Source organism: Ensifer sp. R1-3 (assembly GCF_056739175.1).
The window spans coordinates 620,268-733,703 of record NZ_CP096515.1; the positions used below are offsets into that span (position 1 = coordinate 620,268).

105 protein-coding genes and 1 pseudogene (2 of these 106 running past the window's edge) are annotated in these 113,436 nt (G+C 62.4%); 67 read left to right on the forward strand and 39 right to left on the reverse strand.

The window, feature by feature from the left end:
• From M1D43_RS03030 to M1D43_RS03040, 3 genes and pseudogenes are all read left to right on the forward strand, one after another.
• Positions 1-747, forward strand: a pseudogene (locus M1D43_RS03030) (lysozyme family protein); it begins 59 nt to the left of the window's first position.
• 120 nt (positions 748-867) lie between these two features.
• Positions 868-1,119, forward strand: coding sequence for a hypothetical protein (locus M1D43_RS03035; RefSeq protein ID WP_003530067.1), 252 nt, complete (start codon positions 868-870; stop codon positions 1,117-1,119).
• Complete coding sequence (locus tag M1D43_RS03040; protein ID WP_153313930.1) at positions 1,112-1,450, forward strand: DUF1515 family protein; 339 nt, start codon at positions 1,112-1,114, stop codon at positions 1,448-1,450. Before M1D43_RS03035 ends, M1D43_RS03040 begins: the two co-directional genes overlap by 8 nt.
• A gap of 189 nt (positions 1,451-1,639) precedes the next feature.
• Here the strand turns inward: M1D43_RS03040 and M1D43_RS03045 are convergent, their stop codons facing one another.
• Both M1D43_RS03045 and M1D43_RS03050 read right to left on the reverse strand, forming a co-directional pair.
• Entirely contained in the window at positions 1,640-1,924 is a 285-nt protein-coding gene (locus tag M1D43_RS03045; protein WP_003530069.1) for a hypothetical protein, read from the reverse strand.
• A 36-nt stretch (positions 1,925-1,960) separates the two neighbouring features.
• Positions 1,961-2,242, reverse strand: a complete 282-nt coding sequence (locus M1D43_RS03050; RefSeq protein WP_248447157.1) for a hypothetical protein — start codon at positions 2,240-2,242, stop codon at positions 1,961-1,963.
• Between the two features lie 421 nt (positions 2,243-2,663).
• On the opposite strand from M1D43_RS03050, the gene M1D43_RS03055 reads away from it, so the two are divergent.
• The 4 genes from M1D43_RS03055 (at position 2,664) to M1D43_RS03070 (ending at position 8,356) form a co-directional block, all read left to right on the forward strand.
• Positions 2,664-4,439 carry an SLC13 family permease gene (locus M1D43_RS03055; protein ID WP_003530071.1) on the forward strand — a complete coding sequence of 592 codons (1,776 nt, stop codon included), beginning with the start codon at positions 2,664-2,666 and terminating at the stop codon, positions 4,437-4,439.
• Positions 4,440-4,597: 158 nt separating this feature from the next.
• Positions 4,598-5,158, forward strand: coding sequence for a DUF924 family protein (locus M1D43_RS03060; protein ID WP_027989337.1), 561 nt, complete (start codon positions 4,598-4,600; stop codon positions 5,156-5,158).
• Positions 5,159-5,197: 39 nt separating this feature from the next.
• On the forward strand, positions 5,198-5,659 hold the full coding sequence (locus M1D43_RS03065; protein ID WP_010969632.1) for a GFA family protein: 462 nt from the start codon (positions 5,198-5,200) through the stop codon (positions 5,657-5,659).
• Between the two features lie 39 nt (positions 5,660-5,698).
• Positions 5,699-8,356, forward strand: a complete 2,658-nt coding sequence (locus M1D43_RS03070) for a mechanosensitive ion channel family protein (RefSeq protein WP_192923447.1) — start codon at positions 5,699-5,701, stop codon at positions 8,354-8,356.
• A 161-nt stretch (positions 8,357-8,517) separates the two neighbouring features.
• Here the strand turns inward: M1D43_RS03070 and M1D43_RS03075 are convergent, their stop codons facing one another.
• Positions 8,518-9,159, reverse strand: a complete 642-nt coding sequence (locus M1D43_RS03075; RefSeq protein ID WP_003530075.1) for a TerC family protein — start codon at positions 9,157-9,159, stop codon at positions 8,518-8,520.
• A 608-nt stretch (positions 9,160-9,767) separates the two neighbouring features.
• Here M1D43_RS03075 and M1D43_RS03080 point away from each other — a divergent pair.
• Positions 9,768-10,031 carry a hypothetical protein gene (locus M1D43_RS03080; protein ID WP_013844605.1) on the forward strand — a complete coding sequence of 88 codons (264 nt, stop codon included), beginning with the start codon at positions 9,768-9,770 and terminating at the stop codon, positions 10,029-10,031.
• A gap of 117 nt (positions 10,032-10,148) precedes the next feature.
• Here M1D43_RS03080 and M1D43_RS03085 read toward each other — a convergent pair whose 3' ends face one another.
• Positions 10,149-10,808 (reverse strand): dihydrofolate reductase family protein, encoded by a 660-nt coding sequence (locus M1D43_RS03085; RefSeq protein ID WP_153313921.1) that lies wholly within the window; start codon positions 10,806-10,808, stop codon positions 10,149-10,151.
• 115 nt (positions 10,809-10,923) lie between these two features.
• On the reverse strand, positions 10,924-12,333 hold the full coding sequence (locus tag M1D43_RS03090; RefSeq protein ID WP_003530079.1) for an adenylate/guanylate cyclase domain-containing protein: 1,410 nt from the start codon (positions 12,331-12,333) through the stop codon (positions 10,924-10,926).
• A gap of 183 nt (positions 12,334-12,516) precedes the next feature.
• Here M1D43_RS03090 and M1D43_RS03095 point away from each other — a divergent pair, with 183 nt between their 5' ends.
• On the forward strand, positions 12,517-14,130 hold the full coding sequence (locus tag M1D43_RS03095) for an SMc04171 family calcium-binding repeat protein (protein WP_153313920.1): 1,614 nt from the start codon (positions 12,517-12,519) through the stop codon (positions 14,128-14,130).
• Between the two features lie 103 nt (positions 14,131-14,233).
• On the forward strand, positions 14,234-15,067 hold the full coding sequence (locus M1D43_RS03100) for a response regulator (protein ID WP_153313919.1): 834 nt from the start codon (positions 14,234-14,236) through the stop codon (positions 15,065-15,067).
• A 124-nt stretch (positions 15,068-15,191) separates the two neighbouring features.
• Here M1D43_RS03100 and M1D43_RS03105 read toward each other — a convergent pair whose 3' ends face one another.
• The 3 genes from M1D43_RS03105 to M1D43_RS03115 form a co-directional block, all read right to left on the reverse strand.
• Positions 15,192-20,657: a beta strand repeat-containing protein gene (locus M1D43_RS03105; RefSeq protein ID WP_498814087.1), complete on the reverse strand. Its 5,466-nt coding sequence runs from the start codon at positions 20,655-20,657 to the stop codon at positions 15,192-15,194.
• 204 nt (positions 20,658-20,861) lie between these two features.
• Positions 20,862-21,623, reverse strand: a complete 762-nt coding sequence (locus M1D43_RS03110) for an outer membrane protein (RefSeq protein WP_153313386.1) — start codon at positions 21,621-21,623, stop codon at positions 20,862-20,864.
• A gap of 381 nt (positions 21,624-22,004) precedes the next feature.
• Positions 22,005-23,009 (reverse strand): GlxA family transcriptional regulator, encoded by a 1,005-nt coding sequence (locus tag M1D43_RS03115; RefSeq protein ID WP_003530649.1) that lies wholly within the window; start codon positions 23,007-23,009, stop codon positions 22,005-22,007.
• A gap of 505 nt (positions 23,010-23,514) precedes the next feature.
• Between M1D43_RS03115 and M1D43_RS03120 the strand changes: the two genes are divergently transcribed.
• Positions 23,515-23,787, forward strand: coding sequence for a metal/formaldehyde-sensitive transcriptional repressor (locus tag M1D43_RS03120; RefSeq protein ID WP_003530653.1), 273 nt, complete (start codon positions 23,515-23,517; stop codon positions 23,785-23,787).
• On the forward strand, positions 23,784-24,755 hold the full coding sequence (gene dmeF, locus M1D43_RS03125) for a CDF family Co(II)/Ni(II) efflux transporter DmeF (RefSeq protein WP_027989333.1): 972 nt from the start codon (positions 23,784-23,786) through the stop codon (positions 24,753-24,755). The genes M1D43_RS03120 and dmeF overlap by 4 nt, the downstream gene beginning before the upstream one ends.
• 13 nt (positions 24,756-24,768) lie before the next feature.
• Here the strand turns inward: dmeF and M1D43_RS03130 are convergent, their stop codons facing one another.
• The gene (locus M1D43_RS03130) at positions 24,769-25,368 is read right to left on the reverse strand and encodes a YdeI/OmpD-associated family protein (RefSeq protein WP_153313384.1); all 600 of its coding nucleotides are present in this window, start codon (positions 25,366-25,368) and stop codon (positions 24,769-24,771) included.
• A 234-nt stretch (positions 25,369-25,602) separates the two neighbouring features.
• On the opposite strand from M1D43_RS03130, the gene M1D43_RS03135 reads away from it, so the two are divergent.
• Positions 25,603-26,466 (forward strand): alpha/beta fold hydrolase, encoded by an 864-nt coding sequence (locus M1D43_RS03135; RefSeq protein WP_153313383.1) that lies wholly within the window; start codon positions 25,603-25,605, stop codon positions 26,464-26,466.
• 123 nt (positions 26,467-26,589) lie between these two features.
• On the opposite strand, the gene M1D43_RS03140 is transcribed toward M1D43_RS03135, so the two are convergent.
• Both M1D43_RS03140 and M1D43_RS03145 read right to left on the reverse strand, forming a co-directional pair.
• Complete coding sequence (locus M1D43_RS03140) at positions 26,590-26,790, reverse strand: hypothetical protein (protein WP_010969622.1); 201 nt, start codon at positions 26,788-26,790, stop codon at positions 26,590-26,592.
• Between the two features lie 95 nt (positions 26,791-26,885).
• Positions 26,886-27,272, reverse strand: coding sequence for a hypothetical protein (locus tag M1D43_RS03145; protein ID WP_017266499.1), 387 nt, complete (start codon positions 27,270-27,272; stop codon positions 26,886-26,888).
• A 67-nt stretch (positions 27,273-27,339) separates the two neighbouring features.
• On the opposite strand from M1D43_RS03145, the gene M1D43_RS03150 reads away from it, so the two are divergent.
• The 3 genes from M1D43_RS03150 to M1D43_RS03160 all read left to right on the forward strand — a co-directional run bounded on the left by M1D43_RS03150 (position 27,340) and on the right by M1D43_RS03160 (position 29,166).
• On the forward strand, positions 27,340-28,236 hold the full coding sequence (locus M1D43_RS03150; RefSeq protein ID WP_153313382.1) for a LysR substrate-binding domain-containing protein: 897 nt from the start codon (positions 27,340-27,342) through the stop codon (positions 28,234-28,236).
• A 98-nt stretch (positions 28,237-28,334) separates the two neighbouring features.
• Positions 28,335-28,664, forward strand: coding sequence for an ArsR/SmtB family transcription factor (locus M1D43_RS03155; RefSeq protein WP_003530664.1), 330 nt, complete (start codon positions 28,335-28,337; stop codon positions 28,662-28,664).
• Positions 28,665-28,695: 31 nt separating this feature from the next.
• On the forward strand, positions 28,696-29,166 hold the full coding sequence (locus tag M1D43_RS03160; protein WP_027989330.1) for an SRPBCC family protein: 471 nt from the start codon (positions 28,696-28,698) through the stop codon (positions 29,164-29,166).
• 77 nt (positions 29,167-29,243) lie between these two features.
• Here M1D43_RS03160 and M1D43_RS03165 read toward each other — a convergent pair whose 3' ends face one another.
• From M1D43_RS03165 to M1D43_RS03195, 7 genes are all read right to left on the reverse strand, one after another.
• The gene (locus tag M1D43_RS03165; RefSeq protein ID WP_153313381.1) at positions 29,244-29,906 is read right to left on the reverse strand and encodes a phosphotransferase-like protein; all 663 of its coding nucleotides are present in this window, start codon (positions 29,904-29,906) and stop codon (positions 29,244-29,246) included.
• Positions 29,907-29,960: 54 nt separating this feature from the next.
• The gene (locus M1D43_RS03170) at positions 29,961-32,012 is read right to left on the reverse strand and encodes an ASKHA domain-containing protein (protein WP_003530667.1); all 2,052 of its coding nucleotides are present in this window, start codon (positions 32,010-32,012) and stop codon (positions 29,961-29,963) included.
• Positions 32,013-32,031: 19 nt separating this feature from the next.
• Positions 32,032-32,370: a hypothetical protein gene (locus M1D43_RS03175; protein WP_003530669.1), complete on the reverse strand. Its 339-nt coding sequence runs from the start codon at positions 32,368-32,370 to the stop codon at positions 32,032-32,034.
• A gap of 2 nt (positions 32,371-32,372) precedes the next feature.
• The gene (locus M1D43_RS03180) at positions 32,373-33,335 is read right to left on the reverse strand and encodes a methyltetrahydrofolate cobalamin methyltransferase (protein ID WP_010969617.1); all 963 of its coding nucleotides are present in this window, start codon (positions 33,333-33,335) and stop codon (positions 32,373-32,375) included.
• 120 nt (positions 33,336-33,455) lie between these two features.
• Entirely contained in the window at positions 33,456-34,547 is a 1,092-nt protein-coding gene (locus tag M1D43_RS03185) for a methylenetetrahydrofolate reductase (RefSeq protein ID WP_003530674.1), read from the reverse strand.
• Positions 34,544-35,131, reverse strand: a complete 588-nt coding sequence (locus M1D43_RS03190; RefSeq protein ID WP_003530675.1) for a methylenetetrahydrofolate reductase C-terminal domain-containing protein — start codon at positions 35,129-35,131, stop codon at positions 34,544-34,546. The genes M1D43_RS03185 and M1D43_RS03190 overlap by 4 nt, the downstream gene beginning before the upstream one ends.
• On the reverse strand, positions 35,124-35,426 hold the full coding sequence (locus tag M1D43_RS03195) for a virulence factor (protein ID WP_028011899.1): 303 nt from the start codon (positions 35,424-35,426) through the stop codon (positions 35,124-35,126). Before M1D43_RS03195 ends, M1D43_RS03190 begins: the two co-directional genes overlap by 8 nt.
• 306 nt (positions 35,427-35,732) lie before the next feature.
• Here M1D43_RS03195 and M1D43_RS03200 point away from each other — a divergent pair, with 306 nt between their 5' ends.
• Positions 35,733-36,200 (forward strand): BA14K family protein, encoded by a 468-nt coding sequence (locus M1D43_RS03200; protein ID WP_033048767.1) that lies wholly within the window; start codon positions 35,733-35,735, stop codon positions 36,198-36,200.
• Between the two features lie 91 nt (positions 36,201-36,291).
• Here M1D43_RS03200 and M1D43_RS03205 read toward each other — a convergent pair whose 3' ends face one another.
• Positions 36,292-36,465 carry a hypothetical protein gene (locus M1D43_RS03205; protein WP_127540215.1) on the reverse strand — a complete coding sequence of 58 codons (174 nt, stop codon included), beginning with the start codon at positions 36,463-36,465 and terminating at the stop codon, positions 36,292-36,294.
• A gap of 144 nt (positions 36,466-36,609) precedes the next feature.
• Here M1D43_RS03205 and M1D43_RS03210 point away from each other — a divergent pair, with 144 nt between their 5' ends.
• Positions 36,610-36,756 (forward strand): entericidin, encoded by a 147-nt coding sequence (locus M1D43_RS03210; RefSeq protein ID WP_033048769.1) that lies wholly within the window; start codon positions 36,610-36,612, stop codon positions 36,754-36,756.
• Between the two features lie 17 nt (positions 36,757-36,773).
• Here M1D43_RS03210 and M1D43_RS03215 read toward each other — a convergent pair whose 3' ends face one another.
• Positions 36,774-37,583: a formyl transferase gene (locus tag M1D43_RS03215; protein ID WP_153313380.1), complete on the reverse strand. Its 810-nt coding sequence runs from the start codon at positions 37,581-37,583 to the stop codon at positions 36,774-36,776.
• A 185-nt stretch (positions 37,584-37,768) separates the two neighbouring features.
• On the reverse strand, positions 37,769-38,389 hold the full coding sequence (locus M1D43_RS03220; protein ID WP_003530684.1) for a DUF1638 domain-containing protein: 621 nt from the start codon (positions 38,387-38,389) through the stop codon (positions 37,769-37,771).
• A 39-nt stretch (positions 38,390-38,428) separates the two neighbouring features.
• Between M1D43_RS03220 and M1D43_RS03225 the strand changes: the two genes are divergently transcribed.
• Positions 38,429-38,587: an entericidin domain-containing protein gene (locus M1D43_RS03225; protein ID WP_003530686.1), complete on the forward strand. Its 159-nt coding sequence runs from the start codon at positions 38,429-38,431 to the stop codon at positions 38,585-38,587.
• 87 nt (positions 38,588-38,674) lie between these two features.
• Here the strand turns inward: M1D43_RS03225 and M1D43_RS03230 are convergent, their stop codons facing one another.
• On the reverse strand, positions 38,675-39,373 hold the full coding sequence (locus tag M1D43_RS03230; RefSeq protein ID WP_013844598.1) for a corrinoid protein: 699 nt from the start codon (positions 39,371-39,373) through the stop codon (positions 38,675-38,677).
• 523 nt (positions 39,374-39,896) lie between these two features.
• Between M1D43_RS03230 and M1D43_RS03235 the strand changes: the two genes are divergently transcribed.
• The 6 genes from M1D43_RS03235 (at position 39,897) to M1D43_RS03260 (ending at position 47,111) form a co-directional block, all read left to right on the forward strand.
• Entirely contained in the window at positions 39,897-41,471 is a 1,575-nt protein-coding gene (locus tag M1D43_RS03235) for a trimethylamine methyltransferase family protein (protein ID WP_027989326.1), read from the forward strand.
• A gap of 107 nt (positions 41,472-41,578) precedes the next feature.
• Complete coding sequence (locus M1D43_RS03240; RefSeq protein ID WP_153313378.1) at positions 41,579-42,283, forward strand: 4Fe-4S dicluster domain-containing protein; 705 nt, start codon at positions 41,579-41,581, stop codon at positions 42,281-42,283.
• 73 nt (positions 42,284-42,356) lie between these two features.
• Complete coding sequence (locus M1D43_RS03245) at positions 42,357-43,109, forward strand: phosphodiester glycosidase family protein (protein ID WP_153313377.1); 753 nt, start codon at positions 42,357-42,359, stop codon at positions 43,107-43,109.
• A gap of 64 nt (positions 43,110-43,173) precedes the next feature.
• Positions 43,174-43,812 carry a helix-turn-helix transcriptional regulator gene (locus M1D43_RS03250; RefSeq protein WP_153313376.1) on the forward strand — a complete coding sequence of 213 codons (639 nt, stop codon included), beginning with the start codon at positions 43,174-43,176 and terminating at the stop codon, positions 43,810-43,812.
• Positions 43,813-43,850: 38 nt separating this feature from the next.
• Positions 43,851-44,993, forward strand: a complete 1,143-nt coding sequence (locus tag M1D43_RS03255; RefSeq protein WP_153313375.1) for an aminotransferase class I/II-fold pyridoxal phosphate-dependent enzyme — start codon at positions 43,851-43,853, stop codon at positions 44,991-44,993.
• A 72-nt stretch (positions 44,994-45,065) separates the two neighbouring features.
• The gene (locus M1D43_RS03260) at positions 45,066-47,111 is read left to right on the forward strand and encodes an acyltransferase family protein (protein WP_153313374.1); all 2,046 of its coding nucleotides are present in this window, start codon (positions 45,066-45,068) and stop codon (positions 47,109-47,111) included.
• Positions 47,112-47,152: 41 nt separating this feature from the next.
• Here the strand turns inward: M1D43_RS03260 and bmt are convergent, their stop codons facing one another.
• Together bmt and M1D43_RS03270 are read right to left on the reverse strand one after the other, a co-directional pair.
• Positions 47,153-48,166, reverse strand: coding sequence for a betaine--homocysteine S-methyltransferase (bmt, locus tag M1D43_RS03265; RefSeq protein WP_153313373.1), 1,014 nt, complete (start codon positions 48,164-48,166; stop codon positions 47,153-47,155).
• A 75-nt stretch (positions 48,167-48,241) separates the two neighbouring features.
• A complete protein-coding gene (locus M1D43_RS03270; RefSeq protein ID WP_003530702.1) occupies positions 48,242-49,090 on the reverse strand; it encodes a LysR substrate-binding domain-containing protein in 849 nt (282 codons plus the stop codon).
• A 100-nt stretch (positions 49,091-49,190) separates the two neighbouring features.
• On the opposite strand from M1D43_RS03270, the gene M1D43_RS03275 reads away from it, so the two are divergent.
• Positions 49,191-49,598 carry a tautomerase family protein gene (locus M1D43_RS03275; RefSeq protein WP_003530705.1) on the forward strand — a complete coding sequence of 136 codons (408 nt, stop codon included), beginning with the start codon at positions 49,191-49,193 and terminating at the stop codon, positions 49,596-49,598.
• A gap of 87 nt (positions 49,599-49,685) precedes the next feature.
• Here the strand turns inward: M1D43_RS03275 and M1D43_RS03280 are convergent, their stop codons facing one another.
• The 4 genes from M1D43_RS03280 to M1D43_RS03295 form a co-directional block, all read right to left on the reverse strand.
• Positions 49,686-49,943 carry a type II toxin-antitoxin system ParD family antitoxin gene (locus M1D43_RS03280; RefSeq protein ID WP_153313372.1) on the reverse strand — a complete coding sequence of 86 codons (258 nt, stop codon included), beginning with the start codon at positions 49,941-49,943 and terminating at the stop codon, positions 49,686-49,688.
• Between the two features lie 75 nt (positions 49,944-50,018).
• Positions 50,019-51,065 (reverse strand): quaternary amine ABC transporter ATP-binding protein, encoded by a 1,047-nt coding sequence (locus M1D43_RS03285; RefSeq protein WP_003530709.1) that lies wholly within the window; start codon positions 51,063-51,065, stop codon positions 50,019-50,021.
• A gap of 219 nt (positions 51,066-51,284) precedes the next feature.
• Positions 51,285-52,283 (reverse strand): ABC transporter substrate-binding protein, encoded by a 999-nt coding sequence (locus tag M1D43_RS03290; RefSeq protein WP_153313371.1) that lies wholly within the window; start codon positions 52,281-52,283, stop codon positions 51,285-51,287.
• A 462-nt stretch (positions 52,284-52,745) separates the two neighbouring features.
• Complete coding sequence (locus tag M1D43_RS03295; RefSeq protein ID WP_010969600.1) at positions 52,746-52,889, reverse strand: hypothetical protein; 144 nt, start codon at positions 52,887-52,889, stop codon at positions 52,746-52,748.
• Positions 52,890-53,134: 245 nt separating this feature from the next.
• Here M1D43_RS03295 and M1D43_RS03300 point away from each other — a divergent pair, with 245 nt between their 5' ends.
• From M1D43_RS03300 to cyaD2, 3 genes are all read left to right on the forward strand, one after another.
• Positions 53,135-54,589 carry a cobyric acid synthase gene (locus M1D43_RS03300; protein WP_003530714.1) on the forward strand — a complete coding sequence of 485 codons (1,455 nt, stop codon included), beginning with the start codon at positions 53,135-53,137 and terminating at the stop codon, positions 54,587-54,589.
• A gap of 92 nt (positions 54,590-54,681) precedes the next feature.
• Entirely contained in the window at positions 54,682-55,497 is an 816-nt protein-coding gene (locus M1D43_RS03305) for an alpha/beta fold hydrolase (RefSeq protein ID WP_003530716.1), read from the forward strand.
• A gap of 124 nt (positions 55,498-55,621) precedes the next feature.
• Positions 55,622-57,799, forward strand: coding sequence for an adenylate cyclase CyaD2 (gene cyaD2, locus M1D43_RS03310; protein ID WP_153313370.1), 2,178 nt, complete (start codon positions 55,622-55,624; stop codon positions 57,797-57,799).
• Between the two features lie 12 nt (positions 57,800-57,811).
• Here the strand turns inward: cyaD2 and M1D43_RS03315 are convergent, their stop codons facing one another.
• Entirely contained in the window at positions 57,812-58,720 is a 909-nt protein-coding gene (locus M1D43_RS03315) for a FecR family protein (RefSeq protein ID WP_013844592.1), read from the reverse strand.
• A 766-nt stretch (positions 58,721-59,486) separates the two neighbouring features.
• Between M1D43_RS03315 and cobU the strand changes: the two genes are divergently transcribed.
• The 11 genes from cobU (at position 59,487) to M1D43_RS03370 (ending at position 73,842) form a co-directional block, all read left to right on the forward strand.
• The gene (cobU, locus tag M1D43_RS03320) at positions 59,487-60,014 is read left to right on the forward strand and encodes a bifunctional adenosylcobinamide kinase/adenosylcobinamide-phosphate guanylyltransferase (RefSeq protein ID WP_003530724.1); all 528 of its coding nucleotides are present in this window, start codon (positions 59,487-59,489) and stop codon (positions 60,012-60,014) included.
• Positions 60,015-60,017: 3 nt separating this feature from the next.
• Positions 60,018-61,082 carry a cobalamin biosynthesis protein CobW gene (gene cobW, locus M1D43_RS03325; protein ID WP_013844591.1) on the forward strand — a complete coding sequence of 355 codons (1,065 nt, stop codon included), beginning with the start codon at positions 60,018-60,020 and terminating at the stop codon, positions 61,080-61,082.
• Between the two features lie 72 nt (positions 61,083-61,154).
• A complete protein-coding gene (cobN, locus tag M1D43_RS03330) occupies positions 61,155-64,973 on the forward strand; it encodes a cobaltochelatase subunit CobN (protein WP_153313369.1) in 3,819 nt (1,272 codons plus the stop codon).
• A gap of 10 nt (positions 64,974-64,983) precedes the next feature.
• Positions 64,984-65,628, forward strand: a complete 645-nt coding sequence (gene cobO / locus M1D43_RS03335; RefSeq protein WP_003530731.1) for a cob(I)yrinic acid a,c-diamide adenosyltransferase — start codon at positions 64,984-64,986, stop codon at positions 65,626-65,628.
• A gap of 196 nt (positions 65,629-65,824) precedes the next feature.
• A complete protein-coding gene (locus M1D43_RS03340) occupies positions 65,825-66,991 on the forward strand; it encodes a transporter substrate-binding domain-containing protein (RefSeq protein ID WP_153313368.1) in 1,167 nt (388 codons plus the stop codon).
• Positions 66,988-67,602 (forward strand): ANTAR domain-containing response regulator, encoded by a 615-nt coding sequence (locus M1D43_RS03345; RefSeq protein WP_127516624.1) that lies wholly within the window; start codon positions 66,988-66,990, stop codon positions 67,600-67,602. Before M1D43_RS03340 ends, M1D43_RS03345 begins: the two co-directional genes overlap by 4 nt.
• Positions 67,583-68,479, forward strand: a complete 897-nt coding sequence (locus M1D43_RS03350) for an ABC transporter permease (protein WP_498814093.1) — start codon at positions 67,583-67,585, stop codon at positions 68,477-68,479. Before M1D43_RS03345 ends, M1D43_RS03350 begins: the two co-directional genes overlap by 20 nt.
• The gene (locus M1D43_RS03355) at positions 68,479-69,399 is read left to right on the forward strand and encodes an ABC transporter permease (protein ID WP_153313367.1); all 921 of its coding nucleotides are present in this window, start codon (positions 68,479-68,481) and stop codon (positions 69,397-69,399) included. Before M1D43_RS03350 ends, M1D43_RS03355 begins: the two co-directional genes overlap by 1 nt.
• 41 nt (positions 69,400-69,440) lie before the next feature.
• Entirely contained in the window at positions 69,441-71,057 is a 1,617-nt protein-coding gene (locus M1D43_RS03360; RefSeq protein ID WP_153313366.1) for an ABC transporter substrate-binding protein, read from the forward strand.
• Entirely contained in the window at positions 71,047-71,991 is a 945-nt protein-coding gene (locus tag M1D43_RS03365; protein ID WP_153313365.1) for an acetamidase/formamidase family protein, read from the forward strand. The genes M1D43_RS03360 and M1D43_RS03365 overlap by 11 nt, the downstream gene beginning before the upstream one ends.
• Positions 71,992-72,060: 69 nt before the next feature.
• The gene (locus tag M1D43_RS03370) at positions 72,061-73,842 is read left to right on the forward strand and encodes an ABC transporter ATP-binding protein (RefSeq protein ID WP_153313364.1); all 1,782 of its coding nucleotides are present in this window, start codon (positions 72,061-72,063) and stop codon (positions 73,840-73,842) included.
• Between the two features lie 23 nt (positions 73,843-73,865).
• Here M1D43_RS03370 and M1D43_RS03375 read toward each other — a convergent pair whose 3' ends face one another.
• The gene (locus M1D43_RS03375) at positions 73,866-74,651 is read right to left on the reverse strand and encodes a TSUP family transporter (protein ID WP_027989305.1); all 786 of its coding nucleotides are present in this window, start codon (positions 74,649-74,651) and stop codon (positions 73,866-73,868) included.
• A gap of 327 nt (positions 74,652-74,978) precedes the next feature.
• On the opposite strand from M1D43_RS03375, the gene M1D43_RS03380 reads away from it, so the two are divergent.
• The 11 genes from M1D43_RS03380 to M1D43_RS03430 all read left to right on the forward strand — a co-directional run bounded on the left by M1D43_RS03380 (position 74,979) and on the right by M1D43_RS03430 (position 85,441).
• On the forward strand, positions 74,979-75,407 hold the full coding sequence (locus M1D43_RS03380) for a cobalamin biosynthesis protein (protein WP_153313391.1): 429 nt from the start codon (positions 74,979-74,981) through the stop codon (positions 75,405-75,407).
• 133 nt (positions 75,408-75,540) lie between these two features.
• Positions 75,541-76,380 carry a uroporphyrinogen-III C-methyltransferase gene (gene cobA, locus M1D43_RS03385; protein WP_003530753.1) on the forward strand — a complete coding sequence of 280 codons (840 nt, stop codon included), beginning with the start codon at positions 75,541-75,543 and terminating at the stop codon, positions 76,378-76,380.
• Complete coding sequence (locus M1D43_RS03390; protein WP_153313363.1) at positions 76,377-77,666, forward strand: cobyrinic acid a,c-diamide synthase CobB; 1,290 nt, start codon at positions 76,377-76,379, stop codon at positions 77,664-77,666. Before cobA ends, M1D43_RS03390 begins: the two co-directional genes overlap by 4 nt.
• 2 nt (positions 77,667-77,668) lie before the next feature.
• Positions 77,669-78,670: a threonine-phosphate decarboxylase CobD gene (gene cobD / locus M1D43_RS03395; protein WP_153313362.1), complete on the forward strand. Its 1,002-nt coding sequence runs from the start codon at positions 77,669-77,671 to the stop codon at positions 78,668-78,670.
• Positions 78,670-79,653: an adenosylcobinamide-phosphate synthase CbiB gene (cbiB, locus tag M1D43_RS03400; RefSeq protein WP_028011930.1), complete on the forward strand. Its 984-nt coding sequence runs from the start codon at positions 78,670-78,672 to the stop codon at positions 79,651-79,653. Before cobD ends, cbiB begins: the two co-directional genes overlap by 1 nt.
• Before the next feature lie 150 nt (positions 79,654-79,803).
• Positions 79,804-80,091: an acyl carrier protein gene (locus tag M1D43_RS03405; protein ID WP_010969581.1), complete on the forward strand. Its 288-nt coding sequence runs from the start codon at positions 79,804-79,806 to the stop codon at positions 80,089-80,091.
• A gap of 171 nt (positions 80,092-80,262) precedes the next feature.
• Positions 80,263-80,739, forward strand: a complete 477-nt coding sequence (locus M1D43_RS03410) for a 3-hydroxyacyl-ACP dehydratase FabZ family protein (protein WP_003530766.1) — start codon at positions 80,263-80,265, stop codon at positions 80,737-80,739.
• Positions 80,740-80,741: 2 nt separating this feature from the next.
• Positions 80,742-81,944 (forward strand): beta-ketoacyl-ACP synthase, encoded by a 1,203-nt coding sequence (locus M1D43_RS03415; RefSeq protein WP_003530768.1) that lies wholly within the window; start codon positions 80,742-80,744, stop codon positions 81,942-81,944.
• 12 nt (positions 81,945-81,956) lie between these two features.
• The gene (locus M1D43_RS03420) at positions 81,957-83,240 is read left to right on the forward strand and encodes a beta-ketoacyl-ACP synthase (protein ID WP_003530769.1); all 1,284 of its coding nucleotides are present in this window, start codon (positions 81,957-81,959) and stop codon (positions 83,238-83,240) included.
• Between the two features lie 237 nt (positions 83,241-83,477).
• Positions 83,478-84,506 (forward strand): zinc-binding dehydrogenase, encoded by a 1,029-nt coding sequence (locus tag M1D43_RS03425; RefSeq protein ID WP_028011932.1) that lies wholly within the window; start codon positions 83,478-83,480, stop codon positions 84,504-84,506.
• Between the two features lie 11 nt (positions 84,507-84,517).
• Positions 84,518-85,441, forward strand: a complete 924-nt coding sequence (locus M1D43_RS03430) for a lipid A biosynthesis lauroyl acyltransferase (protein WP_153313390.1) — start codon at positions 84,518-84,520, stop codon at positions 85,439-85,441.
• Positions 85,442-85,677: 236 nt separating this feature from the next.
• Here M1D43_RS03430 and M1D43_RS03435 read toward each other — a convergent pair whose 3' ends face one another.
• The 4 genes from M1D43_RS03435 to M1D43_RS03450 form a co-directional block, all read right to left on the reverse strand.
• Positions 85,678-86,031, reverse strand: coding sequence for a VOC family protein (locus M1D43_RS03435; RefSeq protein ID WP_003530777.1), 354 nt, complete (start codon positions 86,029-86,031; stop codon positions 85,678-85,680).
• Positions 86,015-86,458 carry an SRPBCC family protein gene (locus tag M1D43_RS03440; protein ID WP_028011934.1) on the reverse strand — a complete coding sequence of 148 codons (444 nt, stop codon included), beginning with the start codon at positions 86,456-86,458 and terminating at the stop codon, positions 86,015-86,017. Before M1D43_RS03440 ends, M1D43_RS03435 begins: the two co-directional genes overlap by 17 nt.
• A gap of 132 nt (positions 86,459-86,590) precedes the next feature.
• Positions 86,591-87,484 (reverse strand): helix-turn-helix domain-containing protein, encoded by an 894-nt coding sequence (locus M1D43_RS03445; protein WP_153313361.1) that lies wholly within the window; start codon positions 87,482-87,484, stop codon positions 86,591-86,593.
• 81 nt (positions 87,485-87,565) lie between these two features.
• Positions 87,566-88,984: an alanine/glycine:cation symporter family protein gene (locus tag M1D43_RS03450; protein WP_153313360.1), complete on the reverse strand. Its 1,419-nt coding sequence runs from the start codon at positions 88,982-88,984 to the stop codon at positions 87,566-87,568.
• A gap of 435 nt (positions 88,985-89,419) precedes the next feature.
• Here M1D43_RS03450 and gnd point away from each other — a divergent pair, with 435 nt between their 5' ends.
• A complete protein-coding gene (gnd, locus tag M1D43_RS03455; RefSeq protein ID WP_010969572.1) occupies positions 89,420-90,850 on the forward strand; it encodes an NADP-dependent phosphogluconate dehydrogenase in 1,431 nt (476 codons plus the stop codon).
• 106 nt (positions 90,851-90,956) lie between these two features.
• A complete protein-coding gene (locus tag M1D43_RS03460; RefSeq protein ID WP_028011938.1) occupies positions 90,957-91,223 on the forward strand; it encodes a hypothetical protein in 267 nt (88 codons plus the stop codon).
• 106 nt (positions 91,224-91,329) lie between these two features.
• Here the strand turns inward: M1D43_RS03460 and M1D43_RS03465 are convergent, their stop codons facing one another.
• Complete coding sequence (locus tag M1D43_RS03465) at positions 91,330-92,391, reverse strand: LacI family transcriptional regulator (protein WP_003536828.1); 1,062 nt, start codon at positions 92,389-92,391, stop codon at positions 91,330-91,332.
• A gap of 484 nt (positions 92,392-92,875) precedes the next feature.
• On the opposite strand from M1D43_RS03465, the gene M1D43_RS03470 reads away from it, so the two are divergent.
• From M1D43_RS03470 to M1D43_RS03510, 9 genes are all read left to right on the forward strand, one after another.
• Positions 92,876-94,111: an ABC transporter substrate-binding protein gene (locus M1D43_RS03470; RefSeq protein ID WP_003536827.1), complete on the forward strand. Its 1,236-nt coding sequence runs from the start codon at positions 92,876-92,878 to the stop codon at positions 94,109-94,111.
• 192 nt (positions 94,112-94,303) lie between these two features.
• Complete coding sequence (locus M1D43_RS03475; RefSeq protein ID WP_015007683.1) at positions 94,304-95,212, forward strand: carbohydrate ABC transporter permease; 909 nt, start codon at positions 94,304-94,306, stop codon at positions 95,210-95,212.
• A complete protein-coding gene (locus tag M1D43_RS03480) occupies positions 95,205-96,146 on the forward strand; it encodes a carbohydrate ABC transporter permease (protein WP_003536825.1) in 942 nt (313 codons plus the stop codon). The genes M1D43_RS03475 and M1D43_RS03480 overlap by 8 nt, the downstream gene beginning before the upstream one ends.
• A gap of 6 nt (positions 96,147-96,152) precedes the next feature.
• Complete coding sequence (locus tag M1D43_RS03485; protein WP_003536815.1) at positions 96,153-97,238, forward strand: ABC transporter ATP-binding protein; 1,086 nt, start codon at positions 96,153-96,155, stop codon at positions 97,236-97,238.
• 92 nt (positions 97,239-97,330) lie between these two features.
• Positions 97,331-99,805, forward strand: a complete 2,475-nt coding sequence (locus M1D43_RS03490) for a beta-mannosidase (RefSeq protein ID WP_153313389.1) — start codon at positions 97,331-97,333, stop codon at positions 99,803-99,805.
• 56 nt (positions 99,806-99,861) lie between these two features.
• On the forward strand, positions 99,862-100,623 hold the full coding sequence (locus M1D43_RS03495; protein WP_153313358.1) for a sugar phosphate isomerase/epimerase family protein: 762 nt from the start codon (positions 99,862-99,864) through the stop codon (positions 100,621-100,623).
• A 16-nt stretch (positions 100,624-100,639) separates the two neighbouring features.
• Positions 100,640-101,773: a Gfo/Idh/MocA family protein gene (locus tag M1D43_RS03500; RefSeq protein WP_153313357.1), complete on the forward strand. Its 1,134-nt coding sequence runs from the start codon at positions 100,640-100,642 to the stop codon at positions 101,771-101,773.
• 292 nt (positions 101,774-102,065) lie between these two features.
• Positions 102,066-103,094 carry an L-glyceraldehyde 3-phosphate reductase gene (mgrA, locus tag M1D43_RS03505; RefSeq protein WP_153313356.1) on the forward strand — a complete coding sequence of 343 codons (1,029 nt, stop codon included), beginning with the start codon at positions 102,066-102,068 and terminating at the stop codon, positions 103,092-103,094.
• Between the two features lie 292 nt (positions 103,095-103,386).
• On the forward strand, positions 103,387-104,493 hold the full coding sequence (locus M1D43_RS03510) for a TRAP transporter substrate-binding protein (RefSeq protein WP_010969563.1): 1,107 nt from the start codon (positions 103,387-103,389) through the stop codon (positions 104,491-104,493).
• 404 nt (positions 104,494-104,897) lie between these two features.
• Here M1D43_RS03510 and M1D43_RS03515 read toward each other — a convergent pair whose 3' ends face one another.
• A complete protein-coding gene (locus M1D43_RS03515) occupies positions 104,898-106,691 on the reverse strand; it encodes a TRAP transporter large permease (RefSeq protein WP_013844582.1) in 1,794 nt (597 codons plus the stop codon).
• Positions 106,688-107,263: a TRAP transporter small permease subunit gene (locus M1D43_RS03520; RefSeq protein ID WP_010969560.1), complete on the reverse strand. Its 576-nt coding sequence runs from the start codon at positions 107,261-107,263 to the stop codon at positions 106,688-106,690. Before M1D43_RS03520 ends, M1D43_RS03515 begins: the two co-directional genes overlap by 4 nt.
• Before the next feature lie 350 nt (positions 107,264-107,613).
• On the opposite strand from M1D43_RS03520, the gene M1D43_RS03525 reads away from it, so the two are divergent.
• Positions 107,614-109,239: a glycoside hydrolase family 43 protein gene (locus M1D43_RS03525; protein WP_153313355.1), complete on the forward strand. Its 1,626-nt coding sequence runs from the start codon at positions 107,614-107,616 to the stop codon at positions 109,237-109,239.
• Between the two features lie 128 nt (positions 109,240-109,367).
• Positions 109,368-109,748, forward strand: a complete 381-nt coding sequence (locus tag M1D43_RS03530; protein WP_153313354.1) for an RcnB family protein — start codon at positions 109,368-109,370, stop codon at positions 109,746-109,748.
• A gap of 191 nt (positions 109,749-109,939) precedes the next feature.
• On the opposite strand, the gene znuA is transcribed toward M1D43_RS03530, so the two are convergent.
• Positions 109,940-110,962, reverse strand: coding sequence for a zinc ABC transporter substrate-binding protein ZnuA (znuA, locus tag M1D43_RS03535; protein ID WP_153313353.1), 1,023 nt, complete (start codon positions 110,960-110,962; stop codon positions 109,940-109,942).
• A gap of 143 nt (positions 110,963-111,105) precedes the next feature.
• On the opposite strand from znuA, the gene M1D43_RS03540 reads away from it, so the two are divergent.
• The 3 genes from M1D43_RS03540 to M1D43_RS03550 are packed head-to-tail and all read left to right on the forward strand — an operon-like array spanning position 111,106 to position 113,229.
• Positions 111,106-112,014: a metal ABC transporter ATP-binding protein gene (locus M1D43_RS03540; RefSeq protein ID WP_153313352.1), complete on the forward strand. Its 909-nt coding sequence runs from the start codon at positions 111,106-111,108 to the stop codon at positions 112,012-112,014.
• Entirely contained in the window at positions 112,007-112,834 is an 828-nt protein-coding gene (gene znuB / locus M1D43_RS03545; RefSeq protein WP_010969555.1) for a zinc ABC transporter permease subunit ZnuB, read from the forward strand. Before M1D43_RS03540 ends, znuB begins: the two co-directional genes overlap by 8 nt.
• Positions 112,834-113,229 carry a Fur family transcriptional regulator gene (locus M1D43_RS03550; protein WP_003536852.1) on the forward strand — a complete coding sequence of 132 codons (396 nt, stop codon included), beginning with the start codon at positions 112,834-112,836 and terminating at the stop codon, positions 113,227-113,229. The genes znuB and M1D43_RS03550 overlap by 1 nt, the downstream gene beginning before the upstream one ends.
• Positions 113,230-113,238: 9 nt before the next feature.
• Here M1D43_RS03550 and M1D43_RS03555 read toward each other — a convergent pair whose 3' ends face one another.
• Positions 113,239-113,436, reverse strand: partial view of a gamma carbonic anhydrase family protein gene (locus tag M1D43_RS03555; protein WP_010969554.1) — the final stretch only. Its footprint extends 333 nt past the window's final position; only the last 198 of its 531 coding nucleotides appear in the window; its start codon lies beyond the right edge, outside the window — the gene reads right to left on this strand; it ends in the stop codon at positions 113,239-113,241.

Below are 113,436 nucleotides of genomic sequence, written 5' to 3' on the forward strand. Positions count from 1 at the left end.
AGTCGGCAGCAAGGGCCGCGCGTCTTACGACGTGATCTACGGACATAACCAGGGGAAGCTTACAAAGCCGCTTACGGAGATGACGATCGCCGAGGTGATCCGTGCGCAGAAGGGATGGGCGAGGGCGCACGGATCGAGTGCGGCGGGGGGCTATCAGTTCATGCGGGCCACGCTCGCCGGGCTTTTGAAGGAAGTACCGGGACTGCGCGGAGAACAGCGCTTGGATCCCGCGCTTCAGGACCGGCTCGCCCTTCACCTTCTGAACCGCCGTGGCTTCGCCGGCTTTGTCTCCGGCGAAATCAGCCCTGTTGAATTCGCGAGGCGGTTGGCGATGGAATGGGCGTCCCTGCCGATACTCGCCGAAAGCCAGGGCGACCGGCAACGGTTAAGGCGCGGACAGTCCTATTATGCCGGCGACGGGGAGCGCTGGTGCGGCCGGAAAAGCTGGAGGCCGTGCTTGGCGCGGTGCTGGCAGCCGGTTCACGAGAGGATGAGGCAGACCGCGTGGGCGAGGAGGCGGCGCTTGTGGTTCCGGCACGCCCGCGCAGGCCGGTTTCCCGGTCCGGCCGCTTCTGGACCTGGTTGCTGACGGCCGGCGGCACGCTCGTCACGGCGCTGAAGGAGTTGAACCTTGTCGCGCTGGATTGGCGGGTGCAGCTTGCGATCCTCGCCGTAATCGTTGGCTTTGCCGTTTACGCCATCTCGTCGATGCCGGCGGTTCGCGATGCCTTGGGCCTCACGCGATGACGTTGCCGTGGAGCAGTCTGGTCATCGGTGCCCTGATCCTGGCCGGAATTTCCTGGGCAATACTCGAAATCCGTTCGGATGCCGCGCAAGCGGTCCGCAATTCAATCGAAAGGCAGAACAATGAAGCAGCAAAGAGCGCTGACGCGAAGCGCCTTGACTATGACGTCTGTTCTTCTTCTGGCGGGCTGTGGAACTTCGGGACCGGCCGATGTGAGCGGCCTTCGCGGCATCGTGGGAACTGAGCTTGCCGGCGCACGCGGCGCGACGCAGGCCGACCAGCGCAAGATCGACCGCACGGTGGTCGGCCTCTGCGCGGCATTCGTCTGGACTCGGGCGGAATGCGCGAAACACGGGGAGGGCGGAGATGATTGATGCCGGCGTTCACCAGCAGCTCGGCACCTTGGTGGCCGAGGTGAAGAACCTGAGGGAGGACCTGCGCCGATCGGAGGATAGATCGGATGCGGGCCGCCTATCCATGACGCGACGGATGGACGAACTGGTCGAGCGCATGCGGACGCTCGAGGGCTCGATGATGCTCGTCAAGGACGATATTGCCGCGATGAAGCCCGTGACCGAGGATGTGCGCAATTGGAAGCTGATGGGGATGGGCGCTCTCGGCGTTATCGGCATCGGCGGGGCAGCGCTCGGCGTGACATTTGCCGATGTGGCAAAACGCGTGCTGATGCTGACGAGAGCTGGGTAGAGGTCCTCTTTCGCTATCGTAACCGCGTAACCGGAAGCGGTGGATGCGGTAGCCCGCCAACACAATGCAGACGGTGCGCGAATAGCGGCCGCGCCGCTCTTCGATGCCTGATCATTGAATTGCGCAATCCAAGCAAATCGCTCGCGCTCTTCCGGGGAAGTGCTCCAGCGCAGGGACCGACGCGCCCATTCAATCGTCGTCGAAAAGGGGTAGGTCGCGGTAGCGGCGGCTTACCAGCCGCAGCGACCGGTCCGGTTCGATGACATAGGTTTCGTAGACCCGGCGGCCGAACCGGTCGATGAACTGATGCGGCACAATGCTGCCGACCGGCGCCTTGGTAAGCCTGGTGCGTGGCTGGCCGCCGTAGGTGATGCTGCCGGGAATCGGCTCCAAATAAGGCGAATAGCCCATCGAGGTCGCCTCGCAGCCGGTCAGAAGTGTGAGCACGCACAGGACAGGAAGAACATATTTCATGACGATCCTCGCCACTTGCATGATTCTCGCCGGCGTTCAGTCGCTGAAGATGTCGTAATCTATGCGGCGGCTGGTCAGTCGCAACGAGCGGTCCGGATTAATGACATAGGTCTCGTAGACCCGGTGACCATAGGTGTCGAAGAACTGGTGCGGCACCATGCTGCCGATCGGGGCCTTCGTCAGTTTCGTTCGCGGCTGACCGCCATAGGTGATGCTGCCGGGCATGGGTTCCAGTCTGGGGCCGTAGCCAACCGTTTGCGTCGATGTACAGGCGCTGAGCGCGGCGGCGGCGCAGAGGGTGAGGAGAGTTGTGCTCACGGCGCCGCGCCTCCCGATGGACACGTGGCGATGTCCTGCCGGGGCCCGCATTGTTGTGCGGTTCTCCGGTTTCATTCCGGTTTCAGGGAAGATGCAGTAGGCTGCGGCGGATTGCATCGCGTGACGGTTCATGTACATGCTTCGCCCCATATGAGTTGCACCAGCTTATTCCTTATTCGACAACGTGCAAAGAAAGCAGGAAGTTCGGCTTGTCGCGGTGATCTCCGCGTTTCGTGGGGGATTTCGCGATATTTCGATTGCATAGGCAGGAATCTTTGAAGGATGTAATGGCCGAGGCCCGCCGATGCATGAGGAAATCCGTGCGAACCTTCCAGTGGGATCGCGCGTTTGATTCGGTGTCGGCGAATGGGCCTGCAAACAGAACCCCGGTTTCCGACGAGTCGCTGCTCAGGTACTGCCCATGACCGCCGAACAGACCCTTTCGTTTCTCGTGCTCGGCGCCATGATGATCTTCTTCATTTGGGGTCGCTTTCGCTACGACATCGTCGCCTGCTCGGCGTTGATGCTTTCGGTTGCGGTCGGTATCGTTCCTTTCGATAACGCCTTTGACGGCTTCAGCGACGACATCGTCATCATCGTCGGCAGCGCACTGATCGTCAGCGCGGGCGTTGCACGTTCGGGTGTGGTCGATGCCGCCATCCAGCGATTTCTTCCGGATTTGCAATCGGTGAGGGCGCAGCTTGCTCTGCTCGTCGTCACGGTCACGGTACTTTCGGCCTTCATAAAGAATATCGGCGCGCTGGCGATCATGATCCCGGTGGCGTTCCAGTTCGCGCGCCGCTCGAACGTGCAGCCCTCCGTCTTCCTGATGCCGATGGCTTTCGGCTCGCTGATCGGTGGCCTGATGACGCAGGTCGGCACCTCGCCCAACGTGGTCGTGTCCCGGGTGCGTGCGGATCTGACGGGCGAGAGTTTCACCATGTTCGACTTCACGCCCGTCGGCGCTTCTCTGGCACTGGTCGGCGCGGTGTTCCTGCTGTTCGGCTATCGCCTGGTGCCGGAGCGGAAAAGTCAGCAGGTCGGCATGCATCAGGCGATCGAGATCACCGACTACACGTCCGAGGCAATGGTCCCGGCCGGGTCGCCGGTGATCGGCAAGCCGCTCAGCAACCTGGTCAAGATCGGCGATGGCGGAGCCGTAGTGATCGCCGTCTTCCGTCGCGGCACGCATCTGGCGCCGCTGCCCGATGTCGTTATCGAACTGGACGATATCCTTCTGCTCGAAGGCGGTCCCGCTGCGCTCGACCGCATCGTCTCCCAGGCAAAGCTCAAGATCTCCGGCGATCGTGCGCCGATGCCGAACGACAAGGAGAAAGCCGAGACCGAAGCCATCGAGGCGGTGATCGCCACCGGCTCACCGCTGATCGGCATGTCGGCTCAGCGCCTGGCGCTCTTCAACAATCACAACATCAACCTGCTGGCCGTCAGCCGCCAAGGCGAACGATTGAAACAGAGGCTTGGCAGCATAAGACTGCGGGCCGGCGACATCGTCGTGCTTCAGGGTACCCGCAGGGAATTGCCGTCTTTCCTGCAGGACTTCGGCTGCCTGCCGCTCGCGCAACGGGAAATCCTGCTCGGCACCATTCGCCGTGCCACCGTTCCGTTGCTTGTTCTGGCGACCGCGATGGGGGCGACCGCGGTTGGCGTCGTGCCTGTGCAAATCGCCTTTTTTGCTGCGGCGCTTGCCATGGTGGTGTTTCGCGTCATCCCTCTGCGTGACGTTTATCGCGCCGTGGACGGACCGATCCTGGTCATGCTTGCAGCGCTGATCCCCGTCAGCGACACTTTGCGCACGACGGGCGGCTCGGACCTGATCGCGGGCTGGCTGAGCGGAATGGCGGCGAGTCTGCCGCCTGCGGGGGCGCTTGCCATCATGGTCGTTGCGGCCATGGCGGTGACACCCTTTCTGAACAATGCCGCCACGGTCCTCGTCATGGCGCCGATTGCCGCCAGTTTTGCAACGGCGCTCGATTACAGGCCAGACGCGTTCCTGATGGCGGTGGCCATCGGCGCCGGCTCCGACTTCCTCACGCCAATCGGCCACCAATGCAACACCCTGGTAATGGGACCCGGCGGTTACCGGTTCAGCGACTACCCACGACTGGGTCTGCCGCTTTCCGTCGTCATCGTGATCGTCGCGGTGCCGATGCTGATGTGGGTCTGGCCGCTGCGTTAGAATGCCGGGGACAAATGGAACCGAGCGGAATACGGATTGCCTGCCAAATTGCGGGCATTCGGTGGAAACGGCCTGATCGCCGCCTATCTTGCGGGGGAAGCGTATCTTTTGTGGAAGTGCTCTGAATTGCTCTGGCAGTAGGGAGGCATGTGGGCGTCATGACTGGCGATATCGAGATCTGTACGCCGGAAGAGGTGCTGAAATTCTGGTTCACGGAACTTTCTTATGACCACTGGTTCACGCCGGATCCAGGGCTCGACGAGCAATGTGCGCAGCGCTTTCAGGCGTCGCACCTGGCCCTGTCCAGAAACCTCGACAATGTCTGGCGCGAGACCCCGCAGAACTGGCTGGCGGCCGTCATCCTTTTCGACCAGATGCCGCGCAACATGTATCGCGGGTCGCCGTTAGCCTTTGCCACGGATTGCCTTGCGTTGCGGGAGGCGAAGCTCGCCATCGGCGCGAGCGCCGACATGGCGGTGCCGAGGGAATGGCGCGCGTTTTTCTATATGCCGTTCGAGCACTCCGAAAACCTGACCGACCAGACCATGTCGGTCAAGCTGTTCACCGAACTCGGAGACGCCAGCTACCTCGACTATGCGATCCGGCATCGCGACGTGATCGAGCGGTTCGGGCGCTTCCCGCACCGCAATGGCATTTTGGCCCGCATGTCGTCACCGGCCGAGGAAGAGTACCTCGCGCAGCCCGGCGCCGGGTTCTAGGCATGAACCATGGCGGAAAACGAAATCAGGAGGAAACCAATGAGTGCCGGAGAACTGCCCTGGCAAGGGGGATGCCGCTGCGGACAGGTGCGCATCAAGGTGAGCGCGCAACCGCTTCTCACGATGGCATGCCATTGTACCGGCTGCCAGCGAATGACCGGCAGCGCGTTCTCGTTGAGCGTCGCCATTCCGAGCGAAGGCTTCGAGGTCACACGCGGCGAGCCTGTCATCGGCGGCCTTCACGGCGCAACGCGCCACTATTTCTGTCCTCATTGCATGAGCTGGATGTTCACGCGCCCGGAAGGCATGGACTGGTTCGTCAATCTCCGCGCGACCATGCTCGACGATCCCAGTTGGTGCAGGCCGTTCATAGAAACCTGGACCAGTGAAAAGCTGCCGTGGGTGAGCACATCCGCCGTTCATAGCTACGCGGCGTTGCCACCGCTGGAGAGTTACGAGCAGTTGCTGGCGGACTATGCCAGGCATTCCGAAGAGGATTGAGCCGCGAGACGATTCAGATCAGCCTGGATCTCAGAGGATTTGCATCTTTTTGCCGTTATGCATGTGCAGACCGGCAACTGGCAAAGCTCGGAGCGGTTCTGCGCGGCGCAGGGATTATCGAAGGGTAGGAAATTGCATCTCCTGGAAAAACTGAGGGCGCTTTCGATCGCCCTGTCTTTCGGTGCGCTGACGCTCGCTGCCGGCGGATCCGCAGTTGCGCAGGAGCCCGCGCCGAGCGTTGAGCAAACCCGGCCGGCCCAACAGGCCGCACCTGCCCAGCCTCTCCAACCTGCCCAATCCGTCCAGCCCGCGCCGCAGGCCGAACCGGCACAGCCGGCGACGCAGACCGGGACGGGTCAGGCGCCGGATGCCGCATCGCCGGTATTGCAGCAGGCGGAGGATCAGCTTGCCCAGGCCGACCGGGAGCTGAAGCGTCTCATCGAGCGTACCAATGCCGTCGAGGACGACGACGCCATGCTCGCCGAACTCAGGGTGCAGGTCGACGAGCTTTCGAAGCAGATCATCGCCGCCTCCGTCCCCACCCGTCCGAGGCTCGACGAAATCAAGGCGAGGCTCACGGAGCTCGGCGATCCTCCCGGTGAGGGGCAGCCGCCCGAAGACGCGGTCATCACCGATGAGCGCAAACGCCTCCTGGCGGAACGCGGGGCGATCAATGCTCTGACGGGCAGGGCGGAGAACCTCTCGGTCGAGGCGAGGAAACTTGCCAACCGGATCACCGCGACGCGCCGGGCGATCTTCTCCAACACCCTGCTGAGACATACGGATGTCTCGGCGGCGATGTTGAGCGAGGCCGTCACTGCAACGATGCACGAAGCGATGGCACTGTCGCGCAGCATCGGCGGTTGGCTGACATTCGCCTGGAATTACAAGCGCGTGCCGCTGCTGAGCGCGATCTTCCTTTCGCTCTGCGCCGCGCTGCTCTTCCTGGTCGGCGGTTACAGGCTTTTTTCGCCGGTCCTCATGCGCCACGAGGAAGACGACGAGCCCACCTATTTCCGGCAGCTTTCGCTTGCGTTCTGGTCGACACTCATCCCGACTCTGGCGCTCGCCGCCTTCGCTATGTCGAGCTACTTCTTCCTCAGTAGTTTCAACGTCTTGCGGCCGGATATTGCTCCCATAGTTGCGATCACGCTCGCCATGGGCGTCGTGCTGTTCTTCATAGCCAGGCTGGCAGGCGCGGTGCTATCGCCGAACCGATCGAGCTGGCGGCTCGTGCGCGTTTCGGATCGCGGCGCGAAAATGCTGATGGTGCCGATCTTCGCGATGGCGCTCGTCAACGGGCTCGACTATCTGCTCGGCAGCATCAGCGAGTCTCTCGGTTCTCCGGTGGTGCTGACGATCGCCAAAAGCTTCGTGGCATCGATCATCATCGGTCTCATTCTCATGTCGATGGCGTGGATCCGGCCTGTGCTGAGGGCCGATGAACCTTACGATGCACCGGGACGTCCCTGGCCGCGGGTTATTTCGCTCTCGTTTCTCCTGCTGGGCGCGGCGCTCATCGCGACTGCATTGTCGGGCTATGTCGGCCTGGCGCGCTTCATCGCCACGCAGATCACGGTAACGAGCGCGATCCTGGTGACGGTCTATATCGGCCTCCTTACGGGGAAGTCCGTGTCCAAGCAGGGCGCCTTTGCCGAAACGGTAGCCGGACGCTATCTGGAGCGCCGCTTCCATCTGGAGCCGGTTGCGCTCGACCAATTCGGCCTTTTTGCCGGTCTCGGCATTTATGTGCTCGTTCTCTCCTTCTTCATCCCGCTGATATTGATGCAGTGGGGCTTCAAGACTGCGGACATAGAGTCCTGGGCCCATCAGGTGCTGACCGAAATCAGGATCGGCACGATCACGATTTCGCTGGTGGGCATTCTCGCGGGGGTATTGCTCTTTGCCCTCGGCTTTCTCGTCACGCGTTGGGTGCAGCGCTGGATCGACGGCAACGTCATGGCGCGCAGTCGCGTCGACGCCGGCGTGCGCAACTCCATACGTACCGGTATCGGCTATATGGGCGTGGGCATTGCCGGCCTTATCGGGTTGTCGGCCGCCGGCATCGATCTTTCGAGTCTCGCCCTCGTTGCCGGCGCCCTCTCCCTCGGCGTCGGTTTCGGCCTGCAGAACATCGTCTCCAATTTCGTTTCGGGTCTGATCCTGCTGGTGGAGCGTCCCTTCAAGGTGGGCGACTGGATCGTCAGCGGTACGACCGAAGGCTTTGTGCGGCGAATCTCCGTCCGCGCGACCGAGATCGAGACCTTCCAGCATCAGTCGATCATGATGCCGAATTCTCTGCTCATCAACGCCTCGGTCGGAAACTGGACGCACCGCAACAAGCTCGGCCGGTCGGAAATTGCAGTGACGGTGACCTATGCCAGCGATCCGCGCCGGGTTATCGAACTGCTCTACGAAATCGCCGCAGCCCATCCGATGATCCTCAAGAACCCGGCTCCCAATGTCGGCTTCACGGCCTTCGAAGACGAGCGAATGACGTTTGAATTGCGCATCTATGTCGCGGACGTGCTGACGGCCGGCGGTGTTCGCAACGACCTTCGCGTCTCGATCTACGAGCGCTTTCGTGACGAGGGAATCGGCGCGCCGTTCCCGATGAAGATCGAGGATGTAACGCCTGAGGAAGAAGCCGGAAGCGCCGGACCCGAACCTTCGGTTATGGAGAAAGAGAAGGCCTGATCTCGCCGAAGACAAGGCCTGACGCGCCGGCGCCATTGGCGAAGGCAGGAAAGAGAAGAAGGAGCGGTAATACCGCTCCCTCTATCGGCCGAACCCCGGCCGCACGTTGAACCTGCGCACTTCCGCCCGGAAACGGTTACACAACGTTTCCGGGGAGTGCTCTAAAGCCCGGCCAGAGCCTGGGCCACCGGCATAACGTGTGGCCACACCTCCATTGCCCCGCGATAGATCATGTCGAGTGCGACGTAGAAGATGATCGCCAGGCCGATGTAAGCGATCCAGTGGTACCGGCTGAGCAGGCGGGCGATAAAGCCCGCGGCGATACCCATCATCGCGATAGAGAGCGCCAGACCAAAGACGAGCACGGTTGGATGCTCTCGGGCGGCACCGGCGACGGCGAGGACGTTGTCGAGCGACATGGACACGTCCGCTATCACGATCTGTGTTGCCGCCTGTTTGAAAGTCTTCTTTGGGGCCGAGGCGTCCGCATTTCCCAGGCCGTCAACGCCTTCGTGACCGCCAGTGCGAATCTCGCGCCACATCTTCCAGCAGACCCAAAGCAGGAGGAGCCCGCCGGCGAGCAGGAGCCCGATGATCGCAAGCAGTTGGACCGTGAAGATGGCGAGCACGATGCGAAGCACGGTGGCGGCGAGAATGCCGACGAGAATAGCCTTCTTGCGCTGCTCCAGCGGCAAGCCGGCTGCTGCAAGGCCGATAACGACGGCGTTGTCGCCGGCAAGCACCAGGTCGATCACAATGACCTGCAGCAGTGCCGTCAGGCCGGCGGAAGTGAAAATCTCCATGTGTGGTAACCCTTCTTGTCCCCGAAACGCCTGCGGCGTTGCAAAACGCATAGACCGCGAACAATCGACGGATCAAGTGGGCCGGGACAACTAATCGGCATTTTCGAAGGACACAGGAACGCCGAGCAGCTTCCGGTGCTCTGACGCGGCTCGAGCCGCCGCATTGTTTTTCCTGCACGGCGTACGCTTCGAGAAATTCTGGGCTACGGCGCCGCGCGTCTTATCAGACGCGCAAAGGTCGCTGTAGCGCTTTGATCTGCTGCATGTTTTTGACCTTTGATCGGTTACGATCAAAGAAAACATGCACTACAGCGCCGCGCGTCTTATCAGACGCGCCAAGGTCGCTGTAGCGCTTTGACCTGCTGCATGTTTTTGACCTTTGATCGGTTACGATCAAAGGAAACATGCACTACAGCGCCGCGCGTCTTATCAGACGCGCCAAGGTCGCTGTAGCGCTTTGATCTGCTGCATGTTTTTGACCTTTGATCGGTTACGATCAAAGGAAACATGCAGTAGGCTGGCCGTGGCTAGAGGGGTGGCCGGCGTCTCCTTTTCGCGACGGGAAGGCGGCCGGCCGAAACGGGGGCGGCGCTCGTGCGCCGAATGTGATGAAGACGTATGCTGTCGTTATGGTGTCCGCAATGCTGTGGGCTGGCGTGGCCTATGCCGCGACCGTTACAAACAAGGATGGCGAGGCCGCTGTTCTGGTGATCGTCGAAGGGGAGAGCCGGATCGAAGTGGCAATCGATGCAGGTGCGACGGAAGTGATCTGCCCCGGCGGCTGCTTCGTCACTGCGCCGAGCGGCGACCGCGTGGGACTCCAGGGCGACGAGACGATCGAAATCGTCAACGGCTCCGTCGTTGTGAAGTGACGCCACGTGCGGCGTATCCTCCGGGACCGGAAGGCCGCCGGAAGTTGGGCCTTTCAAAGATAATGCGGGGCCGTAGCCCCGCACCGTGTTGGGCGACGGCACGTGCAAAGCGGAAGATCAGCTCAGCTTTCTTCGCCGCTCCAGTTCCGCTTCGGTCGGCTGTTCGAACTCGAACGAACCTGTTACGACAGGGCCGCTGCGGACGTATTTGTTGGCGGTGACGCCCGTCCCGGAGACTTTTGAACCGAGGAGTTTCATGGCCATCGGCATGGCGCCGTGACCAAAGAGCCGCTTGCCCTTTCCGAGCACAACCGGAAAGTACGAGATGTACATCTCGTCTACCAGATCGTTGCTGAGCAGGGTCTGCAGGAAGTCGGTCGAACCCTGGGTCAAAAGATCGGGACCTTCCTCGCTCTTCAGTTTCTTAAGCATTGCAACTGGGTCGGAGCCGAGAGTACGGCTGTTTTGCCAGTCGAGCCTCAGATCGGGGTTGCGCGTGGCGACATATTTGGTGATCCGGTCAAAGAGCGGACCGATCGGATCGTCAGGGCCGGCATAGGGCCAGTGTGCGGCGAAGATGTCATAGGTCTTCCGCCCAAGCAGAAGATCGAACGGCTTGGAAAACATCTCGTCCACCGCTTGTCCCATGGTCTCGTCGAAATAGGGGGCGGCCCAGCCGCCATGGTCGAAGCCGCCGACCGGGTCCTCGTGCGGTCCGCCCGGCGCCTGCATGATTCCGTCAAGGCTTACGAATGCGCCAACGATGATCTTTCTCATTCCGGCTCTCCTCGTTCGTGGTGTTACCGAACCCAGGACGCTGGACGAAGGCCGATACCGACAGCAACGCCACAAGCTGCAAGAATTTCCTTTAGAACTTTGGCGTAAGAGCGGCTCACGGGATCGCGAAAATGCTGATCTCGTTGGCAATTCCTCTTAGCGTCACGTTGTGCGCCATCGGACTTAGGCCCCGATCAGAGAGCACACCGGATGCTCGAGGATCCTCGAGGACGGAGCCGGTCGCGAAGATCTCACGCGAGGTGGCGAGATGTTGCACGCGCGAGGCGATGTTGACGGTCTGGCCGAAATAGTCCTGCCGGTCGTTCAGGTTGACAGCGATGCACGGCCCCTCATGGATGCCGATCTTGAGGAGCAGGTCCTCGCTGCCGCGCTCTTCGTTGAGTTCGCGCATTGCCTCGCGCATCCGCATTGCCGCGGTGACAGCCCGGTCGGGCGTCGGGAAAGTCGCCATGACCGCATCACCGATCGTCTTGACGACGGCGCCGGCCCCGGCCGCGACGATTTCGTTCAAGACGTTGAAATGCGTTCTTACCAGGTCGAAGGCCGCGAGGTCGCCGACGCGCTCGTAGAGTTCCGTCGAGCCGCGCAGGTCGGTGAAGAGGAAAGTAAGGCTGGTGATCTTCAGCCGTTGGTCCACATCGAGCGTGTCGGTGCGGTAGATGTCGCGGAAAGTCTGGTTGGAGAGCAGCCGCTTGGCGGTGAGAAATGGCCGACGGCGGCCGAGCAGGGCATGCAGCGCTTCGCCTGCCACGCAGATCGAGGGCAGGGTACGAACCTCGGCGTGGTTCTCCACCGAGACGCGCAAGGGGCCGGGCGGCAAGCTAAGCGTCTCGTGATGGCGGTGCGAGCGATCGAAGACGAGCCCGAGATTCCTCCTTTCCCTTGTCGGTTCGCCGCTCACATCCAGGAATTGCGCGGCATGCGTCACCGGCTCGAAGATGATGACGAATTCCGCGGGAAGCTGCAGCGAGATCACGGCTTTCTCGCCTGGCGGCAGTTCCAGTGCCTCCAACAGGAATTCGTCGACCTTTGCTTCGTAATCCTCTTCCGGCAGGTCGATGCCGGAACCCCAATAGATCTGGCGGAAATATTCGGCCGGCGGCAATTCATGCGGCGTATGTGCTCCGATGCGGCGCACGCGCGGACTGACCGTGAAGGTGACTTCGACCATCTCGTCGAGCGTCGGCTCGTAACCGGCGGCACAAAGCGCGCAGGTATACTCCGTGCTCTGCACCGTCTTCAGGGACGTGTTGGCATCGAGTACACCGCCGCAACCCGGACAGAGCACATTCCAGGAAAGCTCGAAAATGCCCAGGCGCGACGCATGCAGAAAGCCTGCGATCGTCTCTTCCTCGTCGAGGCCTTCGCGCGCGGCAAAGGCGAGCGCATTGATCCGGCAAAGCCTGTGATCGGGTGCATCCCGAACGAGCCGCTCGAATGCATCGGCGACCTCCGTCCTTGCCGAATGGCGCAGCACATCGAAAAGGGGTTGGGCTTCGCTCATGAACACATTCTATACGGAAATCGGCTGGCGGTCAGGCCGCATTTCGGTTTGGTGCAATGTAATTATATATTTGAAGTAATGTAATTTATATTTGTAATACGAAAATTATTTTTAGCCGTATCTCGATTTGTTCTTTGGAATTTAATATTAGTGGCCTTCTTCGCAACTCAGGGGATGAGCGACATGACTACAGTCGTGGGGACGGCCGGAAACGATACCCTATCTGGAACCGAGGAGAAGGATCGCATCTGGGGTCTAGCCGGCGCCGATGAGATCGATGCCGGCGGCGGCGATGACCTCGTCGACGGCGGGGCTGGAAACGATCGTCTGACAAGCAGGAGCGGGTATGACCGGCTCGACGGCGGCGAGGGAGATGATCTCATCAGCCTGATCGGGACCGGAGGCGCGGTTACAGGCGGTGCCGGCGTCGATACGCTGGTGGTCGACCTGTCGAACGTCAGCTCCGACGTCCGGTTCAGCGGCGAGCACGGTCACGGCATCATCGGCTACAACACGGCGAACTGGGAACACATCTTCTTCAATCGCATCGAGAGGCTGGTCCTGACGACCGGCAGCGGCAACGACCGGATATTCGGCGCCGCCACCGACGACATCATCTCGACCGGCGCCGGGAACGACGTCGTAGGCCCATACGGCGTCGACGGCGACGACGGCACCAGCATGCTGGGCGACGACGCGATCGACACAGGCAGCGGCGGCGACATCATCAACGACACTGTTGGCGCGAACCGGATCTTTGCCGGAGACCATAACGACATCATCATCACCACGCTTTCCTCCGCGGTGATCGACGGCGGGAGCGGCTGGGATAAACTCTCCATCTTCGAGGAAGGACGAACCGACGGCGTCACTATCGATTTCGGGCAGGGGTTTGCCTCGACGGGCACGCTGATCAGCGGGATCGAGGTTGCAAGCGTGGATCTCGGCGGCGGCAGTGATACGCTGATCGCCGGAAATCTGTCTTCGCTCACCGCCCATATGGGCGAGGGCGACAATTATGTCGCCGGCGGCAGCGGCAGGGATTATGTCGCCTCCGGAAGCGGCGACGATGCCCTCTATGGCGGCGCCGGCGATGACATCCTGATCAGTGCGGGCGGGAACGACGTGCTCGCCGGCGGCGATGGGAACGACGAGATTTACGACGGCGGAACGAGTTTCGGCGACGGAGAGACATATATCGACGGCGGCGCTGGCGACGACCTCATCCAGGTGGTTGCGCCATCCGGCTTTATCGATGGCGGTGGCGGCAGCGATACGTTGCGCGTCGTCGATCCCCTGCCGGGCACGAATTTCGACGCTTCGACCGGCACGCTGGGTACGGCGCTGATCTTCACCAATATCGAGAGATTCGAGCTGTCCGGCGGCTCGGGGAACGATAGCATCCGCACGCTTGCAGGCGACGATCAGCTCGCCGGCAACGACGGCAACGACCGGCTGGACGGCGGCGCCGGAAACGACGTGCTTTGGGGCGGCGCGGGTGACGATGTCATGACGGGCGGAGCAGGCGCAGATACCTTCCTGTGGTCGTCCGATACGTTTTCGTTCGCAGGTGTGGATCGTATCACGGATTTCGATGCGGACGGCGGCGACCTGCTGCGCTTTACCGGATATGCACCCGACACCACGCGCATCGACAGCTTCGCCGACCTGGTTGCCGCCGCGACCGAGACGGAAGACGGGCTCTACATCGCCTTCAACGGATCCGATACATTCGGTCTGTTGCTGGACAAGGTCGCACTTGCCGACCTTTCGGCGGATGATGTCGTCTTCGTTTGAGAGATGCCTTTGCCGGACATTTGGATGAGCGCGCCATTAACACCGGATAAAGCGTTTTGCTCCTAGGGTGCCTTCCGGCGACACTCTTTTTCATAGGCGATCAATGTCATTCTTCGGCATTTCCGGAATGTACTTTTCCGGTGAATCCCTCGGCGAACACCGTATCGTGCTTGCCGAGGACTCCAACCTCTTTGCCTCGATGGTCTCGAAGCGGCTGAAGGAGCTTTTCGATATCGATGTGATCGTCTGTCGCGACTACGAGGACCTGCAGTTCGCTGTCGAAAACGCTTCCTTCGCGCCATCTCTCGCCATTTCCAATATCAACCTTCCAGGCGCAGAGAACGGAGAGGCACTCACCTACCTGATCGAAATGAGCGTGCCGACGATCGTCTTCACCGGTTCGTTTCAGGAGAGCACGCGCGAGACGATCCTCGCCAAGGACATTGTCGATTATGTCATCAAGGACAGCGTCTTTGCTGTCGATATGCTGGCAGAGTCCGTCTGCCGATTCCTGACGAACCAGCAGCATCACGTGTTGATCGTCGACGATAGCGCGACGGCCCGGGCCGTGTTGACGACGCAGTTGAAGCGCTACAATTTCAGAACGAGCTCGGCGGAAAACGGCTCTTCGGCGCTGGAAATCCTGAAGAACAATCCGGACATCGCCCTCGTCATAACCGACTACAATATGCCTGATATCGACGGTTTCGAGCTTACGCGGCGAATCCGCGCCGCCCACGGCCCGCATCAGCTAAGGATCATCGGTGTGTCGTCGTCGACGGACCGGCTGCTTTCCGCCCGGTTCCTCAAAGCCGGCGGCAACGATTTCGTCGTTCGCCCCTTCGTCAACGAGGAATTCTACTGCCGCGTCAATCAGAACCTCGATACGCTCACCAAGGTGAGAACTTTGAACGCGAGGACCAAGATCCCGGCCTGAAGGACGACCGCCATTCGGGCGGGTCGGGCGACCGGCGCCGCGGGTTGATGTCGGAATTTGCCGTTCTGAACGTCCTGGCATTGTGATCGGGGAGGCGGGAGTGCCGAGACGCGGTCCGGCCGGCTTACAACAGAAAATCTCCCGTCACGAGGCTCTTCAACCCGGAAAGCTCGATCTGAAAATCAGCGCGGCCGTCGCCGTTGACATCACCATAGATGATCGTCTTATCGTCGACTGTGCCCGCCGGATTGAACGTCTTGTAGATGAGCTCGCCCGTGTGACGGGAGAATTCGCCGGTGCCCCGCCACGTGAAGGCCTGATTGCCGGCCGCGCCGGTGTTCGCATCGATGGCGGATAAATCGAGCCGGTCGAAGCCGTTCCCGAAGTCCGTCACGGTGTCGCGATATCCGGCACCAGAGGCGGGCCCATATGCAACATTGTTCACATAGCCGGAGAAGCCGGGCGCCGAGTCGTTCGGTGATTTGAAAACAAAGGTGTCGTTCCCTGCTCCTCCCGTCAGCAGATCGGCTCCCGCGCCGCCAATGATCGTATCATTGCCGGCTGCGCCGTTGATGACATCGTTGCCCGCTCCTCCGTCAAAGGCCTCGTTCACCGCGGTGCCGGTGAGGCGGTCGGCGCCGGCCGTGCCGATATAACGCTCGATGACGTCGGTGACGGACACCCTGATCGTCTTGGTCGCTTCTAGTCCTGCTCCGATAGATGAGTCATCAAGCCCGATGGTCACGTCGAGGAATGGGTTTGCCTCGAAATCGAGCCGGGCTCCTGCCTTCAGCCAGAGGACGTTGGCGCGGATTTCGAACAGCGACGCATCCGCGCCGCTCAAAGACAGCAGATTGGTGCCCTGGGTGTCATCGGCGATCACAAGAGTAGCGACCTTCTGAGCCGTTCCCGTCGAGGCATCTTCGGCAATGCGGGTGAGGTTCTGCGTGAGCGTAAGGCTAGGAGCGTCGTTGACGGGGTTGACGGTGAAATTGAAGGTCGCAGGCGTCGGCGCGGAATTGTCTTCATTGCCGTCTTCGACGGCGACACGGAAGGAGGCGGCGGTGGTCTCCGAGCCGTTGTGCCGGAAGGAGACGAGGCCGGCTGCGAGTTGCGCTGCGGTAAAGCTCGCGGCCACTGACCCGTTGACGAGGACAGAGCCGTTGACGGCGCTGGAGACGGTGAAAGTAACACCCGCTGCTGTGTCGTCCGGATCGGAATAGCCGAGATCCGCCGTCGTGAGCTTATAGGTTCCGCCCTCCGCGACCGTCGCTTTCAGGTCGCCGGTGCGTATGGGGGCGTCGTTGAGGGGATTGACGGTGAAATTGAAGGTCGCAGGCGTCGGCGCGGAATTGTCTTCATTGCCGTCTTCGACGGCGACACGGAAGGAGGCAGCGGTGGTCTCCGAGCCGTTGTGCCGGAAGGAGACGAGGCCGGCTGCGAGTTGCGCTGCGGTAAAGCTCGCGGCCACTGACCCGTTGACGAGGACAGAGCCGTTGACGGCGCTGGAGACGGTGAAGGTAACACCCGCTGCTGTGTCGTCCGGATCGGAATAGCCGAGATCCGCCGTCGTGAGCTTATAGGTTCCGCCCTCCGCGACCGTCGCTTTCAGGTCGCCGGTGCGTATGGGGGCGTCGTTGAGGGGATTGACGGTGAAATTGAAGGTCGCAGGCGTCGGCGCGGAATTGTCTTCATTGCCGTCTTCGACGGCGACACGGAAGGAGGCAGCGGTGGTCTCCGAGCCGTTGTGCCGGAAGGAGACGAGGCCGGCTGCGAGTTGCGCTGCGGTAAAGCTCGCGGCCACTGACCCGTTGACGAGGACAGAGCCGTTGACGGCGCTGGAGACGGTGAAGGTAACACCCGCTGCTGTGTCGTCCGGATCGGAATAGCCGAGATCCGCCGTCGTGAGCTTATAGGTTCCGCCCTCCGCGACCGTCGCTTTCAGGTCGCCGGTGCGTATGGGGGCGTCGTTGAGGGGGTTGACGGTGAAATTGAAGGTCGCAGGCGTCGGCGCGGAATTGTCTTCATTGCCGTCTTCGACGGCGACACGGAAGGAGGCAGCGGTGGTCTCCGAGCCGTTGTGCCGGAAGAAGACGAGGCCGGCTGCGAGTTGCGCTGCGGTAAAGCTCGCGGCCACTGACCCGTTGACGAGGACAGAGCCGTTGACGGCGCTCGAGACGGTGAAAGTAACACCCGCTGCTGTGTCGTCCGGATCGGAATAGCCGAGATCCGCCGTCGTGAGCTTATAGGTTCCGCCCTCCGCGACCGTCGCTTTTAGGTCGCCGGTGAGGGTGGGGGCGTCGTTGACGATGCCGTCGACGAGGACGAAATCGGTGGGTGCTATATTGTTCAAGGTCCGCAGAGCACTGTTGCCGGCGCTGTCACTTATAGCCGCCCCATTGAGCGTGAGGGGGCCGAGCGTGATGCCTGTCCAATCCGCCTGATTATCGGCAACCGTCAGTCGGAATCCCAGAGCGGTGCTGCCGCTTCCTGCAACATAGTCGGCATAGGCTGTCCCGCCCGTATCGAGGATAACCGTAAGTCGCGGAACGCCGTTGGTGGTGTCCACGATCACGGCCTCATGGAAGTTCACCGTGAAGTTCAGACTGTCGCCGAACTTGTAAGTGCCGGCTGCAGGCACTCCTACGCTGGTGACCGTCGGCGCGACGCCGTCCACGACGATGTTGTTCTGTGCGGCGATCGAATTGGCGCCGCCCGGAGTCGGGAGCGTCAGATCGGCGTCGACATTGGTGGCGCTTCGGATCGCCGCGCCGTTCGCCGCTAACGCGGTGAGGGCCGCATAATCCAGATCCGGCGTCAGATCACCCGCCTGAACCGTGTAGCTGAAGGACAGCGTATTCGATCCGGAACCCGAGATATATGCAGCGAGCCGGTCGGTGGCACCGGTTTCCAGCAGCAATGTGGGCGTTCCGCCGGTGGTGTCGACGTTGACGGCGCCATCGAAGGTTACGGTCAGTGTGATCGTATCTCCTGCCTTGTAGACTCCGTCAGGCGCGACAGTGTCGACGCTGAGGATCTTCGGAGCCGGCGACAAGACGGCGATGGCGATCGTATCGCTATCGCTTTGCGTACCGCCTGAGCCGGAAAGCCCCTGATCATTGGTTTCGATCTTCAGTAAAGCGTCGCCCGAATAGCCGGCAGTAGGCGAGAAGACCAGCCCGTTCAGTGCGACGTTGATGTCGCTCAAAGAACCCGTAAAGATCATGCCCGAATCGGACGCGCCGGCGCCGGCAATGAAGGTCAGGCCCGTAGTGCCGCCGAGCGTAAGCAGGCCGTGTTCGGCGGTAAGCGTCACCAGGACCGTACCGCCGCCGGCATCGACGTCGGCAATCGAGATTAAATTTCCATTTGCAAGGCTGAAGACGAGGGCGCCGTCGGTCGAAACCGATTGCCCCGCCGGGACGTGGTTTACGGGTGCATCGTTCACGGCACTCAGCACGAGCGTCGTGGAAGAAGCCTCGCTTTTCGCGCCGCCGGACCCGGCATTGCCGAGGTCGTTTATCTCCGTCGTCAGAACGACGTTGGCGGTCGCGTTGGGCGCCGGCGTAAATGTGACATTGGAACCGGCAATGAAGGCATTGATGTCGGCCAGGGAGCCGGTCATTTCCAGCGATGCACTCGTGCCGGAAATGGTAACGCCGCCGGCAGATTGCGCCGCGAGCGATCCCGAGGCGACGCTGAAAGTAACTGTGACGCTGCTGAACCCCGCATCCGCATCCGCGTAGGAAATGCCCGTAATTGCAGTCGCAGTGTCCTCGGAAACACTGACCACAGCGGGAGCCGAAACCGTCGGGGCGTCGTTGACCGCCGTTATTTGCAGCGCCGTCGTTTCGGTCGCGGTCTGCGCGCCGCCGCTGCCTGTGCTTCCGCCATCGGTGATGCTCGTCGTGAGGATCACGTTGCCGGTCGCATTCGCGGCCGGCGTGAAAGTCACGTTGGCGGCAGCAATGAACGCGTTGATATCGGCCATCGTGCCGGTGAGCGTGAGGCCCGTCGCCGTTCCGCCTGCCGTGACACCGCTGCCGCTGACGGCCGAGAGCGATCCCGATGGCACGGAGAAGGTGACGGTCACGGAACTGCCGCCAGCGTCCGCGTCGGAGAAGGAGATGCCCGTGACAGCGGCCGACGTGTCCTCCATGAGGGCGATTGCGGCGGGCGCGGCAATTTGCGGCGCATCGTTGAAGGCGCCGACGTCGATGGTCTTCGTGGCAGGAGCGCTGTCGCTAGTACCGTCATTGGTGCTGAAGCTGATCGTACGGGCCGCGGCGGTTGGTGCCTCGGAGGTGTTCACATAGGTGACAGTCCGTAACGCCGCCTGCCACTGCGCGACTGTTGCCGTTGCGCCCGGCGACGTAAGGGTCAAAACGCCTGTCAGGGAGTTATAGGTGGCATCGATATTCCCGAACGCGGCCGAACTGGTATTCGTGAAGGTCAGAACGTCCTGATCGGAATGAAAGTTTCCGGTGATCTGGACGGTCGCCGAGGCGAGTGTACCGTTGTCGAGGTCGGACACGGTCAGTCCGGTGTCGATCGCCACCGGTGCATCTCCCTCCGTAAAGGATCCGGTACCACCGGACGTCGTCGTCACCGGGGCGTCATTGGCTGCGACGAGATTCACCGTCGTAGATGTCGTTGTCGAATTGCCGCCTTCGGCGTCGCGGACCGTAACAGAGACGGTCCTTGTGCCGGTGGGCGAGGCGCCCATGTTGGCGTAGGTCAGATTGTGAATAATGGCTTCCACTGCGGCGCCCGAAGCGTTGCCGTTCAAAGCGACCTGCAGGAAGCTGGACCCCGCACCGCCTCCGCTCATTGTCCCGATAGCGGTGCCGCCAAAGGTAACGACCGAACCTGAAATTCCGATTTGCCCGGCACCTGTTCCCTGGTTTTGCAGACCAAGGGCATCTTCGCCTGGGACCAGTCCGGAAAGCGTGAAGCGCACCTGTCCGCCGCTCCAGCCGGTGTTGTCAGCATCGGTGACCGCAGCCGGACTTATCGTATCCACCAGTATCGCAGCTTGACTGCCGCTGACATAGTCCTTTGCGTCGGAGGCATCGAAATTGGTAACAACCGGCCGGTGGTTCGCGTCGATCGTTATATTATCGAGCCAAAAGCTCATCGTGCCGGTGGTCGTCGTCTCCGGAATGATGAGGTCTCCCACACTGAGCGATGCCCCTCTGCTTACAGCGGGAACATTGCCGGCAAAGATCGCCCGATAATAGTAAGGTCCGACCCCATCGCCGTGAATATTGTCGTCAGGCCAGCTGGTTCCGTCCAGACCGAGCCCGGGCGACCAACCATTCACGATCAAAGGATCGGCGTTCACGCTGATCTGGTAATCGTAGAAGTCGATCAACGCTCCGGTTGCGCTGGTGATGGCGATCGAGAAGTGCTCGCCGCCATAGGCCGGATCCTCGGCGAAGTTGAAACGGCCGTTGTCGAAATTGGCGCTCCAGTTTCCTTGCGCGGTTATCGTGAAAACGAGCCCGCCGGCGCTAAGGACATTATCGGCCCCACCGGCCGATCCGTCGGTGATCTGCCCGGCGGAAAAGTCGATCAATGTCTGCGCCATGTCTGCACTCCTGCAATGTCTGCCGCGATCGCCTGGGGGGAACGGCACTGACTCCGAGCCATGGGCGTGTCCGTTCTGTTTTTGTCTACGACCCCGTTCGCTTCACAGGCGTCCGGAGAAACTCATAATTCGTTGATTAAAAAGGTTTTTATCCGCTTACGAGGCATCGCCCTGCGTCTTTGTCCCTGCCGCTCAGTTCGCAAGTCACATTCGCCAACGGATTCCGACCCGCACGACATCGAAATCGAGATCGTTTTCGTAGCGCGGGAACGCGCCGACCGGTTCGATCGCTGCGCCCGAGGCGGTCACCTTGCCGAAATCGTAATGAAGATATTCGAGCATTGCCGACCAGTTTTCTGCAAAGCGCCATTCAGCCCCGGCACCAGCCACCCAGCCGCTCTTTGTTCCTCCGCCGGAGACGTTCATCTGACCGATCGTCGGCCAGTCGCTAAGGTCGTAGGCGCGCACGGCGATATCGGCCACGGCCACACCGCCGGTCACATAAAAGAGCAGGTCGTCGGCGGCAAGTCCGGCACGAAGACGCGCGGTGCCGGCCCAGTCGGTGTCGAAGCTTGCATGTGTATCGTTGACGAGTGCCGACGTGCCGGTGCCGGCGAGATTCATCAGGCTGAAATCGACCGCGCCACCGAAGACGAGTGTCAGTCCATCGACATCGAACTGCCTGTCGCAACCGGCTTCGATCCCGCCGATCGCGCCGTGGTCATCGCTCTTGATCACTTCGTAGGGCGGACCGACACTGTTCCACGAGGTCCCGCCCGTCGCGAATGGCCCCTGTGTGAACGGCGAATCCGTCGCTTCGGCATCGGCGCGGCCATAGCCCACATTTGCGCCCAGGTAACAGCCCGACCAATTTCGGGAGGAAGTCAGTTCGTCGGCAAAGGTCGCGTGAGCGCTTGTTACCGTCAGCGCAACGGCGAAGGCCACGGGCAAGGCGAGACCGGACATGATTATCTCTCGTGATATATGATAAACAACTTATGGATGATAACGCAGCTAAAATTCGCGTTATGCGACCATAAGTAAAACAGCGGCCCAAAGAAAGTGGGGGTCGGCACAATCGTTAATTTTTTGTGAGAGACGGCCGTTATCCGAAGAAAATGGCGCTCCGGCCGAATTGAAAGCGGGCGAAAAAAGAAATCCCTCGCTGCAGCGCGACGGCGCGGCCGGAAAGCGAGCCCGCATTTTCCCTATTTCAATGAAACAGGGAAATGCTCTAACACTTTGAAACTACGCACTTCCGCACGGAAGTGCTCTAATCGGTCCGTTCGAACGAATCGGAGCTTCGTTCAACTCTGCTATGTTCCAGAGGATCGAAAACGCGGCGATCTACCGCGCCATCTGCAGCGTCAGCTTTCGCTCGGCGCGTTCCTGTTGCGGCGAGCGGTTGTAAAGCTCGCGGTAACACTTCGAAAAATGCGAAGCGGAAACGAAGCCGCAGGCGACGGCGACTTCCACAACCGGCATGGACGACTGGATAAGCAGGTGCCGGGCGCGGTCGAGGCGGATTTCCAGATAATAGCGGGCAGGCGATCTGCCCATCTCCTGGCGGAAAAGCCGCTCGATCTGACGGCGAGACAGGTCCGCGCTTTCTGCGATCTCCAGTAGCGACAGCGGCTCGGAGAGGTTGCTCTCCATCAGTTCGATGATCGACAGGACCTTGGCGTTCTGGACGCCGAGACGCGCTCTCAGCGGCAGCCGCTGGCGGTCGTGCGGCCCGCGCACCCGATCGGTGAGCGCTTGTTCGCAGACGCGGTTGACGAGGTTCTCGCCGAAATCCTGATCGATCAGGTTCAGCATCATGTCGAGCGAGGCGGTGCCGCCGGCGCACGTATAGATGTTGCCGTCGATCTCGTAGAGGTCCGCATAGACATCGGCCTGGGGGAAGCTCTCGGAGAAGCCCGGCAGGTTTTCCCAATGGATCGCGCAGCGCTTGCCCGTGAGCAGGCCCGCCGAGGCGAGCACATGGGCGCCGGTACAGAGACTGCCGACGGCGATGCCGCGGTTATAGGCTTCGCGCAGCCATGCATTCACCGACTTGTTCTGGAAGTCCTCGACATAGACGCCCGAACAGACCAGCACCATGGATGGGCGGCTTTCTCCGCCGAGATATTTGCGTTCGTCGGCGAGCGAGGTGTTGACTTCGAGCGCAATGCCCGCCGACGAATAGACCTTTTGGCCGTCGGTCGAGGCGAGACGCCACGTGTAGGCTTCGTAACCGAGCATCCGGTTGGCGATGCGGAGCGTCTCGATCGCCGCCGAAAAGGGCAGCATCGAAAAGTTTGGCACCAGAAAGAAGACGAGCGAACGCTTCTTCGTCAGCGGTTTGTGCATAAAACCTCCCAGGCTAAAGCACGTTGCATAGATCGAATTCATGCGACGCACTTCAGGTCGTCGCTTTCGTGCATGTCGTCAGCCCCAAACCGCTGCGCACTTTTGGCGACATGCATTAAGGCTCGCATATTCGTCGCTTGGAATATGCGCTTCAGCTTGTCGAATTGCGACATTGGCATGGAAAGCCGCGACTGGGAAGAAATTTCGCATTGCGACATCCCTCCGCCCGGGCCTGTCGCGTGCCGGGTCGACGAGTGTATGAAATGCGACAAGATCATGGATCGCGATGACGTAATCGAGCAAAAAGGAGGCAAACTGAGCGAAAGTTGCGCAAGTGAGCTTGAGCTGCGGCTTTACCGCTAGCGACTTTTCACCTTCGCAGAATTCGGATGTCGGTATTTGACAAGACGCATTGGAGAGCGCGCAGCTTCAGGGCCTGTCTCCAATGCAACGCAGCGACGGTGCGGCTTGCATGGGCGTTTAAAATAGGGTACCCCCCTATGCTATGTCCCATACGATCAGAGATCAGGAAAAGTTGCTCGCCCGTGTCCGTCGGCTAAAGGGGCAGATGGAGGCGGTCGAGCGTGCGCTCGAAGCCCGCCAGCCCTGCGGCGATATTCTCAACCTCGTCGCCTCCGTGCGTGGTGCGGTCAACGGGCTGACGATCGAGCTGATAGAAGATCATATTCGCGGGCACGTAGCCGGCCACGAAACCCAGGGAGAGCGCGAAGAGGGCGCTGCCGAACTGATCGAAATCGTCAGGAGATACCTGAAATGAGCGAAACCCATTCACCGGCGCCCACAGGCCATGAACATGTATTCCTCGGCGACAATCACCAGCGCAACGAAAGGCGCACCTGGTTCGTCATCGCACTGACTGCGGGAATGATGGTCGCGGAGATCGCCGCGGGTACCTTTTACGGTTCCATGGCGTTGGTCGCCGACGGCTGGCATATGTCGACGCACGCCGCCGCCCTGCTCATCGCGGCGCTTGCCTATCTCTATGCCCGGCGCAACGCCCGCAACCCGCGCTTTACCTTCGGTACGGGCAAGCTTGGCGATCTCGCCGGTTTCTCAAGCGCGATCGTACTTGCCTTGATCGCTCTGCTGATAGGCTGGGAAAGCCTTCTGCGCCTTGCCAATCCGGTGGCGATCAGTTTTCCGCAGGCCATTTCGGTGGCCGTGCTCGGACTTGCGGTCAATCTCGCCTGTGCCTGGCTGCTTCGCGAGGATCATTCACATCACCACCACGGTCACCATCACCACCACCACGGCCATCATCACCATCACGAGCACCACCATAGCGTCTCGGCCCACGGCCGGGACAACAACCTGCGTGCTGCCTACCTGCATGTGCTGGCGGACGCGCTCACCTCGGTCCTCGCGATCGTCGCGCTTGCAGCCGGCAGCGTCTATGGCTGGATATGGCTCGATCCGATGATGGGCATCGTCGGCGCGCTGGTGATTGCCCGCTGGTCATGGGGCCTGATACGGGACAGCGGCAGCGTGCTGCTCGATTACATCCCGCCGGGCGAGGACCTGCCGGACGAAATACGCGCGGCGATCGAGCGGGACGGGGATCGGATCACCGATCTGCACGTGTGGCAGCTTGGGCCCGGCCACCACGGTGCCATCGTTTCGCTGGTGACGAAGAATCCGCAAAGCCCGTCGACCTACCGCCGCAAGCTCGAGCACATCCACGAGCTTTCGCACGTGACGGTCGAGGTCGAGCCGCTGGCGGCCTGAGAGGCAGGTCGATCTATCGCGCCTTGCGCCGCGGATAGGGCGTCTCGCCCCGGGCGAGCATGCCGACATATTTTTCGATGCGCGCGGCGCGCGTCTCGCTCTTCTTCGCGTCGTGAATGCGGAAGAGGATTGCGTAGCGATTTCGGCTGTCGAGTTCGTCGAACAGCATCTTAGCGGCTGCATTCTGCGCGAGCGCATCGTGAAGATCGTCAGGAACGGTCGCCTTGCTCGGCGGTGGCGCGGCGGCATCCCATCGGCCGTCGGTCCTGGCGCGTTCAACTTCGGCAAGGCCGCGCGGCGTCATGCGCCCCTCGGCGATCAATTCGGTCGCCCGAGCGCAATTCACCTGCGACCATCGGCTGCGCGCACGGCGCGGCGTGTATTTGTTCAGGTAAAAGTCGCTGTCGGATCCAATACGCTGACCGTCGATCCAGCCGTAACAGAGCGCCACATCGAGCGCCTCCCTCGGCGTGATGCTTGCTATCCCGGACGCTTTCTTGGCGAATTTCACCCAGAGCCCTTTGCAATCGGAGCCTTGCTCCGCGATCCACGTTTCGAAGGTCTTTGCGTCCGCAAAATGGATCACCGGCAATTGGGCTTCACTTTCACTCATGAGGATTACCGATCTGCTGGGAGTTCTTGGCACGGGCCGCTTTCACGAAAGCAAAAACATACCGCTGACGCCAGCTGCAAATTTTACCAGGAGGCGAGGCTCGTCCGAGCAAAGGCAGTCACAGGCCGGGCGCATTGCTGAAAAAATTGCGTTGATCAATGTCGGAGACCGGGAGCCCCGCTCGTCTTATCATCGAAACCGGCATAGGCCGGCCGCAAACCGAGGAGAAGACCGATGTTCCGCATCGCACTGATTGCCGCGACCCTGCTTGTTGCGGGCGCCACGCTTGCCCGATCCGAACCGGCGGGCAATCGGGTCAAGGTCAACGGCATGGAAATGTATTACGAAGTCTCGGGCGAGGGCGACCCGCTCATCGTGCTGCACGGCGCCTACATGAACATCCCCTCGATGGGTACGATCATCCCGAAGCTCGCCGAGACCCACAAGGTCTATGCGATCGAGTTCCAGGGCCACGGCCGCACCACGGATATCGACCGGCCGATCACCTATCCCAATCTGGCCGATGATGTCGCGGCCTTCATGGATGCCGTGAAGATCGAAAAGGCCGATGTCTTCGGCTACTCCATGGGTGCGGCTGCCGGTCTGCAGCTTGCCGTCCGCCACCCGGAAAAAGTCGACAAACTCGCCGCCGCCTCCGTCGCCTATGATGCCGAGGGCTGGCAGCCGGCGTTCAAGGCCTTCATTCCCCAGATGTCGGTCGAGATGTTCGTCAACATGCCGTTTGCCGAGGACTATCGCAAGCTCGCGGCCAATCCCAACGGTTTTCCCGAACTCGTCAGGAAGCTGATCGCGCTGGAGAAGGAGCCGATGGCATGGGAAGCGGACGTCAGGGCGCTGAAAACCCCGGTTTTGATCATCACCGGCGATGCGGACGTGGCGACGCTCGAACATTCGGTCGCTCTGTTCCGGCTGCTCGGCGGGGGCGTCATGGGCGACATGGGCAAACCGCTGCCCGCCTCGCGCCTTGCCGTCCTCCCGGCGACGTCGCATACCGCCGTCATCAGCCAGCCCGAGTTGCTTCATGCGTTCGTCGAACCATTTCTGAAGGGCAAGACGCCGAAGGGATTCTTCGAGTAGGGAGCACTGCTGACGGCGACTGTTTAGCGCTCCCTCGAAACAAGAAGGGCATTCCGTTGCGGGAATGCCCTTATAGTTTGGTCTTGCGGTCAATGCCGGGAGGGTGGCATCTGCAGTCTTTAATCATTGGTCCGTCTTATGTACTGCATCATCGACGGAGGGGAAGCCGATATCCTTCAACGTGTCGTAGGAGAGGTTCTCCAGGACACGTTCGTTGCGGTGCCGCTTCCAGGCTGCCCAGGCACGGGCCCGCAGGTTGAAAAGTCCGGGCAGGGCTGCAAGACCCTGGCTCGATGCGGATGACGAATGCTCGTTCATAGACATTGCTGGTTCCTTCTGAGTTCCTCAAAAGGTCGCGACCATGGACGTTATGGTGCAACGCGATTGATCATTCAAACGAATATGTTTGATGTAATTCATCAAACATCGTGATTGATTTCGCCCGCTATAGCCTTTCTATCGGATGCTCTGATCGGCTGCTGTTCCGCGGGTAACAGGTCGTTTCGCACCCTGGCTGGAAGTCTCGCCAATTGCCGGCGTGTTTCCACCCGATTCCTGACCAGATTGCCGGCACGCCGCCGCTCGGCAATCAGTTCAATAAGAGATCGGGCATGCCACAGCATCGCCAGAACGATGTCCCCCTCATCGATGGATCGAGCCTGCCTGGGCGCCCGATCGGTGGGTGCGGCGCTCGGGGCCGGTCTTTCATGAGGGGCGCCATTATTGATCGCCAACGTCAGAGCGGACATAGCCTTCTCCTTCTGGTTCAGGGCGTTTCCGTCCCTTGCAGCTTGACTATCGCGCATGCGTGATGTTCAATCAAACGAAATGAAGTTAAGCTATCTTTCAGTTTTTCTGATCGAGGATGCCGCCATGAACATGATGATGCGCCACGCGCTTCCGCTGCTCGAAATGGACGTGCTCAAGACTTTCGTCGCCATTGCCGAGACCGGTAACTTTACGACCGCCGCGGAGACGGTCTACCGCACGCCTTCGGCGGTTTCGATGCAGATCAAGAAGCTCGAGGAAATGCTTGGCTGCACGTTGTTCCTGCGCGACGCCCGCTCGGTGTCGCTGACGCCGAAGGGCGAGCTCCTGCTCGGCTATGCCCGGCGGCTTCTGTCGCTCAATAACGAGACGGTGTCCCGCTTCCTGTTGCCCGACATGAACGGTGTGGTGCGGGTCGGTGCGCCGGAGGATGTCGGCGAGCGAATCCTGCCTGATGTATTGAAGCGCTTTGCCGAGACGTATCCGAACGTCACCATCGACGTTTCGATCGGCATGAGCAACGCGATGCGCAAGCGGGTCGACGAGCACCGCCTGGACATCGCCGTGTTCAACAGCCTTTCCGAGGAATCTGCCAAGGGCGCCGAAATCCTGATGCAGGAGAAACTGGTCTGGGCAGGTGCGAAATGCGGGAACGCGCATCTGCGCGATCCTCTTCCGGTTTCCATGTGGGAGGACGGCTGCGTCTGGCGTGCCGATGCGGTCGAGAAGCTGTCGCATGCGGGCCGCAAGTTCCGCGTCGCCTTTTTGAGCGCCTATACCACCGGACAGCGTGCGGCTGTTCTCGCCGGGCTCGCGATCGCGCCGCTGCCGCGCTACCTCGTCCAGGGCGAGATGGTCCAGCTCGGCGAGCGTGACGGCCTGCCGGATCTCGGTCACTACAACATCGGCCTCAAGGTCATCGAAGATGCGCCGGCGCCGGTTCTGGCGGTCGCGGAGCATGTTCGGGCTGCCTTCGCCGAGCTGCGGATGCAGGCGGCATAATTGCGCAAGCGGCTTCCCGGGACCGCCAAACGACCCGAGAAGCAAACGTCGCGCTGAAATTGGGGTGGACGATGATAAGTTATGGCTTATAATAAGCTATGACTTATGATCAGGACAGAGCCTTTATTGCCCTTGCCGATCCAACGCGCCGTGCCATCTTCGAGAAGGTGGCCGAGCGGCGGCAGTCGGTCGCCGAGATCGCCCGGGCGATGCCGGTTTCACAGCCGGCGATCTCACAGCATTTGAAGATACTGAAGGAGGCACACCTCGTGCGCGACGTGCCGTCGGGTGCGCGGCGAATCTATTCGATCGATCCGAACGGGCTGGGGCCGCTCAGGAAATGGCTCGACCGATTCTGGGATGATCAGCTCGCCGCGTTCAAGCAGGCGGCCGAGGGGGCCGAGCGTTCCGAAGAAGCCGAAGAGTAACCTTATCGCGATCTCACGGGAGGAGGATCTCATGAACATGATCGAGCCGGCACCGGTCCGCAAGTCGGTTACGGTGCGTACATCGCCGCAGCAGGCGTTCGACGTTTTCGTCAGCGGAATGGGGACGTGGTGGATCAAGGGCCACAGCCTCACGCAGTCCGGCCAAAAGACGGTTGTGGTAGAGGCCGTCGCGGGTGGCCGCTGGTACGAGATCGGCAACGCGGGAGAGGAGTGCGAGTGGGGGCGTGTCATCGCTTGCGACCGACCGAACCGAATTCTCTTCGACTGGCAGCTCAACGCCGATTTCGACTACGATCCCGGCCTGCATACCGAAGTGGAGGTCCTGTTCGAGGCAAATGGGGAAGGTGGCACAACTGTCATTCTCGAGCACCGCCATCTTGAAAAATACGGCGTGAAGGCCAAGGAAATGCGCGGCATTTTCGATTCGGAGAATGGCTGGGGCGGCCTGTTGGCGTCCTATGTGGAGAAGGCAGCAGCTTGAGTTCACGCGGGTTCCCGGACGCGTAGGGATGAGGAAATCAAGCAGGCCGCGGCGGGTATCCCGAAGCTCAACAGACCTTAATCCGGCTGCGAAATGCTGGCCATTCTGGCCAGCCGTTGGAATGCCGTCGGAGCCATGGGCTCTGCTTCGAGCCGCTTGCGGATGAGCGCGGCGCATTCGTCAGGCGTCATCATGGACGTGTCGACTGCGAGATCGTAGATACCGGGGCGATGCACCTCTCGCTGCCATGCGAGCACCTGGCGCGGAACAGGCTCTGCCTCGCTACCGGTGAGGTAGCCGCCTTCGCGACCGGGCTGGCCGCGATTGCGTCGCTCCATTATCGTCTCGACCGGACACCGCACCCCGACAAAGAGGACGGGAAGGCCGAGAAGCCGGCGAGCGCAGTCGGGAAGGATATGGCGCGGTTCGCCATAGGCGTCGTGATGCCCGACATCGGCGACAACGTTCAGACCCAGCCGGCTATGCGCGGCAACGGACTCGTAGAGGGCAGCGTAGAAGAGAGGTACGAGCGCTTCGATTTCAGGTAATTCACCGCCGGGCCGCAACCCGATACCCGGCAGGTAGCGGCGAGGCATTACTCGCTCCATGTAGGCGTCGACGCCAAGGTTCATCCATGGTCCGTCGAATGTCTCCTGGATCGCCTCGGCTATGCTCGACTTGCCGGATCGTGGCGCCCCGTTGAGGATGACGATCCGTCCAGGATTGCAGCCGCTTTTCATCGGATCTCCTTGGCCGTCGACACAAGGTTCGGCTATTCGAAGCGGTGAGACGGACTACTCCCTGCTGCGTCGCCGCCTGCGGCCGCTTCCTTCGCCACCGTCATCGGTCAATGACTTGCGCGCCGGCAGGGTAACCACTTCGGCGAGTTTCGGGAAGGCATCCACCTTGTTCGGCATCGCCATGGCGTTGACGAAATGCTCCTGAAACTTCGATTCAAGCGCCGTCTCTATCTTCTCGATTTTCCTCACTGTTTGCTCGATCTCGCGGCGGTGACCGCGATTGAGGAGCGCCATCAGCGCGCCTGTGCCGGCGGCATTGCCGACCGCCTTCACCTCAGTGAGGTCGCAATCGGGGATCAGGCCGAGCACCATGGCATATTTCGGATCGATGAACGAGCCGAAGGCACCGGCAAAACGGATCGTGTCGACGTGATCGACACCTTGTTTCTCCATGAGCAGCTTGATGCCGGCATAAAGCGCCGACTTGGCGAGCTGGATCGCTCTGATGTCGTTCTGCGTCACGGTGATGCGCTGTTCGCCTTCGTGGAGCAGATAGGAGAAGGTGCGGCCGTTCGGGATGATGCGCGGGCTCTTCGCGACCATAGCGCCGTCGACGACGCCGTCCTGCGAAATGATGCCGGTGAGGTACATCTCCGCGACGACTTCGATGATCGCCGAGCCACAGATTCCTGTGACACCGACTGCTGCAGCTGCCTCGGCGAAGCCTTCTTCATTCGACCATTTGTCGACGCCGATTACCCGGAACCGCGGCTCCAGCGTCTCGGGATCGATGCGGACGCGCTCGATCGCTCCGGGTGCGGCTCGTTGACCGGAGGAGATCTCTGCCCCCTCGAAGGCCGGGCCGGTCGGCGATGAGGCGGCGACGACGCGCTCCCTGTTGCCGAGCACGATCTCGGCATTGGTGCCGACATCGACGAGCAGCATCATCTTGTCCTGACGATGCGGCCCTTCGGAAAGCGTCGCACCCGCGGCGTCCGCTCCGACATGGCCGGCGATGCAGGGGAGCATATAAAGGCGCGCGCCGCGATTGACCTCTATGTCGATTTCGTGCGCCCAATATTGCAAGGCGCCGGATACGGCCAGCGCGAATGGCGCCTGTCCGAGCTCCGTCGGATCGATCCCGAGGAACAGGTGATGCATGATCGGATTGGCGACGACGACCATGTCGAGAATGTCGTGGCGGTCGACCTCGCCCTCAGCGCAGACCTTGCCGATCAGGCCGTTCAACGCTTCGCGGACCGCCTTGGTCATCGCCTCGCGGCCATCCGGATTCATCATCACATAGGAGACGCGGCTCATCAGATCCTCACCGAAGCGGATCTGCGGATTCGATGTGCCGGAGGAGGCCACGATGCGTCCGGAGAGCAGCGATACGAGATGCATCGCGATCGTCGTCGAGCCAATGTCGCAGGCGACGCCATAGGCCTCGTTCTTCAATCCCGGCCAGAGAGCGACAATGAAGGGACGGGAGGAGTCCATGTCGCGGTGGATCGCCGCAGTCACGGCCCAATTGCCCTTGCGCAATATGCCTTGGACCTGGGGGATCAGGTGGGGGGCGATCAGAAGGTCCTTCCAACCCCAGTCCTTTTCCAGGACGGCCTTCATCCGATCGAGATCGCCGAGCGGCTTATGCATGTCCGGTTCGTCGATCTCGACATAGCACAGTTGCACCGCCGCGTTGCGCTCGATTACACGATCGCTTGCGGCCTTGCGCACCACCTGCGCGTTGATGACGGTGTCCTGCGGGACGTCGATGACGAGATCGCCGAGAATCTGGGACGAACAGGACAGCCGCCGCCCGTCCGGCAATTCGCGCACGCTCGCGTAACGCTGCTCCTTGGGACCGATCGGCGAGATATGGTCGCTGGACGAAACGATCTTGTGCTTGGCGAAATTGCCTTCCTGGACGGAAACCTGGCAACGTCCGCAGGTGGCGCGGCCGCCACAGACGCTTTCGACATAGACCCCGAGCGAACGTGCGGCGTCGAGGATCGGCGTACCGACGGGGAAACGGCCGCGTTTGCCGGAGGGCATGAAGAGCACCAGCGGATCGTTCTTTTCGTCCTTCGAGGGCACGTTCAACATTTTCTGTCTCGCCAGCAGTTTATTTCGCGAGCCGGCGGGCGTTTGCCCGCACGCGCTTGGCATAGGGCCGAACTGCGGCCGCCGCTATCCGGTTGTGCGCGGCGGCAGAGCCCGGCTTTCCGGCAGCAAGTGCCGCGGCCGCATTCATTCCTTCCTTCACCAGGGCGACATTGGCGGCGACGACGCTTTCGGCGACGGCCGCCATTTTTTCAGTCACCATCCGGCTTGCCTCGACATAGTCGGTTGCCGAGCCGGTGATAGCGGCGACGGCCATGGCCTGCGTACGCGCGGCGATGACCATCGGAGCCTGAAACCAGAGTGCCGCCAGGTCGCTGGCGAAGGAGTGGTGCTTGGCCATTTTTACTCCGCCCGTGCGACGCCGGCGCGCGCCGCGCGTCCGCCGCGCCGCCCGCCGGCACCCGCCGGTGCTGCCGCAGCGGCGACGGCATGGCCGCCTTCGGCCGGCTTGTGGTCGCGATAGGTCATGATCCAGTTTGTGCAGTTCGGGTCGGTGCCGTTAAGCACGTTTGCGGCTCGAACCGCCTCCATCTCCTGCGGACGGCAGGGGTTCATGATGGCCGAGGTCATACCGGCGCCGATAACCATGGGGATGAAGCCGGCGTTGATGCCGTGGCGGTGCGGCAGGCCGAAGGAGATGTTGGAGAGGCCGCAGGTGGTGTTGACCTTGAGCTCTTCGCGAAGGCGGCGAAGCAGCGCGAAGACCTGCTGCCCCGCAGATCCCAGTGCGCCGATGGGCATGACGAGCGGATCGACGACGATATCGTGCGGCTTGATGCCGTAATCGGCGGCGCGCTCGACGATCTTCTTGGCGACCGCGAAGCGGACGTCCGGGTCCATCGAAATGCCGGTCTCGTCATTGGAGATCGCCACCACCGGAACGTCGTATTTCTTGCAGAGCGGCAGGATCGCTTCGAGCTTTTCCTCCTCGCCGGTCACCGAATTGACGAGCGGGCGGCCCTTTGCAACGCGCAGGCCGGCTTCGATGGCGGCGGTAACCGAACTGTCGATCGACAGCGGCACGTCGACGAGGCCCTGAACGATCTCCAGCGTCTTGACGAGGAGCGGCGGCTCGGTCTCGTTCGGGTCGACGGCCGTCACGCCCGCATTGACGTCGAGCATCGTCGCGCCGGCGGCAACCTGCTCCAGCGCATCCTTGATCACGGTGTCGAAGTTGCCCTCGATCATCTCGGCGGCGAGCTTCTTACGGCCGGTCGGATTGATGCGTTCGCCGATGACGCAGAAGGGCTGGTCGAAGCCGATGATGATCTCGCGTGTGGCGGAGGCGACGATGGTGCGGGTCATATAAGATCCTCTGAACCTTGAGCGTTGGCCTATGTAATAGGGCCGTTCTGTGTTTGTAAGGCGCTGGACGAGCAGGAGCGCCGGTTATCCTCTGCTAAAGCCGCCGATCACGGCTTTGTCTCAATGCGGGTGGTGCGCGGCGGCCTCGGCCATCTGCTGCTGATTTTCTTCTTTGCCTTCGCGGATATGTTCCAGCCGCTCGGCAACCAGCGCGTCGGTCGGCGCGGCTTCGCGCGTCCAGGGTTTACGGCCCCTCAGGACACCTGATTCATGGACGATTTCGGCAACATATTCCTCCTGGCGATAGGCCATGACGTGGACGCCGGAGACGCCCTCGATCTCCTTCACCTCGTTCATGATGTCGATGCAGAGTTGCTTACCTTCCTTTTTCTGGTCCTGGGCGCCCTCGAGCCGTTTGATGATGCTGTCCGGAATGTGGATGCCCGGAACATTGGAGCGGATCCAGCGGGCAGTCTTGGCGGATGCCATCGGCCCAACGCCCACCAGGATGTAGCACCTCTCGTGAAGACCGAGATCGCGCACCTTCTTCATGTATTCGCGAAACATCGGAACGTCGAAGCAATACTGGCTCTGCACGAACTGTGCGCCGGCTTCGATCTTCTTGGCGAGGCGATAGGGGCGGAAATCATAGGGCGGAGCGAAGGGGTTGATCGCTGCTCCGAGGAATACCTGGGGCGGCGTCGTCAGCTTGCGGCCCGAAAGGAACTTGGAATTGTCGCGCATGATGCGCACCGTCTCGAGCAGGGACATGCAGTCGAGATCGAAAACCGGCTTGGCCCCGGGCTGATCGCCCGCCTGCACGCCGTCGCCGGTGAGGCACATGATGTTCTGGACGCCCATGGCCGAGGCGCCGAGCACGTCCCCCTGAATCGCGATGCGGTTCTTGTCGCGGCAGGCGATCTGCATGATCGGCGCATAGCCCATGCGCGTCAGGAGCGCGCAGATGCCGACGGATGACATGTGGCAGTTGGCGCCCGAAGCGTCGACCGCGTTGATGCCGTCCACCCATCCGTCGAAGATTGCCGCGCGCTCGTAGACGTCCTGGGGATCGGCGCTGTCCGGCGGATTGAGCTCGGCCGTCACTGCGAACTCGCCGCGACGCAGCACGCGCTCCAACCGCCCGCGCGAGGAATGGCCGGGCAGGGGATCGAGCGGTGCGCCTGGATCGTGGGGATTGATGTCCGGGCTCATTGCTGCGGGCCTTCCTTCTTCGCCGCTTCGCGGGCGGCCGCGGCCTCGGCCGTTACCCGCAACCAGGACGAGGTTTCGCGCAGCGACTGGTTGACCGGCTTCTGCACGTTCATGATCGCATCACCCTTCACCATGTTCTGCGAGCCCTTCCACGCCTGCACCCAGACACAGGGCATGTCCGGCTCGACTTCGCAATTGCCGTTTGCCCGTACGCCGCCGCAGGGCCCGTTCCTGAGCTGCTTCGGACAGTTCATGGGGCACGACATGCCGGTTGAGGACAGTGCGCACTGCCCGCACATGCGACAGTCGAAGAGGAAGCCCTTGACGTGGCGCTCGACGAAGGTCACGGGCCTTTCAACCCGGTTGTAGCCAATTGCGTTCCATAGAGGATGGAGAAGCAGGAACATGTCGGCGAAACGGTTGTAGAACCACTCGAGGAAACGCGAATTGCGTACGGCCCAGAGACGCACCGTGTATTTGTGGCGCGAGCGGCGGCTGGGCGACACGCCCTGGGGTGTATAGGCGCCCGTCGCCGCCTTCCTGGCGGACTGGGCGTTACCGGTCACGACCTTCGGGTCAGGCATTGTCCCGGCCTCCGGCCTTGACGAGTGCGACGAGGCGCTCCCGGTCATAGGCGGCTTCCAATTCGGCCGCCGCCCTGTCGGCTTCCGTCTCGAGGTCGTCGGAGACTGGAACGGGATCGGCCTTGCGCCATTCGGCAAGGTAGTCGTCGGTCTCGGCGGCGCCGGTGCGCATGGCGCACATGTCGATCGCCTCGGTGAAGCGCAGCGAGAGCTCGCGCTTGGCGGTCTTGCGGCCCTGCTTGATGATGACTTGCGCGGGGATATCGCGCCAGTAGACGATAATGCGGTCTGCCATCGGATTCCTGTTCTCCTATAAGGGCGACAATGCGCATGTCCACGCGCCGTGGCTCACCTTGCCACGACGTCCGATATGTCCAAAAACGACGCTGCACAATCACGCATCCGAACCTTGCGCTCGCGGAGCGCGCCGCTTGCGCCGGCGCGGCGAAATGCCTGCCTTATCGGCGGCGACAAAGGACCGGGAACACGCGTGCACCGGCCCTTCGGATGGTCCTTAAGAATATCATGAATCTTGCATTCACTGCGCGTTCACCTGGCCGGCGGCAAAAGCTCTGACCTATTCGAACAGATAGGTGTGGAGATGAAGAAGATTGGGATCCTGTTCCTCGCGGCTGTGACGGCTTTCACCGGCTATGCGCCTGCGCAAGCCATGCCCGTCCCAACCGTTCCGGTGTCGCAGACGAGCGACGTGCAGATGGTCGACCACCGCGGCTGGCATGGTCACCGGCATCGCCCGCGGCACGGCTGGCGCCGGCACGGCCATCGACACGGCTGGTATAACGGGCATCGCGGCTACAACTATCGCCGCCACGGTTACCGCCGGCACAACGACGGCTGGTGGTATCCACTGGGAGCCTTCGGTGCCGGTATGATCATCGGCGGCGCCATCGCCCAGCCGCGTTACGCAGAGCCACGCTATGCGGCGCCGGGATTGCCTGCCAGCCACGTAAACTGGTGCTATGACCGCTACCGCTCGTACCGCGCTGCGGACAATTCCTACCAGCCCTATGGCGGCCCAAGACAGCAGTGCTATTCGCCTTACTACTGAGGTCGTCGAGCATTGTCCCTCCGGCAACGCACGGAGGGACAGCCGGTCCTTCTTTCACCGGACGATGACTTCAGATCCGACCGAGATCCGCTCAGTAGCCGGAGCTGCCGCCGCCGGAACCGCCCATGCTGCCGCTACCGGCGCTTTCGCCGGAGCCGCCGCTTTGTTGAGGGCTGTTGCTGTTCCGGGCCGACTGGCTGCTCATGCAGCCTGCCATCGTCAAAAGGGCGAGTGCGGCTGCGACGATCGATGATCTGCCGGTCATGACGTTCTCCGATCACCGGACTTGATATGAAGAATAGCTAATATTCTCTCATCTGTCGGCTAAAGACAAGATTCCCACCACGCTTGATTTCTCGCAGGCATGCATCATCTTTTCTTGGATTGCCGGGCTGTCTCCGAGGGTGTCATGTCGAAGACCGTAATTGCAGTTCTAATCCTGATCTTCGCTTCGTCCTGCGCCAACACGGCACGGGGATTCAGGGAAGACAGCACGCAAACTGGCCATGCCGTCGACCGGGCGACCCATCGGGTCTTGAGCGCGGGGGCGCAGTAGCAGGCAGGTCCCTCTGTCTACCACCTGCCGTGCCGCAGGCCATTCCAGAACCAAGTCCAGACCGGGGGATGGTACCACTGCCGCGACGGGGCCGCGATGGCGATCGGGCGCAGTTTCCCGGCAAGGGCGTCCTCGACCGCACGGATGGCGATGTCGGTTGAGGCGGCCGTCTGGAGAAGGGGGTAGGTGTGGATCGTGTCGGCGCGGCGCGGCGCCTGCCGCGATTGATAGAGGATGCCGCCGGTGTCGACGCCTTCGTCGACGAGATGAACGGTCGCGCCGAAATTCTCGGGATCGTTGTTGGCCAGCGCCCAGTAGCCTCCCATCAAGCCGCGATATTGCGGGTTGATGCCGGCATGGAAATTCAGAATCGGACAATTGACGGCAGCAAGCGTTTCCGGCTTCAACATGCGGCAACTGATTAGGAAGAGGACGGCGGGTTTCAGTAGCTGAAGCATTGCATGGCCGTCAGCGTCGTTGATCGAGTCAACGCGGTGGACGGGCACCGTCCGGTTGGGCGCGGCGGACGCATCATTCTCGCGAAGAATCTCGGCTGCCCGACGCCGGGTGAAGCGCTTGCCGATGCGGGAGACGAACATCGTCGCAAGTTGCCCGAGTGCCATTACCCATCCGAGTTTGCGCGCACGCCGCTTGACGAAGAGCGCCTTCGATTCCGGCTCCTCCTGCAAAACTGCAACATTCGTGAAGCGCGCAGCCAATGCGTTGATCATGATGTTCGCATTGTCGCCTCCGGCGGTCACCACGACGATGCGTCCCTTGTGCTCGGCGCTCGACAGCGCCCCTTTTTCAGATTTCACGTTACACATCAGCGGATCGCGACAAGAATTTGCGCCAGATGGGATTTGAGGTGCGCTGCGCGGCAGGTCAGCGCAGGAAATATGCCGTCAATACGTTAGCACAGCCTTAAGCTGTGCCCTGCACACGATCCCGAAGGATCGCGGGGCCATCGCACCGCCGACGAGGCGTGAGTGCCGGGACCGGAGAGAGTGGATCAAACCTCGATCAGCGATGTCGTAAGATCGCCATAGCCGGTATAACGGTACTCATATTCGAGCCCGAGAGTAACGGCGGCGCGCCGGGCTTTTTCCTGCAACGCGGCGTCCTCCTGCTGGGAGAGATAGACGAGCTTGCGGTAGTGGCCGAAATACATGTCGCGCAGTTCCGGGTGCCGGTCGAGGCCGAGCGGCTCGATGACGAAGGCTTCGAACTGCCGGGCAAGGAAATCCGTCAGGAAGAAAGCTGTGATGTCATCGTCCCAGCGGGCTGCGAAATCCGCGTTTCCGGCGAAGAACGAGTAGCAATGCGGACCCGGGATGCGCGTCACCCCTTCCTCTTCGCAGAGTCGGTCGATAAGCCCGCCGGTGCCGCAATCGGCATAGGCGATGAAGATGCGCTCGAAACCGTTGGCGCGCGCCCGGGTGATAGCCTCACGCAGGCCCGGAGTGATCTTCTCCGGCGTGTTGTGCCAGATGGCCGGCAGACAGTTGAGCTCGATGTGGTCGAGCCCGTTGGCCGCGCAGACGGCAAGAATTTCGCGCGCGATCGCGCCGCAACCAATGACATGAACTTTCTTCGGTTGTGCACGTTCTCTTGCCGACGTTGCGTTTTCCATCTTTATTCCGCCTTGCATCAACACAAAGGAATCACGGTCATGACGACAAAATCCATCGCGACCATCGGAGCCGTTCTGATAGCGCTGGCAGCCCTGAGTTCCTGCGCAAATACGATCCGCGGCGCAGGACAGGATACTGCAAACGCAGTCAACGCGACACAGGGAGCCGGCCAACGGGTCGCCAAGGCCGCCAACTGACGGCACCCGGTAAGTGCTCTTTCCGAAAAACAAAAAGCCGGCTGCTCGTTTCACACGGGCAGCCGGCTTTTTTCATGTCAGATCGTCTCAGCCGGCTGCGAGCTGATTGTGCTTGCGCTTCATGTAGTCCTTGGCGGTCTCGACGGCGACGGCGGCATCGCGGCAATAGGCGTCGGCCCCGACGGCCTTGCCGAATTCCTCGTTGAGCGGTGCACCGCCGACGAGGACGACGTATTCGTCGCGCAATCCCTTTTCCTTCATCGTATCGATGACGACCTTCATATAGGGCATGGTCGTCGTGAGCAGGGCAGACATGCCGAGGATGTCCGGCTTCTCACGCTCGAGCGCTTCGAGGTAGTTCTCGACCGGATTGTTGATGCCGAGGTCGACGACGTCGAAGCCGGCGCCTTCCATCATCATGCCGACGAGGTTCTTGCCGATGTCGTGGATGTCGCCCTTGACCGTGCCGATCACCATCTTACCGAGCTTCGGGGCACCGGTTTCGACGAGCAACGGGCGCAGGATGAACATGCCGGCCTTCATCGCATTGGCCGAAAGCAGCACTTCCGGGACGAAGAGAATGCCGTCGCGGAAATCGATGCCGACGATGCGCATGCCTTCGACCAGGGCCTGGGTCAGGACGTCGTAAGGCGTCCAGCCACGCTTGAGGAGGATGCGCGTCCCTTCCTCGATTTCCTCCTTGAGACCGTCATAGAGGTCGTCATGCATCTGCTGCACGAGTTCCTCGTCGGAAAGGTCCTCGAGAATGATTTCATCGTCTGCCATAGTTGGGTTCCTCGGTTCCTGGCACAGTCATTTCGCACGGGTGGCACGAGAGATGGCACAATCCGGACGCGTTGCCCAATCCTTAGCGGGCTACACCTAAAAATCTCTTGTTGAAAGCGACGTCGCATATGATGAAAAACGACGGCGCCCCGCGTAAATGCTCCCATGCGACAGCGGTAGCGCATTATTCCGCGGTTCGGAATCTGCCGCCTGCAAAATTATGCAGCACTTCAAGGCGTTAGAGTGGCGCTTGCGCGGTCCCGATCTGAAGCAGCGAAAGACGTACGCTCGAGGCACTGCAATGGTAGCGACCGCAGACCGAGTGTCTAAGATGCGCCAGCCGTTGGCGCATTAAGACCCGTACCGGTCCGGCGCCTTGGTAGCATTAGGCTAAATCGACTACCGGATGCATATGCCCGCCGCTGGATTTAGCCTCGCGAAAGGGGTATGCGCCCACCCATCAAAGTGTTGCGGCGTTCATCGCGCATGATGCGCGGAGCACCGCGGGAAGAGGAATGAGCGAATGAGCGACGTTACAGAACAAGGTGCGGCCGAAGGCGGCGGACGCCGCGCGCGTGGTGAGGGGCGGGGAGCGGCAGCGCGTCGCGCTTCCCGCACCGGCGGTGGCCCGGGACCGTCTCTGCCCTATATCCAACGCAGGATTCGCGAATACGAAGTTCTTGACGAGGAAGGGCTGCAGCTCATCGAACGCAACGCCGACGTCGTTCTCGAAGAGATCGGCATCGAGTTTCGCGACGATGCCGAAGCGCTCGATCTGTGGAAGGCCGCTGGTGCCGACGTGCGCGGTCAACGCGTGCATTTCCCCAAGGGACTTTGCCGCGAGCTCTTGAAGACGGCGCCGAAGGACTTTACCTGGCACGCGCGCAACCCGGAGCGCAACGCTCAGATCGGCGGCAAGGCGACCGTCTTCGCGCCGGTTTACGGCCCGCCCTTCGTGCGCGATCTCGAGGGCAACCGCCGCTATGCGACGATCGAGGATTTCCGCAACTTCGTGAAGCTCGCCTATATGGCGCCGTCGATGCACTCATCGGGCGGCACGGTCTGCGAGCCGGTCGATATCGCCGTCAACAAGCGCCACCTCGATATGGTTTATAGCCATATCCGCTATTCCGACAAACCCTTCATGGGATCGGTCACCGCGCCCGAGCGCGCCGAAGACACGGTCGCAATGGCGAAGATCCTTTTCGGCGACGATTTCGTCGAGAACAATGCGGTGACGTTGAACCTCATCAACGCCAACTCGCCGATGGTCTTCGACGAGACGATGCTCGGTGCCGCGAAGGTCTACGCCCGCCATAACCAGGCTTGCGTCGTTTCGCCCTTCATCCTGTCGGGCGCGATGAGCCCGGTCACGGTCGCCGGCACACTGACGCAGATCCTCGCCGAAGTGCTGGCAGGCGCGGCCTTTACCCAGCTGATCCGCAAGGGCGCGCCGGTGCTGTTCGGCACCTTCGCCGCGTCGATCTCGATGCAGTCGGGCGCGCCGACCTTCGGCACGCCGGAGCCGTCGCTCGTCTCCTACGGCGCTGCTCAGCTTGCTCGCCGCCTCGGCCTGCCGTTCCGTACCGGCGGTTCGCTCTGCGGCTCGAAGGTTCCCGATGCGCAGGCTGCGCATGAATCGGCAAATACGCTGAACATGACGCTGCTTGCCGGCACCAATTTCGTTCTGCATGCGGCCGGCTGGCTCGAGGGCGGTCTCGTCTCATCCTACGAGAAGTTCATGATCGACCAGGATCAGCTCGGCATGATGCAGAAGATGGCCGAGGGCGTGGACCTTTCCGAAGGCGCGCAGGCGCTCGACGCCATCCGCGAAGTCGGCCCCGGCAGCCACTATCTCGGCTGTGCACATACGCAGGCGAACTTCCAGAGCGCCTTCTATCGCTCGCCGCTCGCCGACAACAACTCCTTCGAGCAGTGGGAGATCGAGGGCGAAAAGCGGATCGAACAGCGCGCCAACGCGCTCGCCCGCTCGTGGCTCGAACATTATGAAGCGCCCTATCTCGATCCGGCGATCGACGAGGCGCTGAAGGAATTCATCGCGAAGCGAAAGGACTCGATGCCCGACGCCTTCACCTGAAAGGCTCCCGAGCGAGCCAGGGAGCAAGGCGGCGCGGCGCAGGTGGCCGATATGATACAGAAAGAGGTCTGGCGCCCGCATTACGAAACTCAAGGGCCGAAACCGAAATGACGGCTCCTTACGCATCGGAAAGCGATGTGCTCGAAACCATCCGTGCGGCGCTTGCGCCGCACGGTCTTTTTTTGCGCGGAACCATCAATTTCGCGCCGGGCGAGGCGGGACCAACGCTCGAAGGCGGCAAGCCCGCAGCGTGCGTGGTGCTGATCGGCAATGTCGGCGGCTCGGTCTGGGAGCCTTTCCGCCGGTGGCGCGAAGGCGAACCCGACGGCGGCGGTGCGGAGCCGCTCGACAACTGGTCGAAACAGGTCATCCGCCCGGCGGCTGCGGCAGCAGGCGCCTCGGCGTATTTTCCGTCCGATCCCCCTTGGCAGCCCTTCCAGCAATGGGCAATGCGTGCCGAAGGGCTGAAGCCGTCGCCGCTCGGCATCCTCATTCATCCGCTCTACGGTCTATGGCACGGCTATCGCGGCGCGCTTGCGTTCGATCGAGCCATGCCGGTGACGGGCGAGCCGGCGGGTGGCCACCCCTGCGAAACCTGTGTTGGAAGGCCCTGCCTTTCCACCTGCCCGGCGGATGCTTTGGCAGGCGCTACATTCGATATCGGGCGCTGCCGCGCGCATCTGAGAACCGGGGAAGGGGTGGCCGGCTGCCTTGCTCACGGCTGCCTGTCGCGCGATGCCTGTCCGGTTGGGCGCGACTATCGCTATGCGGTGGGGCAGTTGCGTTTTCATATGGCGGCGATCGAGTTTTAATCAGAGCGCGCCCACATAAATCCGCTGCAATCCATGCGATGCTACGTCGTATGATTCCCTCCGGGTCTGTTCGATGCCGCTGTTTACAAGAGCCTTCATCGCCGGCGCCGCCCTTCTATCCGCCGGTCTCGCTGCACCCGCCTTCGGTGCCTGCCGCGATGTTCGCCATCTCGGCGAAATCTACCTCGCCTGCAGCTTCGACCCGGCGACGAGCGACATACGGCTCTACAACAAGGACCAGGCGGGCGTGCCGTTCAGGTCCTTCAGAGCGCTGTCGGTCGAACTTCGTCGTCGCGAACAGTACCTCGTCTTCGCAATGAACGGCGGCATGTACCACGAGGACCTCGCTCCGGTCGGGCTGCATGTGGAGGAGGGCGCGGAGCAGGCGCCGCTCAATACAAATCCGGGTTGGGGCAACTTTCACATGCTGCCGAACGGCGTCTTTTATGTCGGCGACGGCAAGGCCGGGGTCATGGCTGCGGAGGCCTATCGCCTTGCCGGCATCGAGCCGCGTTTCGCGACGCAATCCGGTCCGATGCTCGTCATCGACGGTGCGCTGCATCCCCGTTTCCTGCCGGATAGCGACAGCCTCAAGACCCGCAACGGCGTCGGGGTGACGCCCAATGGCGAGGTGGTCTTCGCCGTGTCGAAACGGCCGGTGCGCTTTCACGATTTCGCGACCTTGTTTCGCGACGCGCTGGATTGCCCCAATGCGCTCTTTCTGGATGGTACGATCTCGAGCCTTTATGCGCCGGAGATCAATCGGCACGACCGGCTGTTTCCGCTCGGCCCGATCATCGCTGTCGTCGCGAAGTTTCCGCGCTGACTTGCGATCGGATGTATTATAAGTCTAATATTGACAAAATATACAAACCCCGTCAGATGCCGGCATGAAGACTGAACCCATCATCCCCCAGAGTCTCGCGATCCACGCGCCGTCAGCCGCGGCGATTAGTGCGCTGCTCTATCCCCATGCCGAGATCGTCCTGCACGATCTTGCGAGCGGGCGGATAGCCGCGATCTGGAATGCTTTTTCCGGCCGGGGCGTGGGCTTGGAATCGCTCATCGAGGATGGCCTCGGGGACATCGTTGAGGGCGCCTCCGTGCTTGGGCCCTACGAAAAGACGGGTGCGGATGGGCGGCGGCTGAAATCCGTATCCGCGGTGCTGCGCGACGGCGAAGAACGCGCCGTCGGGTTGCTCTGCATCAATCTCGATGTTTCCCGTATCGACGACGCCGTGAGGCTGCTCGCGGCCTTTGCCGGCACGCCGGAACCACGGCCGCAAGCATTGTTTTCGCGCGACTGGCGCGAGGAGATCAATGCAGCGCTGCACGCTTGGCTAAAGGTGAGGGGCCTTGCGCTTTCCGCCTTGAAGCGCCCGGATCGCGTGGCCCTGGTTGCGGCACTCGAAGAGCAGGGGCTCTTCAAGACCCGCAACGCCGTCGACCATCTGGCAAGCCTGATCGGCACCTCGCGCGCATCCATCTACAACTATCTCTCAGCCGCGCGCGACGAAGGCGTCGCCTGAATGAGCACCGAGCCTCGCCTTCAAAGGGAAGAACGACCATGACGACCTTGCCGGCCTTCCGCCTCGAGACGCATTTCTCGCGCTGGGAGTTCACGGCGCGCCACCACATGACCGCGAGCGACAGCGAAACGATGTCGATGGCCGAACTTCTTTCGCTTGCCGACGAGGCCGATCGCGACGCGTGGGAGCGGCTGACGCTCGGCTATACGGAGACCCATGGCGCTCCGGCGCTCCGCAAGGCGATCGCCGCGACCTACGAGGGGCTTGAGCCGGAAGATATCCTCTGCTTCGCCGGTGCCGAGGAGGGGCTCTACTGCGCCATGCTGGCTCTGCTCGGTCCCGAGGACCATGCCATCGTCACCGTGCCGAATTACCAGTCGATGGAAACCCTTCCGGTCACGATCGCCGCCTCGGTAAGCGGTGTTGCACTCCGTCCCGAGAACAATTGGCAGCTCGATATCGCCGATGTCCAGGCGGCGCTGCAGCCGAATACGAAGCTGATCGCGGTCAATTTCCCCAATAACCCGACGGGCGCTGTCGCCGAGCCGCCGGTCTTTCGCGCGCTCGCGGCACTCTGCGCCGAGCGCGGCATTCATCTTTTCAGCGATGAGGTCTATCGAGGGCTGGAGCGCGACGAGGAGAAGCGCCTGCCGCAGGCGGCCGAACTCTTCGACCACGGTATTTCGCTCAACGTCATGTCCAAGGCCTATGGCCTTCCGGGGCTTCGGATCGGCTGGATCGCCTGCCGCGATCACGCGCTTCTCCAGCGCATGGAAGGCATGAAACACTACCTTTCAATATGCAATTCCCGGCCATCGGAGGTGCTGGCGACGATCGCGCTGAAATCCCGCCATCGGATACTCGAACGCAATCGCGCGCTCTGCACGCGAAATCTCGAAAAACTCGGCGCCTTCTTCGCCGAGTTTGCCGATCTCTACGAGTGGCAGGCGCCGGACGGCGGCTGCGTCGGGTTCGCCCGCTATCACGGGCCGGGCAGTGTGGAGGAACATTGCCGGCGCCTTGTCGAGGAATCAGGCGTGCTGTTGCTTCCTTCAAGCCTTTTTGTCTCCGATCTGCTGCCGGTCGCGCAGGATCGCTTCCGCGTCGGATTCGGCCGTAGGAACATCGAAGAAGGGCTCGAAGCCTGGCGCAATCATCTGCGACGGGCGCGCGTGAGGTGATCGGCGGGGTGGCGCCGGCCGATTGCACATGTTAACGACGCGCCGACCTCACGGAAGTACCTGCCTCGCATTATGCATTATAGACCCGAGATCGACGGGCTGCGCGCCGTCGCCGTAATCCCCGTCCTGCTGTTTCACGCCGGTTTCGGCTTTATCTCCGGCGGTTTCGCGGGAGTCGACGTTTTCTTTGTGATCAGCGGCTTTCTGATCACGAGCCTCATTCACCAGGAGATCCGCAGCGGCGCATTCAGCATCGTCGCTTTCTATGAGCGGCGTGCACGGCGCCTCGCGCCCGCGCTTCTGTTCGTCTGTACGGTATCTATTCCCTTCGCGCTCATGTGGATGCTGCCGAAGGAATTGAACGAATTCGGCAAGAGTCTCTACGCGGCGAACCTGTTCGCGGCGAATTTCTTTTTTTGGGACCAGACGAACTACTTCACGCCCGACACCGATCTCATGCCGCTGCTTCACACCTGGTCCCTGGCGGTCGAGGAGCAGTTTTACATCGTCTTTCCCCTGCTTCTGCTTTCGTTGCGCCGCCTGTCGGAGGCGACCGGGCTCAGGGTAGTCGTCGCGGCGACGGTTCTGAGCTTCGGCGCGACCCAGCTTGTCGCGCGCATCGATCCGGCGGCAAACTTCTATCTCCTGCCCAGTCGCTTCTGGGAACTCGGCCTCGGTGCCGCCGTCGCCCTCTCGGGGGTTGCAAATCGTGAATTCTCCAGATTCGTCCGCGAGTGCTTCGCCTGGGGCGGGCTTTTCCTCATCGCCGCGAGCTATCTATCGATAACCGACCCGGAACATTATCCGGGCTGGGCGACCGTTCCGGTCGTCGCCGGTACGGCACTCGTTCTCGCTTTCGCCCGCGGCGACACGCTGATCGGCAGGTGCCTTTCGGCCCGCCCGCTCGTTGCGATCGGCCTCTGCAGCTACAGCCTCTATCTCTGGCATCAGCCGGTATTCGCATTTGCGCGGCTGCGCACGAGTGACGGAGTGACGCCCGCCGGCTACGCCGGGCTCATCGTGCTCTGCTTCGGTCTCGCCTACCTAAGCTGGCGCTACGTCGAGGGTCCCTTTCGCAATCGTGCCCGTCTCGGGCGGAAGGCGATCTTCGCAACGGTCGCGGCCGTGGGGTCCATAACCGTTGCGACTGGCCTGGTGCTCGACGGCAGCGACGGTCTCGCCTCCAGGAATGTCGATCTTGCCCGCCTGACCAAGCCGAGCGTCGGCCTGGGCAAGGATTGCAACGCGGTTATCGACCTGAAATGCAGCACAAGCAGCGAACCGGTCATTGCCGTCTGGGGAGACTCCTTCGCCAGGCACCTCGTCGATGGCATCCTGGCGTCCGAACCGGACGCACGGCTTATGCAACTGACGAACAATAATTGCGGTCCGCTCGCCGGCCTCGCCCCGATCAAGGCCAAGTTCGAGCCCGCTTGGCCGCAGGAGTGCATCGAGCACAACAAGGAGGTGCAGCGCTTCCTTCTGGCCCACAAGTCGATCCGCTATGTCGTGTTGTCCTCGCCGCTGGATCAGTATCTGGAGGAAGAGACGATGCTTCTCGACGGTAAGGGAGTGGTGCCGTCGGACGCCCGGATCGTGACCGGTAGCTATCGAGCAAGCCTCGCATGGTTACGGCAGAACGGCTTTCGGCCGGTCGTCATCGCGCCGCCGCCCCAGGATGGGCGCGATACCGGACTTTGCGTCGCGCGAGCCCGTCTGCTTGGAACCTCCGCCGATGACTGCGGGGCGCCGCTTGCGAATGTGCAGTCCCATGACCGCGACGTGCTCTCGGTGCTGGCGGATATCGCTGGCTACTATCCGGTCGTAAGCTTCACCGGCTACCTTTGCGGCGCAGGTCGCTGCCGGACCGAGGACAAGGGAGTGGCGCTCTTCGAAGACCATGGGCATTTTTCCGAAGAGGGGTCCCGTCATCTCGGTGCCGCGCTTCAGTTCTACCCGGTATTTGCCAGTGCTGCGGAATATGGCTGCACGGCGGAGCGCGGCCGGCTCGGGGCACCTTTGCGCGGGATTTGCGATCTCGCCGAAAAGCTTGCTTTCGTTAGCGCCAGCGCCGTCCCGGCGGCGCACATGCGCACTCACTCTGGTCCCGTAAAATAGGATAGCTCCGGCTTGCCGCCGGAGCTGCCGCAAGCCTTACCTTACGCGCGCCGACGGCGCTCTCGGGCCGGGGCGGCGGGGCCTTCATTTGCCGATTTGTTGCGCAACGGTCCGATCTTCTCGACGATCGTTTCGAGCGTGGGGCGCTCGCCCCTGGTGTGATTGTCGATCGCAAGCCGCATTGCGGCCAGATGGTTGCAGGAGGTGCCGCAACAGCCGCCGATGATCCTGGCACCGGCATCGACGGCCAGCCGGGCATATTCCGCCATCAGCGGCGGAGTCCCGGAATAATGGATCTCCGAGCCGCGGAATTCGGGAATGCCGCAATTGCCCTTGACGACGATCGTAGCCCCTGGGCTTGCAGCCGTCATGTCGAGCAGCGAGGAAAGAATGTCCGACGCCCCGACGCCGCAATTCGCGCCGACGGCAACCGGACCTTCGCCGATATCGGCGGCGACGCCGTGAATGTCTTTCGGGTGCAGGCCCATCATCGTCTTGCCGGCGGTGTCGAAGGAGCCGGTGTAGACATAAGGGAGGCCGACCTTCGCCGCGGCTTCGGCGGCCGCACGAATTTCGTCCGGAGAGGACATGGTCTCGATCCAGGCGACCTCCGCGCCGCCGGCTTTCAGGCCCTCGATCTGTTCGACAAAGGCCGCGACCGCGTCCTCATAGGAGAGGGCGCCGAGCGGTATCAGCAGTTCGCCCGTTGGGCCGACGGACCCGGCCGTAATGACTTTTCGCGGAGCCTTGTCGGCGACGGCGCGCGCGATTTCTGCCGCCCGCTTGTTGAGCTGGTGGACCCGGTCTTCGGCCTGGTGAAGCTTCAGCCGGTGGCGTGTGCCGCCAAAGGAATTGGTGAGAATGATGTCGGCACCGGCATCCACGAAGTCCTGATGCAGCTTGGTGATGTTGTCCGGCTTGGTCTCGTTCCAGATCTCCGGCGCCTCGCCCGCTTCAAGCCCCATGGCGAAGAGCGACGTGCCTGTGGCTCCATCGGCAAGCAGGACGCCCTTCTGGGCGAGGAGATCGGAAAGGGCATGGGCTGCAACGGACATCGGATTTTCCCGGCTGAATGGAATTGCAATAAGATATAAAGATATCTTTATGTGTTGGCAACAGAATTGCACAGATCAACGCGGCAATTCGTCCGCAAGCAGCGCGGCAAGGTCGGCTGCGGGCTTATCCGCCCGGGCGTGCAGCCGCAGGCTGAATTCCGCCGGTGGCAGGGACGGCAAGCCGAGATGGGCAGGAGCACGCTCGATGCCAGTGCTGAGAAATCTTTCCGTCCGGGTGGTAACGGCGATGCTGCTCAAGACAGCCGCGCGTAAGCCCGACAGGCTGGGGCTCGTTGCCGCGATCCGAAAGCGGCGGCCGGTTCTCTCTAGGGCCGATATGGCGGCGGCGCGGAAGCCGCAAGGTGGGTCGAGCACGGCGAGGGGTAGCTCCTCTTCGTCCGTTGCCAAGCCCCTGTCGGAGCAGAGCCAAAGCATCTGTTCGCCGAGCACGAGCAATTCGTCATCTGCAGCCGCCTGTCGCATGGCAAGAAGAATGTCGATCTGGCCCTGATCGAAGGCGGCCGTCAATTCTTTCGACCTGCCGATCCTCAAATCCAGGCGGATGCGCGGATGGGAGCGCGCGAAGCGGCGCAGCAATCCGGGCAGCATCGTATCGGCAAAGTCCTGAGTGCTGCCGAGGGAGATTCGTCCATCGGCGCGCGCGCCCCTGAGGCTGAGCCAGGCGTCGCGATGCGCATCCAAAATGCGCCGGGCATGCGCGGCGAGTTCCTCTCCCACGGGCGTGAGCACACGTCCGCGCCCGGCGGGCGCAAGAAGGCGCTCGCCGATCAGCGCTTCCAACCGCTGCATTTGCGCCGTCACGGCGGAGGGCGAACGGTTGACGGCCATTGCCGCTCTTGCAAGCGAGCCGCCCTCGGCGAATGCGAGAAAAGTGCGCAGCAGCTCGGGGTCGATCGGATTCATGCTTCAATTTTATAGAAGTATTCCTGCAAAACAATTCGATTTTTCTGATGTGGCAGTGGTGGCAAATTGAAGAGGTGTTATTTCGAGAAAGGAACCTGTGATGCCCATCATCAACATCAGCTTTACTGGACAGCCGGAGCCGGAGCTTTCGGAGAAAGTAGCGGCAAAGGTAAGCGACCTCACGCAGTCGCATCTTCGCAAGGACCCCTCGGTGACGGCGGTCGTGGTCAGCTATGTCGATCCCCGGCATTGGTTCGCGGGCGGAAAGTCGCTCGCATCGCAGCAGGCCAGCAGTTTCTGGCTCGACATCAAGGTTGTCGACGGCACCAATACCAAACAGGAACTTGGCGCCTATATCGAAGCGATCTTCGCGGCCTTCGAGGATATTCTCGGGACTGTCCATCCCGAAAGCTACGTGCTCGTGCATGAGGTACCGGCGGCAGCCTACGGCTATGGAGGCAAGACGCAGGAGTTCCGATACATCAGCGGAAGGCTGGCGGTCACTTAAATATCCGGTGTCGAGGGCGCCGCGCGACGCCCTCGATAACGGTCAACGACGTTTCCTCGGATCGGGTCAGTCGCCAGGATTTCGGCATCAGGTGGCTGCATGCGCTGCCGCGAAAGCACGGCGGATCGCCTCTTCGCCCGTACCTTCGGCTAGATCGCCGCGACCGGCTTCATCGAGTCCTGTGCTCAGCCTTGCCCGCAAATCGTCCAGCTCGGCCTCTTCCCGCTCGAGCAGCCGCAACCCGGCGCGCAAGACATCCGAGGCATTTTGATAGCGCCCGGAGGCGACCAACCGTTCAAGCAGCGCTGATTGGGCGTCAGTCAGAACGACGTTTCGAGTAGCCATGTACATCTTCCGCGGCAAACCGGCCAGCCGAATATCCCCCGAACGAGGGCGCCCATGGGCGCCCCTCAATGCGAATCAAGCCGCCTGCCGGTCGGTATGCTGCACGGGCGTCACCATGGCGGAGATGATCATCTGCAGGTCGATCGCACCGATCGGGCGGCCATTGGCGTCGACGACATGCGCATTGCTTATTTGCGCGCCGGTCATGGTGCGGGCGGCGGCTTCGAGCACGGTGCCTGCGGCGAGCGGCAGGCCTTCCGGATTGCCGGACAGCGGCCGCATGATCGTTTCCACGTTGACCACCCGCCCGCGGTTCACTTCCTTCACAAAGGCCGTGATGTAGTCGTCGGCCGGCGAGAGCACGATTTCCTGGCCGGTTCCCTGCTGCACGACGCGGCCGTCGCGCAGGATGGCGATCTTGTCGCCGAGCCTCAGGGCCTCGTCGAGATCGTGGGTGATGAACACCACCGTCTTCTTCAACTCCTTCTGCAGTTCGAGCAGCACCGACTGCATGTCGACGCGTATCAGCGGATCGAGTGCCGAATAGGCTTCGTCCATCAGCAGTATGTCGGCGTCGTTTGTAAGTGCGCGGGCAAGGCCGACGCGCTGCTGCATGCCGCCGGAAAGCTGGTTCGGATAGTGCTTTTCGAAGCCTTGAAGGCCGACGCGCTCGATCCAGCCAAGCGCACGCTTCTCGCTCTCGCGCCGGTCCACGCCCTGGATCTCCAGACCGTATATGGTGTTCTCGAGAACCGTGCGATGCGGCAGCAGTGCAAATTTCTGAAAGACCATCGCCGTCTTGTGGCGGCGGAATGCGCGAAGGTCGTTCTCGTTCATCTTGCAGACGTCGACGCCGTCGTAGAGGACTTCGCCGGAGGTCGGATCGATCAGCCGGTTGATGTGCCGGATCAGCGTCGATTTGCCGGACCCCGAGAGCCCCATCACGACCGTTATGCAGCCGCCAGGCATGGAAATGTTGATGTCCTGCAGTCCGAGCACGTGGCCGTGCTTTTCGTTGAGTTCGGCCTTACCCATCCCGTTCTCGACGAGCTTGACGTAATCCTCCCCGCGCGGGCCGAAAATCTTGTAGAGGTTCTTCACCTCGATTGCGTGACTAGCCATGGACAACCTTTCCCCTTCTCTTGGCTTGGAGCTTTTACGCCGACTGCGTTTTCGCGGCGCTTGCCGCTCCTTGCATCAGAACTGTGACAGCGGAAGACGCGGACCGCTTTACTGTTTGCGACGCAGGCGCGGCTCGTGCGTCGCGCATCAGGCAGCCGCATCCTCGAAGGGGCACCGGAATCGATCACGTTCACGACTTCAGGCCGATCCGACCGACAATCAGAGCGCCGCCTTCACCTTTTCGGCGACCTCCGGGCTTACCCACTGCGTCCATATCTCCTGGAAGTTCCCGAGGAAGTAGCGGGCGGCGCTCTCGTTCGTCCCCTGGTTCTGATCCATCCAGGCCAGAACCTTGTTTACCGTCGCGTTTTCCCATTGCCGCGCCTCGACGTAGTCCATGGCGCTGCCTGCTCTATCGGCAAAGGACTTGGTCACCACGGTATAGACGTCCGAGACCGGATAGGAGTTCACCTTTGGGGTCGGGCAATCCGGAGCGGCAGTGCAGGAGTCCCATTCCGCCTTGTCGTGATCCACACCGAAAGACAGCAAGGTCATCTCGTACTTGCCGAGCAAGGCGGTCGGAGCCCAATAGTAGCCGAGCCAGCCGGTCTTCTTCTCGAATGCTTCGGTGATCGACGCGTCAAGCCCGGCAGCAGAACCGGGATCGATCAGCTGGAAGCCGGCCTTTTCCGCATCGAGAGCCTTGTAGAGATTGGCGGTGGAGAACCGGCAGTTCCAGCTTGAAGGGCAATTATGGATCGCTCCCTTTGCGGGGTTCTCGTGAGAAGGGAAGAGTTCCGGGTGCTTCAACGCGTCCTGCACCGTTCGGATATCCGGGTGCGCGTCGGCGATGAACTTCGGAATCCACCAGCCTTCGACACCGCCTTCGCTCAAGATCTTGGCGCCCTCGACGAGGCGGCCCTCCTTGACTGCGGCATCGAAAGGCGTGCGTACGGAGTTGATCCAGAGTTCCGGCACCAGGTCGGGCTCTGCCTTCTCGTTCATCGAGGTGAAGGTCAGCATCGTGTCGCCGGCGACGAGCTTCACGCTGCAGCCATAGCCGTTTTCCAGGATGAACCTGTCCACGTGAGCCGTGACGCCCGCCGAGGCCCAGTCCATCTCGGCTATGCTGACGTCGCCGCATTCGGCAGCTCCGGAGGGGCCCGCCAGAGAGCATATGCCTGCCATGAGGATGAGGGTAGCAAGGAGTTTTTTCATGTCCGTCGACACCTTCACGTCACTGCGGCCACACATGGTGGATGGAGCGCCGCCTAACCGCTCCCGCGCTGAAGCTGCCAGCCGGCCCACTTCGTTGTCATTGCGGCAAGCCTAAGTGTTCGCGTTGAGAAATCAACCTTTTCATCCGGCGTCTGGCGCCGGCGGCGTATTCCGCCGTGACGCCCTCGCTGTACCGAGCACACGAACGGCGAAATCGACGAAATTCACTTTTGGTTAAGACCTCAATAACGATCCGGTAAGGTTGTGGGGATAATTGTCTGCCTGCGGCGGGCGACTGCCGCAGGTCCGGATCAGGTAGTGCGTGCCGGACCCGATATTCAGCGGAATAATCTGATCGCCGCACCCTTCCGTTCCAACGGTTGGGTGCGGCTTTTGCATTTCGGGGGAAGCGTGAACAAGCTGCCCCGAAAAAGGGGGCGGTTTCGAACGCGACGCGGCGCTTTATCCGACGTTGGACGTTCGGATGAGGCCGAGTGGGCCGACCGGCGCTTCCGCGACGACATTGCGGACGCGGGACTGGCCGTTCGGCGCCTTGGAGTTCCAGGCGATCTGAACGAAGTTGGGTTTGCCGAAGACGAACAGCATGGCTTTCTACCTTGGGAGACCGGGCAATTTTCCGGCGGGGTTTCGATGGCGCGGATATAGGCTCTTGCCGGGACGACTTGAATGCCAGGCTCGGCACGGCATGTCGCAATTGAGCAAGCGTGCAAGAAATTTTCGCACGCTTGAAGAAGGCCGGAAATGCACCGTGACCGCCGGTGACGCAATCATGGCGGAATCGCGTCGGAACAGAGCTTTGCGGCGGGCGGTTTCGATGCTACGGGAAAGGCATGACACGCAAGATCATGCTGCAGGGAACCGGCTCGGATGTCGGAAAATCGGTACTGGTAGCGGGCCTCTGCCGGCTCGCTTCCAATCATGGCCTCAGCGTAAAACCGTTCAAGCCCCAGAACATGTCGAACAATGCCGCCGTTGCCGACGACGGCGGCGAGATCGGCCGTGCGCAATGGCTCCAGGCGCTTGCCGCGCGCGTGCCGTCCTCCGTGCATATGAACCCGGTGCTTCTGAAGCCGCAATCGGATGTGGGCAGCCAGGTCGTCGTCCAGGGCAGGGTGGCGGGCCAGGCCAAGGGGAGGGAATACCAGGCTCTCAAACCGAGCCTCCTCGGCTCGGTCATGGAGAGTTTCGAACAGGTGTCCGCCGGCGCCGATCTCGTGATCGTCGAAGGCGCCGGCTCGCCGGCCGAAATCAACCTGCGCGCCGGCGACATCGCCAATATGGGGTTTGCCACCCGCGCTGACGTGCCCGTGGTTCTCGTCGGCGATATCGACCGCGGTGGTGTGATCGCGTCCCTGGTCGGCACGCATGCGATCCTGCCGGGGGACGACCGGCGCATGGTCACCGGCTACCTCATCAACAAATTCCGCGGTGATGTCACCCTCTTCGATGACGGCATCGCATCGGTCCGTCAGTTCACCGGCTGGCCTTGCTTCGGCGTCGTGCCCTGGCTGAAAAGTGCCGGGCGGCTGCCTGCCGAAGACTCCGTCGTCCTCGAGAGGCTGACGCGGGGCGGCGGCAAGGCGCTGAAGGTCGCAGTCCCCGTCCTGTCGCGGATCGCCAATTTCGACGATCTCGATCCCTTGGCCGCGGAGCCGGACGTGGACATAGTCTTCGTTCGGCCGGGGACGCCGCTTCCCGACGATGCGGGCCTCATCGTCATACCCGGCTCGAAATCCACCATTGCCGATCTCGACGATTTCCGCAGGCAGGGCTGGGACCGGGATCTCGACCGGCATATGCGGCGCGGTGGCCGGGTCGTCGGTATCTGCGGCGGCTATCAGATGCTCGGAAGCCGGGTTGCCGACCCGCTCGGTATCGAGGGCGGCAAGCGCGAGATCGAGGGGCTGGGGCTGCTGTCCGTCGAGACGGAGATGGCTCCGGAAAAGACGGTTCGCAACAGCCGCGCCTGGTCGCGGGAATACGACGTCGCGCTCGAAGGCTACGAAATCCATCTCGGCAAGACGACGGGCGCCGATTGCAGCCGCGCGCCGGTCGAGATCGACGGCCGCCCGGATGGAGCGATGTCGGCGGACGGCCGCGTGATGGGCACCTATCTGCACGGTCTTTTCGGAAGCGACGCCTACCGGTCCGCGCTGCTCAAGAGCTTCGGTATCGAAGGCGGGGGAGGCAATTACCGCCGGTCGGTGGATGCGGCTCTCGACGAGATCGCCTTGGAACTCGAAACGGTACTCGATCGGGCGTGGCTCGGGACACTGCTCGGGTAGGGCCGGCCGGACGAGGCGTGCCCGTTTGGAGTTTCCCGCCCCGGACCGTATCGTGCCGCCAGCGCAGCAAACGGCTCGTTGAAAGGATCGGAATGCAGCAATACGACGACGATCTTCGGCAGTTCGAAGCCCGGGGCGCACCGGCTCTGCCTCCAGCCGCGGAGCAGGGCTATGTGGAGCGCGATGGCGCCCGGATCTGGTATTCGACATACGGCGCGGGAGCACCGGTGGTCCTTTTGCACGGCGGCCTCGGCCACAGCGGCAACTGGGGTTATCAGCTTGCGCCGCTTCTTGACGCCGGCCGTCGCGTCGTGCTCATCGACAGCCGCGGACATGGGCGCAGCACGCGTGATGAGCGGCCCTACAGCTACGAAGTGATGGCATCCGACGTCCTCGCCGTCGCGGACATGCTGCAGCTTCAGAAGTTCGCCGTGGTGGGCTGGAGCGACGGGGCTTGCATCGGCCTCGTTCTTGCGAACCGCGCGCCCGAGCGCATTGCCGGCGTCTTTTTCTTCGCCTGTAACATGGACCCGAGCGGCGCGACAGAATTCGAGGCCACTCCGGTTATCGATCGTTGCTTCGCCCGGCACCGGAAGGACTATGCCGAATTGTCGGCGACGCCGGATCAGTTCGACGACTTCGTCTCGGCCGTCAGCGAGATGATGAGTACGCAACCCAATTACTCGGCAGGCGACCTCGCCGAAATCCGAGTACCGGTCGCGGTCGTGCAGGCCGAGAAGGACGAGTTCATAAAATGGGAGCACGCCCAATATCTCGCCCGGAGCATTCCCGCAGCCGACTTGATCGCGCTTGAACACGTCAGCCACTTTGCGCCGCTGCAGAGACCCGACGTGTTCAACGGCGCCATGCTTGCATTTCTCGACAAGGTCCTTCCAACCAGGACCTGAGCTTTACACCCGTCTTCACGTTCTCCGTTGCATACGCCTTGCGAAAAATGCAGCATGGTTTCGGGGTAGGACGACCTCTTCGCCGCTGTGCATGGCGACGGCGTCCGGCGCGAAGGGCGCTGCCATGGCACGCACGCAGCTAGTTGGGGTCATTATCGGCCTGGCGATCGTCGCGGCGCTCACAGTGCTGCGTGCAACCGATCCGCCACTTTTGCGTCTCGCCCGCGATCTCACTTTCGACGAGTACCAGCGCCTGGCGCCGCGCAGCTTCGAGAACGTTCCGGTTCGCGTCGTCGACATCGACGAGGCGTCGCTGAAAGAGTTCGGCCAGTGGCCGTGGCCGCGCGACCGCGTTGCCGCTCTGGTCGACCGGCTCTCGGAAATTGGCGCGGCGGCGATAGCCTTCGACATCCTGTTCTCCGAACCCGACCGTCTTTCGCCGCGCAGCGTCATGCGCGACGTCGCCGGAATCGATCAGGCGCTCCTTGAGCGGTTGCCGGACAATGACGAGATACTCGCACGATCGATCGGCGACCGGCCCGTCGTGCTCGGTTTCGGCCTTACCAACGCAGGCAACTACCGGCCGCCGGTGAAAGCGGGTTTCGCCTTCACCGGGGAAAGCCCGTTCGATGCGCCGCCGCGGCTTACGGCTGCGACTCCTTTGAGGCCGCAACTCGAAGCCAGGGCCGCGGGCCTGGGCCATATAAGCCTCAATCCCGGCAGCCGGTCGGCCGTCGTGCGCTCGGTCCCGCTGCTGTTGAGCGATGGCGAGCAACTCTATCCGAACCTGGCCCTCGAAGCGCTGCGCGTGGCTCAAGGCGCTTCCACCTACATCGTAGCGGGTGCTCCGGATGCGCCCGATACCATCACGCTGATCAAGGTCGGCGAATTCGTGGTGCCGGTGACCGCAGCGGGCGAACTCTGGCTCTATGTCAGTCCGGATCGCGCTGAAAGATATGTCTCTGCCGGCCGGGTGCTGGCGCCCGGCGGAGTTTCCGCCGAAACGAGGGCAGCGATCGAAGGCGGTATCGTATTCGTGGGCACGTCGGCAGCAGGCCTGCAGGACATTCGTACCACGGCTCTTGGGCACAATGTGCCCGGAGTGTCGCTGCACGCGCAGACTGTCGAGCAGGTTCTCTCGGGCCACTTTCTCTCCCGCCCGGATTGGGCGGACGGACTGGAGATCCTTGCGATCGCGGCTGCAGGCAGCCTGCTTGTCCTGCTGACCACCTTCGTCAGCCCGGCCGTCGCGCTTGCCTGCGGCCTCCTGATAACCGCGCTGGCCCTCGTGGCCTCCTGGTCAGCCTTCCTTTATGCAGGCCTGCTATTCGACCCTCTGGCTCCAATCCTTGCCGGATCGATCACCCATTTTGCGGCAACCGCCTATCGGTTCCTGGTCATAGACCGGGAGCGGCGCGTGGTTCGGCGCGCCTTCGGCCAGTACCTGTCGCCCTCGCTTCTCTATCGCATCGAGCATACGCAGGACGCCCTGCGTCTCGGCGGCGACGATCGTGAGTTGACGATCATGTTCGTCGATGTGCGCAACTTCACGGAGATCAGCGAGCGCCTGACGCCGGGAGAGGTGGTGCGGTTTCTCAATACGCTGCTCGATGCGCTGAGCCGCCATGTCATCGCCAACGAGGGCACGCTCGACAAGTTCATCGGCGATTCGATCATGGCGTTCTGGAACGCGCCCGTCGACGTCGCCGATCACCCCGGCAAGGCGGTCCGCGCCGCCTTGGCCATGCGCGAGACGCTCGCCCGGCTCAACGAGAGCGACGCCTTCGGCTTCGGGAGCGATCAAAAGGTGGCGATCGGCGTGGGAATCCATACCGGGCTTGCCTGCGTCGGCAATATGGGGGCGGAGATGCACTTCAACTATTCGGCCGTCGGCGACGCGGTCAACATCGCCGCCCGGATCGAGGCCGCCTGCAAGGATGTCGGCTTCGATATTCTTATATCCGAGACGACGGCGGATTTGGGCGAACGGTGCGCCGTGCTGGAGGCGGGGGCGCTGGCGCTGAAGGGCAAGAGCACGCGAACGCGGGTTTACGCCGTGGTCGGTGACGAGCATATGGCCGCTTCGGCCGAGTTTTCCGAACTGCAGCGCATTCATGAACAGTTGATCGGGGCGATGCGTTCGAGGTCACGGCCGCGCAGAGAACTCGTCAATGCCGCAAAGCTCAAGGCTCCGGCCCTATGTGGAGGATTATCGGATTTCTACCGCCGCATCGGGCGCCGGACAGACCACTTTGCCGGTGAGCCTTTGCCGTTCGCAGACGAAGTCGGATCCGCCGAGTAGAGAGGGAGTGCTCTAACCGCGGCCCTTCTTCGTGCCTGTGTCCAGTTGCCCGTTCTTGCCGGTATCCTGGCCCTTCTTGCCGGTGTCCTGCCCCTTCTTGCCCGTGTCCTGCCCCTTCTTCCCCTTGTCGAGGCCACGCTTGCCCGGCTCGTTGCTGGGTGTCTTGCCCGGGCGGGGCGCCTTTTGCGGGCTTGCTCTTTCGGGCGGCCGCGCGCGTTCCGGCGCGGTCGGCTTGATCTCGACAGCGGCCGAAATACCGCAACTGCCGCTCATGCTGCCGAAGGAGGCAGACAGTCTTTGGTCGCCCGAAAGAAAGGGCAGGGCCTTCCGGTTTCCGAGCGTCGCCAGTGTGCGGCGACCGGCCCTGTGCGTGTCCGTCATGGTTCCGTCGCGCTTTGCGATCACGCAATCGCAGCGTCGGGTGAGCTGCTGGCATCCCGCCGGGCCGCAGAACCGGGCCGCGCCCTCCAGGAGAACGATCGCAGTCGTTCCGTCATTGCCGATGTAGAAATCGAACACGGTTCCGCGTACGCCGATCGTTCCGGCAGGTGTCAGGATCTGATAGGCCGAGTGCTTCGAATTTCCGCTGATCCAGCGAAACGTGCCTTTGGCGGCGGCGACGGTGAGTTGCTGCACCGATTTCGAATCGTTGAAGACGAACTTGTCGATGACGACGGAAGAGCCTGCCCCCACCGCCAATTTACTGCCGTCGCGGAACACGAACTGGCCGAGCCCGGATCTGGACGTGCTTATTCGCTCGTCCCGGTGAACGGCGTCCCGCTCCACGAGCGGTCCGCCGCTGCCGGTGACCACCGTCCTGATCCGGACCGCTTCTCCAACCGGTTCGGCAGCAATTGTCGGTATGGAACCGTAAAACGCTGCGCCCAACACAGCGATTGCGGCACGACGCAAGTGAAACATCGCACCCTCCACGATGATCTCCTGCGGCCGACGTGGTCCGGGATCATGAGCGTGAATGAGAAATAACCGGATCGACACAATGTCGCCGGACCCCAAGCATTCATTCTTATCATGGGGTGGGCGGAAGTGTCTGCCTACCCGTTCGGAGTAGCCGACGCAAAGCGCATTTCTGCCGTAATCGGCGGCCCCGGTGTCGCAGGCCGTCGATTGACTTTGCCGCCGCCGCTTCATAATTAACGCAGTATGGATGGTTCTCTCGTGCCGAGGTGGGGCGAGGGAGTAAATGGGAATGCGACGGGGCGGACCCACGCCGGGCGCCCTTATCGCAGCCGACCCCGCGACTGTAGAACGGTCAGGGTTCGCCATCGGGCATTTCGCCGAATTTCAACGCGCTGCATGGGGCAGTCTCGTGAAGTTTGGCGACATGTCGGAAAAGCCACTGGCGTGGCATTGCGATCAGCCGGGCAGGACGCCTCTTCTTCTACGAATCGTCCGCCTTTCGCGATGCCGCAAACGCCGGGAAGGCGAGGCGAGCCCGTTCGGTCTTTTGCCGCATCGTTTTTCGGGCCGAGCCGGTCCGGCGAACGTGCGGCCATGAGGATCGTGACGCCGTGAGCCAGGAGACCTGCCATCCGTCAGGGCATTCCGCCCGAGGGGAGATGCTCCCCGATGCCAGCACGGAGGTTGTCGTGGCTCATAGATCTTCGATCGAACGCGTTTTCGGCGTGCGCCGTTGCCGCTACAGCCATCGCTATGGCAAGCGGTAATGGACATTTCCAATCTCGGCCCGACCCTCGTGCTTGGCGGCGCGCGTTCGGGAAAATCCACCTTCGCGGAAAAACTCGTCGAAGCCACCGGGTCTCCGATGCACTATCTTGCGACCGGCCGGGCCTTCGACGAGGAGATGCAGGAGCGCATCGCCCTTCACCAGGCCACTCGGCAGGGCAAGGGCTGGACCACGCACGAGGAACCGCTCGATCTCGTGGGGCTGCTTCGCCGCATCGATGAGCCCGGCCGGGCTGTCCTCATAGACTGCCTGACCCTGTGGGTGACCAATCTGATGATGGAGGAGCGCGACATGGCCGCCGAATTCGCCGCGCTCGCCGCCTTTCTGCCCGAGGCGCGCTCGCGCCTCGTTTTCGTCTCCAATGAGGTGGGTCTCGGGATCGTCCCGGAAAACCGGATGGCGCGCGACTTTCGCGATCACGCCGGCCGGCTCCATCAGATCGTGGCGGAGAAATCCGCAGAAGTTTACTTTGTCGCGGCCGGACTGCCGCTGAAAATGAAGGGTTGATTCATGACACTCGCAAGGGCTCCGCAGCGCAAGATACCGGCTACCGTCATCACCGGCTTTCTCGGTGCCGGCAAGACGACGATGATCCGCAACCTGCTGCAGAATGCCGACGGCAAGCGCATAGCGCTGATCATCAACGAATTCGGCGATCTCGGGGTCGACGGCGATGTGCTGAAGGGCTGCGGAGCGGAAGCCTGTTCGGAAGAGGATATCATCGAACTGACCAATGGCTGCATCTGCTGCACCGTTGCCGACGACTTCATTCCGACCATGACGAAGCTGCTCGAGAGGGAGAACCGGCCGGATCATATCGTCATCGAAACCTCCGGCCTGGCGCTGCCGCAGCCGCTCGTCGCCGCATTCAACTGGCCGGACATCCGCAGCGAGGTAACGGTCGACGGCGTCGTCACAGTGGTCGATAGCGCAGCGGTCGCCGCGGGCCGCTTTGCGGATGATCACGACAAGGTGGACGCGCTGCGCGTCGGCGACGATAATCTCGACCACGAGAGCCCGCTCGAAGAACTTTTCGAGGATCAGCTCACCGCCGCAGACCTCATCGTTCTCAACAAGACGGACCTTATCGACGCCGCGGGACTCAAGTCCGTGCGCGAAGAGGTGGCCTCCCGCATCAGCCGCAAGCCGACGATGATCGAGGCGAGGAACGGCGAGGTAGCCGCCGCCATCCTGCTCGGGCTTGGCGTGGGCACGGAGGGCGATATCGTCAACCGCAAGTCTCACCACGAGATGGAGCATGAGGCAGGCGAGGAGCATGATCACGACGAGTTCGACAGCTTCGTCGTAGAGCTCGGCGCGATAGCCGACCCTGCCGCTTTCACCGAAAGGCTCAAGGGCGTGATCTCAGAGCACGACGTGCTGCGCCTCAAGGGCTTCGTCGACGTTCCGGGAAAGCCGATGCGCCTCCTGGTCCAGGCGGTCGGCAGCCGCATCGACCAGTATTTCGACCGCGCATGGGCTTCCGGCGAAACACGCAGCACGCGTCTCGTCGTCATCGGGCTGCACGACATGGACGAGCCTGCCGTGCGTGCAGCGATTTCGGCACTCGTGTGAGGCGATTTTGAGTGTGAAACTGAAGTTCACCTCCCCAACCCCTCGGGAGGGGTCTTTGTTGCGGGAGCATCCATGCATCTCCTCCTAGCTCAGAAAGGAACGATCGCCGACGGTAATGAGGCGATCGACCTCGGACAGAGCCCGGGCGACATATTGTTCCTGTCGGCGGCCGATACGGAACTTGCCTCGATCGCGGCTGCCCATCGTCAGCGCGCGGGCGCAAGAAGCCTGCGGATCGCCAGCCTGATGAATCTCATGCACCCCATGTCGGTCGACACCTACGTCGAACGCACGGCGAGGCATGCGAAGCTGATCGTCGTACGGCCGCTCGGTGGTGCGAGCTACTTCCGTTACGTCCTGGAGGCGCTCTACGCCGCGGCGGTTGCGAATAAATTCCAGATCGCCGTGTTGCCGGGCGACGACAAGCCGGACCCGGGCCTCGACCCGTTCTCCACCGTCTCGGCGGAAGACCGGCAGCGCCTTTGGGCGTATTGCACCGAAGGCGGCGCGGAGAATGCCGGCCTTTTCCTCGATTACGCGCAGGCACTGATCGACGGCGGCGACAAGCCGCAGCCGGCGCGGCCGCTGCTCAAGGCCGGCATATGGTGGCCGGGCAGGGGCCTGATCGGCGTCGAGGAATGGGTTCGCCTATCCGAACTGCGTCGGGCTGTACCCACCGCGCAGGCGGACAGAGCGGAACACGAACCCACCGTCGCCCTCTGCTTCTACCGCGCGCTCGTCCAGAGCGGGGAGACGAAACCGGTAGAGGCGCTGATCGAGGCGCTTGCGGCCGAGGGCGTGCGGGCACTCCCCGTTTTCGTCTCCAGCCTCAAGGATCCGGTCTCGATCGGCACGCTCGAAGCGGTCTTCGCCGAAGCCCTTCCGGATGTCGTGATGAACGCCACGGGCTTTGCCGTTTCCGCGCCGGGCGCGGACCGCCAGCCGACCGTGCTCGAATCGGGCGGCGCGCCGGTGCTGCAGGTCATCTTTTCCGGGTCGTCGCGGGAGGCCTGGGAAACTTCGGCTCAAGGGCTGATGGCCCGCGATCTCGGCATGAATGTCGCGTTGCCGGAGGTGGACGGGCGGGTTCTCTCCCGTGCCGTTTCCTTCAAGGCAGCCTCGGTTTACGACCCGCTGGTGGAGGCCAATATCGTCGGCCACGAGCCGCTTGCCGATCGCGCGCGCTTCGCGGCACGCCTCGCCGCCAATTGGACGAAGCTGCGCCGGACCCGGCCCGAGGGCCGCCGGGTCGCAATCGTCATGGCCAACTATCCGAACCGCGACGGACGCCTCGGAAACGGCGTGGGTCTCGATACGCCTGCCGGCACGATTGAAGTGCTGAAGGCGATGACGGCAGAAGGCTACGCTGTCGGCAATGTTCCTGATGACGGCGACGCGCTGATCGGCTTTCTGATGGCCGGGCCGACCAATGCGGCGAGCCGCGACCGGGAAATCCGCGAAACCATTTCCTTGAATCGCTACAAGGGTTTCTTCGACGCGCTTCCGAAAAAGATTCAAGAGGAAGTGACCGCGCGCTGGGGTGCGGCGGAGGCCGATCCCTTCTTCATCGACGGCGTATTCGCCCTGCCGCTCGCGCGCTTCGGCGATGTGCTCGTGGGCATCCAGCCGGCGCGTGGCTACAACATCGATCCCAAGGAAACCTATCACGCTCCGGACCTCGTGCCGCCGCACGGCTATCTGGCTTTCTATGCCTATCTGCGCGAGGTCTTCGGCGCCCATGCGATCGTCCATATGGGCAAGCACGGCAACCTCGAATGGCTTCCCGGAAAGGCGCTGGCGCTTTCCGAAGAATGCTACCCCGAGGCGATATTCGGCCCGATGCCGCATCTTTATCCCTTCATCGTCAACGATCCCGGCGAAGGCACTCAGGCCAAGCGGCGGACGAGCGCCGTCATCATCGACCATCTGACGCCACCTTTGACGCGGGCGGAGTCCTACGGACCGCTCAAGGACCTGGAGGCGCTGGTCGACGAATATTACGAGGCTGCGGGCGGCGATCCGCGGCGGCTCAGGCTGCTCAGCCGGCAGATCCTCGATCTCGTCCGCGACATCGGCCTCGACCACGACGCCGGGATCGAGAAGGGCGACAGCGAGAACCAGGCGCTCGAAAAACTCGACGCCTATCTCTGCGACCTCAAGGAAATGCAGATCCGCGACGGCTTGCATATCTTCGGCCTGGCGCCGGAAGGACGGCTTTTGACCGACCTCACGGTCGCGCTCGCCCGTGTGCCGCGGGGTCTGGGTGAGGGCGGAGATCAGAGCCTGCAACGGGCAATCGCGGTGGACTTGGGGTTGCACGCGGCTTCACGCTCGCAACCATTCGACCCGCTCGATTGCGTCATGTCCGATCCCTGGGCCGGCCCGCAGCCCGATCTTCTCGCCGCCCTCTCGGATGCGCCATGGCGCACCGCCGGCGACACGGTCGAGCGCATCGAACTGCTTGCGGCGAAGCTCGTTTCAGGCGAAATCGCCTGTCCGGTGGAATGGACCAACACCCGCGCCGTACTTGACGTGATCGAGACGCGGCTGAAGCCTTCGATCCAAAGCTCCGGCGAGGCGGAAATCAAGGGTCTGCTGACGGGCCTCGACGGCCGGTTTGTCGCCCCCGGTCCCTCGGGTGCGCCGACGCGCGGCCGTCCGGACGTGCTGCCGACGGGGCGCAACTTCTATTCGGTGGACAGCCGGTCCGTGCCGACGCCGGCGGCCTACGAGCTCGGCAAGAAGTCGGCGGAGCTGCTCATCCGCCGCTACCTGCAGGACCATGGCGAATGGCCGTCTTCCTTCGGCCTCACGGCCTGGGGCACCTCCAACATGCGTACCGGCGGAGACGATATCGCCCAGGCTTTGGCACTGATCGGAGCAAAGCCCGTCTGGGACATGGCCTCGCGTCGCGTGACCGGGTACGAAATCGTTCCGCTTGCCGTTCTCGGCCGTCCCCGTGTCGACGTCACCTTGCGTATTTCCGGCTTCTTCCGCGACGCCTTTCCCGAGCAGATAGCACTCTTCGACAAGGCGGTCCGGGCGGTCGGCGCGCTCGACGAGGACGATGCCGACAATATGATCGCCGCCCGCATGCGTGCCGAAACGCTGCGGTGGGCAGAGCGGGGCGCCGACGCGAAGGAGGCTCAACGCCGTGCCTCCTATCGCGTCTTCGGTTCGAAACCCGGCGCTTACGGAGCGGGCCTGCAGGCGCTTGTCGACGAGAAGGGCTGGGAAACGCGCGGCGATCTTGCCGAGGCTTACCTCACCTGGGGCGGCTACGCCTACGGTGCCGGCGAGGATGGAAAGGCGGAGCGCGGCCTTTTCGAGGAGCGTCTGCGCTCGATCGAAGCCGTGGTCCAGAACCAGGACAATCGCGAGCACGATCTGCTCGACAGCGACGACTACTACCAGTTCGAGGGGGGCATGAGCGCCGCGGCCGAGCATCTCGGCGGCCAGCGCCCGGCCATCTACCACAACGACCATTCGCGCCCCGAAAAGCCGGTCATCCGCTCGCTCGAGGAGGAGATCGGCCGCGTGGTGCGTGCCCGCGTTGTCAATCCGAAGTGGATCGACGGCGTGATGCGCCACGGCTACAAGGGAGCCTTCGAAATCGCCGCGACGGTCGATTACATGTTCGCCTTCGCTGCGACCACCGGGGCGGTCCGCGATCATCACTTCGAGGCAGCCTATCAGGCCTATATCGCCGACGAGAAAGTCCTCGGGTTCCTGCGCGAAAAGAACCCGGCCGCGCTTTCGGAAATATCGGAGAGGCTGCTGGAGGCGATCGACCGCGGCCTATGGAACCCGCGCTCCAATTCGGCGCGATTCGAACTGAACAGCCTTTCCGGCCGCGCGGCTACCGACCGTCTGATGGCCGGAAATCAATAGGGAGGACATCATGAACGACGAGACCGCGAATACCGGCGAACCGATCGCCGAGAAGGACGAAGCGCGTCACGCCATGAAGATGGCGAAGAAGAAGACTGCCCGTGACAAGATCATGGCCACCAAGACGGACGAAAAAGGCTTGATCATCGTCCACACCGGCAAGGGCAAGGGCAAGTCGACTGCCGGATTCGGCATGATCTTTCGCCACATCGCCCACGGAATGCCCTGCGCCGTCGTTCAGTTCATCAAGGGCGCCATGCACACGGGCGAACGCGACCTGATCGAGAAGCATTTCGGCGAGATCTGCCAGTTCCACACGCTCGGCGAAGGCTTCACCTGGGAAACGCAGGATCGCGCGCGCGACATTGCCATGGCGGCGAAGGCCTGGGAAAAGGCCAAGGAGCTCATCCGCGACGAACGCAACTCCATGGTGCTCCTCGACGAGATCAACATCGCGCTGCGCTACGACTATATCGACGTCGCCGAGGTCGTAAGCTTCCTCAAGGAAGAGAAGCCGCACATGACGCATGTGGTCCTGACCGGCCGAAACGCCAAGGAAGACCTGATCGAGATCGCCGATCTGGTGACGGAGATGGAGCTGGTGAAGCATCCCTTCCGCTCGGGAATCAAGGGCCAGAAGGGCGTCGAATTCTGATGACGCAGAGCTGGCAGCTATTGGCGCTGCTCTCCGCAGCGCTGACTGCCGTCTTCGCCAAAATCGTCGCCGCTATGTCCATTCGTATTGACAAGTCGTATCCTAGCGTTAGGCTTGGCTGAAATTATCTGTCGGCATCTGGGCCTCGAAGAGAAACTTTGTTTCTCTGCGGGGCCTTTTTGCATTTGAGGGGCGAATGACAGGCAACGTTACCTACCCGGTGGGAGTATTGTTCTCGCGGAGCGGCAGCTATGCGCAGCCGGCGGGCCAGGGCTTTGGCGGCGCGATGGCAGCAATCGAGCATGTCAATGCATCCCGGCGTTTCCCGTTCAGGCTCGAGGCCCATCATCTCGATCCCGCAGGCGAGGCGGATCGCTATGCACCGTTTTGCAGGCAACTGATCCGCGAGCACGGTGTGCGCCATGTGGTGGGCTGCACCACCTCCTGGAGCCGCAAGGAAGTGATTCCCGTGGTCGAGAAGCTCGACGCGCTGCTCTGGTATCCATGCGTCTATGAAGGTTTCGAGGTTTCCGAAAACCTTATCTACGTTGCCGCCTGTGCCAACCAGCACCTGGTGCCGCTTCTCGACTATATCGCGCCGCGCTTCGGCAGCAGGGCGATGCTTGTCGGCTCCAACTATATCTGGGGCTGGGAGACCAACCGGATCGCACGCGACATTCTCCATCGCTCGGGCGGCGAGGTCCTGGGCGAGCGTTTCGTGTCGATGGGAGACACGGATATCGCCCATCTGATCGACGAGGTGCGCGAGAAGAAACCGGATTTCATCCTGAACAACCTGATCGGTCCGTCGTCCTACGCTTTTCTGCGCGCACTTCAGGCTCTCGCTGAAGCAGATGACCGCTTCCATCCCGATAGATGCCCGGTCATCAGCTGCAACCTCTACGAGGGCGAGATCACCGGGCTCGGACACGCCGCGGCGGGGCATTTCACGGTCAGCTGCTATTTCCGGACGATCCAGTCGCCCGAAAACGACTCCTTCCTGAAGACACTTGCGGCGCTGGATCCGGGTGCCGTGGTCGATGCCTTCTATGTGCAGGCATTCAGTGCCGTGGTGATGATCGCCGAGGCGATCGCGCGCAGCGGCAGCGACGATGCGGATCTTGTACGCGCCGCCCTGTGCGGGCAGGCAGTCGACACGCCGCTCGGGGCCATCAGCGTCGATCGATGGACGAACCACGTGGAATTGCCGGCCCATATCGGCCGCGCGGGTGCGGATGGCAGTTTCGAGATCGTCAAGCGCTCGTATGAAGCCATCGCGCCGGATCCGTTCCTGACATCCACGCCGCTTGTCCGCCCGATGGGAGGGGACGAGGTCCGGCCCGAACTGAAGGTGGTGAAATGAGATCTGTTCATAACACCCCGAATTTCGATGGCTGGCGGGCGCTCATCCTGCACCGGCCGCATCAGAACGTCGACGCTCTCTTTGCCCAATGCGCCCGCATAGGCATTGCGGCGGAACAGGCTTGGCCGGATTTTCCCAGGGATCGATCTGCAGAGGAGTTCAACATCCTCCTGATCGACGCAGATATGGGCCACGACGAGCAATTTCCCTGGCGTCAGGGGGAAGCCCCCTTGCCGATGATCGCACTGATCGGCTCCGAGGCACCCGGCCGCATCGCCTGGACGATCGCGCAAGGAGCCGACGCGCAGCTCCTGAAGCCCATCGGCAGCGCCGGGCTGTACAGTGCTCTGATGGTCGCAAGCCACAGTTTTGTCCGCCGCCGTGCGCTCGATCGTGACGTCGCCGCACTGAAGGATCGCCTCGCGCGACGCCAGGAACTTGCGGAGGCGACGGCACTGCTGATGCTCCGGAAGAACTGCGGGGCCAGCGAAGCCTACCAGCACCTGCGCCTGACCGCGATGTCGCGCAGCTGCAGCATCGAGGACGTCGCTGCGGCCATCGTCCAGGAATTCGAGAACCACGGATTGAAGAATGCAGACCATGGTCGCTGAAACGGCGCGCAGCAAAGAGAATAGGACACCGGGCGTGTGGACGCGCCTCCTGCGCAGGCCGCTTGCACTCATCGGTCTTGCGGTCATCATCGTGGTGGTGGGCGCAGCAGCGCTTGCGCCTTGGATCGTGCCCTATGACCCGCACGAGCAGTTCTTCGAGGGTCTGACCATCGAAGGCGCGCCGCTGCCGCCCAACAGCCAGTTCTGGCTGGGTACCGACCTTGTCGGACGCGACCTCCTTAGCCGCCTGATCTACGGCGCGCGCACCTCGCTCGTCATCGGCGTGGTCGCCAATGGCATTGCCGTCGTCATCGGCTCGCTCGTCGGCATTGCAGCCGGCTATTTCCGGGGCTGGGTGGACACCGTGCTGATGCGCTTCACCGATCTGATGATGGCCTTTCCGGCACTTCTCCTTGCCATCGTTCTGGCTGCGATCTTCACGCCCAGCCTATGGATCGTGGCGATGGTCATCGCCATGGTGAACTGGGTGCAGATCGCCCGCGTCCTCTATACCGAAACCCGCTCGATCGCCGAGCGCGATTTCGTGACTGCCGAGCGGGCCATGGGTGCCGGCGCCGGACGCATTCTCTTCCGTCACATCCTGCCGCATCTCCTGTCCACGATCATCGTCTGGGCGACGCTCGGCATTGCCACGACTGTACTACTGGAGGCGACGCTTTCATTCCTCGGTATCGGCGTGCAGCCGCCCATCCCGTCGTGGGGCAACATCATCTTCGAAAACCAGACCTACTTCACCTCGGCACCATGGCTGGTGTTCATACCGGGCGCGGCGATCCTGGCGCTCGCGCTCGCCTTCAACCTGGTCGGCGATGCGCTACGCGATGTCCTCGATCCGACGCAGCAGGGGAGGCATTGATGGCAGCCTATATCGCGCGGCGACTGCTTCAGACGGTCGTCATCCTGCTTGGCATCAGCTTCGTCACCTTCGTTCTGCTCTATTTGATACCGGCCGATCCGGCCAGACAGATCGCCGGCCGCAGCGCAACGGCTCAGACCGTGGAGAACATCCGCGAACAGCTCGGGCTCAACCTGCCCTTCTATGAGCAGTATCTGCGTTACGTCACGGGCCTGGTGCAGGGCGACTTCGGCCGCTCCTATCTGCAGAAGACGGAAGTCGCCACTTTGATCGCATCGCGCCTTCCGGCAAGCCTCGTGCTGATGGCCGGAGCCATCACTTGTGAACTGATCTTCGGGCTCACCATGGGCATCGTCGCGGCGCTCCGGCGCGGCTCACGCACCGACGATACGCTGATGATCGCGTCTTTCGTCGGGGTGTCGGCGCCGCAATTCGTGATCGGCATCCTGCTGCTTTACGTCTTCGCCGTGAAGCTCGGCTGGTTCCCGATTGGCGGCTACGGCACCTTCGCCCATCTGGTCCTGCCCTCCGTTACGCTCGGCTTCCTGGGCGCCGGTTGGTATTCGCGCATGATGCGTTCCTCGCTGATCGAAGTGATGCGCCAGGATTTCATCCGCACGGCGCGCGCAACCGGTGTCGGTCGCGCCAAGGTCCTGTTCCGACACGCAATGCCCAACGCGATACTGCCCGTTATCGCGATGATCGGCATCGACATCGGTCTGTTCATGTCCGGCATCGTGGTGGTGGAAAGCGTCTTCGGCTGGCCCGGCATCGGCCAGCTGGCCTGGCAGGCGATCCAGCGGGTGGACATCCCGATCATCATGGGCGTCACGCTCGTCTCTGCGTTTGCCATCGTGCTCGGCAACCTGCTCGCCGACCTCATCACACCGCTTATCGACCCGCGCATCAAGCTGCGCTGACGCGGGAAGAAAAAACTGCAGCATCAAGAAAGGAACTTCAGATGAGGAACTTGCTACTGGCCGGCGTCTGCGCCGCCGCACTCATGGGAAATCCCGCGCTTGCCGACGACATCAAGCAGGGTGGCGAAATGACCGTCACCTACAAGGACGACGTTTCGACCCTCGATCCGGCGATCGGCTACGACTGGCAGAACTGGTCGATGATCAAGTCGCTGTTCGACGGCCTGATGGATTATGTCCCGGGCACGACCGAGCTGCGTCCCGACCTTGCCGAATCCTACGAAATCTCGGAGGACGGCAAAATCTTCACGTTCAAGCTGCGCAAGGGCGTCAAATTTCACAATGGCCGCGAGCTGACTGCCCAAGACGTGAAATATTCGATCGAGCGCGTGGTGAACCCAGCGACCCAGAGCCCGGGTGCCGGGTTCTTTGCAACGATCAAAGGGGTCGAAGAGGCCTCGGCCGGCAAGGGTGGCGAGCTGTCCGGCATCACGGTGCAGGATCCGCACACGATCAGGTTCGAACTGACCCGCCCGGACGCCACTTTCCTCCACGTCATGGCGCTCAACTTTGCCCATGTCGTGCCGAAGGAGGAGGTCGAGAAACACGGCGCCGATTTCGGTAAGAATCCGGTCGGTTCCGGTGCCTTCAAGCTTGCCGAATGGACACTTGGGCAGCGTCTGGTGTTCGAACGCTTCACCGACTATTGGAACGAAGGGCTTCCGAAGCTGGATCGCATCACCTTCGAGGTTGGCCAGGAGCCGGTCGTTGCGCTTCTTCGCCTGCAGAACGGCGAAATCGACGTGCCCGGAGACGGCATTCCGCCGGCGAAGTTCGTCGAGGTGACGAACGACCCCAACTTCAAGGATCTGATCATCCGGGGCGGCCAGCTGCACACCGGCTATGTGACGATGAACGTCAAGATGGCTCCCTTCGACAAGGTCGAGGTGCGCAAGGCTGTGAACATGGCCATCAACAAGGATCGTATCCTGCGTATCATCAACGGTCGCGCGGTCGCTGCCAACCAGCCGCTGCCGCCCTCGATGCCCGGCTATGCAAAGGACTACGCAGGCTATGCCTACGATCCCGAAGGCGCCAAGAAGCTGCTCGAGCAGGCCGGCCTCGGCGACGGGTTCTCGACCGAACTCTATGTCATGAACACCGACCCGCAGCCGCGCATCGCCCAGGCGATCCAGCAAGATCTGAAGGCGATCGGCATCACGGCATCGATCAAGTCGCTCGCACAGGCCAATGTCATCGCGGCCGGCGGCGAGGAAAACCAGGCGCCGATGATCTGGTCGGGCGGCATGGCGTGGATTGCCGATTTCCCCGATCCGTCGAACTTCTACGGCCCCATTCTGGGTTGCGGCGGTGCCGTGCCGGGAGGCTGGAACTGGTCCTGGTACTGCAATGAAGAGCTCGACAAGAAGGCAGCCGAAGCCGACGCCATCGTCGACCCGGCAAAGGCCGCGGAGCGCGAGGCCCTGTGGCGCGACATCTATCTGAAGATCATGGAGGACGCGCCCTGGGCGCCGATCTTCAACGAGGAGCGCTTCACCATCCGCTCGGAGCGTATCGGCGGCGAGGACAAGCTGTTTGTCGATCCGGTCCACATCCCCGTCCACTACGATCAGGTATATGCAAAAGATGTGCAGTAACTGCGACTACACCATCCACGGACGCCATCACCACTACGGCTGGGATCATTCGATCCCGCCGGTGGAAACCGTGGCGCCCGGATCGCGGCTCGAGTTCAATTGCCTGGACTCCGGTTCCGGTCATTTCACCGCCGACAGCACGGTTGCCGATGTCTCGACGGTCGATTTCACGAAGGTCAATCCGGTCACCGGTCCCATCTATGTCGATGGGGCCAAGCCGGGTGACGCCCTGAAGGTGACCATCGAGCACTTCAAGCCGAGCGGCTTTGGTTGGACGGCCAATATTCCGGGCTTCGGGCTCCTCGCCGACCAGTTCGCGGAGCCGGCGCTGACACTCTGGAAATATGATCCGGCTACGCTCGCTCCCGCAGCCTTTGGCGAGTTCGGCCGGGTTCCCCTGAAGCCCTTCGCCGGCACGATCGGGCTCGCGCCGGCAGAGCCGGGGCTGCATTCCGTGGTTCCGCCGCGGCGGGTAGGAGGCAATCTCGACATTCGCGACCTGGCGGCGGGAACGACACTTTACCTGCCCGTCGAGGTGGAGGGCGCCTTGTTCTCCATCGGCGACACGCATGCGGCGCAGGGAGATGGCGAAGTCTGCGGCACGGCCATCGAAAGCGCGATGGACGTGGTCCTGAAGCTGGAACTGGTGAAGGACGCCAACCTCAAGATGCCGCGCTTTACCACGCCGGGCCCCGTCACTCGGCATCTCGATGCCGAGGGCTATGAGGTCACGACCGGCATTGGAAGCGATCTGATGGAAGGTGCGCGGGCGGCCGTATCCGGCATGATCGACCTGCTCTGTGCGACACGCGGCATGAAGCCGGAAGACGCCTACATGCTCTGCTCCGTCTGCGGCGACCTTCGCATCAGCGAGATCGTCGACCAGCCGAACTGGGTCGTGTCCTTCTATTTCCCGCGCATCGTCTTTGCGTGACGAACCGGTCCTGTTCCGCCTCGGCGGGGCAGGGCGTCCTTCCGATGACATTGCCAAGGCCTCTGCCCGATGACTTCCTCTTTGCTTTCCGTGAAGGAACTGACCGTCCAGGTGGCTACGCCGACCGGGCCGAAGGTCGTGGTGGAGCGTCTGTCCTTCGATCTTCTTCCCGGCAGGACGCTTTGTCTTGCAGGTGAGAGCGGATCGGGTAAATCGATGACCGCGCTTTCGCTGATGCAGTTGCTGCCGAAGCCGATGGCACGTATTGCGGGCGGCTCAGCCACTCTCGATGGCGAGGACATATTGGCGCTTCCGGAAGCACGCATGCGGCGGATTCGCGGGCGCAAGATCGGGATGATCTTCCAGGAGCCTATGACCTCGCTCAATCCGGTGATGACGGTCGGCAATCAGCTGATCGGGGCGATCACCGCCCACGGAAACACCAGTGGCCGGCGCGCCGCGCGGGCGCGGGCCGTCGAACTCCTGGACCAGGTTCAGATTCCAGAGCCGGAGCGGCGGCTCGGCCAGTATCCGCACGAGCTCTCCGGCGGCTTGCGTCAGCGCATCGTCATCGCGATGGCGCTCGCGCAGAACCCGAAAATCCTGATCGCCGACGAGCCCACGACGGCGCTCGACGTAACGGTTCAGGCGCAGATTCTGGCCCTTATCCGCAAGCTGCAGGCCGATCATGGGATTTCGGTGATCATGATCACCCATGATATGGGCGTGGTCGCGGAAATGGCCGACGAGGTGCTGGTGATGAAGCATGGCCGTACCGTGGAGCACGCAACCAGCAGGGATCTTTTCGCGCATCCGCAGGATGCGTACACGAAGGAGCTCCTTTCCGCCGTGCCGCGCCTTGGCGAAATGGCGGGAACGGAGACGCCGAAGCGTGCAGCGGGGAAGGCGGTCGAGACAAGATCTGAGCCAGGCGCCGAACAGCCGATGCTCCAGGTCGAGAACCTCACGGTTCGCTTCGACATCAAGGGCGGCATCCTTCAGCGCCCGGTCAGGCGACTTCACGCGGTGGAGGGCATCTCTTTTTCCGTGCGCAGGGGTGAGACGCTGTCTCTCGTCGGAGAGTCCGGTTGCGGCAAGTCGACGACCGGCAAGGCGCTCTTGAACCTTGTCCCGTGGACGGGAGACATACGCGTCGACGGACGCTCCACGCGCGGCTTGCGGGGGAGCACGATGCGGCCCATCCTGCGTGACGTCCAGATGATCTTCCAGGACCCTTACGCATCGCTGGATCCGCGTATGCGGGTCGGCGATCTGGTGGCCGAGCCACTTGTGATCCACGGCCTTGCAAGCGGAAGCGAACTGCGTGACCGGGTGGAGTATCTCTTCAAGCGGGTCGGATTGTCGCCCGAGCAGATGAAGCGTTACCCGCATGAGTTTTCGGGCGGTCAGCGGCAGCGCATCTGTATCGCGCGCGCCCTGTCTCTCTCACCGAAGCTCATCGTCGCAGATGAGTCCGTCGCGGCACTCGACGTGTCGATCCAGGCACAGGTGCTCGATCTCCTGCAGGACATCCAGGACGAGACCGGCGTCTCCTACCTGTTCATTTCTCACGACATGGCGGTCGTCGAGCAGATCAGCCACCGGGTAGCGGTCATGTACATGGGCCGCTTCGTCGAAATGGGCACGCGGCGGCAGATCTTCGAGAGTCCGCAGCATCCCTATACGAAGAAACTGATGGCAGCCGTTCCCGTGGCCGATCCGGGCCGAGTACGCCGGGATTTCGTGCCGAAAGCGGAAGACCTGCCGAGTCCTGTGCGCGCCCTGGATTATGCGCCATCCTTCCCGCCGCCATCGGATCTGGGCGGCGGACATCTCGTCTGGAACGGCTGAACTGTCGTCGGTTTGCGGCCGGCCTACAGCCCCAGCCAGATACGCAGCGGATATTCCGGGTCGGCGAGCAGCCGGATGGCGAGCGCGATCGAAACGACGACCAGCAAAGGCTTGATGATTTTCGCGCCCTTTGCCATCGCATAGCGCGAGCCGACTTGCGCGCCGAGGAACTGGCCGACGCCCATCGTCAGGCCGATCTTCCAGAGCACGACGCCGCTGAGCAGGAAGACGAAGAATGCGCCGATATTGGAACCGAAGTTCAGGAATTTCGTGTGCGCCGTCGCCTTGAGGATGCCGTAGCCTGCGAGCGAGACGAAACCGAGCATGAAGAAGGAACCTGTGCCCGGACCGAAAACGCCGTCATAGAGGCCGATCAGGGGCACGAAGGTGACGGTGAACAGGAAAACCGACAGGCGCCGATGTTTGTCGAGGTCGCCGATATTCGGCTTGAAACCGAAGTAGAGCGCGATGCCGATCAACAGGAACGGCAGCACGGCCTCCAGAACGTCCGCGGGAACGACCGTCGCGAGCAATGCGCCCAATACCGCGCCTGCCGCCGACATCAGCGCCATCGGGAGTTGCTCCCGAAGGTTGACGTGGCCGTGCCGGGCATAGGCGATGCTCGCCGAACCGGAGCCGAAAAGCGACTGCAGCTTGTTGGTGCCGAGCGTCTCGAGCGGCGGAATCCCCGCGATCAGCATGGCCGGGATGGTGATCATCCCGCCGCCGCCGGCGATCGAATCGATGAAGCCGGCAAGGAATGCGGCCGCGAAAAGAAAGAGCAGTATGTGGAGGGCTAGGTCGTGCACTGGAGTCTCGAGCAAATAGGGCGGCGGGAACTGCTTCAGCCGCCTTGTGTCAGAGGTGACGCCGAAATGCAAAGAATTGTCTGAGGTCGATCCCGTGGCCGCACGGATTGCGACACGTGGATGGCGCAATCCGGTTTGACCGACCTGAAGCGCTCCGATAAAAATGACGATCATGCGACGGCGTCCGTTCAGGCGGACTGAAAGAGCGTCCGGTGCGGCCGACCCATGCAGGGGGCTTGATCCGGTGCTGTCCGGACCGGTACGTGGCATTTCGCCGGCCCGGCGCTTCGTATGGAACGCCGACGCCGCATGGGAGCCGCACCGCATATGCCTTCCGCCGAAGGACACATCACCGCCAAACTCGTGCTCGGCCTTGGCTGCGAGCGCAACACTGCGCCCGAAGAGGTTATCGCGCTTGCCGAACAGGCGCTTGCGGACGCCGGCGCTTCCGGCAAGGATGTCGGACTCGTCGCCTCTCTGGATGCGCGGACCGATGAGCCCGCGATCCATGCGGTCGCGCGGCACTTTTCGGTGCCCACGCATTTCTTCGACGCTGCCACGCTGGAGGCGCAATCGTCGCGTCTAAAAAATCCATCGAAGGTCGTCTTTGCCCATACGGGTTGCCACGGCGTCGCTGAGGGCGCGGCCTTGGCGGCCGCCGGGTGCGACGCGGTGCTGCTCGTGCCTAAGATCCGATCGGTGCGGGCGACGGCGGCAATCGCCGGACCGGCCGATTATGCAAGGGGAGCCGTGTGATGGCCTCGGGCGAATTTTGCAGTTTCTTTGATGAGCCGATTCAATTATCTGCCATTGTTTCCTGCATAACGACTTCAAGTTTTTCCTCGGTTGGATCGGATGGAATGCCTTGCTTTGCCCGGAGTATCGACCGATGACCGACATGTTTGCCGGCCTGCCTGAACTCGAGCCGGGTTCGGTCTGGCTCGTCGGTGCGGGCCCGGGGGATCCCGGCCTTCTGACCCTGCACGCAGCCAATGCGCTTCGCCAGGCGGATGTCATCGTTCACGATGCGCTGGTCAACGGTGATTGCCTCAAGCTCGCCAAAGCGAGTGCAGCACTCGAATTTGCGGGCAAACGCGGCGGCAAGCCTTCGCCGAAACAGCGCGACATCTCGCTGCGGCTCGTCGAACTGGCGCGTGAAGGGAAGAGGGTGCTGCGCCTCAAGGGTGGCGATCCCTTTGTCTTCGGCCGAGGCGGAGAGGAGGCGCTGACCCTGGTCGAGCACCGCATCCCGTTCCGCATCGTTCCCGGGATCACCGCGGGCATAGGCGGGCTTGCCTATGCCGGCATTCCGGTCACGCATCGGGAGGTCAACCACGCGGTGACTTTCCTTACCGGCCATGACTCTTCCGGCGTCGTGCCGGACAGGATCAATTGGGAAGGCATTGCCAAGGGCTCTCCGGTAATCGTCATGTACATGGCGATGAAGCATATCGGCCAGATCTCCGCCAATCTGATGGACGCCGGCCGCTCGCCGGACGAGCCGGTGGCATTCGTCTGCAATGCGGCGACACCGGAACAGGTGGTGCTGGAAACCACTCTTTCGTCCGCTGAAGCCGATGTGACCGCTTCGGGGCTCGAGCCGCCGGCAATCGTCGTTGTCGGCGAGGTCGTCCGGCTTCGCGCCTCGCTCGACTGGCTTGGCGCGCTCGATGGCCGGGCGCTCGCTCCCGATCCGTTTTCGAGCCGCATTCTCCGGAACCCGGCATGAATGGACTGATGATTGCAGCCCCGAGCTCCGGCTCGGGCAAGACCACGGTGACGCTCGGCCTGATGCGGGCATTGAGACGGCGCGGGCTCTCGATCGCGCCTGGAAAGGCGGGGCCGGACTATATCGACCCGGCTTTTCACACGGCTGCCAGCGGCAAACCCTGCTTCAATTATGACCCCTGGGCAATGCGCCCCGAACTGCTCCTAGCCAATGCGGCGGCTGCGGCGGAAGACGGCTCGGTGCTGATCATGGAGGCGATGATGGGCCTCTTTGACGGTGCAGCGGACGGCACGGGCGCGCCGGCGGATCTCGCCGCAGCACTTGGACTTGCAGTGATCCTGGTCGTCGATTGCGCGCGCCTCTCCCATTCCGTGGCCGCCCTGGTCGGCGGCTATGCCCGTCACCGCGACGATGTCCGTGTCGCGGGCGTCATTCTGAACAGGGTCGGCAGCGACCGGCATGAGGGAATGCTGCGCGATGCGCTTGCCGGAATTGCGATGCCGGTCTTCGGCGTACTGCGACAGGACGCTGCACTGAAGCTGCCCGAACGCCACCTGGGCCTCGTACAGGCAGGCGAGCATGGATCGCTGGAAGCCTTCATCGATCACGCGGCAATGCGGGTCGCATCGGGTTGCGATCTCGAGGCGGTGCTTGCTGCGGCGACGCCGCTGACGGTGGGAGTGACGGCCGGAACGCTAAAGCCGCTCGGCCAGCGGACAGCCGTCGCGCGCGACGTGGCCTTCGCCTTCTGCTACGAGCATCTTCTTTCGGGCTGGCGCGGGCAGGGGGCCGAAGTCACATTCTTCTCTCCTCTTGCGGACGAGGCGCCCGATCCGCGTGCCGATGCGGTCTATCTCCCCGGCGGTTATCCCGAGCTTCATGCGGAACAGCTCTCCAATGCTTCGAATTTCCGCGCGGCCATGCACAAGGCCGCTGGGGGCGGGGCGCGCATCTTCGGGGAGTGCGGCGGCTATATGGTGCTGGGCGAGGGGCTTGTCGCGGCGGATGGCGGGCATTACGAGATGCTCGGGCTTTTGCCGCTCCTCACGAGCTTCGCCGAACGCAAGCGGCATCTCGGCTACCGGCGCGTCACGCCGGTTGACGACGTGTTTTTCCGGGGACCGATGACGGCGCACGAATTTCACTATGCCACGATCGTTTCGGAGGGCGCGGCTGAGCCGCTCTTCACGGTACGTGACGCGGCAGGGCTCGATCTCGGCCGCGCCGGCCTCCGTCGCCGGAACGTTGCCGGTTCCTTCATGCATCTCATCGATTTCTCGGAATGATCATGGCCGCTCCCATCATTCATGGCGGCGGGATCACGGAAGCCGCAGCGCGCTTCGGGGGGACGCCCGAAGACTGGCTTGACCTCTCGACGGGGATCAACCCTTGTCCCGCCGCCCTGCCGGAAATCGACGCGCGCGTCTGGCACCGATTGCCGGATCGGCATGTGGAAGAGGCAGCGCGTGCGGCGGCCAGTCGCTACTATCGGACGGGCGAACTCATGCCATTGCCGGTGCCCGGAACACAGGCCGCCATTCAATTGCTCCCGCGGATCGCCGGCCAGGGAAAACGAGTCGCCATATTCGCGCCGACCTATGGCGAATATGCGCGCGTACTGAAAGCCGCCGGCCTGGTCGTCGACTCGGTCACGTGCGCCGGTGATCTCCAGGCGGCGCACGGCCTGGCGGTCGTCGTCAATCCGAACAATCCGACCGGCCGGCGCTTTCCGCCGGAGGAAATCCTTGCAATGGCGGAGGCGATGCGGGCGCATGGCGGCCTGCTCGTGGTGGACGAGGCCTTCGGCGATCTGGAGCCGGACGCAAGCGTCGCCGGACACGTTGCGGCCAATGACAACCTCGTCGTTTTCCGTTCTTTCGGGAAATTCTTCGGTCTTGCGGGTCTTCGGCTCGGCTTTGTAGTCGCGAGCCGGACGATCGAGGACTCGTTTCGTGACTGGCTCGGGCCCTGGTCGGTCTCGGGTCCGGCACTTGCGATTTCGGCGAAGCTGATGGAAGGCGACACGCTGGGGATCAAGGTCGGCATCGCGGAACGCAAGGCCGCGCTCGACGCGGTGCTTCTCGGCGCCGGGCTCGATGTGGTCGGCGGCACCGGCCTTTTCACGCTCGTAGAACACGAACGGGCTTACGATCTTCACGCGGCGCTCTGCGAGGCGCATATCCTGACGCGAAAGTTCGACTACGATCCGCGCTGGCTGCGTATCGGATTGTCACCGAACGCGCAGGGCGACCGTCGTCTCGCCGAGGCTTTGAACCGGATGGGTGTGTAGTGTCGGCTGAAATACTTCTTATCCTTGTGATGGCGCTGCTGCTGGACCGCGTCCTCGGCGATCCGGACTGGCTCTGGTCGCGTCTGACGCATCCGGTGGTGTTCTTCGGCAAGGCGGTCGAATTCGTGGACGAAGCGCTTAACCGCGGCGAATTCACCAAGGCCTGGCTGAAATTCCGCGGTGTCGTCGGCATTCTGGTGCTGCTCGCCGGCGCCACGGCCCTGGGTGTCGTGCTCGCTCGGCTTTTCGATGTGCTTGGCGCCCTCGGCTCTTTGCTCGAGGTTGTCACGGTGGCCGTCTTCCTCGCCCAGAAGAGCCTTGCAGATCACGTTTCCCGGGTCGCCGCCGGCCTGCGACGCGATGGACTTGCTGGCGGCCGCCAGGCGGTATCGATGATCGTTGGACGCGATCCGAACACACTCGACGAGCCGGCGGTCTGTCGCGCGGCCATCGAAAGTCTTGCTGAAAACTTTTCAGACGGCGTCGTCGCTCCCGCCTTCTGGTATGCGGTTGCCGGACTTCCCGGTCTTCTTGCCTACAAGATGCTGAACACGGCCGACTCGATGATCGGCCACAAGAGCCCGAAATATCTTCATTTCGGCTGGGCTTCGGCGCGGCTCGACGATCTGGCGAACCTGCCCGCGGCACGGCTCTCGGCCCTCCTGATCGCAGCCGGCGCCTATTTCAGGCGCGGTGCGGAAGCGGCGAAAACCGCAATCGAGGTGGCGCGGCGCGATCACGGACTTCACCGCTCGCCCAATTCCGGCTGGCCCGAAGCTGCGATGGCAGGCGCAACCGGCGTTCAGCTTGCAGGGCCGAGAATCTATGGTGGTGTGAAGGTCGACGAGCCCATGATGAACGACGCCGGCCGTGCGGTTGCTGCCATCGAGGATATCGAGGCTGCGGTCACCGTCTTCTATGCGGCCTGTTCGGTGATGACCTTCGCCTTCGCGGCTGCTGCTTTGCCGCTTCTGCTTTTCTAGGTCCCGGATCACGAAAGTAACTCGCTCAGGACCTACACGGTCGTCGTTGAGCAACACCTTCTCCAAATCGCCGTGGCAAAAGACCATGGGGCATTGGCTTTTGCGGTGCATTTTTCTATAGGGTTCGCCAAGACTCGAATTTTAAGAGGTATGCGCGTGACAGCTACATTCGACAAGGTTGCCGATATTATCGCGGAAACGAGCGAAATCGATCGCGAGACGATCAAGCCGGAAAGCCACACGATCGATGATCTCGGCATCGACAGCCTCGACTTTCTCGACATCGTTTTTGCGATCGACAAGGAATTCGGCATCAAGATTCCGCTGGAGCAGTGGACTCAGGAAGTCAACGAAGGCAAGGTCTCGACCGAGGAGTACTTCGTGCTGAAGAACCTTTGTGCCAAGATCGACGAGCTGCGGGCCGCAAAAGCGGGTTGAGGAAAGCCTGAAGCGGCTTTCCGCGTGAATCGCGCTTTCATCTGCGATCGGAGCTTGGCGATCATCGCTGACACGGATCGGCCCCTTTCCCGATGCCGCCTGTCGCGCCCCGCGCTTGACAGGCGGCATCGGCATTTTTACTTGAGCGCGAAACGAATGGGATGAGCCTGCATGCTCCTTGAATATTTCCAGATGATCGACCGGGTCGAAACCGTCGATCTGTCGGCCGGCCGTCTGGTGGCGCGCTCGGTCGTGCCGGAGAAGAGCCCGGTATTCGAGGGGCACTTCCCCGGCTACCCGCTGGTCCCGGGCGTGCTGCTGATCGAAACCATGGCGCAGGCTTCCGGCTTCCTGGTGCTGGCCGCGACGAAATTCGCCGCAATGCCGTTCCTGATGACGGTCGACGGTGCGAAGATGCGCAGCTTCGTCGAACCGAATGCCGAGCTCGAGATAGAGGCTCTGCTCGAACACGAGGGATCCGGCTTTGCAGTGACGAAGGCCAGGATTGCGTCTGGCGGCAAGAAGATATGCGATGCCCAGCTGAAGCTGAGGACGATCCCGTTCGACCAGGTGCCGCTGGGCGATATCGTGCGCAAGCGTGCGGAAGAACTGGGGCTCATGGCCGCGATGGCCGGTTCGGAGAAGTGAAGATGACGAAATCCGCGAACGATGTGGTGATCACCGGGGTAGGCATCGTGACGAGCCAAGGCGTCGGCGCCGAGCCTCATGTGGCGCTGCTCGGCGCGGCCGAGCCGCCTGAGGTTCGCATCGAAACGGAACGTTTCGCACCCTATCCGGTGCACCCGTTACCGGAAATCGACTGGTCGCAGCAGATTCCGAAGCGCGGCGACCAGCGGCAGATGGAGAACTGGCAGCGCCTCGGCGTTTTCGCTGCCGGCCTGGCGCTCGACGACGCTGGTCTCAAGGACAATCTCGAAGCCTGCGGAAGCATGGACATGATCGTCGCGGCCGGCGGCGGCGAGCGCGATATCAACGTCGACTCGCTCATCGTCGACGAGGCGCTGAAGCGCAACGACCGCGAACGGCTATTGAACGAGAAGCTGACGACGGAACTGCGCCCGACGCTGTTTCTGGCGCAGCTTTCCAACCTTCTCGCCGGCAACATCTCCATCGTGCACAAGGTCACGGGTTCGTCGCGCACTTTCATGGGCGAAGAGGCGGCCGGCATTTCCGCGATCGAGACGGCCTTTGCCCGCATCAAGGCCGGTCAGTCGAGCCACACGCTGGTCGGCGGTGCATTTTCGGCCGAGCGTCTCGACATCGTCCTGATGATCGAGGCGATTCAGGGCCATGCGCTCGGTGAGTGGCATCCGATCTGGTCCCGCAAGCCCGAGGACGGGGGCGGCATGATCCTCGGTTCCGTTGGCGCCTTCCTGGTTCTGGAGTCGCGCGAATATGCCGAGTCACGCGGCGCCCGCATCTATGCGACGATCGATGCGATCGGCGGCGACCGCGGCAGCCGCGAGGACGGGCGGCTCGAAGCGCGCCTCAGATATCTATCGAAGCCGGCCCTCGAGCTCGATCCGCAGTCGACCGTCGTCTTTTCCGGCACCTCGGGCTTCCATGACCTTGCCGGACGGGAAAAGGCGTTTCTCGAAACCGAACTCGCCGGCCGGCCGGTCCGTGCCTATGGCGGGCTCGTCGGTCACGGCATCGAGGCGCAGTTTCCGGTCGGCATGGTCCTTGCCGCGCTCTCGCTCGGACACGCAGCCAAGGTTCCACCTTTCGACCCCGCCGCCGAAGCCCCGATGCTGGCCCCGGCAAGGGCGGCGGTCGTCACCACCATCGGCCACTCCCGTGGCGAAGGCGTCGCCGTGCTTGCCGCGGAATAAGGAGCTCGAACTATGAGCAAGGCTTATAAGGACCACCTCGGCCGTCCGATCGTTGCCGTCACCGGCATGGGCGTCATCACCTCGCTCGGGCAGGGGCTCGACGACAACTGGGCGGCGCTCACCGGGGGCGTATCGGGCATTCACAAGATCACCCGGTTCCCGACCGATGCTCTTTCGACCCGCATCAGCGGCACGGTCGACTTCATCGAGATTCCTGCGGAGAATGCCGTCGAGCGTTCCTATGCGATGGCGCGCGAAACGACGCTGGAGGCCCTGGCTCAGGCCGGCCTTTCCGGCGATTTCAACGGCCCGCTCTTCCTGGCGGCCCCGCCGATCGAGCCCGAATGGAATGCCCGTTTCGAGCTTGCCGACCGCTCGCCGCCGTCGAGCCAGCCGGGCGACGCCTATAATCGGTTCCTCGCGGCAATGCGGCAGAAGGCGGATCCGACCTTCCACGAGGCCGTGCTATTCGGCTCGATCTCGGAGCGTCTTGCGGACCGCTTCGGTACGCGCGGCCTTCCGGTGACGCTTTCGACGGCTTGCGCATCCGGGGCGACCGCCATACAGCTCGGCGTCGAAGCCATCCGCCAGGGCAGAACCGACAGGGCGCTCACGGTTGCGACGGACGGCTCGGTCAGTGCCGAGGCCCTCATCCGCTTCTCGCTGCTCTCGGCGCTCTCCACACAGAACGAGCCGCCGGAAAAGGCTTCGAAGCCCTTCACCAAGGATCGCGACGGTTTCGTGATTGCGGAAGGCGCCGCGACGCTGGTGCTCGAATCGCTGGAAGCGGCGGTCGCTCGCGGCGCCCGCATCTACGGCATTCTCAAGGGCTGCGGCGAAAAGGCCGACCTCTTCCACCGCACGCGTTCCTCTCCCGATGGCGGACCGGCGATCGCGACGATCCGCGCGGCACTTGCGGATGCGGGCATCGACGAAGCCGGGATCGGCTACATCAATGCCCATGGCACCTCCACGCCCGAAAACGACAAGATGGAGTATCTGTCGATGTCCGCGGTCTTCGGCGAGCGGTTGCCGTCGATCCCGGTCTCATCCAACAAGTCGATGATCGGTCACACGCTGACGGCAGCCGGTGCGGTCGAAGCGGTCTTCTCGCTCCAGACGATGCTCAGCGGCACGCTGCCGCCGACGATCAACTACCAGAACCCCGACCCGGCGATCGTTCTCGATGTCGTGCCGAACGTGAAGCGCAGCCAGCAGGTGACTGCAGTGCTGTCGAACTCCTTCGGCTTCGGCGGCCAGAACGCCAGCCTTGTCATGACCGCCGAGCCGGCCTGAGTGGAAGAAAAAGGCCCCCTCTGGCCTGCCGGCCATCTCCCCCACAAGGGGGGAGAAAGGTGCGGTTGGCCTCTCGCTTCGCTCCAAGCGTCGCAACAAGATGAGCCTTGATTGGAAGGCGAAAGGCATGCGACGCCTACTCTCCCCCCTTGTGGGGGAGATGGCCGGCAGGCCAGAGGGGGTCTATCCCTTCCGCGCAACTCTCGCGCGACAACGACATATGCAAAGGAAAAGACCATGCGCGCCCTGCAACTGCTCGATGACCGCAAGCTTGAAATCACCGATCTGCCGGAGCCGGAGGCGCCCGGTCCTGGCGAGGTGACGCTGCGGGTCAAGGCGGTCGCGCTCAATCATATCGACGTCTGGGGCTGGCGCGGCATGGCTTTCGCCAAGCGCAAGATGCCGCTCGTCATCGGCGCGGAAGCCTCCGGCGTCGTGGAGAGCATCGGCCCGGGCGTCGCCAATGTGCTCCCCGGCCAGCTCGTCTCGATCTACGGTGCGCGTACCTGCGGCCTCTGCCGCCCGTGCCGCGAGGGGCGCGACAATCTCTGCGAACATGTCGGGGGCGTCCATGGCTTCCATCTGGACGGCTTCGCGCAGGAGAAGGTCAACCTTCCGGCGCGCCTGTTGGTGCCTGCACCCCCCGGCGTCGACGAAATCGGCGCGGCGCTGGCGCCGGTCACCTTCGGTACCGTCGAGCACATGCTGTTCGACAACGCCAAGCTCGAACCCGGCGAGACGATCCTCGTCCATGCCGGCGGATCCGGTATCGGCACGGCCGCGATCCAGCTCGCCAAGAAGATCGGCTGCACGGTCATCACCACAGTCGGATCGGACGACAAGATCGACAGGGCGAAGGCGCTCGGTGCCGACCACGTCATCAACTACCGGACCGATCGTTTCGAAGGCGTGGTGCGGAAGCTGACGAAGAAGAAGGGCGTAGATGTCGTCTTCGAACATGTCGGCAAGGATACCTGGGCGGGCTCGATGCTGTCGATGAAGCGTGGTGGACGCCTCGTCACCTGCGGCTCGACTTCCGGTGTCTCGACCGACATGAATCTGATGATGCTGTTCCAGCAGCAGCTGAAACTGCTCGGCTCCTTCGGCTGCCGAATGGAGAACATGGCGAACGCCATGCAGAAGATGGGGCGCGGGCTCGTTCACCCGGTGATCGACACCGAGGTGGGGCTCAACGATATCGACCGCGCGCTGGAGCGTATGGAGTCGCGCCAGATCTTCGGCAAGATCGTGTTGCGGATGGATTGATCTTCGTGCGGATGCTGATCACACGGCTGGTGCTTGCTGCGGATCGCTTCCGTCAATGGTCGATCGCGCAGTTCGTCCTGCTGCTTCTCACGATACTCAAGCTTTTCCCCGCGGACATGGCCATCAACTTCATGGATCGCGTTGCCCGCCGGATCGGGCCGAAGACTGGTCGCCACAAGCTGACGCTGATCAATCTGCGCAATGCCTTTCCCGAGAAGAGCGATGCCGAGATCGAGGCGATCGCGCTCGAGAGCTGGGGCAATATGGGGCGGCTCGCCGCCGAATACGTGTTCCTCGATCAGCTCTTCGACTTCGATCCGGCGCGCGCGGAACCGGGCAGGGTGGAGGTTTCGGGCATCCCGCTCTTCCTGGAACTGCGGGACAATCCGCGGCCCTTCATCGTCTTCACGGCCCATAGCGGCAATTTCGAGATGCTGCCGGTTGCCGGCTCGGCCTTCGGCCTCGACGTGACGGTGCTCTTCCGGCCGCCGAACAATCCCTATCTCGCCGACCGGGTATTCGAATTCCGCAAGGAGCGCATGGGCAACCTCGTGCCGTCGCATGCCGGCTCCTCTTTCGCCCTTGCCAGGCAGCTCGAACGCGGCGGCGGCGTCGGGGTGCTCGTCGACCAGAAGTTCCGTAAGGGCCTGAAGACGAAATTCTTCGGGCAGGACGTGCAGACGAATCCGCTGCTTGCCAAGCTCGTCCGCCAGTTCAATTGCGAGGTCTATCCGGCCCGTTGCATTCGCCTGCCCGGCAACCGCTTCCGGCTGGAGCTCGAGCCGGCGGTCGAGATCCCCCGCAGGGCCGACGGCAGCGTCGATGTCACGGCAACGGCGCAGATGCTGAACGACAAGGTCGAGAGCTGGGTTCGCGAATATCCGGGCCAGTGGCTCTGGTATCATGACCGCTGGCACATCAAGCGGTCTCTTTGAGCCGGTCTCCTGACGCACATCTTTTCCCCTCGTAAACCGCCGTCTCCTTAAATCGGTGCCGATTCAGGGATTGTCTGGAGTGCGCCGGGCATGCGCGAAGGGAATCGTGACAGCGTCCGCCGAAAGGAGGAAACGAGATGTCACAGGAGTGGCCCATGTTCATCCTGCAGTGCATCGTCGTCTTTGGGCTCGTCGGCGCGCTGTTCATCCGCTTCGGCGAATGAACAGGCGTACGGCTACTGCGCGGACCACACCGCCAGCTCATAGCCATCGGGGTCGGCAAAATGGAACCGCCGACCGCCCGGGAAGGTGAAGATAGGCTTGACGATCTTGCCGCCTGCGGCTTCGACCCGCCGCTGAGCGTCCTCGATCTGGTCGGCATAGATGATGACGAGCGGACCGCCGCTGCGGACCGGGCCGAGTGTCGTGAAACCGCCGGTCAATCGCCCATCGCCGAACTCGCAATATTCCGGGCCGTAATCCGTGAAGGTCCAGCCGAAAGCGCTCCCGTAGAAGGCCTTGCTTGCGGCGATATCCGTCACGTTGAATTCGACATAGTCGATACGTTTGTCGTTACCTTTGCTGGCCATTATCTTTGCCGCTTTCCTGATTGTGGTTACCGGTTTCCAGAATGGATTTGAGCGCGGCAAGGTCCTTTTCGACCCAGGCCGCGTCCTCGGCGAATTGCGCATCGGTCATGCCGGGCTGCCTGAGCAGGGTGAACATGACTTCCGCACCGTCGCCGTTCGGCACGACGCGAAGCGCATTGTGGACGCGCGCGCCGTTATCGAGTGTCACCAGGTGATCCACCACACCGAATTCGTTATCGGCAACGAAGCGGACGCGGGCATTTCCGAGGGGGCCGGGTGCGATCCACTCGTCGCCGTCGCGCGTGAGCCCGGAGGAGAGACCGGTCGCCCAGAGCGGCATCTTCCCGTGGTCGGCCATGAAGGCATAGACCTCGCGCCAGTCGCGCTCGATCGAGGTGTGAATGATCCGGGCCGTCATCGTCGCCATGCGTTCCTCCGTCGAGGGGATTTATAGCATTGCGCCAGGCAATGGTCTTGAACGAAACGGCCAATCTTGCCGCGTAGGCTCGAAACCGATTAACGGTGCCGGTCGCCTATGGACGTGACAAAGTCTTTTGAATCAGGTGGTTGTGCGGAAATTCTCAACCCGGCCAATGCCGAAGCGCGCGGCCAACTGCCGCTGGATTTCGCGCGGCGTGAAGGATGTGAGCCCTCTTGCCTCCCGGGCAAGATGGGCCTGATCGGCATAGCCGGCATCGACAGCGAGATTTGCCAGCGTGTCCCCGGGCCGCGAGCGGCAGGCGGCCAGGAAGCGCTGCAGGCGAAGAATGCGGCCGAGGGTCTTTGCGCCGTAGCCCAGATGCTCGTGGCAGTGACGGCGAAGTGTCCGCTCGCTGGTGCCGATCTCATGGACGAGGGTCCGGATAGGATCGTCCACGGTCGACCGGCCGACCTGGAGATGTGCGACGCAAGCCGCAATGTCCGGCGGCGGCGGCGGCTCGGCGGCGGATAGACGTCCAAGCAGGGCCGCGGCAAGAACACCGAGCCGCTCCGGCGTGCTCGCTGCATCCCGCATCCGCGCCTCGATCTCGTTCGCAGCCGGTCCCCAGACCAGATGGAGCGGCACCGTTTGGCCGGTCATTTCACGGAGCGGCGTCCGCAACCACGACGCCGCCGCGCCGATCCGGAATCGAGCGCCGATGATGGTTTCGCCGGCAGGAAGCTCGGGAAAGGCGGCAATCCTGTCGGGACCGACGATGGCGAGCCCCTTCGACGACCAGATGATGTCGCTGCAACCGTCGGGTACGACGGCGATGGTCGAGGGGGCGCCGTCGGGCATGCGATGCAGCCAGAGGCATTTGAAGTGGGAGGCGAGCGCCGCTGGGGGCGACTGCTCACGATAGATTCCGCTCGTCTGCGCGAGTGCGGGAGGGCCGAGCCTCTGCCTGGCCTCCTGCTGGAGCCGTTCGGGGGCGCCGGGGTCTTTGTCATATGCGGGGCAGGACGTTCCCATTGCCCTCTTTTGCGCCGGCGAACCTGCGCGGTCAATGCCCGATCGCCGAGGCAAGGAGTGCCTCGGCGATCCCAGCTGGCCCTAATCGCGCGACCAGATCTCGCCGTCGATCTTTCCCTGCAGCTCCGGATAGTCGGCCGCGTGGAAAACCGGGACGGCGCCCGCTTTACGCTGCTCGAAATAATCTTTCGTCAGCTTTGCGATGGTCCCCGAAAGGAGCAGGATCGCGACGAGATTGATCGTCGCCATCAGACCCATGGAGGCGTCGGCCGCGTCGAAAACGGTGGCAATGCTTTCGTAGGCTCCCCAGACGACCATCGCCAGCGTGGCGCAACGCATGATCATAAGCCCGAGTCGGTTGCCCCCGCCGAGATAGGTCAGCGCGTTTTCGGCGTATGAATAGTTGCCGATGATCGAGGTGAAGGCGAAGAAGAAGATCGCGATGGCGATGAAATAGGTGCCGGCCGAGCCGATATGGGTGCTCATCGCCGCCTGCGTGAGCTGTGTTCCTGTGATGCCGGAGCCGGGTTCCAGCGTACCCGAAAGCAGGATCATCACCGATGTCGCGGTGCAGATCAGTATCGTGTCGATGAAGACGCCCAGGGACTGCACGAAGCCCTGCGACGAGGGATGGTGCGGTACAGGCGTCGCCACGGCTGCGATATTCGGGGCCGAGCCCATGCCTGCCTCGTTCGAGAAGAGGCCGCGTTTGACGCCGTTGAGCATCGCCGCAGCAATCCCGCCGGTGATGCCGCCGGCCGCTTCCTGAAAGCCGAAGGCGCTCGAGATGATCGTCCAGAGTACGCCCGGCACCGCCGAGGCATTTGCGATCAGCACGTAGACGGCCGTGAGCAGATAGGCCGCGGCCATGAAGGGAACGACAATCTCGGCGACGCGGGCAATCTGGCGGATGCCGCCGAAGATCACCACGCCGGAGAGGAGGGCAACGGCCACGCCGACTGCGAATTTGGGCACGCCGAAGGCGCCCTGGACCGCATCGGCGATCGAGTTTGCCTGAACGGCGTTGAACACCAGACCGAAGGAGAGGATGAGGCAGGCCGAGAAGATCGTGGCCGCCCAGGGCGCATTGAGGCCGCGAGCGATATAGAAAGCCGGCCCGCCGCGGTATTGCCCGTCCTCGTTGCGAATCTTGTATAGCTGAGCCAGCGCGCTCTCGGCATAGGCGGTCGCCATGCCGACGAACGCCACGATCCACATCCAGAAGGTCGCGCCGGGTCCGCCGAGATAAAGAGCGACCGCCACGCCGGCGAGGTTACCGGTTCCGACACGTGAGGCGAGGCTGACCATAAGCGCCTGGAAGGGGCTGATCCCGGCCGCATCCTTGCTGCCGCCGCGGCTTAAGACCCGGAACATTTCGGAGAAATGAACGATTTGGGGAAAGCCGAGCCGGACCGTGAAATAAAGGCCGACCGCAAGCAGACCATAGATGAGCACATAGCCCCAGAAGATCGTGTTCAGAAAGCCGATGATCGTATCCATACGGTCCTCGCTCCTATTGCATTGGAGGTTGCGCGCCGGCCCCTCGTTCCCGTCGCGCGGGGGACTCGGACGTATTGTGCGGCATTAGGGCGCAAACTCGACTCAGATCAAGGCTCTGCGGGGCTGGATCGGGCAGAACACGGGGCATGAGGCGATATATCCCGTGGATTCGCTTCGGACGCATTCAGAAGGAGGGCGTAGAGGGTGCCTTCCGGCGCGTGTTCAAGGCGTCGAGCAGGGGTCGGAAAAGGTTTGATTTTGTCAGGAACGGCTTGTCGTAAATCGATTTGAATGCCAAAACAGCCTCCGCCGCCGCGTGCCGTCCGGTCCCTGATTTCCTTGGGGGGCGGCAGACACGCGCAGATCAATTCGAAGGGCCGGCACGCGCGCGATTGCGCCCCGTTGCCGGCTCTCCTGTCCAATGGAGGCAATCACGTGTCACAGGCGGAAATCGGCCTAATCGGTCTCGGAGTCATGGGCTCGAACCTGGCGCTCAACATCGCTGAGAAAGGCAACAGGATCGCCGTTTTCAACCGCACGGTCGACGCGACACGCAAATTCTACGCTGAGGCCGGCGCACTCAAGGACCAGATCGTCCCCTGCGAAACGATCGAAGAATTCGTCGCCGCCATCCGCCCGCCGCGTCCGATCATCATCATGATCAAGGCCGGCGATCCGGTCGACCAGCAGATGGAGGCCCTGAAGCCCCATCTCGCCAAGGGCGACATCATGATCGATGCGGGTAATGCCAATTTCCGCGACACGATGCGCCGTTTCGATGCGCTGAAGGACTCGGGTCTCACCTTCATCGGCATGGGCGTCTCCGGTGGCGAGGAAGGCGCGCGCCACGGGCCCTCGATCATGGTCGGCGGCACGGAAGAATCCTATCGGCGCGTCGAGAAGGTTCTGACCTCGATCGCTGCGAAATATGATAGCGACCCTTGCGTCGCATGGCTCGGCGAGAACGGGGCGGGGCACTTCGTCAAGACGATCCACAACGGCATCGAATATGCCGATATGCAGATGATCGCCGAGATATACGGGATCCTGCGTGACGGATTGAAGATGACGGCACAGGAGATCGGCGAGGTCTTCGGCGCCTGGAACAAGGGCCGGCTCAACTCCTACCTGATCGAAATCACCGAGAAGGTCTTGAAGGCCGCCGATCCGCTGACCGGCAAGCCCATCGTCGATATGATCCTCGACAAGGCCGGTCAGAAGGGCACCGGCAAATGGTCGGTGATCGAGGCGCAGAACATGGGCGTGCCTGCGACCGCAATCGAAGCGGCGGTCGCAGCGCGCAGCATCTCCTCGGCGAAGGAAGAGCGGGAAGCCGCCGAAAAGGTTCTCGGTCTGCCGCCGGTCGGCGAAATCAAGGTGGCCGACAGGGACGGCTTCATCAAGGACCTGGAAAACGCGCTGCTCGCCGCCAAGATCGGCGCCTATGCGCAAGGCTTCGCAGTGATGGCGGCGGCGTCGAAGGAGTTCGGCTGGAACCTGCCGATGCCGACGATCGCAAAGATCTGGCGCGCCGGCTGCATTATCCGCTCGCAGTTCCTCGACGAGATCACCACCGCCTTTACCAAGGCACCGGATGCCGCGAACCTGATCGTCACCCCCGCCTTCGCTGCCATGGTCAAGGAGAGCGACGGCGCGTTGCGACGGGTGGTTTCGACGGCCGTCCTCGGCGGTCTGCCGGTGCCTGCGCTGGCCTCGGCGCTCGGCTATTTCGACAGCTACCGCCGCGGCCGCGGCACGGCCAACGTCATCCAGGCGCAGCGCGACTTCTTCGGCGCCCACGGTTTCGACCGTGTCGATGGCGCAGACAGCCATCACGGTCCGTGGGGCAGCGGGCTGAACGCTTGAGCCCGCATGAGTTTAGAGCGGGCGGCTGGGCCGCCCCTCTAACCACACGTCCAGGCAAGCCCTGGCGTTTAAGGTCTCAATAAGGGAGCCATTCGAGAAGGCAGGCATGAAATTCACAGTGATCGAAGGGGGAAAGGCGGCGGAGGTCACGGCCGCCGGATCGGCAACCATCCGCGACGAGGCGGAGAGGCGCATAAAGGCGGCGGGCTATGAGCAGTGGCGGGTGCGGAGCCTGGCAACCGGCGCGCCTATCCCAGGGCCTGTCCAGTACCTGAAGATGCAGATCGATTTCGTCGCCGGAAAGCTCGAGCAGCTCAATCCCATCCCAAGCGATTTTACCGACGACAAGTACTGGCCTGCCGCTGGGATTTGAGCCCTGCTGCATCGGCGCGGAAGAGTCTTTTCAGCCCAAGGACTTGGACTGGCTGGATTCCTGTGACAGCACAGGAATGAGGGGCGCTGGTAACAGGCGGGCAGGCCTACGATACCGCCGACCTCGCCATCGGCGGCTGGAATTCCGGTTGGCTGAGGCTCTGAAGCGTCTCCGGCGGGCGGCCTTCGATATGGCCGATCACAGCCTTTGCGAGCTCGCGCCCGGCAATGCGGATGTCCTCATACATCGTCATTACTTCCGGACGCAGCCAGCGCAGGAAGTCGCTCGGCACTTTCGACACCATTTCGGCGTCCTCGCCGACCTTCTTGCCTGCCGCTTCGATCCCTGCGATCAACGCGATCGCGCCGGAGCCGCTGCCGGAAACCACACCGTCGGGGGCATCGGGGGAACGCATCAGCTTCTCGAATGCATCACGGATGGCCACCAGGCTGTGGTCGATGTTGACCTGGTGAAAGCTTACGGCTTCCGCGCCGAAGTCCCTCACGCCCCTCTCGAAACCGGTGCGCATGTGCGAATGGAAGGTCAGGTTCGGCGGCGGCTCGAGGAGCACCAGCCGCCGCCTGCCGCGGTCGACGAGCTTTCGGACCGCCTCGTAGGCGAAGCGCTCGTTGTCGAAGTCGTGATAGGGATGGATCAGCCCCATCTCGGTGCGTCCATGGGTGGCGAAGGGCAGGTGGCGCTCGGTTAGTAGCGTTACCCGCGGATCGTTGGGTTCGGTTCGGGAGATGATCACCCCGTCCGCCGCGCCGGTATCGAGAATGTAGCGGATCGGGCCGAGCGGATCCTTGGCCGAACTGTAAGGCGTCACGACCAGGTGGTATTGCGTGCCGGCGAGAATTTCGGTGATGCCGATGACCATGGGGCTGGTGATGCCCATGATCTCTTCCTCCAGAGTCAGCACGAGACTGATGACATTGGTCTTGCCCGTCCTGAGGCGAACACCCGCGCGGTTGGGCTGATAACCGATCTGTTTTGCTACAAGACGGACGCGCTCCTTGGTTTCCGCACCGATGTCCGGAGCATCCTTCAGGGCGCGCGAGACGGTGGTGACACCGAGCCCGGTCATGAAGGCGATCGTCTTAAGGGTCGGTCTGCCGCCTTCGACCGGCGCCGCCGTCGTCGCTCTGTTCTTCGTCTTGCCATCCATGCCCGTCACGCCAATCCGCTCTCCTGAACCACGGCCCCCCGTCGCACTCGTTCAACCGCCGGCCGCGTCGCCCCGCCTTATATACGAAATACGGCTGCCGGCCACATTCATCGACGCCGATGTTCAGCCGGAAATCTGTAACGATACAGTAGCAATGTCGAGCATTTTCGTTGCTGCAATGCGAAGGGCGCAACCCGCAGGTTGAGTTCCGCCACGGAGAGCGCCGATGTCGCATATGGGAAGACATTAAAGGCTCCTCCGAGACGAAAAGTATGGGAAGACCCAGCGTTACTAACAGCTTACCTCGAAAAACACGTTGAGAGCCTTGCCTCTGACCAGACGCTTCGTCGATACCTTTCTCACAGGAATGTGCTATCAAAAATTGTATTTTCACATTTATCGTGAATTGGCCGTTGTAGGTGTTGCGCGGGGAAATTCTTTGATCTAAGTTTTTACGGCAACGTTACAGTGAGGGAGGACACTCATGAATTTACGTTTTCTAGCTGCCGCTTTGGGCGCAACCGCTGCCTTGCCCTTCGGCGCTGCCAGCGCGACCGATCTCGAGGTCACGCATTGGTGGACTTCGGGTGGAGAGGCGGCCGCGGTTGCCGAGCTTGCGAAGGCTTTCGACGCAACCGGAAACAAGTGGGTCGACGGCGCGATCGCCGGCTCCGGGGGTACGGCGCGCCCGATCATGATCAGCCGCATAACCGGCGGTGACCCGATGGCCGCCACCCAGTTCAACCATGGCCGTCAGGCGGAAGAGCTGGTGCAGGCGGGATTGATGCGCGATCTCACCGATATCGCCACCAAGGAAAATTGGAAGGAAATCGTGAAGCCGTCGAGCCTGCTCGACTCCTGCACGATCGAAGGCAAGATCTATTGCGCGCCGGTCAATATCCACTCCTGGCAGTGGCTCTGGCTTTCGAACGCCGCCTTCAAACAGGCGGGCGTCGAAGTTCCGAAGAACTGGGACGAGTTCGTCGCAGCCGCACCGGCGCTCGAGAAGGCCGGGATCGTTCCGCTCGCCGTCGGCGGTCAGCCGTGGCAGGCGAACGGCGCCTTCGACGTGCTGATGGTCGCGATCGCCGGCAAGGAGAACTTCGAGAAGGTCTTCGCCCAGAAGGATGAGGAAGTGGCGGCCGGGCCTGAAATCGCCAAAGTCTTCAAGGCTGCAGACGATGCCCGCCGCATGTCGAAGGGCACCAACGTCCAGGATTGGAACCAGGCGACCAACATGGTCATCACCGGCAAGGCCGGCGGACAGATCATGGGGGACTGGGCCCAGGGCGAGTTCCAGCTTGCGGGTCAGAAAGCCGGCGTGGACTACACCTGCCTTCCGGGTCTCGGCGTCAACGAGGTGATCTCGACCGGCGGCGACGCGTTCTACTTCCCGCTTCTGGAGGATGAGGAAAAGTCGAAGGCGCAGGAAGTGCTGGCGTCGACCCTGCTCAAGCCGGAAACGCAGGTGGCCTTCAATCTGAAGAAGGGCTCTCTGCCGGTGCGCGGGGACGTCGATCTCGCGGCCGCGAACGACTGCATGAAGAAGGGCCTCGATATCCTCGCCAAGGGCAATGTGATCCAGGGCACGGACCAGCTTCTGTCGGCCGACAGCCAGAAGCAGAAAGAGGACCTCTTCTCCGAGTTCTTCGCGAACCACTCCATGACGCCGGAAGATGCGCAGAAGCGTTTCGCCGACATCATCGCCGCTGCGGATTGAGAGCGGCGCTCCAAGCCCCGCACTTTGACGGGGCTGATCTTCCCTCGCCGAGAGCACGGTGAAATCGTGCCGCCTGCGCTGATTTTTGTCGGCGCAGGCGTGGCGGGCGAGGGCGGCAAATGGGCGTGAGCCGCCGGCGCATTCCGCGGTGCCCATCACAAGAAAACCTTTTGCAGATCCGGAGGAGGAAACATGACAGGTCTAACACGTGGCTCGGCGCGGCCGAACCAGTGGCTGCGAAACCTGAATGCGAAGATCGCCTCTATCCCGATGATACTCACGGCCATGGTCATCTTCGTGGGCGGCACGGCCTGGACGGTCGTCTACTCCTTTACCAATTCCAAGCTCCTGCCGCGGCTCGCCTTCGTCGGCTTCGACCAGTATGAGCGGCTGTGGGCCGCGCCTCGCTGGCTGGTCTCGATCCAGAATCTGGCGGTCTTCGGTTGCCTCTCGCTGGTTTTCAGCCTGGTGATCGGCTTCGTCCTCGCCGCCCTGATGGATCAGAAGATCCGTTTCGAGAACACGTTCCGGACGATCATGCTCTATCCGTTCGCCCTGTCGTTCATCGTCACCGGTCTCGTCTGGCAATGGCTGCTCAATCCGCAATACGGAATCCAGTCGATCGTCAGGTCTTTTGGATGGACGAGCTTCTCCTTCGACCCGCTCTACAATTCGAACATCGTCATATACGGCATTCTCATCGCCGCGCTGTGGCAGGGAACGGGCCTCGTCATGTGCCTGATGCTGGCCGGGTTGCGAGGGATCGACGAGGACATCTGGAAAGCGGCCCGGGTCGACGGCATCCCGATGTGGAAGACCTATGTGCTGATCATCATCCCGATGATGCGCGGCGTCTTCATCACCACTCTGGTGATCATCGCGAGCGGCATCGTCAAGGTCTACGACCTCGTCGTGGCGCAGACGAGCGGCGGCCCGGGCATCGCCTCCGAAGTGCCCGCCAAATACGTCTACGACTACATGTTCCAGGCCCAGAACCTGGGCCAGGGCTTTGCCGCCTCCACCATGATGCTCGTGACCGTCGCGATCATCATCGTGCCGTGGGCATATCTGGAGTTCGGAGGAGGGCGCAAGCGTGGATAACATCGCCAATCACAGCATGGCCGCGGCTTACGAGACTGCCCCCGGCGGTCCCATGGCCGGGCCTCGCGGCAGAAAGCCGCGCCGGACGCTCTCCCGCCGCAATATCATCGTCTACGGCACTTTGATCGTCGTGGCGCTCTACTATCTTCTGCCGCTTTACGTGATGATCGTCACATCGCTCAAGGGCATGCCCGAGATCCGCGTCGGCAACATCTTCGCTCCGCCGCTCGAGATCACTTTCGAGCCCTGGGTGAAAGCCTGGGCGGAGGCCTGCACCGGTCTCAATTGCGATGGGCTTTCCCGCGGCTTCTGGAATTCGGTGCGCATCACCGTGCCGTCCGTGATCATCTCGATCGCAATCGCTTCCGTGAACGGTTACGCGCTCGCCAACTGGCGCTTCAAGGGCGCCGATCTGTTCTTCACCATCCTCATCGTCGGCGCCTTCATCCCTTACCAGGTGATGATCTATCCGATCGTGATCGTGCTCAGAGAAATGGGCGTCTACGGGACGCTGACCGGCCTGATCATCGTGCACACGATATTCGGCATGCCGATCCTGACGCTGCTGTTCCGCAACTATTTCGCCGGGCTGCCGGAGGAGCTCTTCAAGGCCGCACGCGTCGACGGCGCAGGGTTCTGGACGATCTATTTCAAGATCATGCTGCCGATGTCACTGCCGATCTTCGTGGTTGCGATGATCCTCCAGGTGACCGGGATCTGGAACGACTTCCTTTTCGGCGTGGTCTTCACCCGGCCGGAATACTACCCGATGACGGTCCAGCTCAACAACATCGTCAATTCGGTTCAGGGCGTGAAGGAATACAACGTCAACATGGCGGCCACGATCCTGACCGGCCTCGTGCCGTTGACGGTCTACTTCGTCTCCGGCCGCCTGTTCGTCCGCGGCATCGCAGCCGGCGCAGTGAAAGGATAAGCAAGCATGACAAGCGTATCTGTCAGGGACCTGTCGTTGAACTTCGGCGCCGTCACCGTGCTCGACAGGCTCAATCTCGACATCGATCACGGGGAGTTCCTCGTCCTGCTCGGCTCTTCCGGGTGCGGCAAGTCCACGCTGCTCAATTGCATTGCCGGGCTGCTCGACGTTTCCGACGGGCAGATCTTCATCAAGGACCGCAACGTCACCTGGGAGGAGCCGAAGGACCGCGGCATCGGCATGGTGTTTCAGTCCTATGCGCTCTATCCGCAGATGACCGTTGAGAAGAATCTCTCCTTCGGCTTGAAAGTCGCCAAGATCCCGCCGGCCGAAATCGAAAAGCGCGTGAAGCGGGCCTCGGAGATCCTGCAGATCCAGCCGCTGCTCAAGCGCAAACCTTCGGAGCTCTCCGGCGGTCAGCGGCAGCGCGTGGCGATCGGCCGGGCGCTGGTGCGCGATGTCGACGTCTTCCTGTTCGACGAGCCGCTGTCGAACCTCGACGCCAAACTGCGCTCCGAACTGCGCGTGGAGATCAAGCGCCTGCACCAGTCGCTGAAGAATACGATGATCTACGTCACCCATGACCAGATCGAAGCGCTGACGCTGGCCGACCGGATCGCCGTCATGAAAAGCGGCGTGATCCAACAACTCGCCGATCCGATGACGATCTATAACGCCCCGGAGAACCTCTTCGTCGCCGGCTTCATCGGCTCGCCGTCGATGAATTTCTTCCGCGGCGAGGTGGAGGCGAAGGATGGACGCAGTTTCGTTCGGGCCGGCGGCATCGCCTTCGACGTGACCGCCTATCCGGCGCATACCAGGCTGCAGCCGGGCCAGAAAGTCGTTCTCGGCCTGCGGCCGGAGCACGTGAAGGTCGACGAGGCGAGGGACGGCGAGCCAACGCATCAGGCGGTCGTCGACATCGAGGAACCGATGGGGGCGGACAACCTCCTATGGCTGACATTTGCCGGCCAATCGATGTCGGTGCGGATTGCCGGCCAAAGGCGCTACCCGCCGGGAAGCACGGTGCGCCTCTCCTTCGACATGGGCGTCGCGTCGATTTTCGACGCCGAGAGTGAAAACCGCCTCTGACAAGTCGCGAAGCGGACCGGGATACGAGACTCGGTCCGCATCAATGAAACGGCGCCGGTGCAGGCCGCCCGGTGCACGAATGGACCATGGAAATGCCTTCCGAGACCCCGAACCGCGATGCCGTCCGTATCGACCTTTCCGGCGATTGGCTGCTTGCCGCCGCCGACAACAGCCACGCCCTGACGATCGCGCTGCCGGGCGACGTGCACAGCGCGTTGCAGCGGGCCGGCATCATCGCCGATCCCTATCGCGGCCGAAACGAGGCCGATGTCCAGTGGGTCGCCCGGAAAGACTGGGTGCTCGAGCGCACCGTCGTCATCGATGCCGACGATCTGAACGGGGGATGGTATCTCGACTTCGAAAGCATCGACACGGTCGCCTCGGTCTACGTCAACGATGAACTCGTATTGCAGGCCGAGAATTGCTTCCGCCGTTATCGGCCTGACGTATCGGGCGCGATCGTCGCCGGCGAGAACCGCATTCGCATCGTGCTCCATTCGGCAATTGCCGAGGGAGCGCGGCGGCAGGCGGCGCAACCCTTCTACGTGCCCTATCACGACGGCAATTCGCCGATCGCCAACGGAAACATGCTGCGCAAGCCGCAATGCCATTTCGGCTGGGACTGGAATATCGCCATCGCGCCGCTCGGGATCTACGGCTCGCTGGCGCTCTGCCGGCTGGAAACGGCCCGCATCGAACATGTCACCACGCGTCAGATGTGGCTGGATGACGGGTCCGTCGATCTGCAGGTGACGGTCCAGCTCTTCGCCCGTGAACCCGGCATCGTGCCGGTCCATTTCATGCTCGACGGCGTGCGCGAGCGGCTGGATTGCGCGGTCGGCGCCGGGGAAACGCGCCTTACCCATGTCTTCACGGTGCAGGAGCCCAGGCGCTGGTGGCCGGCCGGCAGCGGCGACCAGGCGTTCTCGACGCTCAAGGTGGAGGTGCCCGGCGAAACCGTCACGCGTCAGATCGGCTTCCGCACGATCGAGCTTGTCACCGATAAGGACGAGGCGGGGAGCCGCTTCGCCTTCCGGGTAAACGGCCGCGAGATCTTCTGCCGCGGGGCCAACTGGATACCGGCGGATGCTCTGATGTCGCGCGTCACGCCCGAAAGTGTCGAGGACCTGCTTCGCTCGGCGGTCGACGCGAACATGAACATGATCCGCGTCTGGGGGGGCGGCTTCTATGAGCCCGACTGGTTCTACGATCTGTGCGACCGGCTCGGTCTGCTCGTCTGGCAGGATTTCATGTTCGCCTGCAATCTCTACCCGTCGACGCCGGATTTCCTGGAGAATGTTGCGGCCGAAGTGGACTATCAGGTCAGGCGGCTTTCGACCCATCCGTCCCTCGCGCTCTGGTGCGGCGACAACGAGCTTGTCGGCGCGCTTACCTGGTTCGAGGAGAGCCGCCGGGATCGCGACCGCTATCTCGTCTCGTACGATCGCCTGAACCGGACGGTCGAGGCGGCGATGAAGCAGGCCTGCCCGGAAGCGATCTGGTGGCCGTCCAGCCCCTCCGTCGGCTACCTCGATTTCGGCGACGCCTGGCACGCCGACGGCGCCGGCGACATGCACTACTGGTCCGTCTGGCACGAGAACAAATCCTTCGACAATTACCGCACCGTGCGGCCGCGCTTCTGCTCGGAATTCGGATTCCAGTCCTACACCTCGATGCCGGTCATCCGGCAGTTCGCCGAAGCGCATGACCTCAATATCGCCTCGCCGGTGATGGAGGCGCATCAGAAGAATGCCGGCGGCAACGAACGCATTGCCGGCACGATGTTCCGCTACTTCCGCTTCCCCAAGGATTTTCCGAGCTTCGTCTATCTGAGCCAGATCCAGCAGGGCCTCGCGATCCGGACGGCCGTCGACTACTGGCGGTCGCTGAAGCCCCATTGCATGGGCACGCTCTATTGGCAGCTCAACGACACCTGGCCGGTCGCGTCGTGGTCGAGCCTCGACTACGGCGGACATTGGAAGGCGATGCACTACATGGCGCGCCGCTTCTTCCAGCCGGTTGCGGTAGCCGCAATTCCCTCTGCGGATGGGCGGGAGATCGCCTTCTCGATGGTGAACGACACGGCCGAGCCGGCGACGGTCGAGTTGCAGGCGTTCCTGGTCTCGCTCGACGGCAATCGGCAGCGGCTGCTCGCCGCAGCGGGGACGTGCCCGGCCGATCGCGCGTCGACACTCGTGACGGTCGCCGCGAAGGACATTCCGCCAGACACGCTGCTCTTCTGGTCTTTCGAAGCTTCGAACGGGGCAACGGGCGAGGGACACTATGCCCACGGTACCTATAAGGCGCTCGATCTCGTGCCTTCCGGCCTGACCATCGAGGCGGTGCCTCGGTCGGACGGTTCCTTCGATGTCGCCGTAACGGCGGCCGGGCTGGCGCTGCACGTCATGATCGAGGCCGATGTCGAGGGACGCTATTCCGACAACGCATTCGATCTGACCGCCGGCGAGACGAAATCGATCCGTTTCACCCCGAGGATAGCGCTCGACGCGGGCGCGAGCCCACGCTTCAGCGCCTACGATCTCGAATCCTGCCAGGGAAAAGGGTGACCCCTTTTACGCGCACTCCCAAGCAACCGTTCCAACGAAACCACCAGGAGATTTCGATGAAAGACGTCAGCTTCCAGCTCTACAGCGCCCGCAATTTTCCGCCCCTTGCCGAAGTCCTCTCTGCTGTCGGCTCTGCCGGCTACACACAAGTGGAAGGCTACGGTGCCCTTTACGCGGCCCTCTCGGACGCGGAGATCGCCGATTTCAAGGCAGGGCTCGATCGCAACGGCCTCTCCATGCCGACCGCGCATTTCGGCCTGGATATGCTGGAGAGCGACGCTCCGCGCGTGCTTGAGATCGCCGAGGCGCTCGGCATTCGCGCTATTTATTGCCCTTACCTGATGCCGGACCAGCGCCCGGGCGATGCGGGCGGATGGCGAGCCTTCGGGGCACGGCTGCAGACGGCCGGCAAGCCGTTCCGCGATGCGGGGCTCGACTTCGGCTGGCACAATCACGACTTCGAGTTCCATGCACTCGCCGACGGCTCGGTGCCGCTCGACCAGATTTTCGCCGGCGGTCCGGACCTTTCCTGGGAGGCGGATATCGCCTGGATCGTGCGCGGCGGGGCAGACCCCTTCGCCTGGATCTCCAAATATCCAACCCGCATCACGGCGGTCCACGTCAAGGACATCGCGCCTAAGGGCGAGAAAGCGGACGAGGATGGTTGGGCCGACGTCGGAGAGGGCACGCTCGACTGGAAGGCACTGATCCAGGCGCTTTCCAGAACCTCGGTTAAATACTTTGTCGCCGAACACGACAATCCCAGCGACTTCAGGCGTTTCGCCAAGCGCTCGCTGGCTTCGATTCAATCCTACTGATCGACGGATAAGTCCCATGACAAAAGAACTTGGTGTCGGCATCATCGGATGCGGCAATATTTCCACGACCTATTTCAAGCTCGCCCCCCTGTTTAGGGGCATTCGGATCGCCGCTTGTGCCGACATCAATCCGGCGGCGGCGGAAGCACGGGGCGCCGAATTCGACGTCACGGCGCAGAGCATCGATGCGTTGCTCGCCAATCCGGAAGTTGACATCGTTGTCAATCTGACGATCCCGGAGGCGCACTTTCCGGTCTCGAAAGCCATTCTGGAAGCCGGCAAGCATGTCTACTCCGAGAAGCCGCTGGTGCTTTCGCTGGAGCAGGGCGAAGAGCTCAGGAAAATCGCCACGGGGAAGGGGCTGACCGTCGGCTGCGCACCGGACACTTTCCTGGGTGGAGCCCATCAGCTTGCGCGCGCCTATATCGACGCCGGCAAGATCGGGCAGGTCACCTCCGGTACCTGCCACGTCATGAGCCCGGGCATGGAGATGTGGCATCCGAATCCGGACTTCTTCTTCCTGCCGGGCGGCGGGCCCGTGCTCGACCTCGGACCCTATTACATAGCAAACCTGATCAACCTGATCGGACCGGTGAAACGGGTAGCCGCACTCTCCTCCATGGCAAGCACGACGCGGACCATCACCAGCGAACCCAGAAACGGGGAGGTTATCCCGGTCAAGACGCCCACCAACATTCATGCCCTGCTCGAGTTCCGGAACGGCGCCACCATCACGCTATCGGCAAGCTGGGATGTCTGGGCGCATCGTCATGCGAACATGGAGCTTTATGGCACCGAAGGGTCGCTCTTCGTTCCGGATCCGAATTTCTTCGGCGGCACCGTCGAGGCGAGCGGGCGGAACAAGGACATCCAGCCGCTCGAAATGTGGGAGCACCCCTTCGCCGTCAACAACTGGGACCATCCGCCCGGCCCGATCGCCAATTATCGTACGGCGGGGCTTGCGGATATGGCCGATGCGATCCTCAAGGGGCGCGATGCCCGCTGCTCGCTGGAACGTACGCTGCACGGTGTCGACGTGATGGTGTCGATCCTGAAATCCGGCGAGGAGGGAAGCTTCGTCACGCTGTCGACCACCTGCACTCAGCCGGCGGCGCTCGGTATTGAAGAGGCGCGGGCGTTGTTGCGCTGAGCCTGCTTCTGCGTTGACCCTCCTCCGGTTGCCCGGGCCTTGCCGGTGCCCCTCATCCGGCTGCCGCCACCTTCTCCCCATTTTGATGGGGAGAAGGGACAAGCGGCCGGCTTCCTGCTGCTATTGTCGGTGTGAGAGGTGATCGAGCGGCTGCCGCTATCCCCTTCGCCCCGCCTGCGGGGAGAAGGTGCCGGCAGGCGGATGAGGGGCCCTTTATCGATCTACTCCCTCTTGAGGGCCCTTGTGGGGAGGGGTATTCAAGGCCACCGAAGCGAACGAAGGAACATAAGTCATGGCCTGGCAACCGGCGGAAAACCGATACGAGAAGATGAAGTACAATCGCTGCGGCAGGAGCGGCTTGAAGCTGCCGGCGATTTCGCTGGGTCTTTGGCACAATTTCGGTGGCGACACGCCGCATGAGCGCAAGGTGGACGTGTGCCGCACGGCCTTCGATCTCGGCATCACCCATTTCGATCTGGCCAATAATTACGGCCCGCCGCCCGGCTCGGCCGAAATCGCCTTCGGCGAGATCATGCGCAGCGATTTCGCCGGCCTGCGCGACGAACTCATCATCTCGTCCAAGGCGGGGTATGACATGTGGCCCGGCCCCTATGGCGAGTGGGGCAGCCGGAAATATCTTGTCGCCTCTTGCGATCAGAGCCTCAAACGCATGGGGCTCGACTATGTCGACATCTTCTATTCCCATCGCTTCGACCCGGAAACGCCCCTCGAAGAGACTTGCGGAGCGCTCGATCACATCGTCCGCTCGGGGCGTGCGCTCTATGTCGGCATCTCCTCGTATAACTCCCAGCGTACCCGCGAGGCGGCGGTAATCCTGAAGGAGATGGGCACGCCCTGTCTCATCCATCAGCCGAGCTATTCGATGCTCAACCGTTGGGTCGAGGATGACGGTCTCGTCGACACGCTGGAGGAACTCGGCATCGGTTCGATCGTCTTTTCGCCGCTCGCCCAGGGCATGCTGACGACGAAGTACCTGAACGGCATTCCCGAGGACAGCCGCGCCGCGCAGAACCACTTCCTCAAGAAGGACTTCATCCGTCCGGGGATCATCGACAATATCCGCAAGCTGAACGCCATCGCCGAACGGCGCGGCCAGACGCTTGCGCAGATGGCACTCGCCTGGGTGCTGCGCGGAGGCCGCATCACCTCGGCGCTGATCGGCGCCAGCCGTTCCGCACAGATCGTCGACTGCGTCAAGGCGCTGGAAAACGACACTTTCACACCAGAGGAACTGAGCGAGATCGATCTTTACGCCCGCGAGGCCGACGTCAATCTCTGGGCCAAATCCGCCGAGCTCTGAATTGGCTCGAATGCATTGATTTGCCTCGATTTTGGGCAACTTCCAACCGCTTGCGGCGTCTTATACAAAAGTCGAAGAAGACGGCGCAAAACGGTCGCTGGACATGCATTATCGATTATGTATGGTGCACATGTGCCGCGGTGCGCAAAGCCTTCGCGGGCTTCAGCGTTGCCGGCAATAACGAGGAGGAAAGAGACCTTGCGACGTCCCGGACGGGGCGGACGAAGGCTCGACGGGCAGTGGCGCGGTCGATCCGTGCCGGACTGCTCGTGGCGGGAAACAGGGAGGAACCATGGATCGCCGTTCATTCATCAAACATGCGAGCATCGGCGGCCTGGGTGCGGCTGCTGCATCGGCGCTGGCTGCGCCGGCCATTGCGCAGACCAATCCGAAGGTCACCTGGCGCTTGACGTCGTCCTTCCCGAAATCGCTGGATACCATCTATGGCGGTGCGGAAGTTCTGTCGAAATACGTGTCCGAAGCTACCGACGGGAATTTCCAGATCCAGGTCTTCGCCGCCGGCGAAATCGTCCCGGGCCTGCAGGCAGCGGATGCGGCGGCTGCCGGCACCGTCGAGGCGTGCCACACGGTCGCCTATTATTACTGGGGTAAGGATCCGACCTGGGCACTCGGCGCAGCCGTGCCCTTCGCCCTCAATGCCCGCGGCATGAACGCCTGGCACTATCATGGCGGCGGCATCGACCTCTTCAACGAGTTTCTCGGAACCCAGGGCCTCGTCGGCTACCCGGGGGGCAACACCGGCGTTCAGATGGGCGGCTGGTTCCGCAAGGAAATCAAGACCGTTGCCGACATGAAGGGCCTGAAGATGCGCGTCGGCGGTTTCGCCGGCAAGGTCATGGAACGCCTCGGCGTCGTCCCGCAGCAGCTCGCCGGCGGCGATATTTACCCGGCGCTCGAAAAAGGCACGATCGACGCGGCCGAATGGGTCGGTCCCTATGATGACGAGAAGCTCGGCTTCTACAAGGTCGCACCCTATTACTACTATCCCGGCTGGTGGGAAGGCGGCCCGACCGTGCATGCCATGTTCAACAAGGCAGCCTTCGACGGCCTGCCGAAGGCCTATCAGTCGCTCCTGCGGACGGCCTGCCAGGCGACCGACGCGAACATGCTGCAGAAGTACGACTATCTCAACCCCTCCGCGATCAAGCGCCTCGTGGCGGCGGGGGCAAAGCTGAGCCCGTTCAGCCCGGAAATCCTGTCGGCCTGCTTCGACGAGTCCAACAAGGTCTACGCGGAAATGGAAGCGTCGAACGCGCCATTCAAGAAGATCTGGGAATCGATCAAAGCCTTCCGCGCCGAGTATTTCCTCAACGCACAGATTGCGGAATACAACTACGACACCTTCATGATGATCCAGCAGCGTAACGGCAAGATCTGAAGCTGCGGACTGGATTGCAAAATGAAGAACCCCGGAGCGACGGTGCTTCGGGGTTCTTTTTTTGCTTATCACCTGACGAAATCGGTTCTCATCTTCGTTTCACCGAATCGATGACCGGTAAAATGCTTCAACAAATTGAACTTCCGTTCGCACATACTTTTCCATCCCGCTTTAAGGCCTGTTGAGATTCATCTGGTGTTTATGACGGCTGCTGCGAAATCGGTGATGGCGTTTCTCCTGGCCCTCATCTCTGTGCTTGTCACAGAGATCCAGCAGCGCCGCGTCTGCGGCGCGGGAAATGTTTTTTCAGCCCAAGGACTTGGCCTGGCTGGATCCCTGTGACGAGCACAGGGATGAGGAGATCAAACAAGCCGCCCCGGGGGTATCCCGAATCTCAACGGGCCTTAGTTGAACGACGGCGGTGCGCTGAGATCGGGGGCCGGATTGTTCTGTTGAGGCGCCGTATTCGGTTGGGCCGGCTGCTGGCCACCCCCGTCGAGCGGACTGCCGCCCGGCAGTTGCAAGCCGCCGGGAAGGCCGAGGCCGCCGCCATTGTCGGGCAGGGTAAGACCGCCGCCGCCGGTGCCGAAGCCCGGGACCTCGATCTTGATCGTCGACGGATCGACCGCCGCGCCGCTGCCTTTATAATGCAGGACCATCTGCGGGAACATCAGGGTCAGCGCAACCATGACGACCTGTATGCAGACGAAAGGCACGGCGCCCCAATAGATCTGTCCGGTCGTCACGGGCTGCATCATCTTGCCGGTCACCCTGTCCAGATAGGGCACCCTGGCTGCCACGGAACGCAGATAGAAGAGCGCGAAGCCGAAGGGCGGATGCATGAAGCTCGTCTGCATGTTGATGCCGAGCAGCACGCCGAACCAGATCAGATCGATGCCCAGCTTGTCGGCCGCCGGCGCGAGCAGGGGGACGATGATGAAGGCGAGCTCGAAGAAATCGAGGAAGAAGGCCAGGAAGAAGACGAGCACGTTGACGGCGATCAGGAAGCCGATTTCGCCGCCCGGCAAGGCCGTCAGCAGATGCTCCACCCAGAGATGCCCGTTGACGCCGTAGAAGGTGAGCGAAAAGACGCGGGCGCCGATCAGGATGAACAGAACGAAGGCGGAGAGCCGCGTCGTGGAGGCGAGTGCGGCGCGGACGACCTCCATGTTGAGGCGGCCCTTGCCGGCCGCCATGACGAGCGCGCCGACGGCTCCCATGGCGCCGCCTTCGGTGGGTGTGGCGATGCCCAGGAAAATCGTCCCGAGAACGAGGAAGATCAGGGCCAGTGGCGGGATCAGAACGATGATCACCTGTTGCGCCAGCCGCGAAAGCGCGTTGATCTTGAGCGTCCTGTCGGCGAGGGCGGCCAGGTAGATGAATATGATGCCCACCGTCGCGCCGAGGATGTCCGCGTTTTCGCCCTGCGTCGGCGAAAGATAGACGTGGGCCGCATAGGCGATCGCGCAGGCGACCAGGAGCGCGATCGCAAGCGAGGTGACGCCGGACCCGAGCGTGCGCGCCTCCAGAGGCAGCGCCGGCATGGAGTGCCGCTTCACGAAGGTCATCAGCAGGATGTAGCCCATATAGAGCCCGGTCAGAACGAGGCCGGGGATGAGGGCGCCGGCATACATGTCGCCGACCGAGCGGCCGAGCTGGTCGGCAAGAACAATCAGCACCAGCGACGGCGGGATGATCTGCGCAAGCGTGCCGGAGGCGGCGATGACGCCGGAGGCAATGCGCCGGTCGTAGCCGTAGCGCAGCATGATCGGCAGCGAGATCAGGCCCATCGCGATGACGGAAGCTGCGACGACGCCGGTGGTCGCCGCAAGCAGCGCGCCGACGAAGATGACCGCGTAGGCAAGTCCCCCGCGCACGGGACCGAAGAGCTGGCCGATCGTGTCGAGAAGGTCCTCGGCCATGCCCGACCGTTCGAGCACTATGCCCATGAAGGTGAAGAAGGGGATGGCGAGAAGCGTGTCGTTCGACATGACCCCCCAGAACCGTTCCGGCAGTGCGTTCAGCAGTGGCCAGGAAAGATTGATGGAGTCGGACAAAGGCGCGAGTTCGACGCCGATGATGAAGAACAGGAGACCGTTGGCGGCGAGCGAGAAGGCGACCGGGTATCCGAGCAGAAGGAATACGATCAGCGACACGAACATGATCGGCGCCAGGTTTTCAGCGACGAACTCGATCATGAACGGGCCTCCGGCGCAACGGCGTCATCGAGCGGTGCATGGGCTGGGACGTAAGGCGTCGGATCATCCATGTTCCCGGTCATGATGGCGATTTTTTTGATGATTTCCGAAACGCCCTGCAGCGCGAGAAGCACGAAGCCGATCAGCAGGATCGCTTTCGCCGGCCATATGATGAGCCCCCCGGCGCTCGAGGAAAGCTCGCCCGAGACATAGGACATCCGTACGTAGGGTACGAGGTAATAGAGCATGAGAACCACGAAGGGCATCAGGAAGAAGACGTGCCCGAAGAGGTCGATCCAGTGCTGCACGCGGCGCGAGAACATTCCGTAGACGACGTCGATGCGGATGTGCTCGTTCTGGCTCAGCGTGTAGGCGGCAGCGAACATGAAGGCCGCGCCGAAGAGATACCACTGCGCCTCCAGCCATGCATTGGACGACATGTTGAACACTTTTCGGATGACGGCGTTGCCGGCGCTCACGAGCACGGCCACCAGAATAAGCCAAGAGACCGCCTTGCCGATCCTTTCGGTAATGGCGTCGATCAATCGGCTGAAGCCGAGTAACGGTTTCATCGAGTTCCTCCCCGCAATGGTTTTTGTTTTTTTGCCAAGCACAGGCAGAGTGCCCATTTCAAGCCTGCTTTCAAGTGCGACGGCCGATTTTCCGGGATAGGGGCGGGGTCTCAGACGAAAGTCGAATACAGTCCGCCGGCGAATGATCAAAACTTAGGCACGCAAGCGCGATTCCCGCCGATGTTCCGCCGCAGCTTTCGTGGAAAATAAAGCCCGTGCAGGGGATTTCACGCGATTCGAGAGGTGGCAACCTGCCAGGATCGCCGGTGTGGGAGCGCCTGCGTGAAAGGTCTTGAAAAGACGGTGAGCATGGGGCTGGATGCGGCACCGCGAAGAGGGAGATGCAAGAGATGACCGCGACGATCCGGAACCCGATCCTGCCCGGTTTCAATCCGGACCCATCCATCTGTCGGGTCGGCGAAGACTATTACATCGCGACCTCGACATTCGAATGGTACCCCGGTGTACAGATTCACCATTCGCGCGATCTCGTGAACTGGCGGCTCGTGCGCCGCCCGCTCGAGCGCGCAAGTCAGCTCGACATGCGCGGCAATCCCGACAGTTGCGGCGTATGGGCTCCGTGCCTCTCCTATTGCGACGGGCTGTTCTGGCTCGTCTACACCGACGTCAAACGCCTGGACGGCAACTTCAAGGATGCCCACAACTATATCGTGACGGCGGAAGCGGTGGAGGCCACCTGGTCCGATCCGGTCTATGTCAATTCGTCTGGCTTCGATCCGTCGCTGTTCCATGACGACGATGGCCGCAAATGGTTTCTCAACATGCAATGGAACCACCGCTCGGAAAGCTTCGCCGGCTCGCCCAAGAGCCCCGCTTTCGACGGTATCCTGCTGCAGGAATGGGACGAGCGGACCCGCAAGCTCGTGGGTCCGGTGAAGAACATCTTCGCCGGCAGTCCGCTCGGCCTTGTCGAAGGGCCGCATCTCTTCAAACGCGACGGTTGGTATTACCTGACGGTCGCCGAGGGTGGAACAGGTTACGACCACGCCGTGGGCATGGCGCGGTCCCGCACGATCGACGGACCTTACGAGATGCACCCGAATGTTCATCTCATCACCTCAAAGGATCACCCGGAGGCAGCTCTGCAACGGGCGGGGCACGGGCAATATGTCGAGACGCCGGACGGCCAGGCCTATCATACGCATCTTTGCGGCCGGCCGCTGCCGCCGCAGCGACGCTGCACGCTCGGGCGCGAGACTGCGTTGCAGAAATGCGTCTGGCGGGAGGACAGTTGGCTCTATCTCGAAAATGGCGGGCCGGTTCCCGAGGTGACCGTGCCCGCGCCGGGAGCCGCGGGAACAGTCGCTGAGCGCGTCCTCTTTGAAACGGACTTCGACGAGCAGGTGCTTCCGCCGGAGTTCCAGTGGCTGCGCACTCCGATCCCGGAGCGGATCTTCTCGTTAGCCGCCCGGACCGGGCATCTCCGGCTCTTCGGCCGCGAGAGCATCGGCAGCTGGTTCGAGCAGGCGCTGGTGGCGCGGCGGCAGGAACACCATTCCTTCCGCGCAGAAGCCGTCGTCGATTTCGCTCCCGATACCTATCAGCAGGTCGCGGGACTGACCCATTATTATAACCGGCACAAGTTCCATGCCCTCGGTGTCACACGGCACGAAACCCTCGGACGCGTCCTCACCATACTCTCCTGTCCGGGCGATTTTCCGAACGGGCGGTTGACCTATCCGGTCGGCAGCGGTTTCGCCGTACCGGACGGTCCAGTTCAACTCGCCATGGAGGTGAGAGACAACGATCTCCAGTTCTTCTGGCGGGGAGCGGCCCAGGCAGAGTGGCTGACCATGGGGCCGGCGCTCGACGCCGGCGTGATTTCGGACGAAGGCGGGCGCGGCGAGCACGGTTCCTTCACGGGGGCGTTCGCCGGCATTTTCGCTTTCGACATCTCGGGTTGCGCGGCGCCTGCCGACTTCGACCGGTTCCGCTACCAGGCGCTCAGCGTTTGAAATGCCGTACGCTTATGAGGTAACTCTTATAAGCATCGGTAATCATTACTTATTTGTAATGGCAGGCTTCATATTCGGTTCAGGAAGGGAGGCTTAGTTTCGGGGGGTAATAACGAAAGGGAAACCCCATGAAACGCCTTCTGATCGCGCTCGTCGCAAGCTCATTCCTCGCCACTCCGATGGCGTTTGCTCAGCCGGCCGGCTCCTTCGAGCTTGCGCAGGCGCATGATCGCAATCGCCACAGGCACGTCGATCGACATGTCGAGAAACGCGTCGACCGACACGTCGAGAAGCATGTCGAAAAGCGCGTGATCATCAAGAAGCACCGCTGGGCGCGCGGCCACAGGCTGAGCCCGTCCGAGCGGCGCCACATGGCCTATGTCCGTGACTACCGCCGCTACAAGCTGCGGCCGCCGCCGCGGGGCCAGCAATGGGTGCGTGTCGACAATGACTTTCTGCTGATCAGCCTCGCAACGGGCGTGATCGCAGGCCTTGCATCGGCTTATTGACTTTACGTGTTCCTTTTGAAGGACTCCGATTTCTCCCTCATCCCTGTGCTTGTCACAGGGATCCAGTAGCGCCGCGTCTGTGGCGCGGGAGAGTCTTCTCGGCCCAGGGACCTGGGCCGACTGGATTCCTGTGACAAGCACAGGAATGACGGATACAGGAATGACGGGCTCGTTACATCTTCCATGTCAGTCTAGCTCGCCGAAGAAAGGCATTCCTTCAGCGAAGCGCCGATGTTTTCCATCATCTGGAAGTAGAGATCCGGTCCAGCCTCGAGGGTGCCGGCTTCCGGATCGAGCGTGCCGGATTTCGCCGGCGTGCCTTCGATGACGACGCTGACGAGCTTCGGCTCGAACTGCGGCTCGGCGAAGACGCAGGTCGCGCCCAATTCCTTGATCTTCGCGCGAATCTCGGAGAGCCGCTCGGCGCCGGGCAGCACCTCCGGGCTGACGGTGATCGAGCCGGCGACGCGCACCTGGTAGCGGTTTTCGAAATACTGATAGGCATCGTGGAAGACGACGAAAGGTTTGTCCTTGACGGCAGCCACCGTCTCGGCAAGGCCCTTGTCGAGAGCGTCGATCCGCGCGTTGAACTTCTCCAGATTTGCCTTGTAGGTGGCGGCGTTGGCCGGATCGGCCGCGGCCAAGGTCTTCTCGATCTCGGTCGCCATGTCCTTGGCGTTCATCGGATCGAGCCACATATGCATGTCGAACTCGCCTTCGGCATGATCGTGATGGTCATGCTTATCGGCGTGCTCGGCACCGTCCGCTTCGCCGGCATGGGCATCGCCGTGATCCTCGTGCCCCTCATGGCCCGCTTCCTCGCCGTGGCCCTCTTCACCGTGATCGTGCCCCTCGAAGGCGCCGCCCTCGCGGAACTTCAGCTTCGAGAGCCCGGGAGCCTCGCCGAGTTCGACCACCTGGGCTCCTGTGCCGAGCGTATCGAGCGGCTTGTCGAGGAACGCCTCGAGGCCGGGTCCGACCCAGAACACGACCTTTGCCGCCTGCAGTGCCGCGGCGTTCGAAGGCTTCATGGTGTAGGTATGAGGGGAGGCGCCGCCCTCGACGATGAGCGAGGGCTCGCCGACGCCCTGCATGATCGAGGCGACCAGCGAATGGACCGGCTTGATCGAGACGACCACATTGGGCGCCTCCGCAAATACGGGGGAGGCCAGGAGAAGCGTCGAGGCGAACAGGAGGGCAGTCGTCGATTTCATCGTTATCTCCGAATTGTGCGGTGGCTGCAGCCGGCTTTTACGGCCGGACATTGCTTGTAACGGCGTTGTTATGTTATTACATCAATTGCGTTATGCTATAACGTGTGCGATAGCCAGTGGCAACCACCAGCCGGAACTTTTTGATGTTGAACTTCCGATCACCAGAAACGATGCCCTTGGTCAGCCTCGCCAATGCCGGGGTGCGGCGAAACGGCAGGTGGCTCGTGCGCGGTGTCGATTTTTCGATCAGCCGCGGCGAGATCGTCACCCTCATAGGGCCGAACGGATCGGGAAAGTCGACGACGGCAAAAACGGCGATCGGGGTTCTCAAGCCGGATGAGGGACACGTCGAGCGGCTCGCAGGGCTGAAGGTCGGCTATGTGCCGCAGAAGCTTGCGGTCGACTGGACGCTGCCTTTGACGGTGGAGCGGCTGATGACGCTGACGGGGCCGCTTAAAGGTCGGGAAATCGAGGAGTCGCTCGCAGCGACGGGCATGCTGCACATGGCGAAGGCCGAGGTACAGCACCTTTCGGGTGGCGAGTTCCAGCGGGCGCTGCTTGCCCGCGCTATCGCCCGCAAACCCGACCTGCTGGTCCTGGACGAGCCGGTGCAGGGGGTCGATTTTTCCGGGGAGATAGCCCTTTACGAGTTGATCAAGCAGATCCGCAACCGCACCGGCTGCGGCATCCTGCTCATTTCCCACGATCTCCATATCGTCATGGCGGAAACCGATACGGTCGTCTGCCTCAACGGCCATGTCTGCTGTCGCGGAACGCCGCAGGTGGTGAGCCAGAGTCCGGAATATCTCAAACTCTTCGGCCGCCGTGCCGCCGGCGCGCTTGCAGTCTACAGTCATCACCACGACCACACGCACCTCCCGGACGGGCGGGTGCTGCATGCGGACGGCAGCATCACCGAAAGCTGCTTCCCGGGCGACGGCCATCATCATCACGAAAAGGCCGACAACATTCATGACCACGATCCGGACTGCGGCTGCGGCCATCACGCGCGGCTCCAGGGTTACGACGGGACGGAGAAGCGCGATGCTTGACGATTTCTTCATTCGCGCGCTCGTCGCCGGAATTGGCATCGCCATGGTCGCCGGGCCGCTCGGTTGCTTCGTCATCTGGCGGCGCATGGCCTATTTCGGCGATACGATGGCGCATTCGGCGCTGCTCGGGGTGGCGCTCTCGCTGCTCATGGACCTCAACCTCATGGTAAGCGTGTTTATCGTCGCCTCGGTCGTCTCGGTGCTGCTTCTCTTCCTGCAGAAGCGCGGCGCGCTCTCGACCGACGCGCTGCTCGGCATCCTCTCGCACTCGGCGCTGTCGATCGGCCTCGTCATCGTCGCCTTCATGACCTGGGTCCGGATCGACCTCGTCGGCTTCCTCTTCGGCGACATCCTCGCGGTTTCCCGCGCCGATATCGACATCGTCTGGGGCGGTGGCATTCTGGTGATCTTCGCGCTCGTCTATCTATGGCGGCCGTTGCTCGCATCGACCGTCAATCCGGAGCTGGCCGAAGCGGAAGGCCTCAATCCCGAAAGGGCGCGGTTCTTTTTCATGCTGCTGATGGCTCTGGTGATTGCGATCGCCATGAAGATCGTCGGCATCCTGCTGATCACCTCGCTGCTGATCATACCGGCGGCGACCGCCCGTCGCTTCGCCTCGTCTCCGGAAGTCATGGCTGTCTGCGCCTCGCTGATCGGCGCGGTCGCCGTTGCCGGCGGGCTTTTCGGCTCGCTTCATTGGGATACGCCGTCGGGACCGTCTATCGTGGTTGCGGCGCTGGTCCTTTTCGTGCTGAGTCTGCTGCCGGTCGGCCGCCGGATCGAGAGCGCCCCGCATACTTCGCATGGAGGACATCACTGATGGTTACGCCCCAACTGACCAAGAACCAGTCGCTGGTGATGGGGGCGCTTGCCCATTCGGACGGTCCGATGAGCGCTTACACCATTCTCGACAAGCTGCGCGACAATGGCTTTCGCGCACCGCTGCAGGTCTATCGCGCACTCGACAAGCTGCTCGAATACGGGCTGGTTCATCGGCTGGAGAGCCTCAACGCCTTCGTGGCCTGCAGCTGCCCGCATGAACACGAGCACGACCACGGCGTCACGGCCTTCACCATCTGCGAAGGCTGCGGCCAGGTGACCGAGTTTCATGACGAGGTGATCGAGGATCGGCTTTCCACGCTCGTGCGGGCGCAGGAGTTCAAGACCGAGAAGACGACGATCGAGATCCGCGGACACTGCAAGAGCTGCGCGTAAGGCCGCGTATCAATCCAGCAGCGTAAACTGGGCGGCGTAACGCTGCCAATTCTTCACATAATGTTCGGCCGAACGCTTCAATCCCTCGACTGCGGCGTCGTCGAGTGTCCGCACCATCTTGGCCGGAGCGCCGACGATGAGTGAATTGTCGGGGAATTCCTTCCCCTCGGTCACCAGCGCATTGGCGCCGACGAGGCAATTGCGGCC

Bases quoted from the DNA above. Each gene is read 5' to 3' on its own strand.
- M1D43_RS03035 (WP_003530067.1), top strand. From the start codon at position 868: ATGAAGCAGCAAAGAGCGCTGACGCGAAGCGCCTTGACTATGACGTCT.
- M1D43_RS03040 (WP_153313930.1), top strand. From the start codon at position 1,112: ATGATTGATGCCGGCGTTCACCAGCAGCTCGGCACCTTGGTGGCCGAG.
- M1D43_RS03045 (WP_003530069.1), bottom strand. From the start codon at position 1,924: ATGAAATATGTTCTTCCTGTCCTGTGCGTGCTCACACTTCTGACCGGC.
- M1D43_RS03055 (WP_003530071.1), top strand. From the start codon at position 2,664: ATGACCGCCGAACAGACCCTTTCGTTTCTCGTGCTCGGCGCCATGATG.
- M1D43_RS03060 (WP_027989337.1), top strand. From the start codon at position 4,598: ATGACTGGCGATATCGAGATCTGTACGCCGGAAGAGGTGCTGAAATTC.
- M1D43_RS03065 (WP_010969632.1), top strand. From the start codon at position 5,198: ATGAGTGCCGGAGAACTGCCCTGGCAAGGGGGATGCCGCTGCGGACAG.
- M1D43_RS03075 (WP_003530075.1), bottom strand. From the start codon at position 9,159: ATGGAGATTTTCACTTCCGCCGGCCTGACGGCACTGCTGCAGGTCATT.
- M1D43_RS03080 (WP_013844605.1), top strand. From the start codon at position 9,768: ATGAAGACGTATGCTGTCGTTATGGTGTCCGCAATGCTGTGGGCTGGC.
- M1D43_RS03085 (WP_153313921.1), bottom strand. From the start codon at position 10,808: ATGAGAAAGATCATCGTTGGCGCATTCGTAAGCCTTGACGGAATCATG.
- M1D43_RS03090 (WP_003530079.1), bottom strand. From the start codon at position 12,333: ATGAGCGAAGCCCAACCCCTTTTCGATGTGCTGCGCCATTCGGCAAGG.
- M1D43_RS03095 (WP_153313920.1), top strand. From the start codon at position 12,517: ATGACTACAGTCGTGGGGACGGCCGGAAACGATACCCTATCTGGAACC.
- M1D43_RS03100 (WP_153313919.1), top strand. From the start codon at position 14,234: ATGTCATTCTTCGGCATTTCCGGAATGTACTTTTCCGGTGAATCCCTC.
- M1D43_RS03105 (WP_498814087.1), bottom strand. From the start codon at position 20,657: ATGGCGCAGACATTGATCGACTTTTCCGCCGGGCAGATCACCGACGGA.
- M1D43_RS03110 (WP_153313386.1), bottom strand. From the start codon at position 21,623: ATGTCCGGTCTCGCCTTGCCCGTGGCCTTCGCCGTTGCGCTGACGGTA.
- M1D43_RS03115 (WP_003530649.1), bottom strand. From the start codon at position 23,009: ATGCACAAACCGCTGACGAAGAAGCGTTCGCTCGTCTTCTTTCTGGTG.
- M1D43_RS03120 (WP_003530653.1), top strand. From the start codon at position 23,515: ATGTCCCATACGATCAGAGATCAGGAAAAGTTGCTCGCCCGTGTCCGT.
- dmeF (WP_027989333.1), top strand. From the start codon at position 23,784: ATGAGCGAAACCCATTCACCGGCGCCCACAGGCCATGAACATGTATTC.
- M1D43_RS03130 (WP_153313384.1), bottom strand. From the start codon at position 25,368: ATGAGTGAAAGTGAAGCCCAATTGCCGGTGATCCATTTTGCGGACGCA.
- M1D43_RS03135 (WP_153313383.1), top strand. From the start codon at position 25,603: ATGTTCCGCATCGCACTGATTGCCGCGACCCTGCTTGTTGCGGGCGCC.
- M1D43_RS03140 (WP_010969622.1), bottom strand. From the start codon at position 26,790: ATGTCTATGAACGAGCATTCGTCATCCGCATCGAGCCAGGGTCTTGCA.
- M1D43_RS03145 (WP_017266499.1), bottom strand. From the start codon at position 27,272: ATGCGCGATAGTCAAGCTGCAAGGGACGGAAACGCCCTGAACCAGAAG.
- M1D43_RS03150 (WP_153313382.1), top strand. From the start codon at position 27,340: ATGAACATGATGATGCGCCACGCGCTTCCGCTGCTCGAAATGGACGTG.
- M1D43_RS03155 (WP_003530664.1), top strand. From the start codon at position 28,335: ATGACTTATGATCAGGACAGAGCCTTTATTGCCCTTGCCGATCCAACG.
- M1D43_RS03160 (WP_027989330.1), top strand. From the start codon at position 28,696: ATGAACATGATCGAGCCGGCACCGGTCCGCAAGTCGGTTACGGTGCGT.
- M1D43_RS03165 (WP_153313381.1), bottom strand. From the start codon at position 29,906: ATGAAAAGCGGCTGCAATCCTGGACGGATCGTCATCCTCAACGGGGCG.
- M1D43_RS03170 (WP_003530667.1), bottom strand. From the start codon at position 32,012: ATGTTGAACGTGCCCTCGAAGGACGAAAAGAACGATCCGCTGGTGCTC.
- M1D43_RS03175 (WP_003530669.1), bottom strand. From the start codon at position 32,370: ATGGCCAAGCACCACTCCTTCGCCAGCGACCTGGCGGCACTCTGGTTT.
- M1D43_RS03180 (WP_010969617.1), bottom strand. From the start codon at position 33,335: ATGACCCGCACCATCGTCGCCTCCGCCACACGCGAGATCATCATCGGC.
- M1D43_RS03185 (WP_003530674.1), bottom strand. From the start codon at position 34,547: ATGAGCCCGGACATCAATCCCCACGATCCAGGCGCACCGCTCGATCCC.
- M1D43_RS03190 (WP_003530675.1), bottom strand. From the start codon at position 35,131: ATGCCTGACCCGAAGGTCGTGACCGGTAACGCCCAGTCCGCCAGGAAG.
- M1D43_RS03195 (WP_028011899.1), bottom strand. From the start codon at position 35,426: ATGGCAGACCGCATTATCGTCTACTGGCGCGATATCCCCGCGCAAGTC.
- M1D43_RS03200 (WP_033048767.1), top strand. From the start codon at position 35,733: ATGAAGAAGATTGGGATCCTGTTCCTCGCGGCTGTGACGGCTTTCACC.
- M1D43_RS03205 (WP_127540215.1), bottom strand. From the start codon at position 36,465: ATGACCGGCAGATCATCGATCGTCGCAGCCGCACTCGCCCTTTTGACG.
- M1D43_RS03210 (WP_033048769.1), top strand. From the start codon at position 36,610: ATGTCGAAGACCGTAATTGCAGTTCTAATCCTGATCTTCGCTTCGTCC.
- M1D43_RS03215 (WP_153313380.1), bottom strand. From the start codon at position 37,583: ATGTGTAACGTGAAATCTGAAAAAGGGGCGCTGTCGAGCGCCGAGCAC.
- M1D43_RS03220 (WP_003530684.1), bottom strand. From the start codon at position 38,389: ATGGAAAACGCAACGTCGGCAAGAGAACGTGCACAACCGAAGAAAGTT.
- M1D43_RS03225 (WP_003530686.1), top strand. From the start codon at position 38,429: ATGACGACAAAATCCATCGCGACCATCGGAGCCGTTCTGATAGCGCTG.
- M1D43_RS03230 (WP_013844598.1), bottom strand. From the start codon at position 39,373: ATGGCAGACGATGAAATCATTCTCGAGGACCTTTCCGACGAGGAACTC.
- M1D43_RS03235 (WP_027989326.1), top strand. From the start codon at position 39,897: ATGAGCGACGTTACAGAACAAGGTGCGGCCGAAGGCGGCGGACGCCGC.
- M1D43_RS03240 (WP_153313378.1), top strand. From the start codon at position 41,579: ATGACGGCTCCTTACGCATCGGAAAGCGATGTGCTCGAAACCATCCGT.
- M1D43_RS03245 (WP_153313377.1), top strand. From the start codon at position 42,357: ATGCCGCTGTTTACAAGAGCCTTCATCGCCGGCGCCGCCCTTCTATCC.
- M1D43_RS03250 (WP_153313376.1), top strand. From the start codon at position 43,174: ATGAAGACTGAACCCATCATCCCCCAGAGTCTCGCGATCCACGCGCCG.
- M1D43_RS03255 (WP_153313375.1), top strand. From the start codon at position 43,851: ATGACGACCTTGCCGGCCTTCCGCCTCGAGACGCATTTCTCGCGCTGG.
- M1D43_RS03260 (WP_153313374.1), top strand. From the start codon at position 45,066: ATGCATTATAGACCCGAGATCGACGGGCTGCGCGCCGTCGCCGTAATC.
- bmt (WP_153313373.1), bottom strand. From the start codon at position 48,166: ATGTCCGTTGCAGCCCATGCCCTTTCCGATCTCCTCGCCCAGAAGGGC.
- M1D43_RS03270 (WP_003530702.1), bottom strand. From the start codon at position 49,090: ATGAATCCGATCGACCCCGAGCTGCTGCGCACTTTTCTCGCATTCGCC.
- M1D43_RS03275 (WP_003530705.1), top strand. From the start codon at position 49,191: ATGCCCATCATCAACATCAGCTTTACTGGACAGCCGGAGCCGGAGCTT.
- M1D43_RS03280 (WP_153313372.1), bottom strand. From the start codon at position 49,943: ATGGCTACTCGAAACGTCGTTCTGACTGACGCCCAATCAGCGCTGCTT.
- M1D43_RS03285 (WP_003530709.1), bottom strand. From the start codon at position 51,065: ATGGCTAGTCACGCAATCGAGGTGAAGAACCTCTACAAGATTTTCGGC.
- M1D43_RS03290 (WP_153313371.1), bottom strand. From the start codon at position 52,283: ATGAAAAAACTCCTTGCTACCCTCATCCTCATGGCAGGCATATGCTCT.
- M1D43_RS03295 (WP_010969600.1), bottom strand. From the start codon at position 52,889: ATGCTGTTCGTCTTCGGCAAACCCAACTTCGTTCAGATCGCCTGGAAC.
- M1D43_RS03300 (WP_003530714.1), top strand. From the start codon at position 53,135: ATGACACGCAAGATCATGCTGCAGGGAACCGGCTCGGATGTCGGAAAA.
- M1D43_RS03305 (WP_003530716.1), top strand. From the start codon at position 54,682: ATGCAGCAATACGACGACGATCTTCGGCAGTTCGAAGCCCGGGGCGCA.
- cyaD2 (WP_153313370.1), top strand. From the start codon at position 55,622: ATGGCACGCACGCAGCTAGTTGGGGTCATTATCGGCCTGGCGATCGTC.
- M1D43_RS03315 (WP_013844592.1), bottom strand. From the start codon at position 58,720: ATGTTTCACTTGCGTCGTGCCGCAATCGCTGTGTTGGGCGCAGCGTTT.
- cobU (WP_003530724.1), top strand. From the start codon at position 59,487: ATGGACATTTCCAATCTCGGCCCGACCCTCGTGCTTGGCGGCGCGCGT.
- cobW (WP_013844591.1), top strand. From the start codon at position 60,018: ATGACACTCGCAAGGGCTCCGCAGCGCAAGATACCGGCTACCGTCATC.
- cobN (WP_153313369.1), top strand. From the start codon at position 61,155: ATGCATCTCCTCCTAGCTCAGAAAGGAACGATCGCCGACGGTAATGAG.
- cobO (WP_003530731.1), top strand. From the start codon at position 64,984: ATGAACGACGAGACCGCGAATACCGGCGAACCGATCGCCGAGAAGGAC.
- M1D43_RS03340 (WP_153313368.1), top strand. From the start codon at position 65,825: ATGACAGGCAACGTTACCTACCCGGTGGGAGTATTGTTCTCGCGGAGC.
- M1D43_RS03345 (WP_127516624.1), top strand. From the start codon at position 66,988: ATGAGATCTGTTCATAACACCCCGAATTTCGATGGCTGGCGGGCGCTC.
- M1D43_RS03350 (WP_498814093.1), top strand. From the start codon at position 67,583: ATGCAGACCATGGTCGCTGAAACGGCGCGCAGCAAAGAGAATAGGACA.
- M1D43_RS03355 (WP_153313367.1), top strand. From the start codon at position 68,479: ATGGCAGCCTATATCGCGCGGCGACTGCTTCAGACGGTCGTCATCCTG.
- M1D43_RS03360 (WP_153313366.1), top strand. From the start codon at position 69,441: ATGAGGAACTTGCTACTGGCCGGCGTCTGCGCCGCCGCACTCATGGGA.
- M1D43_RS03365 (WP_153313365.1), top strand. From the start codon at position 71,047: ATGTGCAGTAACTGCGACTACACCATCCACGGACGCCATCACCACTAC.
- M1D43_RS03370 (WP_153313364.1), top strand. From the start codon at position 72,061: ATGACTTCCTCTTTGCTTTCCGTGAAGGAACTGACCGTCCAGGTGGCT.
- M1D43_RS03380 (WP_153313391.1), top strand. From the start codon at position 74,979: ATGCCTTCCGCCGAAGGACACATCACCGCCAAACTCGTGCTCGGCCTT.
- cobA (WP_003530753.1), top strand. From the start codon at position 75,541: ATGACCGACATGTTTGCCGGCCTGCCTGAACTCGAGCCGGGTTCGGTC.
- M1D43_RS03390 (WP_153313363.1), top strand. From the start codon at position 76,377: ATGAATGGACTGATGATTGCAGCCCCGAGCTCCGGCTCGGGCAAGACC.
- cobD (WP_153313362.1), top strand. From the start codon at position 77,669: ATGGCCGCTCCCATCATTCATGGCGGCGGGATCACGGAAGCCGCAGCG.
- M1D43_RS03405 (WP_010969581.1), top strand. From the start codon at position 79,804: ATGCGCGTGACAGCTACATTCGACAAGGTTGCCGATATTATCGCGGAA.
- M1D43_RS03410 (WP_003530766.1), top strand. From the start codon at position 80,263: ATGCTCCTTGAATATTTCCAGATGATCGACCGGGTCGAAACCGTCGAT.
- M1D43_RS03415 (WP_003530768.1), top strand. From the start codon at position 80,742: ATGACGAAATCCGCGAACGATGTGGTGATCACCGGGGTAGGCATCGTG.
- M1D43_RS03420 (WP_003530769.1), top strand. From the start codon at position 81,957: ATGAGCAAGGCTTATAAGGACCACCTCGGCCGTCCGATCGTTGCCGTC.
- M1D43_RS03425 (WP_028011932.1), top strand. From the start codon at position 83,478: ATGCGCGCCCTGCAACTGCTCGATGACCGCAAGCTTGAAATCACCGAT.
- M1D43_RS03430 (WP_153313390.1), top strand. From the start codon at position 84,518: ATGCTGATCACACGGCTGGTGCTTGCTGCGGATCGCTTCCGTCAATGG.
- M1D43_RS03435 (WP_003530777.1), bottom strand. From the start codon at position 86,031: ATGGCCAGCAAAGGTAACGACAAACGTATCGACTATGTCGAATTCAAC.
- M1D43_RS03440 (WP_028011934.1), bottom strand. From the start codon at position 86,458: ATGGCGACGATGACGGCCCGGATCATTCACACCTCGATCGAGCGCGAC.
- M1D43_RS03445 (WP_153313361.1), bottom strand. From the start codon at position 87,484: ATGGGAACGTCCTGCCCCGCATATGACAAAGACCCCGGCGCCCCCGAA.
- M1D43_RS03450 (WP_153313360.1), bottom strand. From the start codon at position 88,984: ATGGATACGATCATCGGCTTTCTGAACACGATCTTCTGGGGCTATGTG.
- M1D43_RS03460 (WP_028011938.1), top strand. From the start codon at position 90,957: ATGAAATTCACAGTGATCGAAGGGGGAAAGGCGGCGGAGGTCACGGCC.
- M1D43_RS03465 (WP_003536828.1), bottom strand. From the start codon at position 92,391: ATGGATGGCAAGACGAAGAACAGAGCGACGACGGCGGCGCCGGTCGAA.
- M1D43_RS03470 (WP_003536827.1), top strand. From the start codon at position 92,876: ATGAATTTACGTTTTCTAGCTGCCGCTTTGGGCGCAACCGCTGCCTTG.
- M1D43_RS03475 (WP_015007683.1), top strand. From the start codon at position 94,304: ATGACAGGTCTAACACGTGGCTCGGCGCGGCCGAACCAGTGGCTGCGA.
- M1D43_RS03485 (WP_003536815.1), top strand. From the start codon at position 96,153: ATGACAAGCGTATCTGTCAGGGACCTGTCGTTGAACTTCGGCGCCGTC.
- M1D43_RS03490 (WP_153313389.1), top strand. From the start codon at position 97,331: ATGCCTTCCGAGACCCCGAACCGCGATGCCGTCCGTATCGACCTTTCC.
- M1D43_RS03495 (WP_153313358.1), top strand. From the start codon at position 99,862: ATGAAAGACGTCAGCTTCCAGCTCTACAGCGCCCGCAATTTTCCGCCC.
- M1D43_RS03500 (WP_153313357.1), top strand. From the start codon at position 100,640: ATGACAAAAGAACTTGGTGTCGGCATCATCGGATGCGGCAATATTTCC.
- mgrA (WP_153313356.1), top strand. From the start codon at position 102,066: ATGGCCTGGCAACCGGCGGAAAACCGATACGAGAAGATGAAGTACAAT.
- M1D43_RS03510 (WP_010969563.1), top strand. From the start codon at position 103,387: ATGGATCGCCGTTCATTCATCAAACATGCGAGCATCGGCGGCCTGGGT.
- M1D43_RS03515 (WP_013844582.1), bottom strand. From the start codon at position 106,691: ATGATCGAGTTCGTCGCTGAAAACCTGGCGCCGATCATGTTCGTGTCG.
- M1D43_RS03520 (WP_010969560.1), bottom strand. From the start codon at position 107,263: ATGAAACCGTTACTCGGCTTCAGCCGATTGATCGACGCCATTACCGAA.
- M1D43_RS03525 (WP_153313355.1), top strand. From the start codon at position 107,614: ATGACCGCGACGATCCGGAACCCGATCCTGCCCGGTTTCAATCCGGAC.
- M1D43_RS03530 (WP_153313354.1), top strand. From the start codon at position 109,368: ATGAAACGCCTTCTGATCGCGCTCGTCGCAAGCTCATTCCTCGCCACT.
- znuA (WP_153313353.1), bottom strand. From the start codon at position 110,962: ATGAAATCGACGACTGCCCTCCTGTTCGCCTCGACGCTTCTCCTGGCC.
- M1D43_RS03540 (WP_153313352.1), top strand. From the start codon at position 111,106: ATGTTGAACTTCCGATCACCAGAAACGATGCCCTTGGTCAGCCTCGCC.
- znuB (WP_010969555.1), top strand. From the start codon at position 112,007: ATGCTTGACGATTTCTTCATTCGCGCGCTCGTCGCCGGAATTGGCATC.
- M1D43_RS03550 (WP_003536852.1), top strand. From the start codon at position 112,834: ATGGTTACGCCCCAACTGACCAAGAACCAGTCGCTGGTGATGGGGGCG.